At 68.0% G+C, this 113,757-nt stretch carries 116 protein-coding genes and 1 pseudogene (1 of these 117 cut by a window edge); 74 read left to right on the top strand and 43 right to left on the bottom strand.

What is annotated here, in order from left to right; genetic code table 11:
* Both JK358_RS32810 and rsmD read left to right on the top strand, forming a co-directional pair.
* Window positions 1-633, top strand: a 633-nt coding sequence (locus JK358_RS32810) for a biotin/lipoyl-containing protein (protein ID WP_232852277.1), incomplete at its 5' end; no start/stop codon positions are given.
* 43 nt (window positions 634-676) lie between these two features.
* Window positions 677-1,237, top strand: coding sequence for a 16S rRNA (guanine(966)-N(2))-methyltransferase RsmD (gene rsmD, locus JK358_RS32805; RefSeq protein ID WP_201955054.1), 561 nt, complete (start codon window positions 677-679; stop codon window positions 1,235-1,237).
* Here the strand turns inward: rsmD and JK358_RS32800 are convergent, their stop codons facing one another.
* Window positions 1,238-1,621 carry a DUF6891 domain-containing protein gene (locus JK358_RS32800; RefSeq protein ID WP_201955053.1) on the bottom strand — a complete coding sequence of 128 codons (384 nt, stop codon included), beginning with the start codon at window positions 1,619-1,621 and terminating at the stop codon, window positions 1,238-1,240.
* A 165-nt stretch (window positions 1,622-1,786) separates the two neighbouring features.
* Here JK358_RS32800 and JK358_RS32795 point away from each other — a divergent pair, with 165 nt between their 5' ends.
* Both JK358_RS32795 and JK358_RS32790 read left to right on the top strand, forming a co-directional pair.
* Window positions 1,787-2,980, top strand: a complete 1,194-nt coding sequence (locus JK358_RS32795; protein WP_201955052.1) for a sensor histidine kinase — start codon at window positions 1,787-1,789, stop codon at window positions 2,978-2,980.
* Complete coding sequence (locus JK358_RS32790; protein WP_201955051.1) at window positions 2,977-3,642, top strand: response regulator; 666 nt, start codon at window positions 2,977-2,979, stop codon at window positions 3,640-3,642. Before JK358_RS32795 ends, JK358_RS32790 begins: the two co-directional genes overlap by 4 nt.
* A 68-nt stretch (window positions 3,643-3,710) precedes the next feature.
* Here the strand turns inward: JK358_RS32790 and JK358_RS32785 are convergent, their stop codons facing one another.
* Complete coding sequence (locus JK358_RS32785; protein WP_232852276.1) at window positions 3,711-5,255, bottom strand: alpha/beta hydrolase; 1,545 nt, start codon at window positions 5,253-5,255, stop codon at window positions 3,711-3,713.
* 259 nt (window positions 5,256-5,514) lie between these two features.
* On the opposite strand from JK358_RS32785, the gene coaD reads away from it, so the two are divergent.
* The gene (coaD, locus tag JK358_RS32780) at window positions 5,515-6,000 is read left to right on the top strand and encodes a pantetheine-phosphate adenylyltransferase (protein ID WP_201955050.1); all 486 of its coding nucleotides are present in this window, start codon (window positions 5,515-5,517) and stop codon (window positions 5,998-6,000) included.
* Between the two features lie 62 nt (window positions 6,001-6,062).
* On the opposite strand, the gene JK358_RS32775 is transcribed toward coaD, so the two are convergent.
* A complete protein-coding gene (locus tag JK358_RS32775; protein WP_201955049.1) occupies window positions 6,063-7,034 on the bottom strand; it encodes a putative endonuclease domain-containing protein in 972 nt (323 codons plus the stop codon).
* Window positions 7,035-7,300: 266 nt separating this feature from the next.
* Complete coding sequence (locus JK358_RS32770) at window positions 7,301-7,819, bottom strand: GtrA family protein (RefSeq protein ID WP_201955048.1); 519 nt, start codon at window positions 7,817-7,819, stop codon at window positions 7,301-7,303.
* A 297-nt stretch (window positions 7,820-8,116) separates the two neighbouring features.
* Between JK358_RS32770 and JK358_RS32765 the strand changes: the two genes are divergently transcribed.
* From JK358_RS32765 to mutM, 5 genes are all read left to right on the top strand, one after another.
* Window positions 8,117-8,863: a DivIVA domain-containing protein gene (locus JK358_RS32765; protein ID WP_201955080.1), complete on the top strand. Its 747-nt coding sequence runs from the start codon at window positions 8,117-8,119 to the stop codon at window positions 8,861-8,863.
* A 90-nt stretch (window positions 8,864-8,953) separates the two neighbouring features.
* Window positions 8,954-9,622, top strand: coding sequence for a YceD family protein (locus tag JK358_RS32760; protein WP_201955079.1), 669 nt, complete (start codon window positions 8,954-8,956; stop codon window positions 9,620-9,622).
* Between the two features lie 2 nt (window positions 9,623-9,624).
* Window positions 9,625-9,807, top strand: a complete 183-nt coding sequence (gene rpmF / locus JK358_RS32755) for a 50S ribosomal protein L32 (protein WP_201955047.1) — start codon at window positions 9,625-9,627, stop codon at window positions 9,805-9,807.
* A 16-nt stretch (window positions 9,808-9,823) separates the two neighbouring features.
* Window positions 9,824-10,582, top strand: a complete 759-nt coding sequence (gene rnc / locus JK358_RS32750; protein WP_372440769.1) for a ribonuclease III — start codon at window positions 9,824-9,826, stop codon at window positions 10,580-10,582.
* A 6-nt stretch (window positions 10,583-10,588) separates the two neighbouring features.
* Complete coding sequence (gene mutM / locus JK358_RS32745) at window positions 10,589-11,446, top strand: bifunctional DNA-formamidopyrimidine glycosylase/DNA-(apurinic or apyrimidinic site) lyase (RefSeq protein WP_201955046.1); 858 nt, start codon at window positions 10,589-10,591, stop codon at window positions 11,444-11,446.
* 39 nt (window positions 11,447-11,485) lie between these two features.
* On the opposite strand, the gene JK358_RS32740 is transcribed toward mutM, so the two are convergent.
* Entirely contained in the window at window positions 11,486-12,034 is a 549-nt protein-coding gene (locus tag JK358_RS32740; protein WP_232852275.1) for an LppU/SCO3897 family protein, read from the bottom strand.
* Window positions 12,035-12,060: 26 nt separating this feature from the next.
* Between JK358_RS32740 and JK358_RS32735 the strand changes: the two genes are divergently transcribed.
* Both JK358_RS32735 and JK358_RS32730 read left to right on the top strand, forming a co-directional pair.
* Entirely contained in the window at window positions 12,061-15,045 is a 2,985-nt protein-coding gene (locus JK358_RS32735) for a helix-turn-helix transcriptional regulator (RefSeq protein WP_201955045.1), read from the top strand.
* A 22-nt stretch (window positions 15,046-15,067) separates the two neighbouring features.
* Window positions 15,068-15,802 carry a GNAT family N-acetyltransferase gene (locus JK358_RS32730; RefSeq protein WP_201955044.1) on the top strand — a complete coding sequence of 245 codons (735 nt, stop codon included), beginning with the start codon at window positions 15,068-15,070 and terminating at the stop codon, window positions 15,800-15,802.
* On the opposite strand, the gene JK358_RS32725 is transcribed toward JK358_RS32730, so the two are convergent.
* From JK358_RS32725 to JK358_RS32715, 3 genes are all read right to left on the bottom strand, one after another.
* On the bottom strand, window positions 15,771-16,514 hold the full coding sequence (locus JK358_RS32725; protein ID WP_201955043.1) for a hypothetical protein: 744 nt from the start codon (window positions 16,512-16,514) through the stop codon (window positions 15,771-15,773). The two genes, JK358_RS32730 and JK358_RS32725, sit on opposite strands and share 32 nt — an antisense overlap.
* Window positions 16,492-16,764: a hypothetical protein gene (locus JK358_RS32720; protein ID WP_201955042.1), complete on the bottom strand. Its 273-nt coding sequence runs from the start codon at window positions 16,762-16,764 to the stop codon at window positions 16,492-16,494. The genes JK358_RS32725 and JK358_RS32720 overlap by 23 nt, the downstream gene beginning before the upstream one ends.
* A gap of 230 nt (window positions 16,765-16,994) precedes the next feature.
* Window positions 16,995-17,318: a hypothetical protein gene (locus JK358_RS32715; RefSeq protein WP_201955041.1), complete on the bottom strand. Its 324-nt coding sequence runs from the start codon at window positions 17,316-17,318 to the stop codon at window positions 16,995-16,997.
* A gap of 327 nt (window positions 17,319-17,645) precedes the next feature.
* Here JK358_RS32715 and JK358_RS32710 point away from each other — a divergent pair, with 327 nt between their 5' ends.
* The 13 genes from JK358_RS32710 (at window position 17,646) to JK358_RS32650 (ending at window position 32,873) form a co-directional block, all read left to right on the top strand.
* On the top strand, window positions 17,646-20,039 hold the full coding sequence (locus JK358_RS32710; RefSeq protein WP_201955040.1) for a hypothetical protein: 2,394 nt from the start codon (window positions 17,646-17,648) through the stop codon (window positions 20,037-20,039).
* Window positions 20,040-20,156: 117 nt separating this feature from the next.
* Window positions 20,157-21,026 (top strand): hypothetical protein, encoded by an 870-nt coding sequence (locus JK358_RS32705; protein ID WP_201955039.1) that lies wholly within the window; start codon window positions 20,157-20,159, stop codon window positions 21,024-21,026.
* Window positions 21,023-21,796, top strand: a complete 774-nt coding sequence (locus JK358_RS32700) for an ESX secretion-associated protein EspG (RefSeq protein WP_201955038.1) — start codon at window positions 21,023-21,025, stop codon at window positions 21,794-21,796. The genes JK358_RS32705 and JK358_RS32700 overlap by 4 nt, the downstream gene beginning before the upstream one ends.
* 136 nt (window positions 21,797-21,932) lie before the next feature.
* Window positions 21,933-22,571 carry a DUF4190 domain-containing protein gene (locus JK358_RS32695; protein WP_201955037.1) on the top strand — a complete coding sequence of 213 codons (639 nt, stop codon included), beginning with the start codon at window positions 21,933-21,935 and terminating at the stop codon, window positions 22,569-22,571.
* On the top strand, window positions 22,568-23,212 hold the full coding sequence (locus tag JK358_RS32690) for a Scr1 family TA system antitoxin-like transcriptional regulator (protein WP_201955036.1): 645 nt from the start codon (window positions 22,568-22,570) through the stop codon (window positions 23,210-23,212). Before JK358_RS32695 ends, JK358_RS32690 begins: the two co-directional genes overlap by 4 nt.
* Window positions 23,213-23,231: 19 nt before the next feature.
* Window positions 23,232-23,411 carry a DUF397 domain-containing protein gene (locus tag JK358_RS32685; RefSeq protein WP_232852274.1) on the top strand — a complete coding sequence of 60 codons (180 nt, stop codon included), beginning with the start codon at window positions 23,232-23,234 and terminating at the stop codon, window positions 23,409-23,411.
* 99 nt (window positions 23,412-23,510) lie between these two features.
* Entirely contained in the window at window positions 23,511-24,092 is a 582-nt protein-coding gene (locus JK358_RS32680) for a dihydrofolate reductase family protein (RefSeq protein WP_201955034.1), read from the top strand.
* 207 nt (window positions 24,093-24,299) lie between these two features.
* Window positions 24,300-24,872, top strand: a complete 573-nt coding sequence (locus tag JK358_RS32675; RefSeq protein ID WP_201955033.1) for an MspA family porin — start codon at window positions 24,300-24,302, stop codon at window positions 24,870-24,872.
* A gap of 326 nt (window positions 24,873-25,198) precedes the next feature.
* The gene (locus JK358_RS32670) at window positions 25,199-25,996 is read left to right on the top strand and encodes a hypothetical protein (RefSeq protein ID WP_201955032.1); all 798 of its coding nucleotides are present in this window, start codon (window positions 25,199-25,201) and stop codon (window positions 25,994-25,996) included.
* A 6-nt stretch (window positions 25,997-26,002) separates the two neighbouring features.
* Window positions 26,003-26,524, top strand: a complete 522-nt coding sequence (locus JK358_RS32665) for a hypothetical protein (RefSeq protein ID WP_201955031.1) — start codon at window positions 26,003-26,005, stop codon at window positions 26,522-26,524.
* Window positions 26,525-26,615: 91 nt separating this feature from the next.
* Window positions 26,616-28,361: a cation:proton antiporter gene (locus tag JK358_RS32660; protein WP_201955030.1), complete on the top strand. Its 1,746-nt coding sequence runs from the start codon at window positions 26,616-26,618 to the stop codon at window positions 28,359-28,361.
* A 175-nt stretch (window positions 28,362-28,536) separates the two neighbouring features.
* Window positions 28,537-31,119: an ABC transporter ATP-binding protein/permease gene (locus JK358_RS32655; RefSeq protein WP_269811955.1), complete on the top strand. Its 2,583-nt coding sequence runs from the start codon at window positions 28,537-28,539 to the stop codon at window positions 31,117-31,119.
* Window positions 31,116-32,873, top strand: coding sequence for an ABC transporter ATP-binding protein (locus tag JK358_RS32650; protein WP_201955028.1), 1,758 nt, complete (start codon window positions 31,116-31,118; stop codon window positions 32,871-32,873). The genes JK358_RS32655 and JK358_RS32650 overlap by 4 nt, the downstream gene beginning before the upstream one ends.
* A gap of 59 nt (window positions 32,874-32,932) precedes the next feature.
* Here JK358_RS32650 and JK358_RS32645 read toward each other — a convergent pair whose 3' ends face one another.
* The 6 genes from JK358_RS32645 to JK358_RS32620 form a co-directional block, all read right to left on the bottom strand.
* The gene (locus JK358_RS32645; RefSeq protein ID WP_201955027.1) at window positions 32,933-33,385 is read right to left on the bottom strand and encodes a DUF350 domain-containing protein; all 453 of its coding nucleotides are present in this window, start codon (window positions 33,383-33,385) and stop codon (window positions 32,933-32,935) included.
* 31 nt (window positions 33,386-33,416) lie between these two features.
* Window positions 33,417-34,583, bottom strand: coding sequence for a glutathionylspermidine synthase family protein (locus JK358_RS32640; RefSeq protein WP_201955026.1), 1,167 nt, complete (start codon window positions 34,581-34,583; stop codon window positions 33,417-33,419).
* Window positions 34,583-35,341 carry a hypothetical protein gene (locus JK358_RS32635; RefSeq protein WP_232852272.1) on the bottom strand — a complete coding sequence of 253 codons (759 nt, stop codon included), beginning with the start codon at window positions 35,339-35,341 and terminating at the stop codon, window positions 34,583-34,585. Before JK358_RS32635 ends, JK358_RS32640 begins: the two co-directional genes overlap by 1 nt.
* 27 nt (window positions 35,342-35,368) lie before the next feature.
* Window positions 35,369-35,647, bottom strand: a complete 279-nt coding sequence (locus JK358_RS32630; RefSeq protein ID WP_201955025.1) for an acylphosphatase — start codon at window positions 35,645-35,647, stop codon at window positions 35,369-35,371.
* A complete protein-coding gene (locus tag JK358_RS32625; protein ID WP_201955024.1) occupies window positions 35,647-36,111 on the bottom strand; it encodes an OsmC family protein in 465 nt (154 codons plus the stop codon). The genes JK358_RS32630 and JK358_RS32625 overlap by 1 nt, the downstream gene beginning before the upstream one ends.
* Window positions 36,112-36,196: 85 nt before the next feature.
* On the bottom strand, window positions 36,197-36,793 hold the full coding sequence (locus JK358_RS32620; RefSeq protein WP_201955023.1) for a TetR/AcrR family transcriptional regulator: 597 nt from the start codon (window positions 36,791-36,793) through the stop codon (window positions 36,197-36,199).
* Between the two features lie 121 nt (window positions 36,794-36,914).
* On the opposite strand from JK358_RS32620, the gene JK358_RS32615 reads away from it, so the two are divergent.
* The 4 genes from JK358_RS32615 to JK358_RS32600 are packed head-to-tail and all read left to right on the top strand — an operon-like array spanning window position 36,915 to window position 40,723.
* On the top strand, window positions 36,915-37,142 hold the full coding sequence (locus JK358_RS32615) for a hypothetical protein (RefSeq protein ID WP_201955022.1): 228 nt from the start codon (window positions 36,915-36,917) through the stop codon (window positions 37,140-37,142).
* A complete protein-coding gene (locus tag JK358_RS32610) occupies window positions 37,139-38,707 on the top strand; it encodes a carboxylesterase/lipase family protein (RefSeq protein WP_201955021.1) in 1,569 nt (522 codons plus the stop codon). The genes JK358_RS32615 and JK358_RS32610 overlap by 4 nt, the downstream gene beginning before the upstream one ends.
* Complete coding sequence (locus tag JK358_RS32605; protein ID WP_201955020.1) at window positions 38,698-39,336, top strand: ArsR/SmtB family transcription factor; 639 nt, start codon at window positions 38,698-38,700, stop codon at window positions 39,334-39,336. Before JK358_RS32610 ends, JK358_RS32605 begins: the two co-directional genes overlap by 10 nt.
* A gap of 4 nt (window positions 39,337-39,340) precedes the next feature.
* Window positions 39,341-40,723 (top strand): alpha/beta hydrolase family protein, encoded by a 1,383-nt coding sequence (locus JK358_RS32600; RefSeq protein WP_201955019.1) that lies wholly within the window; start codon window positions 39,341-39,343, stop codon window positions 40,721-40,723.
* A 62-nt stretch (window positions 40,724-40,785) separates the two neighbouring features.
* On the opposite strand, the gene JK358_RS32595 is transcribed toward JK358_RS32600, so the two are convergent.
* Window positions 40,786-41,448 (bottom strand): HAD family hydrolase, encoded by a 663-nt coding sequence (locus tag JK358_RS32595; RefSeq protein WP_201955018.1) that lies wholly within the window; start codon window positions 41,446-41,448, stop codon window positions 40,786-40,788.
* 285 nt (window positions 41,449-41,733) lie between these two features.
* The gene (locus JK358_RS39600) at window positions 41,734-41,898 is read right to left on the bottom strand and encodes a hypothetical protein (protein ID WP_232852271.1); all 165 of its coding nucleotides are present in this window, start codon (window positions 41,896-41,898) and stop codon (window positions 41,734-41,736) included.
* On the opposite strand from JK358_RS39600, the gene JK358_RS32590 reads away from it, so the two are divergent.
* On the top strand, window positions 41,839-42,240 hold the full coding sequence (locus tag JK358_RS32590) for a MarR family winged helix-turn-helix transcriptional regulator (RefSeq protein ID WP_372440772.1): 402 nt from the start codon (window positions 41,839-41,841) through the stop codon (window positions 42,238-42,240). The two genes, JK358_RS39600 and JK358_RS32590, sit on opposite strands and share 60 nt — an antisense overlap.
* Window positions 42,241-42,355: 115 nt before the next feature.
* Complete coding sequence (locus JK358_RS40505; RefSeq protein WP_201955017.1) at window positions 42,356-43,549, top strand: cytochrome P450; 1,194 nt, start codon at window positions 42,356-42,358, stop codon at window positions 43,547-43,549.
* Between the two features lie 5 nt (window positions 43,550-43,554).
* Here the strand turns inward: JK358_RS40505 and JK358_RS32580 are convergent, their stop codons facing one another.
* Genes JK358_RS32580 through JK358_RS32570 form a run of 3 tightly spaced genes read right to left on the bottom strand, consistent with a single transcriptional unit; the run spans window position 43,555 to window position 46,903 of the window.
* Entirely contained in the window at window positions 43,555-44,259 is a 705-nt protein-coding gene (locus tag JK358_RS32580; RefSeq protein WP_307817845.1) for a response regulator, read from the bottom strand.
* Window positions 44,256-46,757: a DUF4118 domain-containing protein gene (locus JK358_RS32575; protein WP_201955016.1), complete on the bottom strand. Its 2,502-nt coding sequence runs from the start codon at window positions 46,755-46,757 to the stop codon at window positions 44,256-44,258. Before JK358_RS32575 ends, JK358_RS32580 begins: the two co-directional genes overlap by 4 nt.
* Window positions 46,754-46,903, bottom strand: a complete 150-nt coding sequence (locus JK358_RS32570; RefSeq protein WP_201955015.1) for a hypothetical protein — start codon at window positions 46,901-46,903, stop codon at window positions 46,754-46,756. Before JK358_RS32570 ends, JK358_RS32575 begins: the two co-directional genes overlap by 4 nt.
* Before the next feature lie 280 nt (window positions 46,904-47,183).
* Between JK358_RS32570 and JK358_RS32565 the strand changes: the two genes are divergently transcribed.
* Entirely contained in the window at window positions 47,184-47,966 is a 783-nt protein-coding gene (locus JK358_RS32565) for an acyl-[acyl-carrier-protein] thioesterase (protein WP_307817844.1), read from the top strand.
* 1 nt (window position 47,967) lies between these two features.
* Here the strand turns inward: JK358_RS32565 and JK358_RS32560 are convergent, their stop codons facing one another.
* A complete protein-coding gene (locus tag JK358_RS32560; protein ID WP_201955013.1) occupies window positions 47,968-48,807 on the bottom strand; it encodes a helix-turn-helix transcriptional regulator in 840 nt (279 codons plus the stop codon).
* A gap of 101 nt (window positions 48,808-48,908) precedes the next feature.
* On the opposite strand from JK358_RS32560, the gene JK358_RS32555 reads away from it, so the two are divergent.
* Window positions 48,909-49,652: an SDR family oxidoreductase gene (locus tag JK358_RS32555; protein WP_201955012.1), complete on the top strand. Its 744-nt coding sequence runs from the start codon at window positions 48,909-48,911 to the stop codon at window positions 49,650-49,652.
* Window positions 49,653-49,670: 18 nt separating this feature from the next.
* On the opposite strand, the gene JK358_RS32550 is transcribed toward JK358_RS32555, so the two are convergent.
* From JK358_RS32550 to JK358_RS32540, 3 genes are all read right to left on the bottom strand, one after another.
* Complete coding sequence (locus JK358_RS32550; RefSeq protein ID WP_201955011.1) at window positions 49,671-50,228, bottom strand: ABC transporter permease; 558 nt, start codon at window positions 50,226-50,228, stop codon at window positions 49,671-49,673.
* A gap of 122 nt (window positions 50,229-50,350) precedes the next feature.
* A complete protein-coding gene (locus JK358_RS32545) occupies window positions 50,351-51,064 on the bottom strand; it encodes a hypothetical protein (RefSeq protein WP_201955010.1) in 714 nt (237 codons plus the stop codon).
* Between the two features lie 136 nt (window positions 51,065-51,200).
* On the bottom strand, window positions 51,201-52,022 hold the full coding sequence (locus JK358_RS32540) for an SDR family NAD(P)-dependent oxidoreductase (protein ID WP_201955009.1): 822 nt from the start codon (window positions 52,020-52,022) through the stop codon (window positions 51,201-51,203).
* A gap of 583 nt (window positions 52,023-52,605) precedes the next feature.
* Between JK358_RS32540 and JK358_RS32535 the strand changes: the two genes are divergently transcribed.
* Complete coding sequence (locus tag JK358_RS32535) at window positions 52,606-53,337, top strand: DUF8020 domain-containing protein (protein WP_232852269.1); 732 nt, start codon at window positions 52,606-52,608, stop codon at window positions 53,335-53,337.
* Here the strand turns inward: JK358_RS32535 and JK358_RS32530 are convergent, their stop codons facing one another.
* Genes JK358_RS32530 through JK358_RS32520 form a run of 3 tightly spaced genes read right to left on the bottom strand, consistent with a single transcriptional unit; the run spans window position 53,338 to window position 55,020 of the window.
* Window positions 53,338-54,186: a helix-turn-helix domain-containing protein gene (locus JK358_RS32530; protein WP_201955008.1), complete on the bottom strand. Its 849-nt coding sequence runs from the start codon at window positions 54,184-54,186 to the stop codon at window positions 53,338-53,340.
* The gene (locus JK358_RS32525) at window positions 54,183-54,710 is read right to left on the bottom strand and encodes a DUF6879 family protein (protein WP_201955007.1); all 528 of its coding nucleotides are present in this window, start codon (window positions 54,708-54,710) and stop codon (window positions 54,183-54,185) included. The genes JK358_RS32530 and JK358_RS32525 overlap by 4 nt, the downstream gene beginning before the upstream one ends.
* Complete coding sequence (locus JK358_RS32520; protein ID WP_232852268.1) at window positions 54,691-55,020, bottom strand: hypothetical protein; 330 nt, start codon at window positions 55,018-55,020, stop codon at window positions 54,691-54,693. The genes JK358_RS32525 and JK358_RS32520 overlap by 20 nt, the downstream gene beginning before the upstream one ends.
* 176 nt (window positions 55,021-55,196) lie before the next feature.
* Between JK358_RS32520 and JK358_RS32515 the strand changes: the two genes are divergently transcribed.
* Window positions 55,197-55,631 carry a hypothetical protein gene (locus JK358_RS32515; RefSeq protein ID WP_201955006.1) on the top strand — a complete coding sequence of 145 codons (435 nt, stop codon included), beginning with the start codon at window positions 55,197-55,199 and terminating at the stop codon, window positions 55,629-55,631.
* On the opposite strand, the gene JK358_RS32510 is transcribed toward JK358_RS32515, so the two are convergent.
* Window positions 55,609-56,142: a hypothetical protein gene (locus JK358_RS32510; RefSeq protein WP_307817843.1), complete on the bottom strand. Its 534-nt coding sequence runs from the start codon at window positions 56,140-56,142 to the stop codon at window positions 55,609-55,611. The genes JK358_RS32515 and JK358_RS32510 overlap by 23 nt on opposite strands.
* Window positions 56,143-56,297: 155 nt before the next feature.
* Between JK358_RS32510 and JK358_RS32505 the strand changes: the two genes are divergently transcribed.
* The gene (locus JK358_RS32505) at window positions 56,298-57,680 is read left to right on the top strand and encodes a S1 family peptidase (protein ID WP_201955005.1); all 1,383 of its coding nucleotides are present in this window, start codon (window positions 56,298-56,300) and stop codon (window positions 57,678-57,680) included.
* Between the two features lie 74 nt (window positions 57,681-57,754).
* On the opposite strand, the gene JK358_RS32500 is transcribed toward JK358_RS32505, so the two are convergent.
* Together JK358_RS32500 and JK358_RS32495 are read right to left on the bottom strand one after the other, a co-directional pair.
* Window positions 57,755-59,854 carry a HEAT repeat domain-containing protein gene (locus JK358_RS32500; protein ID WP_201955004.1) on the bottom strand — a complete coding sequence of 700 codons (2,100 nt, stop codon included), beginning with the start codon at window positions 59,852-59,854 and terminating at the stop codon, window positions 57,755-57,757.
* On the bottom strand, window positions 59,776-60,990 hold the full coding sequence (locus tag JK358_RS32495) for a hypothetical protein (protein WP_201955003.1): 1,215 nt from the start codon (window positions 60,988-60,990) through the stop codon (window positions 59,776-59,778). The genes JK358_RS32500 and JK358_RS32495 overlap by 79 nt, the downstream gene beginning before the upstream one ends.
* A gap of 247 nt (window positions 60,991-61,237) precedes the next feature.
* Here JK358_RS32495 and JK358_RS32490 point away from each other — a divergent pair, with 247 nt between their 5' ends.
* From JK358_RS32490 to JK358_RS32470, 5 genes are read left to right on the top strand one after another with little or no spacing between them, the layout of a single operon-like run.
* Entirely contained in the window at window positions 61,238-61,351 is a 114-nt protein-coding gene (locus tag JK358_RS32490) for a potassium-transporting ATPase (protein ID WP_232852267.1), read from the top strand.
* The gene (gene kdpF / locus JK358_RS32485; protein WP_201955069.1) at window positions 61,348-61,434 is read left to right on the top strand and encodes a K(+)-transporting ATPase subunit F; all 87 of its coding nucleotides are present in this window, start codon (window positions 61,348-61,350) and stop codon (window positions 61,432-61,434) included. Before JK358_RS32490 ends, kdpF begins: the two co-directional genes overlap by 4 nt.
* Complete coding sequence (kdpA, locus tag JK358_RS32480) at window positions 61,435-63,105, top strand: potassium-transporting ATPase subunit KdpA (protein WP_201955002.1); 1,671 nt, start codon at window positions 61,435-61,437, stop codon at window positions 63,103-63,105.
* Window position 63,106: 1 nt separating this feature from the next.
* The gene (gene kdpB / locus JK358_RS32475) at window positions 63,107-65,254 is read left to right on the top strand and encodes a potassium-transporting ATPase subunit KdpB (RefSeq protein WP_201955001.1); all 2,148 of its coding nucleotides are present in this window, start codon (window positions 63,107-63,109) and stop codon (window positions 65,252-65,254) included.
* A gap of 1 nt (window position 65,255) precedes the next feature.
* Entirely contained in the window at window positions 65,256-66,134 is an 879-nt protein-coding gene (locus JK358_RS32470) for a potassium-transporting ATPase subunit C (protein ID WP_201955000.1), read from the top strand.
* A gap of 84 nt (window positions 66,135-66,218) precedes the next feature.
* Here the strand turns inward: JK358_RS32470 and JK358_RS39590 are convergent, their stop codons facing one another.
* The 5 genes from JK358_RS39590 to JK358_RS32450 form a co-directional block, all read right to left on the bottom strand.
* A complete protein-coding gene (locus JK358_RS39590; protein ID WP_307817842.1) occupies window positions 66,219-66,914 on the bottom strand; it encodes a substrate-binding domain-containing protein in 696 nt (231 codons plus the stop codon).
* The gene (locus JK358_RS39585) at window positions 66,911-67,744 is read right to left on the bottom strand and encodes a hypothetical protein (protein ID WP_232852266.1); all 834 of its coding nucleotides are present in this window, start codon (window positions 67,742-67,744) and stop codon (window positions 66,911-66,913) included. The genes JK358_RS39590 and JK358_RS39585 overlap by 4 nt, the downstream gene beginning before the upstream one ends.
* A 120-nt stretch (window positions 67,745-67,864) precedes the next feature.
* Window positions 67,865-69,958, bottom strand: a complete 2,094-nt coding sequence (locus JK358_RS32460; protein WP_232852313.1) for an acyltransferase family protein — start codon at window positions 69,956-69,958, stop codon at window positions 67,865-67,867.
* 225 nt (window positions 69,959-70,183) lie between these two features.
* Complete coding sequence (locus tag JK358_RS32455; protein WP_201954998.1) at window positions 70,184-71,476, bottom strand: ArsB/NhaD family transporter; 1,293 nt, start codon at window positions 71,474-71,476, stop codon at window positions 70,184-70,186.
* Between the two features lie 19 nt (window positions 71,477-71,495).
* A complete protein-coding gene (locus JK358_RS32450; RefSeq protein ID WP_201954997.1) occupies window positions 71,496-71,939 on the bottom strand; it encodes a CBS domain-containing protein in 444 nt (147 codons plus the stop codon).
* Window positions 71,940-72,201: 262 nt separating this feature from the next.
* Here JK358_RS32450 and JK358_RS32445 point away from each other — a divergent pair, with 262 nt between their 5' ends.
* Entirely contained in the window at window positions 72,202-72,717 is a 516-nt protein-coding gene (locus JK358_RS32445; RefSeq protein WP_201954996.1) for a hypothetical protein, read from the top strand.
* Between the two features lie 19 nt (window positions 72,718-72,736).
* Here the strand turns inward: JK358_RS32445 and JK358_RS32440 are convergent, their stop codons facing one another.
* The gene (locus JK358_RS32440; protein WP_232852265.1) at window positions 72,737-73,180 is read right to left on the bottom strand and encodes a carboxymuconolactone decarboxylase family protein; all 444 of its coding nucleotides are present in this window, start codon (window positions 73,178-73,180) and stop codon (window positions 72,737-72,739) included.
* A 157-nt stretch (window positions 73,181-73,337) separates the two neighbouring features.
* On the opposite strand from JK358_RS32440, the gene JK358_RS32435 reads away from it, so the two are divergent.
* Window positions 73,338-73,523, top strand: a complete 186-nt coding sequence (locus tag JK358_RS32435; protein WP_201954995.1) for a hypothetical protein — start codon at window positions 73,338-73,340, stop codon at window positions 73,521-73,523.
* 100 nt (window positions 73,524-73,623) lie between these two features.
* On the opposite strand, the gene JK358_RS32430 is transcribed toward JK358_RS32435, so the two are convergent.
* Window positions 73,624-74,748 (bottom strand): acyl-CoA dehydrogenase family protein, encoded by a 1,125-nt coding sequence (locus JK358_RS32430; protein WP_201954994.1) that lies wholly within the window; start codon window positions 74,746-74,748, stop codon window positions 73,624-73,626.
* A 2-nt stretch (window positions 74,749-74,750) separates the two neighbouring features.
* The gene (locus JK358_RS32425) at window positions 74,751-75,983 is read right to left on the bottom strand and encodes an acyl-CoA dehydrogenase family protein (RefSeq protein ID WP_201954993.1); all 1,233 of its coding nucleotides are present in this window, start codon (window positions 75,981-75,983) and stop codon (window positions 74,751-74,753) included.
* 165 nt (window positions 75,984-76,148) lie between these two features.
* On the opposite strand from JK358_RS32425, the gene JK358_RS32420 reads away from it, so the two are divergent.
* The 7 genes from JK358_RS32420 (at window position 76,149) to JK358_RS32390 (ending at window position 84,509) form a co-directional block, all read left to right on the top strand.
* Window positions 76,149-76,577, top strand: coding sequence for a DUF1707 SHOCT-like domain-containing protein (locus JK358_RS32420; RefSeq protein ID WP_201954992.1), 429 nt, complete (start codon window positions 76,149-76,151; stop codon window positions 76,575-76,577).
* 36 nt (window positions 76,578-76,613) lie between these two features.
* Window positions 76,614-77,084, top strand: coding sequence for a hypothetical protein (locus tag JK358_RS32415; protein ID WP_201954991.1), 471 nt, complete (start codon window positions 76,614-76,616; stop codon window positions 77,082-77,084).
* A gap of 56 nt (window positions 77,085-77,140) precedes the next feature.
* The gene (locus JK358_RS32410) at window positions 77,141-78,187 is read left to right on the top strand and encodes a glycoside hydrolase family 43 protein (protein ID WP_201954990.1); all 1,047 of its coding nucleotides are present in this window, start codon (window positions 77,141-77,143) and stop codon (window positions 78,185-78,187) included.
* Window positions 78,188-78,267: 80 nt separating this feature from the next.
* On the top strand, window positions 78,268-79,419 hold the full coding sequence (locus tag JK358_RS32405) for an aromatic ring-hydroxylating oxygenase subunit alpha (RefSeq protein ID WP_201954989.1): 1,152 nt from the start codon (window positions 78,268-78,270) through the stop codon (window positions 79,417-79,419).
* 9 nt (window positions 79,420-79,428) lie between these two features.
* Window positions 79,429-80,052 carry a TetR/AcrR family transcriptional regulator gene (locus JK358_RS32400; RefSeq protein ID WP_201954988.1) on the top strand — a complete coding sequence of 208 codons (624 nt, stop codon included), beginning with the start codon at window positions 79,429-79,431 and terminating at the stop codon, window positions 80,050-80,052.
* A 73-nt stretch (window positions 80,053-80,125) separates the two neighbouring features.
* Window positions 80,126-83,734 carry a chromosome segregation protein SMC gene (smc, locus tag JK358_RS32395; RefSeq protein ID WP_201954987.1) on the top strand — a complete coding sequence of 1,203 codons (3,609 nt, stop codon included), beginning with the start codon at window positions 80,126-80,128 and terminating at the stop codon, window positions 83,732-83,734.
* A gap of 115 nt (window positions 83,735-83,849) precedes the next feature.
* Window positions 83,850-84,509, top strand: coding sequence for an HAD family acid phosphatase (locus JK358_RS32390; protein WP_232852263.1), 660 nt, complete (start codon window positions 83,850-83,852; stop codon window positions 84,507-84,509).
* Window positions 84,510-84,610: 101 nt separating this feature from the next.
* On the opposite strand, the gene JK358_RS32385 is transcribed toward JK358_RS32390, so the two are convergent.
* The gene (locus JK358_RS32385) at window positions 84,611-85,513 is read right to left on the bottom strand and encodes an NmrA/HSCARG family protein (protein WP_201954986.1); all 903 of its coding nucleotides are present in this window, start codon (window positions 85,511-85,513) and stop codon (window positions 84,611-84,613) included.
* A gap of 109 nt (window positions 85,514-85,622) precedes the next feature.
* Here JK358_RS32385 and JK358_RS32380 point away from each other — a divergent pair, with 109 nt between their 5' ends.
* Window positions 85,623-86,513 carry a TetR/AcrR family transcriptional regulator gene (locus JK358_RS32380; protein ID WP_201954985.1) on the top strand — a complete coding sequence of 297 codons (891 nt, stop codon included), beginning with the start codon at window positions 85,623-85,625 and terminating at the stop codon, window positions 86,511-86,513.
* A 16-nt stretch (window positions 86,514-86,529) separates the two neighbouring features.
* Here JK358_RS32380 and JK358_RS32375 read toward each other — a convergent pair whose 3' ends face one another.
* On the bottom strand, window positions 86,530-87,000 hold the full coding sequence (locus JK358_RS32375; protein ID WP_232852262.1) for a helix-turn-helix domain-containing protein: 471 nt from the start codon (window positions 86,998-87,000) through the stop codon (window positions 86,530-86,532).
* On the opposite strand from JK358_RS32375, the gene JK358_RS32370 reads away from it, so the two are divergent.
* From JK358_RS32370 to JK358_RS32360, 3 genes are all read left to right on the top strand, one after another.
* Window positions 86,990-88,012 carry a Rossmann-fold NAD(P)-binding domain-containing protein gene (locus JK358_RS32370; protein WP_201955082.1) on the top strand — a complete coding sequence of 341 codons (1,023 nt, stop codon included), beginning with the start codon at window positions 86,990-86,992 and terminating at the stop codon, window positions 88,010-88,012. The two genes, JK358_RS32375 and JK358_RS32370, sit on opposite strands and share 11 nt — an antisense overlap.
* A 73-nt stretch (window positions 88,013-88,085) precedes the next feature.
* Entirely contained in the window at window positions 88,086-89,414 is a 1,329-nt protein-coding gene (locus JK358_RS32365) for a hypothetical protein (protein ID WP_307817841.1), read from the top strand.
* Between the two features lie 124 nt (window positions 89,415-89,538).
* Entirely contained in the window at window positions 89,539-89,955 is a 417-nt protein-coding gene (locus tag JK358_RS32360) for a hypothetical protein (protein ID WP_201954982.1), read from the top strand.
* Window positions 89,956-90,071: 116 nt separating this feature from the next.
* Here the strand turns inward: JK358_RS32360 and JK358_RS32355 are convergent, their stop codons facing one another.
* Window positions 90,072-90,461: a DUF2237 family protein gene (locus JK358_RS32355; RefSeq protein WP_181581079.1), complete on the bottom strand. Its 390-nt coding sequence runs from the start codon at window positions 90,459-90,461 to the stop codon at window positions 90,072-90,074.
* Between the two features lie 226 nt (window positions 90,462-90,687).
* On the opposite strand from JK358_RS32355, the gene ftsY reads away from it, so the two are divergent.
* The 7 genes from ftsY to JK358_RS32320 all read left to right on the top strand — a co-directional run bounded on the left by ftsY (window position 90,688) and on the right by JK358_RS32320 (window position 100,239).
* The gene (gene ftsY / locus JK358_RS32350; protein WP_201954981.1) at window positions 90,688-92,211 is read left to right on the top strand and encodes a signal recognition particle-docking protein FtsY; all 1,524 of its coding nucleotides are present in this window, start codon (window positions 90,688-90,690) and stop codon (window positions 92,209-92,211) included.
* A 215-nt stretch (window positions 92,212-92,426) separates the two neighbouring features.
* On the top strand, window positions 92,427-93,785 hold the full coding sequence (locus JK358_RS32345) for an ammonium transporter (RefSeq protein WP_201954980.1): 1,359 nt from the start codon (window positions 92,427-92,429) through the stop codon (window positions 93,783-93,785).
* A gap of 3 nt (window positions 93,786-93,788) precedes the next feature.
* Window positions 93,789-94,127 (top strand): P-II family nitrogen regulator, encoded by a 339-nt coding sequence (locus JK358_RS32340; RefSeq protein ID WP_067711303.1) that lies wholly within the window; start codon window positions 93,789-93,791, stop codon window positions 94,125-94,127.
* Window positions 94,128-94,299: 172 nt separating this feature from the next.
* The gene (locus JK358_RS32335) at window positions 94,300-96,771 is read left to right on the top strand and encodes a [protein-PII] uridylyltransferase (RefSeq protein WP_201954979.1); all 2,472 of its coding nucleotides are present in this window, start codon (window positions 94,300-94,302) and stop codon (window positions 96,769-96,771) included.
* Between the two features lie 156 nt (window positions 96,772-96,927).
* Entirely contained in the window at window positions 96,928-97,233 is a 306-nt protein-coding gene (locus tag JK358_RS32330; protein WP_307817840.1) for a hypothetical protein, read from the top strand.
* 83 nt (window positions 97,234-97,316) lie between these two features.
* On the top strand, window positions 97,317-98,888 hold the full coding sequence (gene ffh / locus JK358_RS32325) for a signal recognition particle protein (protein ID WP_201954978.1): 1,572 nt from the start codon (window positions 97,317-97,319) through the stop codon (window positions 98,886-98,888).
* Between the two features lie 388 nt (window positions 98,889-99,276).
* Window positions 99,277-100,239, top strand: coding sequence for a LysR family transcriptional regulator (locus JK358_RS32320; protein ID WP_201954977.1), 963 nt, complete (start codon window positions 99,277-99,279; stop codon window positions 100,237-100,239).
* Here the strand turns inward: JK358_RS32320 and JK358_RS39580 are convergent.
* Window positions 100,227-100,361: pseudogene (locus JK358_RS39580) on the bottom strand (cyanase); the annotation flags it as partial. The gene JK358_RS32320 and the pseudogene JK358_RS39580 overlap by 13 nt on opposite strands.
* The gene (locus JK358_RS32315) at window positions 100,328-101,065 is read right to left on the bottom strand and encodes a GntR family transcriptional regulator (protein ID WP_201954976.1); all 738 of its coding nucleotides are present in this window, start codon (window positions 101,063-101,065) and stop codon (window positions 100,328-100,330) included. The pseudogene JK358_RS39580 and the gene JK358_RS32315, both read right to left, overlap by 34 nt.
* Window positions 101,066-101,232: 167 nt before the next feature.
* Here JK358_RS32315 and JK358_RS32310 point away from each other — a divergent pair, with 167 nt between their 5' ends.
* Together JK358_RS32310 and JK358_RS32305 are read left to right on the top strand one after the other, a co-directional pair.
* The gene (locus JK358_RS32310; RefSeq protein ID WP_201954975.1) at window positions 101,233-102,333 is read left to right on the top strand and encodes an amidohydrolase family protein; all 1,101 of its coding nucleotides are present in this window, start codon (window positions 101,233-101,235) and stop codon (window positions 102,331-102,333) included.
* Between the two features lie 104 nt (window positions 102,334-102,437).
* Window positions 102,438-103,679, top strand: coding sequence for an LppU/SCO3897 family protein (locus tag JK358_RS32305; protein WP_201954974.1), 1,242 nt, complete (start codon window positions 102,438-102,440; stop codon window positions 103,677-103,679).
* A 235-nt stretch (window positions 103,680-103,914) separates the two neighbouring features.
* Here the strand turns inward: JK358_RS32305 and JK358_RS32300 are convergent, their stop codons facing one another.
* Window positions 103,915-104,082 (bottom strand): hypothetical protein, encoded by a 168-nt coding sequence (locus JK358_RS32300; protein WP_201954973.1) that lies wholly within the window; start codon window positions 104,080-104,082, stop codon window positions 103,915-103,917.
* A 224-nt stretch (window positions 104,083-104,306) separates the two neighbouring features.
* Here JK358_RS32300 and rpsP point away from each other — a divergent pair, with 224 nt between their 5' ends.
* From rpsP to JK358_RS32245, 11 genes are all read left to right on the top strand, one after another.
* Window positions 104,307-104,753: a 30S ribosomal protein S16 gene (gene rpsP, locus JK358_RS32295; RefSeq protein WP_201954972.1), complete on the top strand. Its 447-nt coding sequence runs from the start codon at window positions 104,307-104,309 to the stop codon at window positions 104,751-104,753.
* A 3-nt stretch (window positions 104,754-104,756) separates the two neighbouring features.
* Window positions 104,757-104,999, top strand: a complete 243-nt coding sequence (locus tag JK358_RS32290; RefSeq protein WP_181581067.1) for an RNA-binding protein — start codon at window positions 104,757-104,759, stop codon at window positions 104,997-104,999.
* On the top strand, window positions 105,000-105,536 hold the full coding sequence (rimM, locus tag JK358_RS32285; RefSeq protein ID WP_201954971.1) for a ribosome maturation factor RimM: 537 nt from the start codon (window positions 105,000-105,002) through the stop codon (window positions 105,534-105,536).
* A 5-nt stretch (window positions 105,537-105,541) separates the two neighbouring features.
* The gene (trmD, locus tag JK358_RS32280; RefSeq protein WP_201954970.1) at window positions 105,542-106,231 is read left to right on the top strand and encodes a tRNA (guanosine(37)-N1)-methyltransferase TrmD; all 690 of its coding nucleotides are present in this window, start codon (window positions 105,542-105,544) and stop codon (window positions 106,229-106,231) included.
* A gap of 118 nt (window positions 106,232-106,349) precedes the next feature.
* Entirely contained in the window at window positions 106,350-106,670 is a 321-nt protein-coding gene (locus tag JK358_RS32275) for a DUF732 domain-containing protein (protein ID WP_201954969.1), read from the top strand.
* 142 nt (window positions 106,671-106,812) lie between these two features.
* Complete coding sequence (locus JK358_RS32270; RefSeq protein ID WP_201954968.1) at window positions 106,813-109,251, top strand: Tex family protein; 2,439 nt, start codon at window positions 106,813-106,815, stop codon at window positions 109,249-109,251.
* A gap of 217 nt (window positions 109,252-109,468) precedes the next feature.
* Window positions 109,469-110,347 carry a hypothetical protein gene (locus JK358_RS32265; RefSeq protein WP_201954967.1) on the top strand — a complete coding sequence of 293 codons (879 nt, stop codon included), beginning with the start codon at window positions 109,469-109,471 and terminating at the stop codon, window positions 110,345-110,347.
* A gap of 23 nt (window positions 110,348-110,370) precedes the next feature.
* Window positions 110,371-112,038 carry an alpha-keto acid decarboxylase family protein gene (locus JK358_RS32260; protein WP_201954966.1) on the top strand — a complete coding sequence of 556 codons (1,668 nt, stop codon included), beginning with the start codon at window positions 110,371-110,373 and terminating at the stop codon, window positions 112,036-112,038.
* 176 nt (window positions 112,039-112,214) lie between these two features.
* Window positions 112,215-112,556, top strand: a complete 342-nt coding sequence (gene rplS, locus JK358_RS32255) for a 50S ribosomal protein L19 (RefSeq protein WP_181581058.1) — start codon at window positions 112,215-112,217, stop codon at window positions 112,554-112,556.
* A 74-nt stretch (window positions 112,557-112,630) separates the two neighbouring features.
* Entirely contained in the window at window positions 112,631-113,428 is a 798-nt protein-coding gene (gene lepB, locus JK358_RS32250; protein WP_372440768.1) for a signal peptidase I, read from the top strand.
* A gap of 138 nt (window positions 113,429-113,566) precedes the next feature.
* Window positions 113,567-113,757 carry the 5' end (the start) of a ribonuclease HII gene (locus JK358_RS32245; protein WP_307817847.1) on the top strand. It continues 484 nt past the right edge of the window, so the window shows 191 of its 675 coding nt (coding positions 1-191); the start codon lies at window positions 113,567-113,569; its stop codon lies beyond the right edge, outside the window.

Below are 113,757 nucleotides of genomic sequence, written 5' to 3'. Positions count from 1 at the left end.
CGTGCCCTCGAGGGTCGCGGCCCCGCCAAGCCCGAAACCCAGCTCACCGCAGAGGATGAGAAGGGCCTCGGCGGCACCTCGGACGAGCGCCGCGCCACTCTCAACCGCCTGCTGTTCCCCGGCCCCACCGCCGAATTCCTCTCCCACCGTGAGAAATTCGGCGACACCACGGGCCTGTCGGCGAACCAGTTCTTCTACGGCCTGCGCCACGACGAGGAACACCGCGTCCAGTTGGAGAAGGGTGTCACCCTGCTCATCGGCCTGGAAGCCATCTCCGAACCCGACGAGCGCGGTATGCGCACCGTGATGTGCATCCTCAACGGCCAGTTGCGCCCCATCACGGTCCGCGACCGCTCCATCGCCAGCGAGATCCCCACCGCCGAGAAGGCCGACAAGACCAACCCCGGCCACATCGCCGCCCCCTTCGCCGGCGTGGTGACCCTCGCAGTCTCCGAAGGCGACGCGGTGGCGGCGGGTGACACCATCGGCACCATCGAGGCCATGAAGATGGAAGCCGCCATCACCGCCCCGCGCTCCGGCAACGTCCGCCGCGTAGCCATCGGCAAGGTCCAGCAGGTCGAAGGCGGCGACCTCCTCGTCGAGGTCAGCCTGACGGAGGCCGCCGCAGAATGAGCGGTGGCGCAAGCACCCACCCCGCGGGACCGAAGGTGCCCGCGTGACGCGCATCGTCGCGGGCACCGCGGGCGGACGCCGACTCCGCGTCCCGCCCGCGGGCACCCGCCCCACCTCCGACCGCGTCCGCGAGGCCCTGTTCAGCGTCCTGCACGCCCGGATGGATTTCGACGGCGCGCGCGTCCTCGACATCTACGCGGGCTCGGGCGCGCTCGGCCTGGAAGCGCTGTCGCGCGGGGCGTCGCACGCCCTGCTCGTCGAATCCGACCGCAAGGCGGCCACGGTGATCCGCAACAACATCGGCGACCTCGGTCTGCCGGGTGCCGAACTGCGGCAGGGCACGGTGGCGAGCGTGCTCGCGGGCGCACCGGCGGGCGGCCCCTACGATCTGGTGTTCTCCGATCCGCCCTACGCCCTGGAGGTCGCGGACGTGGTGGCCGATCTGACGGCACTGTCGGAAAACGGCTGGCTGCACGAGGATTCGCTGATCGTGGTGGAGCGTTCCACCCGATCACCCGAATTGCCCTGGCCGCCCGGCTATCTCCCGCTGAAGTCGCGCACCTACGGCGAAACCCGCATCGATCTGGCGGAATTCGAGAAGTAGCTAGCGGGCGTGCCAGTCGAAGGATTCGATGAGGATGCGCTGGTCGAAGGTGCCGTCCCAGGTGGGGGTGAGGCCGGTGCGGGTGAGTTCTTCGACGATCATGTGGCCGATGGCGGGGCCTTCGGATTCCTCGAGATCGGGGTCTCGGGGGCCGAAGGCGAGGTAGAGGCCCTCGCCCGCCATGGCGCGTTCGACGTCCTGGCCGTGGTAGAAGCAGTAGCCGATGTACGCGGGGGATTCGCCGAGGACCTGATCGACGTCTTCGAGGCCCTGGGCCATGGTGTCTCCGGCGCTGTGCATTGCCGCCACGTCTCTCAGGCGTAATGCGGCGAAAGCGCGGACCAACCGGTCGCAGTCGGTGTCGGTAGTGCGTGTGTCCAGCACGAATCCCATCATGCAGCCGAGGCGGGCAGCGACTTCGCAGCAACACGCCGCAGGGAGACTGCGAGGCACAGCCGGGGACGGGTATTCCGTAAGGAGGATGCGGCGGGCACGGATGTCGATCTGTGGGGTGACGTGCCGGTATGCCATGAGAACTAGGGTGGGCGAATGGTCGGCGAACAGGTCGTGGTCTGGATGCGTCAGCGGACATTCCAGACGGATGTGGCGGTGGCCTCGGCGCTGATCGTGGTGTGCGGGCTGGTCGGCGTGCTGGTGCACGCCGGGGCCGACTACTTCGTGTTCTCGGCGGCCCTGCTCGCCCCGCTGGCCTTCCGCCGGCGGTCGCCGGAATGGTCGGCCGTGGCGGTGGGTGTGGTCGCACTCGCGCAGTGGCTGACGATCCGGAATACGACGGGCGCGCTGCTCGCCGATATCGCGGTCCCCCTCGCGGTCTACACCCTCGCCGCCCACGGCGATACCCGAGCGAGCCGCATCGGGCTGGCGGCCGGACTGTGTGGCGCGGTCCTCGGCGGCTGGAGCTGGCCGCAACTGCCGCTCCCGACGCTGGCGCATGTGCTCGTCGGCGGCTTCCTGGCCGGAACCGTCGCCGCCGCCTGGCTCGGCGGGGCCTGGCAGCGGGCGCGCCGCAGTGAACTTACCGCCCTCTCCGAGCGAGCCGAGCTGGCGGAGCGCGATCTCGAGCATCGAACCCGGCTGGCCGTACTGTCCGAACGCACCAGGATCGCCCGCGACATCCACGACATCCTGGCGCACTCCCTGGCCGTGATCATCGCTCAATCGGACGGTGGCCGCTACGCGGCTCGAGCCGAACCGCGGCGTGCGGTCGACGCGCTCACCGCCATCGGAGAGCAGGGCAGAGCCGCCCTCGCCGAGACCCGGCGTGCCCTCGGCGTACTCCGTGACGACGCCACCGACCACGCGAATCCCACACCCGCGCCGGGCCTTTCGGATCTGCCACGGCTGGTGGACGAAGTGCGCGGCACCGGCCTGCCGGTGACCCTCACGGTCGACCTGCACGGCGCGGACCTCGACGCGGGCATCGGCCTGGTCGCCTACCGCGTCGTCCAGGAGGGCCTCACCAATATCGTCAAACACGCGGGATACACCGCACCGGCGGAGGTCTCGGTCCAGGTCGAAGCAGACCTGCTCCGCATCAGTGTCACCGACAACGGGCGCCCCGAAACAGTCACCGCCGCAACCGGACTCGGTGGCAGTGGTTACGGTCTGGTGGGTATGCGCGAACGGGTCGGGGCCTACGGTGGCGACATCGCACTGCGACAGCGCCCCGGGGGATACGGACACGTGCTCGATGTGCGAATCCCATTGGAGCGCAGCCGATGAGCCCGGAGATCACGGTCCTGCTGGTCGAGGACCAGGCGCTGGTCCGCGCCGGATTCCGCATGGTGCTGGACTCCCAGCCCGACCTGCGGGTGGTCGGCGAGGCCGCCGACGGCCTGTCCGCGCTCGCCGAAGCCGCCCGCGTCACCCCGGATGTGGTCGTCATGGATGTCCGCATGCCTCACCTCGACGGCATCGAGGCCACCCGCCGCCTGCTCGCCGCCCCGCATCCGCCCCGCGTCCTGATGCTCACCACCTACGACCTGGACGACTACGCCGTCGCCGCGATCCGCGCGGGCGCGAGCGGATTTCTCCTGAAAGACGCTCCCGCGGAACAGTTCCTGTCCGCGGTGCGCAGCGTCCACGCCGGTGACGCGGTCCTCGCCGCCTCCACCACCCGCCGCCTGCTGGACCGCCTCGCGCCCCCGGCAGATCCCGCCGCGGCGCGGCTCGTCGCCACCCTCACCGACCGCGAGACCGAAGTCCTGCGCGTCATGGCCCGCGGCCACTCCAACGCCGAGATCGCCGCCGCCCTCGCGGTCGGTGCGGGCACCGTGAAAACCCATGTGCGCCATATCCTCACCAAACTCGCGGTCCGGGATCGCGTACAGGCCGTCATCCTCGCCCACGAGGCCGGGCTCACCCGCCCGGGTCGGCTGCCTTAGCCGCCCACCCGGGCACGCTGCTGGATCCGTACCGGTCTCGAAGTTCGCTGCCCCGAGGCGGCGTTCTGTCAGTCGGATTCGCGTTCGCACTGCGCGTCCGTCGCGGGAAGTTCGCCCTCCAGCAGATACCGCTCCACGGCGGCGTCGATGCACGGTGCGCGATCCATGAGGTAAACCCCGTGGCGGAAGGCATCTTTCAGGGTGAGCGAGCGCGCCTGGGGGAGAGCCTGCCGCAACGCCAGTTGCCCGGCGAGGGGTGCGACCGGGTCGCCGTCCGCACCGATCAGCAAGGCGGGATGGTTGGAGCTGATCGTTGTCGCGGGTTCGGCCGGCCGGGTGGGCCATACCGCGCACGGCGTGAGGTGCCGCGCCAGCGCGCCGAAGATCGGTTCGGTGCCGAGGTGTGCGGTGATGTCGGTGAAGTAGTCGTCGACGTCACGCGCGGCGCGATCGGCGCACTGGTTGGCTACCGTTGCGCTGAAACCCAATTCGCCGAGAACGCTCGGGTCGGAGTACAGGGCGAGCTTGGCCGCCAGGCTCGGCGGCGGTTCGATCGTGGCGCCCAGCGCGGCATCGGTCAGACCGCGCACCTGCCGCGCGAAATCCGCATAGGACTCGTCGGAGTCGTCGACCGTGAGCAGCAGCCCGGGCACCATGTCGGCGGTGACGGTGACCCCGGCGATCAGCAGGGGACGAGCGGCGATCCGCGCGATGGTGTCCTCGACGCCGCGCAGGACGGCGTCCTGGCTTGCGCCCACACCGAATTCGTCGTCACGCGCGGCCACCCAGCGTGCCCAGTCCGCCAGCGCCGCCGCCGTGGCCCCCGCTGTCTCCCTGGTCAGATCGGCCCCGGGCGCGCGCGGATCCAGGGCGCTGTCGAGCACTATCCGGTCGACCCGGTCACCGAACATCCGCAGGTAGACCGCACCCAGGTAGGTGCCCCACGACCATCCGAGATACGACAGTTCGCTCTCGCCCAGCAGGGTGCGCAGCAGATCCAGATCCCGGGCCACCGCCCGGGTCGACGCGTGCGGCAACAACTCTCGCTGCGGTTCGCATCGCTGTGCCAGGGCCCGCGCCGTCGTGACCGTCCGCTCGAAGCCCGCCCGATCCACCGGCGCGGCCTGCGCGATTCCGAGGTATTCGCCTGTCGGCCAGCCGCATTCGAGCGGTGTACTGGCCCCGAAGAATCGGGGATCCATTCCGACGAGGTCGTAGCGCTCCGCGATCGCCGTCGCCGGGTGACCGCCCTGCGGGCCGTCGACCAGCAGCGCGACCCCCTCGCGCGACGGCCCCGGCCCACCCGTCTCCGCCACCAGCGTGCCCAGCCGCCGAGCGCTGTCCGGCACGGCCCGCCGCGCCACGGCGATCGTGATCGTGCGCCCGCCCGGATTCGCGTAGTCGAGGGGAGCCTGGAACTCCCCGCACAGTGCTCCCGCCGCGGCCAACTGTTCGCCGACCGTATCCTCCGGGCCGCCGCGACAGTCGTGCCACGCGATCGATTGGCTCCGCACCCGCTCGGGCAGTCCTGCCGCCGTCGGTGTCTGCTGCTCGGCCGGACCGCATCCGGTCGCCGTCAGCAGCGCAGCAGTCGTCGACGCGGCCAACAGCATTGCCGCCCTTGTACTTCCATAACCGGTGGACATCACGGAATCGACGCTACGAACCCGCCCCCGCCGCCCGCGTCTACCGCACGGGCGATCTTCGCCCCCATCAGATCAGCCGTGGGGAACAGCCGTATCCGGAAGATCGAGTAGCCCGGCATTCGTGCCCGGCCGACCCCGCCACCCCGAAACCGATCCAGCCTGATTCCTTCCCCGGCAACTCACCGGCCGCGCTCGGCTGGACCCGGCCGTGCGGTAGCGTGCGGCCATGGCAAAGGCAGTGTGCCCGGGCTCGTACGACCCGGTGACCCTCGGACATGTCGATGTGATCGGGCGGACGGCGCAGCAGTTCGACGAAGTGGTCGTGCTGGTGTCGGTCAACCCCAAGAAGCAGGGGATGTTCAGTATCGAGGAGCGCCTCGACATGCTGCGCGAGGTGACCGCGGACCTGCCCAATGTGCGGGTGGACTCCTGGCAGGGGCTGCTGGTGGATTACGCCAAGCAGCACGGGATCACGGCCATCGTGAAGGGTCTGCGTGATGCCACCGACTTCGGATACGAACTGCAGATGGCGCAGATGAACCGGAAGCTCACCGGCATCGAAACCCTGTTCATCTCCACGAATCCGCGCTACAGCTTCGTCTCCAGCTCGCTGGTGAAGGAGGTCGCCTCCTACGGGGGTGACATCGCCGATCTGCTGTCGCCCGGCGTGCACAAGCGGCTGCTCGAGCGCATCGCCGAACGTCGCGGCTGAGCCCGGGAGTCGGTGGAGGACAATCCGATCCGATCGTCCTCCACCGCGGTGGGTCCGCCGCGTCAGAGCGCCCGCGTGCGGATGCGACGGGGTTCCGCCGCGGGAGCGGGCTCGATCCGGCCGTCCGCCCGGCTGCGCCGTCCGCGCGCCAGCGCCGCGCACAGCCGATGCCCGATCTCGTTCCCGATGAGGTCCTCCCACGTCCACCGGACCACCTGAAATCCCAAGGCGCGCAGATAGTTTTCCCGAGTCTGCTCGCGGGCGACGGCGTCGGCGGCACTCTCCCCGGCCCGCAGCACCCGCCCATAGCGGGTGTGCCCGTCGAATTCACACAGCACACCGGCGTTTTCGTAGTAGAGGTCCACCAGTCCCACGAACCGCCCATCCGGGGTGAGCACATTGCCCTGCGAGCGCGGCACCGGCAGCCCCAGTCGCCGGATCAGCACCCGGCTCAGCGATTCCCCCGCCGACTGACTGCGCCCATCGAGAAACGCGACAACCCTTTTCGCCTGCGAGATCCCGTGCCGCCGCCGGGCCGCCTCGAGCTCCCGCGCCAACTCCTCCCGCGTCAGCCCGAACGCCCCCACGAGTGCGTCGCCCGCCACCACCGCCGCATCGAAGGGCAGCGTCAGCGCCAGATCCACCACCGTCCGCGCCGGCGTGGTGACCAGCAGCCCGTCCATCTCCACCACCGAATCCACCGGCGACCCATGCACTTTCGACTGCGGCCGGATTCTTCCGCCCCCGTGCCGGTCCCGGGTCACGCACACCCGCTCCAGCGGCGCGCGCCACAGTGTGGTGCCGTAGACGACCGCCGCGGACTGATGACTCACCACGGCCTTTCCGGCCGCCATCTCCGGGAGAATCCCGTCGATCAGCAGCCGATGCCGCTCGATCGGATTGTCGTACCCCGCATGCTCCGGCCGCACCCGGTGGGAGGCGCCGCCCCGATAGCGGGCTGCGGACCCGCACCGCCGCGCCACGGGTGCGACGCTGCCCGGTATTCCGTTGTCGCGCACCATGAGTGCTGTCATGCGCCCTCCCGTCGCGTGCGCTGCCGCGGGGACCGCGCGCATCCGGTGCAGGCGCGGGTCGCCGGTCGCACGGTTCTGGTTTCGCGCGTGGCCTGCCGTCCGCCGAAGCATCCGCGTCCTCGCCTCATCTCCGAACCCCTCTCAGATCGGTGTGATGCTCGGTTGGACGCGGTCGCTCGCGTGCCGGTTCCGTCTTTCCCGGAAAAGGCCGAAACCTCGCACTATGTGCGAGGTTTCGGAGTTTTACGAGGTTCGGTAGGGAAGTCTCAGAACACCCAGAGCCGCAGGGTCAGGAACCGCAGGGTGCCGACCGCCGCGGTGATCGCCAGCACCGCGAGCGCCTGCGCCACATCGGTCAGGCCGGGCGCGACGTGTCCGAGCACGGCCAGCGACGCCGAGGTGATGGCCAAGCCCGCCAGCGCCAGCCCGCCGCCTTCGATCTGCGCGGTGAACCAGCGCACCCGGCCGGCCGCGTGGAAGGTGAGCCGCCGGTGCAGTTCGTTGGCCAGCGCCGTGCTCACCACCGATCCGGCGAGGTTCGCCATCTGCACGCCGCCCCCGTAGAGCGCCATGAACAGCAGCAGGTAGCCGATATTGCTGAGACCGCCGACGAGGGCGAAGCGGATGAGCTGGGCGAGGGCGTGTTCGCTGCGCAGCCAGGCGCCGAGGGCGCCGCCGTGGCGGGTCCATCCGGTGCGCAGGGCCTCGAAGCCGTAGGCGTAGGTGTGAGCCAGCGTCGGCACCGGCAGCATCGCGTCCCGCTGCGGGATATCCAGGACAGCCATCGTCTCTTCCCATCGAACACGTCGGGCGCGTGCCCGGCGGAGTGCTCATCTCGTACTGCGTGTTCAGTATCGACTGAACAAACAGAACTTGTCAACACTTCCGGGCTTCGTCGCCCGCACACTCTTGTCGTTCGAATGTAACACCAAATGGAGGCGTTTCCTCCACTTGTTTTTGTGGTGTGTGAAACAGACATGCGACACGCCGGGAACGAACGGGCTTGACAGCGCCCTTCGGGGCAGACTGGCCAACAAGCGGAGAGCGGCTCGCCGCGAGCCTGGCAGGAAGTGGGGTCACAGATGTACCGGGTATTCGAAGCGCTCGACGAACTCGTCGCCATCATCGAAGAAGCGCGGGGCATCCCGCCGACTCGCAACTGCATCGTGCCGCGCGGCGAGGTCCTCGAACTCCTCGACGACGTGCGGGAAGCCCTGCCCGGCGAACTCGACGACGCCCAGGACGTGCTCGATCACCGCGACAAGATCGTCACCGACGCCCGCACCGCCGCCGACACCACCGTCTCCTCCGCCAACGAACAGGCCCACCACACCGTCACATCCGCGCGCGACGAGGCCGACCGCATCCTCGCCGACGCCAAGGCGCACGCCGATCGCATGGTCGCCGAGGCCCGCGCCCACGCCGAACACCTGGTGAGCACCGCCGAGGCCGACGCCGAACGCACCGTCGCCGACGGCCGGAAAGAATACGAGGCGCTCACCGGCCGCGCCCACGCCGAAGCCGAGCGTGCGGTCGCCGCGGGTCAGGCCGCCTACGACCGCTCGGTCGCCGACGGCAAGGCCGAGCAGGAACGCCTGGTCTCGGCCACCGAGGTGGTCCGCGCCGCGCACACCGAATCCGCCCGCCTCATCGACTCCGCCACCGCCGAATCCGATCGCCTGCGCGAGGAATGCGACCAGTACGTCGACGGCAAACTCGCCGACTTCGAAGACTCCCTGCACGCCGCCCTGCGCGTGGTCGGCCGTGGCCGCTCCCAATTGCGCACCGGCGCGGGCGTTCCCGACTACGCCGCGGAGTTCCGCCGCTGACGGTTCCAGACCTGGTTTGGGCCGTAAGCATGCGTTCACGTATCGTTGAGTGGTTGCCCATTCCACACCACGCGTGAATGTGAGTTCGTGATGCCCGCCGATTCCGGTTCCGGTTCGCGTCGTCGTCGTACCCCGACGGACGCGGGCTTCGTGCTGGACACGCGCAGTCTCGGACGCGCCCCCGGAACGATGCGCGAGTTGCATCGCATCGTCACCACCGAAGGGAAGCTCGGCCTGGAAATGGTCGGAATTCCCGCCGGTGCGCAGGTCGAGTTGGATCTCGTGCTGCAGTCGGTCTCCGAGGGCGTGCTCGTCACAGGCACGGTGTCCGCGCCGATCGACGGCGAATGCTCGCGCTGCCTGGAACAGTTCTCCGACGAGATCGAGTTGCAGATCACCGAGCTGTTCGCCTACCCGGACAGCGCGACCGAGCAGACCACCGAGGAAGACGAGATCCATCGTCTCGTCGACGACATGATCGACCTCGAGCCGGTCGTGATCGACGCCGTCGGCCTGGAACTGCCGTTGCAGCCGCTGTGCGAAGAGGATTGCGCGGGATTGTGCCCGGAATGTGGCGTACGCATGGCGATTGCTGGTTCCGACCACAACCATGAGATACTTGACCCCCGCTGGGCCAAGCTCGCGGTTTTTGCCGTGCAAAACGGTGAAAGCGCCGTGCAAAACGGTGATGACAGCGCCGTGCCCAACGGTGCCTCGCGCACCGACCAGTCAGCCGATTCAGATTCAGAGGAGAAGTAGTCGTGGCCGTTCCGAAGCGCCGGATGTCTCGTGCCAACACCCACGCACGGCGTAGCCAGTGGAAGGCCACCGCGCCGACCCTGATCACCTGCCCGAACCGCGCCTGCGGCCAGAAGACGCTGCCGCACATCGCGTGCCCGTCCTGCGGCACCTACAAGGGCCGCCAGGTCACCGCTGCGGTCTGATCCGCATTCTGCGACCGTGACCGCCAGCAAGGATGCGGCGGACATTCCCGCCGTGGGTGACGCAGCCGACCACACGCCGCTGCTCGAAGCGCTCGGTGTCGACGTACGACCGGATTTGTTGCGCCTGGCGCTGACACACCGGTCGTACGCCTACGAGAACGGTGGGCTGCCGACCAATGAGCGTCTGGAATTCCTGGGCGACTCCGTCCTCGGCCTGAGCATCACCGAACGCCTGTACCTGGAACACCCGGACAAGTCCGAGGGTGAACTGGCGAAACTCCGTGCGAGCGTTGTGAATATGCACGCTCTCGCGGAGGTGGCGCGGGTGCTCGGCGAGGGCGGTCTCGGCCGTCATCTGCTGCTCGGCAAGGGTGAGGAACTCACCGGAGGCCGCGACAAGCCGAGCATTCTCGCCGACGGCATGGAGTCGCTGCTGGGTGCCGTGCATCTGCAGCACGGCATCGATGTGGCGCGCAGTGTCGTGCTGCGCCTGTTCGCCGATCTGCTCGAGCGCGGCCCCCGCATGGGCGCCGGACTCGACTGGAAGACCAGCCTGCAGGAGCTGACCGCCGAGCGCGGTATCGGCGTGCCCAGTTACGAGATCACCTCCACCGGACCCGACCACGACAAGGAGTTCACCGCCACCGCGGTGATCGGTGGGAAGGGTTACGGCCAGGGGGTCGGTCGTTCCAAGAAAGAAGCGGAGCAGAAGGCCGCCGGCGCCGCCTATCAGGCGCTGATCGCCGAGACGCCCGCGGCGGACTCGGCCGGATAGCGGCCGATGCCCGAACTGCCCGAGGTCGAGGTCGTACGACGTGGACTCACCGAACATGTGGTGGGCCGTGTCGTCGAATCCGTGACCGTCAAGCATCCGAGGTCGGTGCGGCGGCATCTGCTGGGAGCGGATGATCTCGCCGGCCGGCTCTCCGGACTGCGGGTCGATGCCGCGCAACGGCGCGGAAAATTCTTGTGGCTCACCTTCGATGAGCCCGATACGTCACTCGTCGTGCATCTCGGGATGAGCGGGCAGATGCTGGTGCAGCCTGCCGCCGCGCCCCTGGAGAAGCACGCGCACATCATCGCCACCCTGGATTCCGGGGCCGAACTGCGGTTCGTGGATCAGCGCACGTTCGGTGGCTGGCAGGTGTCGGATCTGCTCGAGGTGGACGGCACCCTGGTGCCCGAGCCCGTCGCGCATATCGCGCGCGATCCGCTGGATCCGCTGGCCGACGACGATCGCTATGTGGCTGCGATCCGGGCCAAGAATTCCGAGATCAAACGCGTACTGCTGGATCAGACCGTCATCTCCGGCGTCGGCAACATCTATGCCGACGAAGCCCTGTGGCGGGCCGGGATTCACGGTGAACGCGTGGCCGCCAAACTCACCCGGCCGGTGCTGCGCGGCCTGATCGGTGAGGTCCGCGCGGTCATGAACGAGGCGCTGCTGGCCGGTGGCACATCCTTCGACGCGCTCTATGTGAACGTCAACGGCCAGTCCGGCTACTTCGAGCGCTTGCTCAATGCCTATGGGCGCGAACATGAACCGTGCCGTCGCTGCGGTGCGCCGATGGTGCGCGAGAAGTTCATGAACCGCTCGTCGTTCTCCTGCCCGCGCTGCCAGCCGCGCCCGCGCCGATAGTCGTACTCGGGCGAACGCGGCTGGAAGCCTCGGCCGGGATCAGCTCTTCGGGCTGCCCGTGCAGAACGTCGTGGGCGGCTTGGTCAGCGTGAAGTACTGGTTCGCGTCCGCACTGCAGAGTTCGCCGTCGGCCTGCCCGTCGATGCGCTGCAGCACCTTGAAGCTGGCCTCACTGGCGGCGCAGTCCACGTACTTGTAGCCGGTCAGCATGCTGTCGGAGTAGCAGAGGCCCTCTTTGAAATTGGGGGCCAGGCACATGTAGGCCAGCGTGCCGCTGCCCAGGGTCTCCTCGTAGGAGGTGTAGTCCGCGCTGCACTCGACCTTGCTGTCGTGCACCTCGGCCACCTGGTAGACCGCCCGATTATCGGTACAGGCGACCGGTTCGGTCTCCGAGTCGATGGTCGACGCCTTGATGACGTTGATGCAGTCGCCCACCTTCGCGCGGGCGGTATCCGACTTCGGGGCGTCCTCGATGGCCTGCACTCCCTTCTCGACCGCCGAGCAACCCGCCAGCGCCAGCATCGCCGCCGCGATCACCGCGAACGTGACTCCCATGCGCCGCCGCACACCCGTCGAGCCAGACCTCATCGAATTCACCTTTGTCCTCACCTTGAATGGTCGATTGCCCAGATCACCTAAGCTCAGGGCGGGGCCGGGAGCATCCGGGAAACCACGGGATCTACCGCGTCCCGTGCCCGTGCGTCACAGAAGGGAGTACCGCCATCGAGCGAACATTCGTCGGCCGCGCCCCCGAACTGGCCACCCTGGAGACAACCTTCGATCCCGGCGGACCGTGGCTCCTGCTCGTCGACGGTCCGGCCGGCATCGGCAAAACCCGGCTGATCACCGAATTCCGCCAGACGGTCACCGCGCTCGGCATTCGCCTGCTGGCCGTGCCTGCCACCGAATTCGAACAGTCGACACCCCTCCACGTCGCCGCCGAAATCATCGATCAGCTGCCCGCCGCCGCCGCTGCGCCGGCGTCCGACACCGCGGCGGAAGTGGTGGACGAGTCCGCGTGCGTATCCGGGACTGTGGCGGATGTGCTGGCCGAGGGGGATACGCGGGAGCTGGTGCGGCGGTTGCGGTCCGGGCTGGCGAGCGAGCCGACGTTGCTGATCGTGGACGACGCGCAGTGGGTGGATGACGCGTCGCTGCGAGTGCTCGCCGCGCTGTTGCGTACGCGCCCAACGGGATTTCGCGTGCTGTTCGCCTACCGGGAGGGCCAGTTTCCCGCCGCGCTCGCCGCCGGTGTTCGGGCGCTCGGCCCGGCGGGCCGCCACGTGCGGGTGCCCGCGCTCACCCTCGATGAGACGGCCGCGCTGCTGCCGGAGTACGCCCCGCGCCTACGGCGACGACTGCTCACCACCTCCCACGGCAATCCGCTGTACCTGCTGCTGCTCGCTGAAATGCCGGAAAGCGATTGGGATACAGTCGATTACACGGTCGGTGACCATGCCTCGCTGGACAGGACGCTGCGCGCCGAACTGGAACAGCTGCCGGAGCTCGAACGCGTGACGGCGCAGGCCCTCGCGGTCTGCGGGCCGACCGGCGACCTCGAACTCCTGGCTGCCACGGCGCGACTTACTCGCGCCGAATCCGCCACCGGCGTGGACGAATTGGCGCGGCGCGGCTGGGTGATCTCCGAGAACGGCCGGCTGGATCTCCGCCATCCGCTCGTCCGCGCCGCGGCCTACCGGATGAGCGGTCCCGCCTGGCGTGCCGAGGCGCATACGAGAGCCGCTGTGGCGCTGCGCATCCGGGGCGTGCCGCCGCTGGCCCGCGCCCGCCACCTCGAACACGCGGTCCGGGACCGCGACGCACAAGCGGTCGCCGACCTCCTGCGCGCCGCCGAAGACGCGCTCCCCACCGCCCCCGCCGACAGCGCCCGCTGGCTGGCCGCCGCCTTGGATGCCCTGCCCGCGAGCGCCGCCGACGACCACATCCGCGCCACCCTCCTGCTCGGCCGATCGCTGCTGCTCTCCGGCGCACCCGAACAAGCGGTGACAGCCCTCGAACCGCTCATCCGCCGCCCGGGCCCCCAGCAAGCCGAAGCCCTCCTGCTCTACGCCCGCTGCGAACGAATGCTGGGCAGGGTCGACTCCGCCCGCACCCTCCTGACCACTGCCACCCACCTACCCGGCACCACCCCCTGCGGTGCAGCGCAATTGGAGCTCGCCATCCTGGAACTCCAGGACAATCGGGCCGGTGACAGTGCGGCCCGCCTGGCCGCCCTCTGCGGCACGTCGGCCGCATGCCCGAGCGGAGACCGGATTTCGGATCTCGCCGCCGGACCTGCGTACGGCACCGCCGGTGTGGTCATCGACCTCGCCGGGGGAGGGGACGTGGGGTCCGGGGTGGGCGTCGAAAGCGTTGCGGGAGTGGATCCGGCGGTGCATGCGGCCGCGCTGGCACACCGGGCGCTGGGGTGGATCAACGAATTGCGTATCGATCTGGCTGTTGCCGATTACCGGGCTGCGGTGGCGGAGTTCGACGCGTTGACCGACGGTCAGGTGCGGGAGGTGGCACACGCGGTCGCGGCCTTGAGCTGGGCCGCATTCTTCCTCGATGCGCAGGCCGTGGGAATCGAATACGCGGACAGGGTGATTCGGCTCAGCCGACGTTCGGGGCGCAGCTTCGCGCTACCCGAGCTGTTCACGGTGCGCGCCTACTCGCTGCTCAAACTGGGGCGGCTGGACGAGGCGCTGGCGGCGGCCGAGGACGCGGCCGAGGCTGCCCGGCTGTTCCGGTATCCCGATATCGCCGCCATGGCCATGGTGGTGGAACTGAGGGTGCGCCAACTGATCTCGCCTCGCGAAGAGGTCCTGGCCCGCTGGCACACCCTCGACGCCATGCCCCGCCCCGTGATGCTGTGGTGGCGCGGAGTGGTGGAGGCCGCCCTGCGGGAGGTCGGCGCCCGGCTGGGTATGCCCGCCGCCGCGAAACCTGAATCAGCGCAGGTCGATCGCCCGCACCCGATGCGCGCCACCGAACTGTCCCTGGCAGCCCACGCGGCCCTGGCAGCCGGGCGTATCGATGCCGCCTGCGACAAGGTATCGGCCGCGGCGGCGGCAGCGGCCCGGGTCGGCCTCGACAGCCAAACGGCCGCAGCGTTGTTCGCGCGTGCCGCCTACCGCGCCGCCACCGATGATCTCACCGGCGCGGAGATCGACATCCGCGCTGCCCTGGCCGCCTTCGATCGCGCGGATATGCCCCTGCACAGCGCCCGAGCCCTCCTGCTGGCCGCCGAGATCGCGGGCCGCCGAGGAGATTTCACCGCCGCGACCACCCAGATAGCCGCCGCGCGTACCGAATTCGCCACCGTAGGGGCGCACGAGCTCGTCGCCGAGGCGCGTTCCGCGCAACGCCGTCTCGCGGGCATGCGCTCGAAGGCCGGAGCGGTAGCGCTCACGGCCCGTGAACGGGAGATCGCCGAGCTGGCCGCCCAGGGCCACTCCAACCGCGATATCGCCACCCAGCTCTACCTGAGCCCCCGCACCGTCGAAGACCACCTCGGCCGCATCCTGCGCAAACTCGGCCTCACCGGCCGAGCCGGTATCGCCCGCCGCCTGCACGACTTCGACCCACCGCAGCCCTGACACCCATTGATCAGGAGGAACGATGACCGACCCGGACGAGCGGCGACGCTGCGCTGACGCGGTAACCACCTACATCGCCACACATGTGGTGCGAGCGCGCGAATCCAGCAGCGACGAGGCAGCCGCCTGGTTCCGCACCGCCGCGCCCAGCGACGAACTGAACGCAGTGCTGAGACTGGGCGGTGAGCTTCCTCTCGAGTTCGAGCGGCTGCGGACCCTGTTCGACGGTGTCCCCGCGTCCTGGCATTGCTGGCGCGAACTCGATCCTCCGGAAGTTCGTGACCTGTTCGCGCGAAATGGTCTCAGCCTCTTCGAAACCGAGCCGCTCATGGTCTTCGTCGGCCCCGGCGAGACAGCATCCACACCCGAACCTCGGATCGAGGAGGTCACCGACGACACCGGGCTCGCGCAGTGGGCGGCCCTCTGGTCGGGTGCCGCGACCACGGATGCGCTGGTACCCGCTCTGCGCCAGGGCATGGAACTAGGCTCGACGTGCTACCTGCTGTGGCGTGAGCAGGGTGAAGTGCTCGCCTGTGCCGCCGTCGTCACCAGCGATGCGGGCGCATCGCTCGAGCACATCGTCACCCGGGCCGATCACCGAGGCCGGGGCATCGGCACCGTGCTCACTCGGCGAGCCCTCGAACTGGCCCTCGATTTCGGCTCCGATCGCGTGGTGCTGACCGCCTCCCCCGACGGCGAACACATCTATCGACGGCTCGGATTCGTCACCGTCGGTCACGTCGACCGGTACGCGTGACGCTGTACGCGGCGCCGCGCGGCCAGCGGCGGCGCACGAGCGAAACTACGTTGGTGCTGAAGGCGTCTCGGACCGGGCGGAAGGCCAGTCGGCTGGAACGCGGGTTAGAACGAGTCCGGCGGTGACGAGGGCCGGACTGGACATGAACGCCACCCCGAAGAGGAAGTTGAGCACCGAACTGGGGGATCGTGCTATAGGTGCTTCTAGCAGCCCACTGCATCACCTCAGTGATCAGCGCGCCGATGAGCGCGAGCGATGCGCCAGAGACGATCATGACCCGGCCGGCGCGGTGGCGCAGATACAACCCGATCACCCTGGCGATGAGCAGAATCACCTGCGCTGCCCACAGCGCTTGCCTTACCAGATCAGTGGCATCGAAAGCGCCGGCGTTGTTGAAGTGATCGGCGGCGAGGATCACGGCCAGAACTACGCCGAGCGCCGCCGCCACACCGGAAAAGACCACGGCCACAAGCGGATCCCGCGGTGCAGGCGGATTGTGACCTTGTGGGAGAAAGCCCTGATCGCCGTGCTGGTGCGGACCCGGAAGCGCGAACCAGCCGCGCAGTACCGGCAGCATCACCAGCAGTACGGTGACTGTGGGGAATGCACAGCCCACTGCGAGACCGATGAGAGCGTTGGATTTGGATGAGGAAATCGACGAACTCCAGTGCAGCGAGTCGAAGACTGTCTCAGCACAGGCGTTCAGAAACATGGCCACAACATCCGATGACGACCAGCGCCCGGGCAACGACCTTGCGCCGGGACAACAGCCACGCACCGGCGCATAGCAGGATGAACTGGACGCCCGACAGCGGCAGATCGACCAGGGCTCCGATCGAGCGCCAGTCGACGTCCTTCGTCGAACGGAGGTGGTCGGTACCGAGTACGTTGTAGGCGTTGACTGCCGAAACGAGCCCGGCCAGTCCGCCCGCCACCACGAATATGCCGACCAGAACGGCCACGGGTTTCAGATCCGGTTGCTGCGGTGGCGGGAACGGTCGATAGGCGTGCTGAGGCAGCCGATGGTTCACGATCCCCCTCGGGTGAAGCCACGTGTGCGAGAACTGAGTTCACAGTGAACTCAACAGTGATTAAGCGAACCGACCGATACTATCGGCGGCTCGTGGCAATCCTCCGGCCGACGAGATCCGCGAGATGGCTTGTGTGCGTGGTGCCTTCGTCCGACCTTGCGCTACGGAGTCGGTACCGTGGTTGCCTGCGGCACGTACACCGAATCCGCGACCGTCTTCTCGGCGGCGTCGGGCTGGCCGCAGTTCTTCTTGGCCATGGTTGTGGCCGCCCGCAACGCCATCGAGGGGTCGTCTCCGTTCGCCGGCTTGAGTTCCCAACCGGGTTTACCCTCGACTGCCCGCTCGACCGCATCGAACTGGTCCGACGCACTCATCCGCATGAACTCCGCGCAGGTCGTCTGCGACGCCTGCTTCGGGGTTGCGGTGCTCGGTTCGCCGGAACCGCAACCAGTCAGCGAACCGAGGACGAGCGTGCCACCGATCACGATGCGAACGGTGTGCGACTGGGGTCGGTAAGGCATGCTCGCACCCTAAACAAAGCGTGCCCGAACTGTGTTGGGCGGGTGGCGTTTTGCATTCCCACTTCCTGTGTACGCGGCTCAACGGAGGCCGCCGACAGCGCCAGCGAGTTCGTTCAATACTGAATGTCGGGTTTGCGTCGATCGTGGATCTACGGCATGGTGTCGGGAAGGTATGCCGGGAAGTCTGGTCGGCAAGGTCGGGGCAATGGGCCGCGGGCTTCAGTTCGGGTTGAAGGGTGGATTTCGAATGCCGACGCGCGATGCGCGCCTGCACCGGATCTGGGGTACACGGTGACCGGGGGGCAAACAAACAGCACGTACACGTCCTGGGACGATTGGCGGCCGGACGCGCGCGGTGGCGGATTCAATTCCGCGACCATCGCATTCGATCCGGCTGTTGCCACCACGTTGGCCTCCGAAGCAGCGACGATGGCGAGAGCTGTGGGTAACGCGAAGACCGAGGTGGCATCGGCGGCCGATCTGAAAGCCTTGAACCTGAAGGGTTCCGGTGCGGATCTGGCAGGCATGATCAATAGGACCGCCACGATCATGGCCGACGGCACCCTGGCACGGCATGTCGACATCCTCACCGATATTGGCGAAACCTTCCTCGCCGCCACGGGGCTGTACCAGCAGGGCGAGGAGGAATCACGGGCCGCGTTCGCCCGCCTCAGCAGCGGTGCCACCCCGGTTGCCTTCGAAGCGAGCGCCGCGACGGCACCGTCCTGGGGGCCATCGTCCGGGCACGGAAGCCAAAAGTACTCGGATTCACCGCAGCGGGACTACGGCAATCTCCTGACCGATACCAGCGAAGCGCAATCGCTGTGGGAGCGCGGCAAGCGCGAAGGCGACGGCATCTCGATGCAGCAATCGCTGGTCGATCCCGAAGCGGGCGAAATGTATACGTGGCCCGAGTTCGTCGCCCAGTACAACCACGTCGCCGGTAACCAGATCATCGACCAGCTACAGCGGCTCGCCGACTCGTGGAAGAAGGCCGCCGATGGGCTCAAAGCGCAAGCGTCCGCCTTCCGCGCCGCGTACCAGGAAACCTTGAAGGCCGGTGTGAGCGAGGCGAACTCGTCGGGTGTCTGGGCTTCTCCGGCCGCAGGGAAAGCGCGCTCCGCGTTGGACAGCTACCTGACCGGTGTCGACACGCTGGCCGAGAACATGGCGTTCATGAGCGACACCCTCGCCTTCACCAAGAGCTGGATGGGCAAACTGCAATCCCTGCTGCCGCAGCAGAACCTCGTCACCGCCAACGATCCGAGCGGCTCGGCCTATGAGGCAGAGCTCAAACAGATGCAAACAACCTGGGACAACTGGTACGGGGTAGGCGCGAAGATCTCCAGCAACTGCATTCCGCAACCACCCGCCGCGGCGACCCCCATCACCGCGCTCGCCACCCCCGGCAACCCGCTCTACGACCAGCTCACCGGTGCGCCGGGAGCCTCGACCACCAACCCCGCGGATATACCGTTCACCATGAACGGGGCCCTGGCAGAGGGCGTTCCGGTGTCGTATCAGGTCTCCGGCGACACTCGCATCACCGCCATTCCCAACCCCGACGGCACCCTGACCACGGCCAAAACGACCGTTGCCCCCGATGGCACCATCACTGTCGTGTCGAGCACCGACGGTGGAGCCGACACCGTATCGGTGGCCACGCCACGCAACGACGGCAGCGGCATCATCGACACTGTCACCACCCTGCCCGACGGCACCCGGCAACGAACCGTCACCACCCCCAAGGACGACGGCAGTCTCGGCGCCCAGACGGTCGGTCAGAATGGCGCTCTCGGCGTGGAGGCGGTCACCACCCGTCTGGACGACGGCACGATCCGCACCGAGATCCCCGACCCCGCCAGCGGGACCACCACCAGGATGTTCACCGCGCCGGACGGTTCCACCCATACGTATGTGAACGGCGTGGCCGCCGACGGTTCCCGGACACTGCTGGCCAGCATGGACTCCGACGGCACCCGCTCGGTGGCCGACAACAACGGCCGGGTGTTCACGACCTTCGCCAACGGCGACACCGCCGTCACCACCCCGTTGAGCAACGGCACCACCGTCACCGAGTTCCTGGACGGATCCATCCTGCCGAGCAACCCCGCACAATCCACCGATCCGTGGAGCGTCACCGCCTTCCTCGAAGCGGCTCACCAGTCCATTACCACGGACCCCATGGTCGCTGCCGGCACGGCCGCTACCTTCGGGGAGAACTTCGGTGGCGTGGCTGGTAGTAATATGGCCGTACGCGCGGCGGTAGCGGCGGCTGAGGCCAATATCCTCCACATGAATGGAACCTCCTACGTCGATGGACCCAACCCTAAACTCCTAGGATTCGCGGTGGACGCCGCCGACGACGCGGCCGCCAAATACGGGCTGTCCAAAGCGGTCGGGGCGAGCGCCAAAATGCTTGGCTGGCCAGCACTGATCGGAACCAACGCATACAGCAACTGGACCGCCTGGGAGAACGGCGGCAAATCTGGACCAGCGGCAATTGCTAGCACGGTTGGTGGAGTCGGTGGCGGATATGCGGGCGCAGCAGCGTTCGCATCTTTAGCGGCGTTGCCAATATTCTGCGGCCCCGGCGCGCCTGTGTGTATCGGTGTCAGTGCGGCAATCGGCGGTCTCATTTTCGGACTGGGTGGATCATACGCCGCAGAACAACCTTTCAAATAGTGGACGGAGGGAAGGATTCAAGTGTCGCGGTCGGACAACCATAAACAGCTGGAATGGCCACGAGAATGGGGTCCGGCCAGGTTACCGTACAAAATAGTCCTCGCGATGGTTGCATGCGTGGTCGTTGGCATCATCCTAGTAGGTCCGTTCGCCAGCGATTACTTTTGGCGTGGTGAACAGTTGACGGGGGTGTTCGGATTGGTTGGTGGGTTGGCTGCACTGACCATGGCTGCACCTCTCTTGCTTGCCAGCCGCGTTAGGCAAGACAAGTTGCCGCGTCGCATATGCGTGAGTTCTGTCGGCAATCACAGACGAGGCCTCAGAATTGATGTCCGGGCTTCATGGAAGCCATTGATAATTGTCTGGCTTCTCCTGGGTGCTGGATTTATCGCGCTACGTGGAGCTATTTCTCTCCGCAACTATTCCACCACGGAAGATCCTATTTTTATGGGCTTGAATGCTGGCGGTATAGTTATGGTCACAATCCTCTTGGTGGCCATCTTTAGCGTTTTGTCAACCATGGTATTCGGCCGTCACAAACACTTCCTCGCAGTCACGGAGGAGGGTGTGATCAAAGCGGCTGGAAAATCAAAATCGACCATCGCGTGGGACGATATCGACCGTATTATGCCCGTCCTGTATAGCAATATGCACGCTGTGCAGATTTCTCCACGTCCATGGATGAAAGTGCAGGTGGAGGGCGGGGGTTTCGGCCGTCACGAGCTGGAGTTATCGATGGTGATCCACGCTTGGAATCTGAAGATCGACCCTCCTCTCCTCTTATGTCTGCTCCGGTTCTATTGGCGGTATCCGGAATTGCGGACCGAGCTCACCTCTGACGCGGTGATCGACCGGATGCGTCGTACGAATTTCCGCAGACCGAAGACACTGCGTCAGGATGACTCCAAAAGCGAGTCCTCGGATCGGTCCGCTATCCGATTCCGCAGCGCGCGCGGTCTGGACTCCTCCCCGTCGGCGGACTCGTGACACGGACCTGGCGGTTCAGTGAGGCCGGGTTCTCGGTGCTGTGGAAGGACCGGACCGGTGATCAGCTTCCGGATCCGTTCCTATACACCTCCACTGCGGCGAGCCAGCAGGAATACCGCGAAGAACAGCAGCAGGCGCGAGACCGCGTGCGTGCCAGTGCCGATCACGAGGTGAACGAGATCGTGGACGTGGTGTCCGCGCCGGATCTGTATCTGACGGTGCGCGGCGGCAGTTCGTCCGATCCGGCATCGCTGATCCGTATGCGGGCGTCGCGCAAGGGCGGTCGCGGGTATCTCATAACTCAGTTGCCGGGTGAGTCGATCTACCACCGTGGCGGCTACACGGTGACCGAGTGCGACCCGGTTCGGCTCGCGGACGCGATTGTTGCCGCGTTGCCTGCTGCCGAGGCAGGCGCGGGCGGCGACATCGTGCTCACCTCGGCCGGCGACGGGTACGAATACGCGGAATCCCGGAGTTCCGTTGTGGTTGCCGACGATTCGATGGATGGCAGAGCGGCTCGGTTCTCGCGGGCACCGTTGGCGGCGTCCGGCCAGATCCAGATCGTGCAGGGCAGTTCGGTTTTCGGGCCCCGTGGCATCCGGCGATTCGCGGTTGGCTGGCGGGATCTCGAAGGTGATGGCCGCTATGTCCTCACCGACCGCCCCGCCACCGCCATGGCTTCCGATGGCAGCCGGTTCGTCTCGGTGCTGAATTCACAGATCGCCCAAGTTATCCGGGCGATCAAGGAAGAACGCGAGCAAGTTGGTTGACGCTGAATTCGACCGCATTTCGACATGCGTGGTTCCGGTGTCGCAAGGGTGAGGGCAAAGGGAGACGATAGTGCAGCGTGATCATGAATCAGAGTCCGCCGATTACGGGTGGGAACCGACGTTGACCCCCGAGGCCATGACCACCGCCGATGACCCGGAGCCGCCCTCGGAGCAGCCGGAAACCAATCGCCTCGCGGTCGGGTCGTTGATCCTCGGCCTGCTCGGAATGTGTTTCTTGGCAATGCCGCTGGGGATGATCGCCTTGGCCCAGATCCGTAGGCGCGGACAGCGCGGCGGGGTTCTTGCGCGGGCAGGAATGGCGGCGTCCGGGTGTTACGTGCTCGTCGCTGTGGTTGCGCTGGTGTTCTTCGCGCCCGAAGGATCCAGCGAGAAAGAGGCGGCGGAACCGGCCACATTCACGAAGAATTTGTCGGTCGGTGACTGCGTCGAAAGCGTGCGGGAGTCCAACACCATCATGTCGATGCCGGTCGTTCCGTGTGATCAGCCGCATGCGGCGGAGGTGATCACGCAGTTTTCGGTGACGGGCCCGTGGCCTGGTCGCGACGAATCGGTGCGCCGGGCCGATGCCCGTTGCAGCGAGGATCTGACACCGGAATTGATCGACAGCCCGATGCTGACCGAACTACGCAGCTTCATCTACTTTCCGGCGAATGAGATGCAGTGGCGAAACTTCCCGACGGTCAGCTGCTTGGTCATGCGCGTGGACGGCAAAGATCTCACCCAGAAGATCCCCCGTTGCGGATTTCGCGGATGAGGTCGGGCCGGTCGACCCGGAATCCGGGCGAGCGGCCGAAGAAGAAGGTGGTCTGGGCTTGGACGATGCTGCTGCTCATGGTGAGTCTGATGGTGCCGACGAAGTACGACGCCGTGAAGACGCGGCTCACCGGCGAACGCGTTACCGCCTACGTCGACCGCTGCTGGTACCAGGACGCCGGACGGGGTTCGGGCTGGCGATGCACCGGGGACTGGACGTTGCGTGATGGCAGCACCGCGTGGGGGAAGCTGTGGGGACTCGAGGACCGCACACCCAGCGTGGTGCGGACGGTGGTCGGGGACAATACGACCATGGCCGCGCAATGTCGGCACCTTGCCGATATGTCCACCCGGGACAACGTAGAGGTCCGGGTGCTGCCCTTCCGTGCGGGACTTCCGCTCGGGGCAGCGGTGCCGCCGTGCACCATCATGGATTTCGGTAGCGGTACACGCGGCAGGCAGGCGCCGGAACCGGCCCAGGTCTACTGCGAGGGCTTTTCGGGTAGTGCGTACTTCGAGGCCGAAGCTGATGTGCTGGCCTTTCGGCAGGCATTCGAGACGCTCACGCAGGCCAGCTTGGGCGCGCGTGCCAGCCGGGACCTGGTGCGTGAGTTAGCTAAGGGGTACGAGAGTGAACGGTGATCCGGCTGAGGCTCGGTGGTTGAGGTCCAGCTATAGCCAGGGTGGGGCGGATTGCGTCGAGGTCGCGTTCCTCCGCAGCGGTCGCGTCGGTGTGCGGGACTCCAAGGATCCCGCCGGGCCGGTATTGATCTTCAATCCCGGTGAGTGGGATGCGTTCGTGGCCGGGGTGGATGGCGTCGAGGTCAATCCGCTCAACTGATTTCGCTTGTGGGGCGGGGTGCACGCACCCTCCCTACGGGTGGCTTCGACGCGCTACCTTTTGTGCAGTGGCATGCGTGGTGCCGCCTGGAGGAAACTGATGCGCAAACTGACCTATTACGTCGCGGCGACCATCGATGGGTTCATTGCCACCGAGGACGGTTCGGTGGATTTCTTTCCTGTCGGGGGCGATCACGGGCCTGCGATCACCGCGCAGTATCCGGAGACGCTGCCGACGAAGGTGCGGGAGGCGCTCGGGGTGGACAAGCCCGCGCACACTTTCGATACCGTCGTAATGGGCCGCAAGACACATGATTTCGGCGTGCGGACGGGGACGTCCAGTCCCTACGCTCATCTGCGCCAGTTCGTGGTCTCGACCACGCTTCCCGACCGTCCCGCGCCGGATGTGCAACTGATTGCCGATGATCCGCTGGCGCGGGTGCGAGAACTCAAGCGGGAGAAGGGTCTTGGGATCTGGCTGTGCGGCGGCGGGGATCTGGCGCAGACGCTGCTGCCGGAGATCGATCAGGTGTTCCTGAAGCTGTATCCGATCGTGCTGGGCAAGGGCCGGTCGCTGTTCGGTGAGTGCGGTCGACTGCCGGACGCGGCGCGGTTCCGGGTGCTCACCAGCCGGGTCTTCGAGGACGGCGTGGCGTTCATCAAGTACAGCCGGGTGCGCTGAGATCCGAAGCGTTGGTGCGCTACAGCGGTAGGTGATCCACCCCACAAAGTTAGCTAGATATTTGCGGACATCTGTTACTCATGATTCGCTCTAGAGGTCAAAAGCGTTACGCGGATTGATAACTCCGGGGTGGAAGTGGTAGTGAAGATGAGGGTTCTCGCTGTCTCGACCGGTTTGCTGAGTGTTTGTTCGATTGGTGCGGGAAGTGTGTCGGCGGACTTGGTCCGCAGTTCCGACCACACCGTCACCAAAGCCACGGTGGACGGCTGGGTCGCCGAGGCATCGCTGGTGAACGTGCTGGTGAACACGGTCCCGAATCTGGCGCAGTCGCCGTGGTCGCGTGAGGCGTTCATCGACGCCACCGCTGTCGGCAACATCTCTGGCTCCGGCAGCACCGGCGTGAAGTCCGGAGTGCTGCGCACCGGGCTGCAATTGGGTTGCAACACCGACGTTTCCAGCGGCCTGCAGACCGGGTCATCGGGCTCGATCGGCCCGAACGCGTCGGTGACCGTCTCGGCCCAGCCCGGTGTCACCCTCGGTGGCAACGCCTCGATCTCCCCGCAGATCCAGACCACGATCAAACCCGGTGCGATCACCACGATCCCGCTGGGGGAGCGTGTTCTCGAGGGGGCGGTCGGCGCATCGGACCTGACCGGGATCCAGGTGAATGTCGACTCCTGCCTCGGACCGGTCAGCGTCCGCGTCTACACCCAGTTCTCCATCTCCAGTCATGTCGCCGACACCACGGTGACCGTCTACTCCGACCCCACCACCATCTGATGAAAACGGCATGGGCACTCCACAACCCGGCCCCTGCTGCCCCGGGGCGGCGGCCCGCACCCTCGCGGGTAGTGGTTCTCTCCACGGTGGTCGTGGTCCTGATCGCCGTCGTTGTCCTGGTGACAGGGCAGGCCGGTGCGGAAACGCCCGCCGAGCGGTGCGCGCGTGAGACCGCCGCGTACAACGCCGCGTGGGAATCGAGTTGGCGCGCAACCAATCCCGGCAATCCCGGACCACCCCCACCGCCGCCGATGCCATACGTGTGCGTAGATCCGGGTGCGCCGCCATCGACCACGACGACCACCCCGCCACCGACCGCACCCGGGTTGCTGCCCACCCAGGCGCCCGGCGGCGGCGCGCAAGGCAAAGCGGGCAACGCACCGGGACGCCTGCCCGAGGGCGACGGCACCGACATCGTCCCCGGACCCACCCTGGAACCTGCTCCGCGGCCCTCGACTTCGGCCCATCCGCAGCCGTCCGTGCCGGTGGCCACGCAACCTGTTCGCGCTCCCTCCGACGTGTCCGACACCGGTGCATGCGGCAACGGGTGGAATGGACCACCGTGCGCTGCGGTGCAGGAGTGCCCGCCGGGCTACTCCGTACAGGGAAACCTGTGCTTCGGGGTCCGAAGTATCACCCCGGGCACAGTACCCGAAGGGTCGCAACCCAAGACGCGGCAGCGAAACTGCACATCGAGTCCCGCCGAGTGGACCAAGAACGAAACCTGGACGAGCTCGACGACGATCACCAATACCAACAGCAAGATGGAATCGACACAGAACACCGTCGGCGGCAGTGTGAAGGTCGAAGGTGAGGGCGGCATTCCGATCGTCGGCAGTATCAAGGCCACCGTAGAGGGCAACTACCAGAATCAACAGAAGACCGATACGACCTGGATCGATACCAACACCCGGCAGCAATCGCTGACCGACTCGAGCCAGCGGAGATTCACTGTCGCACCGGGCACGGAGCTGACTGTCTACACCCAGTACACCGACGTCTCATGGGAGATCGTCCGAAAGTACTCTCACGAGAAAGTCACCGACGGCCACACCTATATCAGCGAACCAGACAGTTACGGCGCGTTCGAACGCCCCGTCGACTGCACGAACCCAGGTAGGTGAAACGCCTTGTCATTCCCGCACCGGATCCGCTCCCAAACGATCGAGCTCTGCGCCGTTCTCGCGTTGACGGCATTGGCAGTGACATCCTGCGACTCGACCGGTGAGCCGACGTCGCCGAGCCTGACACCGACCAGCACAACAGCGGTACAGACCACGGTCTCGTGGTCGCCACCGATCTACCGGTCGACGCCCGCGGCACCCGGCGATGCCGTCGTTACGCGCGAGGAGTTGATCGGGATGAACGTGGCCGATGCCCGGATGCTGCTCGCTTCGGGTACCTGGCAACCGCAGATCCTGGAAACCACCTACACCAGCACCGGCCCCGGCCAGCAACCGCCCGAGAAGTCGAACACCGACACCTGGCGCATTGTCGGCGCCTGCTTCACACCCGACTACAAGGTCTGGATAACCGCCAAAGCATCAAACCAATTCAATGACAGCGAACTTCCCCGCATGCGCGAGGGACGATACGACTCCACCGAATGCCAAAACGGGTGGAACGCTCTCAACCTCTCCGTGAAGCCGTAGCCCAACCACGGCACGCCACAGCGGGTCTCGCGCCGGAGGGGATCGGCAACCGGCAGTTAGACTTCGCTGACGAGTCGGAGGAGCGCCAGCCGTGACGGTTCTGCTGATCGTGTTCGTGAGCGCGTTCGTGGTGATCGCCGCCGCGACGGTCGCCGGTCCGCGCCTGGGCGTCGCCTCACCGCTGCTGCTCGTCGTGATGGGCGTGGCGGCAAGCTATCTGCCGGTGTTCGAGTCGCTGTCCATCGAGCCGGAGTTGATCCTCGAGGGCGTGCTGCCGCCGCTGCTGTACGCGTCGGCCGTTTCGATGCCCGCGATGAACTTCCGCCGCGAGTTCGGCGCTATCAGCGGGTTGTCGGTGCTGCTGGTGGTGGGTAGTGCGCTGGCGCTCGGGCTGTTCTTCATGGTGGCGATACCGGATCTGGGGTTCGCCTGGGGTGTGGCGCTGGGCGCGATCGTGAGCCCGACCGATGCCGTGGCTACCTCGATCATCAAACAGACCTCGGTATCCAAACGTGTGGTGGCGATTCTGGACGGTGAGAGCCTGCTCAACGACGCGACCGCGCTGGTGCTGCTGCGCACGGCGATTGTGGCGACGGCGGCGGCGTTCTCGTTCTGGGGTGCGGTGGGCACCTTCGTGTACTCGGTGGTTGTCGCCGTGGTCGTCGGCTGGGCTGTGGGCCGGTTGAATTTGATGATCCGCAAGCGGGTCACCGATTCGACCGTCAATACGGTCATCTCGTTCACGGTGCCGTTCTTCGCCTCGATTCCGGCCGAACTGCTCGGCGCTTCCGGTCTGGTGGCGGCGGTGGTGGCCGGTCTGATCACCGGAATCCGTGCGCCGCGCGATCTCTCACCGCTGAACCGGCTGTCGGATTCACAGAATTGGCGCACGGTCTCGCTGGTGCTCGAGGGCGCGGTGTTCTTGATCATGGGGTTGCAGATCAAGTCCATCGTGACCAATGTCGAGAACGATCATGCCGGGGTGGGCGCGGCCGTACTGGTCGCGGCGGGGGCGCTGGCGCTGACCATCGTGGTGCGCGCGGCCTATGTCGCCCCGCTGCTCGGGATTCTCGAGCGGCGGGCGCGGCGCGGCGAGCGCCTGCAACCCCGGTTGCAGGGCATGCAGGAGCGCATGAGCACACCGGAGGGCAAGCAGCAAACCGTCGAGGAGTTCAACGCGCGCGGTCGCCGCACCCTGTCCGAGCACGATCTGGAACGGTTCGACCGCCGCATCACCCGGGGCCTGGCGAATATCGAATACTTCCTGCGGGAGCCGCTCGGTTGGCGCGAGGGCATCGCGGTGGTGTGGGCGGGTATGCGCGGCGCGGTGACGGTGGCCGCCGCCCAGACCCTGCCCGAGGACGCCCCGCAGCGGTCGGTGCTGGTGCTCATCGCCTTCGCGGTCGCCATGATGTCGCTGCTGCTGCAGGGCGGCACCATCGGCCCGCTGCTGCATCGGCTGGCTCCCGATGACGAACCGGCCGCCGAGTCCGACGGCCAGTGGGCCCGGCTCATGGAATTGCTGCGGACGAGCGCCGAATCCGTCCCGCAGACCCCGCGTCCCGAGGGCGCTCCCACCACGCAGGACTATGTGACGGCGAAGAAGGAGCGCCTGGCCGTCATCGCCGCCCAGCGGGCGGCCCTGCTCGACGCGCGCGCCGACGGCACCTTCGACGCCGACATCCTGGAGAACGCGCTGCAGAATCTCGACGCCTGGGAGATCTCCCTGGAATTGCGCGGCAGGCTCGTCAGCCCCGAATCAACGCCGGCCGGTGGCGAATTGGAGGACGAGCCCGCCGACGGCCAGGACCGCGCTCGGAATCCCGCCGAACAGTAGGAGCGTGATCTCCCGCCGCCGAGCGAGTATGTGTAGGCTAACCAAAGTTGGGGGCGGGAACACTCTGGTTCGGTGGCGTGCGCAGTAGCCGCGCGAGCGAACGGGGCGCCATCGCCGCGGACCGTAACCGGAGGATTTGCGACCTATGGCGCGCAGAGGATTTCAGGGGGCGGTGATGAACGCCATCGGCGTTCGCTATCACACGGCCACCGTACTTGCTACCGAGCAGACCACACCGCGACTGCTGCGGGTGTGGCTCAGCTCGGACACCCTCTTCGACGAGATCACCCTCGAGCCGACCGCGTGGCTGCGGTTCTGGTTCCCGGACCCGGATGGGTCCGAGACCGAATTCCAGCGCGGCTACACCATCGCCGAGGCCGATCATGTGACCGGCCGATTCGCCGTCGACTTCGTGCTGCACGAACCGGCCGGACCGGCCTCGGCCTGGGCGAGCACGGCGAGCGCGGGCGCGACGATCGAAGTGGCATCGCTCGGGTCCAGGGGCTTCCCGATCCCGGAGGATCTGCCCGCGGGCTATCTCCTGATCGGCGATTCGGCGTCGATCCCGGCGATCAACACCGTGCTCGCCGCCGTACCGTCGCATGTGCCGATCGAGGTGTACCTCGAACAGCACGATGCCGAGGACCTGCTCATCCCGCTGACCGAGCATCCGCTGGCCCGCGTGCACTGGGTGCGGCGCGATTCCGAGGAGTCCGTCGCCGCCGCGCTCGAAGCCCGCGACTGGTCGAACTGGTATGGCTGGGCGGGCATGGAATCGAAGTCGCTCAAGCACATTCGCGCCCGGCTCAAGGAGGAATTCGGATTCCCCAAGTCGGAGTTCTATTCTCAGGCGTACTGGATGCACGGCCGTGCCATGGGCAAGGCTCGCAGCAGCGCGGCCGAAACTTCCGCGGCTACTGTCGAAACCCCGATCGATTCCGAAAAGACCGGCCCCGCAACGGTTCCGGCTGCCGCCGCGGCGTCGGCCGCACCGGCCCCCGTGACTCCCGCGCCGCGCGGCAACTGGCGTTCGCAGGCGGGCAGTCGGCTGTTCGCCGACGTGCGCGCCAAGCTGTGGGCGGCGGGCCTGCTGCAGTTGCTCATCACCCTGGTGCAGCTCGCGCCGTTCGTACTGCTGGTGGAATTGGCGCGGGAACTGCTGGGTGCCCGCGACGAGTCCACGCTGTGGTCGCTCGGCCTGTGGGCGCTGTTCCTGCTCGGGCTGGGCACAGTGCTCGAGGCGGCGCTGCAGCTGTGGCTGCACGGTGTCGACGCCCGCTTCAGCCGTGATCTGCGGTCGCGACTGCTGAGCAAGCTGGCGCGCCTGCCGCTGGGCTGGTTCACCGCCCGCGGCTCCGGCAAGATCAACAAGCTGATCACCGGGGACACCCTGTCACTGCACTACCTGGTCACCCACGCGGTCACCGACGCCGTGGCCGCGGTCATCGCCCCGCTGGTCGTCCTCGGCTATCTGTTCTGGGTCGATTGGCGATTGGCGCTGGTCCTGCTGATCCCGGTGCTGGGCTACGTGATCACCATGGCGACGATGATGGCGCAGTCCGGCCCCAAGATCATGCAGTCGCAGCGGTGGGCTGAGCGCATGAACGGCGAGGCCACCTCGTATCTCGACGGCCAGCCGGTGATCCGCGTCTTCGGCGGTGCGGCCGCTTCGCCGTTCCGGCGCAGTCTCGACGAGTACATCGGCTTCCTCGAAGGCTGGCAGCGGCCGTTCGTGGGCAAGAAATCCATGATGGATCTGATCACCCGCCCGGTCACTTTCCTGTGGCTGATCCTCACCGTCGGAACCGCGCTCATCGTGACCGACCGGCTGCAACCGGTGGATCTGCTGCCGTTCCTGTTCCTGGGCACCACCTTCGGATCCCGGCTGCTCGGCATCGGATACGGGCTGGCCGGGCTGCGCGAAGGCCGTGTGGCCGCGCGCAATATCCAGGTGGCCCTGGACGAACCGGAACTCGACGTGCGCGCCGGCGAGCCCGCGGCGGGTGAGCCCGGCCATGTCGTCTTCGACGACGTCACCTTCGGCTACCGGCCGGGTGTGCCGGTCGTCGAGAACGTTTCGCTCACACTGGAACCCGGCACGGTCACCGCGCTGGTCGGTCCCTCCGGAGCGGGCAAGTCGACGCTGGCCGCGCTGCTTGCCCGGTTCCACGATCTCGATCGCGGATCGATCCGGGTCGGCGGGCGCGACATCACCGAATTCACGCCGGACGAGCTCTACACCCGGATCGGATTCGTCTTCCAGGACACCCAGCTGATCCACGGCACGGTGCGCGAGAACATCGCGCTGGCCGTACCCGACGCCGCCGACGCCGCGGTCGAACAGGCCGCACGCGACGCCCAGATCCATGAGCGGATCATGCGCCTGCCGCAGGGCTACGAGACCGTCCTCGGCACCGGCGTCACCCTGTCCGGAGGCGAGAAGCAGCGGCTCACCATCGCGCGCGCACTGCTCGCCGACACCCCGGTGCTGATCCTGGACGAGGCCACCGCCTTCGCCGATCCGGAATCGGAATACCTTGTGCAGCAGGCGATCGACCGGCTCACCGTGGGGCGCACCGTCCTGGTGATCGCGCACCGTCTGCGCACCGTCACCGACGCCGATCGGATCGTGGTGGTCGAGCACGGCCGCATCACCCAGTCGGGCACGCACGACGAACTGCTCGCCGCCGACGGGCGCTACCGGCAGCTGTGGCAGGCCGGAAGCGCATCCGCCGACCTGAAGGAGGCCGTGCGATGACCCGCACGATTCTGCAACTGCTGCCGCCCGAACAGCGTGCCCGGGTGACCGGCTACCTGGGCCTGATCGTCACCTCGACCATCCTGCGCGCCGTCGCGGTGGTGCTGGTGGTGCCGCTGGTGACCGCGCTGTTCGGCGACGACCCCGCCGAGGCCTGGCGCTGGGTGGCCGCGCTGACCGTGGCCGTCGTCGCGGGCTGGGTGGTGGATTCCATCGCCTCGCGGGTCGGCTTCGAACTGGGCTTCGCGATCCTGGATCACGCCCAGCGTGATGTGTCCGCGCAGGTGGCGCGAATTCCGTTGCGCTGGTTCAGCGAGGACAACTCGGCGACCACGCGCCGGGCCATCGCCACCACCGGACCGGATCTGGTCGGCCTGGTCGGCTATCTGGTCACGCCGGTGATCCAGGCGATCCTGCTGCCGGTGGCGATCGGCCTGGCGCTGCTCCCGATCGCCTGGCAGCTCGCGGTGGTGGCGCTGCTGTCGGTGCCGCTGCTGCTGGGCGCGCTGTGGGCCTCGGGCCGGATCACCCGGCACGCCGATCAGGTGGCGGCCGACGCGAACAGCGCGCTCACCGAGCGCATCCTCGAATTCGCCCGCACCCAGGCGGCGCTGCGGGCCGCGCGGCGCGTGGAGCCCGCGCGCAGCCGAACCGGTGCGGCGCTGACCGCGCAGCACGGTGCGACCGTCCGGTTGCTGCTGCTGAACATTCCCGGTCAGGTGCTGTTCAGTCTGGCCAGTCAGATCGCGCTGGTGCTGCTGGCGGGGACCACGGCCTGGCTGGCGGTCCGAGGCACTGTGGGCGCGGCCGAGGCCATCGCGCTCATCGTGGTGGCCGTTCGATTCCTGGAACCCTTTGCCGCACTGGGAGATCTGGCCCCGGCGATCGAAACCAGCCGCAATACGCTGCGCGATATCCGGGCCGTGGTGGACGCTCCCGGGCCGGTCGCGGCGGCATCGGCCACCGAGCAGCCGCTCGGCGAGGTCGCTGCGGTCACGCTGCGGGACGTGCGATTCACCTACGGGGACAACGGTTCCGGGCCGGTGGTTCTGGACGGCCTCGATATCGAATTCCGGTCCGGGGAGATCACAGCCATCGTGGGGCCCTCCGGTTCGGGCAAGAGCACGCTGCTGAGCCTGGTGGCCGGTCTGGAGACGACCACCTCCGGTGCCGTGCGCGTCGGCGAGACAGACCTGGGCACACTCGATGTGGCGCACCGTCCGGCCGGGGCGACCATGGTGTTCCAGCAGCCGTACCTGTTCGCCGGGACGATTCGCGACAATGTGCTGGCGGGCAATCCCGCTGCCACCGCCGAGGAACTCGCCACCGCATTGCGGCTGGCTCGGGTGGACGAGTTCGTGAACCGCCTGCCCGACCGTCTGGACACGCTCGTCGGCGATGCCGGCACGGCGCTGTCCGGCGGTGAGCGCCAGCGGGTTTCGATCGCGCGGGCGCTCATCAAACCCTCCGCGGTGCTGCTCGTGGACGAGGGCACCAGCGCGCTGGACGCCGAAAACGAGGCCGCCGTGGTCACGGCGATCAGCGGTGACCCGCGTGGGCGCACCCGCATCATCGTGACCCACCGCCTGTCCACCATCGCGGGTGCGGACCGGGTGCTGTTCCTGGAAGAGGGCCGCATCGTCGAGGACGGCGGCGTCGCGGAACTCAGGGCTGCCGGTGGGCGGTTCGCCGAATTCTGGGCGCATCAGCAGGACGCGGCCGGGTGGCGGCTGGCCACGGCCGAAAGGAACTGAGCACGACGAGCATTCGGGTTCCGGTACTCGGCGGTTGACCGAGTGCTGGAATCCGGCGCTCAGAGGATCGCGACCGCCACGACCAGACCCAGGGCGAAGTGGGCGGCCGCGACAACCAGTGCCTCGGTGGTGAATTCGGGGTTCTTGAGCACCGCGCCGATATTGATGCCGAAGGCCAGCTCCAGCACGCGCACCGAAATCACCTGAGCCACAATGCCGACCAGGCCGTAGACGCCGGCGGCGATCAACCCCTCGGAGAGCTTGCCCGCCGAGGAGTAGATGGCCAGCACCACGATGAACGCCATGCTGAGCATGCCCGCCGCGCTCACGATGACGGCGTTGGGGAGGCCGCGCGCGACCATGCCGCGCAGGCTGCCGGGGGTGGTCAGGTCGACGGCGTAGAAGCCGATGAGCATGAGCACCAGGCCGACCAGGCAGTACAGGAGGATGGCGCCGACGCCACGGCCGAGCGAGCTCCAGTACCCGGCTTCGAGGGCGAGGGTGGTGGTCATCGAGTTGTCCTCCGGGGTGGGTGTCAGGGGATCAGGGCTGGGGGATGCGGTGCGGGACGAAGGCGGCGCCGTCGTCGGTGATCAGGCCCGCGGTTTCGCGGATACCGAGTCCGGCGGAGGTGTCGCCGACGATCCAGGCGCCCAGCACCGGGCGCATCCCGTCGAATTCCGGTAGCGGGTCCAGCAGTTGGTATACGAAGCCTTCCGCGCCGTAGACGCCGCCGGTGGCGGTTTCCAGGCCCGCGCCGACGATGCTCATATTCGCGCCCTCGCGGCCGAGCTTCGGTTTGCGGATGTATTCGGTGAGCTCGTGCGGATCGTCCAGGTAGGCGGGCAGCAGGTTCGGATGCCCGGGGTACATCTCCCACAGGACGGCCAGGATGGCCTTGTTGGACAGCAGGGTCTTCCAGAGCGGTTCCAGCCACATGGTCTGCGGCAGGGACTGGACGACGCGCTTGCCGAAGTCGTCGTCGAGCACCCACTCCCACGGGTACAGCTTGAAGATCGACTCGATGGGCGCTTCCTCGAGATCGACGAAACGTTCCAGCTCCGTGTCGAATCCGACCTCTTCGATGGGCAGCGCGACGGTGTCGAATCCGGCTTCGGCGGCGGTCTCCTGCAGGTACGCGGTGGTGACATTGTCCTCACCGGTGGCATCCGATCCCGACCAGGTGAAGTGCAGTTCGGTCTTGGGCAGGGTGTCGCGCAGTTCGGTCCAGCGTTCGACGAGCTTCTCGTGCAACGAATTCCACTGATCGTCGTCCGGGTGCGTGTCGGTGAGCCAGTGCCACTGCACGATTGCCGCCTCCAGCAGGGAGGTGGGCGTATCGGCGTTGTACTCCAGCAGTTTCGCCGGGCCGCGACCGTCGTAGCGCAGGTCGAAGCGGCCGTAGACGTGCGGGTCCGAGCGTCGCCAGGAATTGGCGATGTGCTCCCAACTCCATTGCGGCAGACCGAAATCGGCGAAGCGTTCGGTGGTGATCACCTGTTCGACGGCGTGCAGGCACATGGTGTGCAGGACTTCGACCTGGGCTTCGAGCGACAGGATCTCGTCCATGTCGAACTCGTAGTGCACGGACTCGTCCCAGTACGGGCGCGGCTGGCCGCTGGCGTCGCGGCCGGGCTTGCCGTACACCAGCCCCTGGTTCTCGACGGTCTGCTGCCAGCCGGGGCGCGGCGTACCGCGCTTGCGCCGCATTACGAGCCACCGCCGGATTTGGAGCCGAGGCCGCCGCGCTGGATCACGGTGCCGCTGGTGGTTTTGATGTTCGCGCCCTTGGGTTTCACCGTCGTGCCGCCCTTGGGGGCGGAGCCGACGGTGTTGCCGCTGCCGCCGTAGTAGTAGCGGTACTGACTGCCGCTGTAGATGAAGATGCCGCCGTGCCCGCCGGAACCGCTCGAGGCGCCGGCCTTCTGGCAGTAGTCGTCGTCGACGATGATTTCCTGGTCGTCCCGGGTGGCGGTGACGGTTTTACCCGGCGCGACCGTGACGACCTGACCCGTGTCGGCGATGATCGTGCAGTAGGCGGTCACATCGGGTGCGCGCAGCGCCTTGTACGCCAGGTAGCCGCCGCCGACCAGACCGGCCACGCCCACGATGGCGACGCCGCCGATGAGCAGCTTCTTCCGCTTCTTCTTCTGCGCCGCTTCGGCATCGGCTTCGGCGCGGGCCTGTTCCTCGGCGCGCTTGCGGGCCTTGTCGCGGGCGCGGGCCTCGGCGACCGTGGGCGGACGCGGGGTGGTGACGCCGGGTTCCTGCTGGCGCATCGAACCGCGCTGCGGTTGCTGCGGGTCGACGGGCGCGGGTAGCGGCGGCGTGCCGGGCTGCACCGGGGGCGCGGGGAAGCCGGGCACGGGCTCGGTGGGCCCGGAAGGCATTGCCGTCAACCGGGATTCGTCTTCTTCCGGACGGCGGTTCGGGTCGTCGGACGGGCCGCCGGGTCGTTCATCGGTCAACGCGCGACTCCTCGAACTCTCCGCCCACTAACGCTCCTCGAATCCTGTCATGCCGCCCTGCGCGGCGCCCCAGTCTTCCACAACAAGGTCCACGCGCCCAGGAGTATCACCCGAACGCAGCAGCGTGAGCAAGGTTTCGCATTTTTCGCGCGCCCCCTCGGCCACCACGTGCACCCGTCCGTCGCGATGATTGCGGGCATATCCGGTGAGTCCGAGTTCCAGTGCGCGTGACCGCGTCCACCAGCGGAATCCGACCCCCTGCACCTGCCCGTGCACCCACGCGCCGAGCCGGATCGGCGCGCTCATCACTCGTCGATCTTGAAGGTCAAATTCACCTTCGTGCCCGCCTTGAGCGTCCGCCCCACGGTGCACACCCGGTCGATGGACCGCTGCGCCGCCACCAGCACCCGCTCCCGGGTCTCCGCGTCCAGCTCGCTCAAATCGAGCTCGAACGACTCGGTCAGCTCCGGATAGATCTCGTTCTCCCGATCGGCATCCCCCGACACCCGCACCGTGGCATCGAAGTTCTCCCCGAGCTTGCGCGACAACGTGAAATCCGCACTGAGCCCCGTGCACCCGGCCAGCGCGATCTTCAACAACTCGCCCGGCGTGAACGCCCCCGGCACCCCCGCCGACGCGATGAACACCTCACCACCCCGGTTGTTACGCCCGGTATAAGCCCGGTTCCCGGTACGTTCGGCCCACAGTTCCACCGGTTCAGCGGCGGCGGCGGGAGCGGAGTTCTGCGGTGCGGCGGTCTGTTCGGACATGACCAAGATCCTGCCATTTCGTCTCGGGCGGCCCCGCGTAGGTGCCGGTCTGCATGAGCTGGGATAAGAACCCCGCTGCCCGCCCTCACATTCCCGTCAGCTCGCGCACCGCCGCGTCGACCTCGGCGTGCGCCGCCGCGGCGGTGGTGTGCCCGAGTACGACATGCTGGGTGAGGCCGTCGACCAGCAGTTGGAGGCGTCGAGCGGTGGGCGCTATGACGACGTCGTCGCGGATCTCGCCGGTGCTTCGCCCGAACTCGAGCAGCCAGACGATCAGATCCAGGGTGTCGGCCAATGCGGTCCGGATGACCTCGGCGAATTCGGCGCGGGTGGCGGCGTGGGAGACGAAGGCGAGCCACACCCGGGCGGCGACCCGCTGATCCGGATCGGCGAAGACCAGTTCCTGCAGCGTCACCGTCAGCAGCGTCCGCGCCGATTTCGGTTCGGGGGAGGTTTCGATCCGCGCGGTCGCCCGCTGCTTGATCTGTGCGGAGAGGTGATCGAGCGCGCACCGCAGCATCCCGTCCTTGGAGAAGGCGCGCTGCACCGCCCCCATGGAAACCCCTGCGCGGTCGGCGGTTTCGCGCAGGGTGGCGGCTTCGATGCCGCGTTCGGCGATCAGCTCGCAGACCGCCCGGGCGATCTCGGAGCGGCGGGCGTCGTGGTCCACCTGTCGGGGCATGCGGGCTCATCCTCGTTGCCGATGGGAGATCATCCTCGGTACCGATGCATCTGCATCGGAACAAAGAATAGTCTCCTTTCGAACCGATGCAGATGCATCGGAACCGCGAGAGGGGATGGGTATGGCTTCCACACGCACCGAATCGGCGCACAACACCTGGTGGATTGTGGCCGTGATTCTGCTGGTGCAGGGCTTCGGCTCGGCTGTCACCGAACTGGTCCGGCATTCCTCGTTCGGCGTGTCCGGCATCCTGGTCGGCCTCGGCGCACCGACCTGGGTGTCCTGGCCGATCGGAGTCGCGGGCCTCGGACTCGCGGTCTGGCTCATCGCCGGCTGGAGCAAGAAATGACCCTGCGCCGACTGGCGACGGCCGGCTGCGCGCTGCTGCTGATCACCGCTTGTGCAGCCGAAAGCTCCACGGCCACTGAGGAACCGGTGGTCGCAACCGCCGCAGGTGACTTGCGCGGCCGTCTGAACGCCGAGGGGCACCGGCAGTTCACCGCGGTGCCCTACGCGCAACCACCGGTAGGTGCGCTGCGCTGGCAACCACCCCGACCGGCACTGCCCTGGAACGGAATTCGCGACGCCACCCGGCCCACCCCGGGCTGCCTCCAGCCACCCGGGGAGACTTCGGCGACGGACCTGGGGGAGGACTGCCTCTACCTGAACGTCACCGCACCCGCCCGAGTGGATTCGGACCACCCCGCACCGGTTCTGGTGTGGATCCACGGCGGGGGCGGCTACTCCGGTGCCGGCGCGGATTACACACCCCGCCAATTCGTTTCGCGTGGCGTCGTGGTCGTCACGATCAATTACCGCCTCGGCGCCTTCGGATTCTTCGCCCATCCCGCCTTCGCCGACAGCGGCGGCAACCTCGGCCTCCAGGATCAAGCCCTGGCCCTGCGCTGGGTGCGCGACAACATTGCCGACTTCGGCGGCGACGCGGCCAATGTGACCGTCGCGGGCGAGTCCTACGGCGGATTCAGCGTCTGCGCACACCTGACCATGCCCGCCTCACGGGATCTGTTCGACCGCGCGATCATCCAGAGCGGCTCCTGCGCCACCCGCTGGCCCGCGGGCTCGCTGTTCGCGAGCTCGCCACCGTTCGCCCCGTATCGTTCTCGCACCGCCAACGAGCCCGTAGCCGTCCAGGCGGCCATCGACCTCGGCTGTCCCGATCCGGCGACGGCGGCCGAATGCCTGCGGGCGGTCCCGGCCGGGCAGGTGCGGCAACTGTGGCCGAACTTCACCACCATCACCTACGAAACCCCCACGGTCCCAACGAATCCGATCGATGCGCTACAAGCAGGCGCATTCACCCACGTGCCCGTCCTGATCGGTGAGGTGGCCAATGGTCATTCCCGCTGGATCGCCGCGATGGAAACCGAGGGACCTCCCATCACCGCCGCGTCCTACCGTGCGGCCCTGGAAACAGCATTCGGCGACAACGCCACCACCGTCGCATCCTCCTACCCCCTCGACGCCTACCAGGCGCCCGCCGCAGCCTTGTCGGCCGTGTTCTCCGACCACAGCTGGACCTGCGCGACCCACACCGCCGCGGCCGCACCGTCCACTCGAATCCCCGTCTACACCTACGAATTCGACGACCCGACCACCCCCGCCCCAATCCCGTATCCCGCAACGCTACCCACCGGCTCAGCCCACGGTGCCGAACTCACCTACCTGTTCGACATCAGCCCCGCACCCGGCCCGGTCGCCCCCGCCTCCACCCCCTTGGCCTCCGCCATGGCCGACTACTGGACTCGCTTCCTGCGCACCGGCGATCCCAACGACCCCGCCCTGCCCGCATGGCCCCGCACCACCCCCGACCATCCGCAGACCCTGCGACTCGCCCCTGCGGCGATCACGACGATCGACCTCGCAGCCACCCGCCACTGCGACCTGTGGCGCTGATCGATCCGGGTTGCAGAGAAGTCTTTGCAAAGGATTTTCTGCAACTCATGGTTGATGAGGTGACGCCCAGGCGGATTACTGATCCCGCCGCGCTTCGTGCGCTGGCGCATCCGCTGCGGCAGCGGATTCTGCGTGCGCTCGCGGAGAATGGGCCGGCGACATCTACGGCGCTCGGGGCTGTGCTGGGGGAGAACACCGGGGCAACGAGTTATCACCTGCGGCAGTTGGCTGAGCACGGGTTCATCGAGGAGGCGCCGGAGCTGGCCAAGGGGAAGGAGCGGTGGTGGCGGTCGCCGCCGAATGATCTGCGCTTCCGGATGGATCGGGAAACCTCGCCGGAGGTGCGGGAATTGATGGAGGGGCTGTTCGCGCAGCATATTGCCGAGGATGTCGAGATGTTCCGGCGGTTCGAGGCCGAGCGTGGTGAGCTCGGTGAGTGGGCGGATGTGATGCCGTTCTCGCGGGGGGCGGTGTATGCGACGCCTGCGGAGTTGGAGGAGTTCTTCGAAGACTATTTGAAGCTGCTCAAGGGTTTTCAGGCCAAGCATGGCCGGGCTCGTCCGGGGACCCGTCGGGTGCTGACCCGTTTTCTGGCCTTCCCGGCGCCCACCGCCACGTCGGCCGAGTAGGACCATGATGCTTTCGATCCTTCGACGTCTCGCGGTGTTCGCCATCATGCTCGCCGCTCTCTGCTGTGCGATGCCGACGGCCTACGCGCAGGCGGGTGTCACCACTGTGGATATCACTGTCACCCGTGGTGACGGCAGCACGACGAACGGCACGGTGCACGCGCCGGTGGGCGCCACCGGACGCGCCGGTGTCGTGCTCGTGCACGGGTCGGGCGATGGCCGGAGTGCACAGTATGCGCAGGTCGCCGACGCCTTCGCGCGCGCGGGCATCGTCGCGCTGCGCTATGACAAGCGCACCGAGGGATATACGCCGGCGCACCGCGACTACTCGCTGCTGGCCGATGACGCGCTGGCAGGTGTTGCCGCACTGCGGAATCGACCGGAAGCCGACCCCGCGCGAGTCGGTCTGTGGGGGTTGTCCGAGGGCGGATGGGTTGCGCCGCTGGCGGCTTCGCGGTCGGCCGACGCCGCGTTCCTGATCACCGTCGGTGCGAACTCGGGTCCTCCGGCGGCGCAGCAGATGTGGGCCGACGAGACCAGGTTCGCCGAGGCGGGCGTGCGCGGATCGATGATCGATGTGCTGGCGCGCAACGGGATTCGCCAGCTGGTCGGGGCGGGGCAGTTCGCGCAGGCCGACTATGACCCGATTCCGGTGCTGGAGCGGATCGCGCAGCCGGTGCTGGCCATCTGGGGTGATCTGGATCGGCTGACCCCGCCGGGGGACAGTCTGCGGGGCTTTCAGGCCGCCTTCGACCGGATGGGGAAGACGAACTACGCGCTGGTCACCCTGTCGGGCGCCGAGCATGCCGCGCACCAGACCACCGACGGCTTCGACAGATTGCCCGAACTGGCACCGGGATACGCCGAGCTCATGGGTGACTGGGTGAACGCGCTCCCCGGTTCGGCTACTCCGGCGCGGGCGGATCAACCTGCGGCACAAGGGCATTCAGTGAGTATCCTGAAGCCTCTGAGCCGGTGGGAGTCGCCCGCGGTGAACCTGGCGCTGCTGGGCGGGATCGTGCTCGCCTGCACAGGCTATGCCCTGGCCGGCTTCGTGCGGACCTGGCGTTTGCCGAATCCGCGTCCCGCGCAAGTACTTCTGGCTGCGGCGATGATCGGAATCATCGGCGCCGTCGTCCAGCTCGGCTACATCCTCATGACCCGCGCCACATCGTTCGGCCCCCTGCTGTTCGGCCGCACCCTGCCGTGGCTCGCCCTGCAATCGGTCGCGGTCTGCGCGGTCATAGCGCTGGGCTTTGTCCTCGCGCGCAGCCGCCGCACACTGACCGGAGCAACCACGGGCGCGCGGATCCGATGGGCGCTATTGGTCTGCGGTGGAACCGGATTCGCACTCTGGGCGATCTATTGGGGCCTGCTGCTCCCGTGAACGTCAGTGCGATTCCGGTCCACCTGCCCGGCACGGACTACGACATCGCAGTCACCCTGGGCTCAACGCACGACGGCGGCGATTGCTCTCGGGGTGAGTTCGGCGAGGGTGGGGGAGACCAGGGTGGCCAGGGCGAGGGCGTCGGGAGCCGGTGGGTAGCGGGGGTGGGGGACGGCGATGACGGTCATGCCGGCTGCGGCGGCGGAGCGGAGGCCGTTGCTGGAATCCTCGATGGCGGCGCAGTTTTCCGGGGTGATGCCGAGGAGGGCGGCTACGGCGAGGTAGCCGTCGGGGGCTGGTTTGCCTCGGTCCACCTCTTCGGTGGAGACCGTGGAGTGGAAGAGGGCGGTGACGCCCATGTGGTCGAGGACCACGTCGATGAGGCGGCGGGGGGAGGAGCTGGCGAGGCCGAGGGGGTATTCCTTGGCGCAGGTGTGGACCGTTTCCACGGCGTCGGGCATGAGGGGGAGGTGGTCGGCGTAGCGGGCGCTCATGCGGTCGATGACGTCGGTGGCCACTTCCTCGGGGGTGCGCCGGCCGTCTAATAGGTCTTTGCTGAGGTAGGCGGCCCATTCGCCGGTGCTCATGCCCATCAGGCGGTCCTGGGTGTCGGGGAGCCAGCGTCCGCCGAGATCGTCGATGTAGCCGCGGCGGACCTCCTCCCAGACGGGTTCGGTGTCGATCAGTACGCCATCCATGTCGAACACGATCGCCTCGAGTGCCATAGGTCCATGGTGATCGATGAGTGGGCGGGAGTGCAGCAGGGGGTGGGGTGACGTGTCAGTGCGGATGGTCGGCGGAAGGGGCGGGGGCGCTCAGGCGGGCGGTGAGGAGGTCGACGCCGGGGCCGGTGAGGTGGGCGAAACCGGCTGGGCGGCCGGTGATTACGAGTAGCAGTGCGAGGATGGGGCCGCGGATTTCGGAGCCCGCGCCGTACTGCCAGGGGACGTCGGTGGCGATCAGGTGCAGGCCGTCGAGGCTGTGGCGGTTCCAGACTGGCCAGCCGACTTCTACGGCGCGGTCCGCACCCGCCGCCGCGGCCTCGGGGTCACGGAGATGGTGCGGCCCAAGGGAATTGCCATGTCCTGGGCGTGCACCATGGTGTCGAAGAGGATATTGCGGTAGTTGGTGAGCGCGGGAAGCGTGCGCGAGGAGGCGTTGCCGAGAGCGGACATGCCGAGATCACGCCCGCGCAGGGCCGATTGGCGGGGCAGATCGGCCCGGAGGGCACCCGCCTCACCGAACTGGCCGACCGCGCGCAGATCACCAAACAGACGGCCAGTTTCCTGATCGACCAGCTGGAACGGGCCGGGGCCGTCGAACGCGTGCCGGATCCCAGCGACGGCCGCGCCCGGCTCATCCGGCTGTCGGCGCGCGGGCAGGAGATGGCCGACTACGCGAATAAGATCGCCGCGCAGGTCGAACAGGAGTGGGCCGAACACCTGGGCGCCCGCCGCATGGGCCACCTGCGGGAGGCGCTGAACCGGCTGCGGGAGATCACCGACCCCTATGCCTGACTGACGCGATGTCCATTCACTGAGACATTGTCGGTGAACCGCGGTCCACACGGCGTGCGATGGCTACCGTCCGAAGCGGAAGCCGAACACCCGCAAGTGAATACCGAGGTGGGCCGTGAGCGCGGTCATGGATATCTACGATCCGGAACTCTACGTGGACGGTCCGATCCACGAGATCTTCGCCGACCTGCGCCGGACCCAGCCGGTGTACTGGCAGGACATGCCCGGTGAACCCGGCTACTGGGCGATCCTCACGCATGCCGATGTGGCGCACGTCGCGCGCAATCCGCTGCTGTTCTCGGCCGAGACCGGGGGCGTGGTGCTGGAGAACCAGTCGCCCGAACGCCTGGAGATGCAGCGGAACATGCTGCTCATGATGGATCCGCCCCGGCACACCGAATACCGGAAACCCTTGGCGGAGCACTTCAAAGCGCGCGTCATGGGCGAACTCGAAGACCGGGTGCGGGAACTGACCGCCCTGCTGCTGGACGGCGTGGACGGTGAGGTCGAATTCGTGCACGATGTGGCCGGGGTGCTGCCCAGCCAGGTGGTGGGCGGGCTGTTCGGCATCCCCGCGCAGGACTGGCCGAATATCCGGCAGTGGGCCGAACAGACCACCAGCCAGCAGGATCCGGATCTGGTCGGCGATTTCGACGCCACCGCCGAGATCACCAAGATGGCGATCTACGCCATCCAGTTCGCCATGCGGCGCCGCACCGAGGAACCGCGGGCCGATCTCACCTCGTTGATCCTGGCCGGCGAGTTCGGTGGAAAAGCCATGTCCGACATCGAGTTCGGGAGCTTCTTCACCCAGCTGGTCACGGCGGGCAACGACACCACCAAAACCATGCTGTCGTCGGGACTGCACCTGCTGCTGGATCACCCGGAGCAGCTGCGGGCGCTGCGGTCGGACCCCGCCCTGATTCCCGGTGCGGTGGAGGAGATCCTGCGTTTCGCCAATCCGCTGCACTACTTCCGCCGCACCGCCACCGCCGACACCGAGATCCGGGGCGTCCCGATCAAGGCCGGGGACAAGGTGGCCATGTGGTACACCTCGGCCAATCGCGACGAGGCCGTGTTCACCGAGCCGCAGCGTTTCGATATCCGCCGAAACCCCAACCCGCACCTGTCCTTCGGCCTCGCCCAGCACTACTGCCTGGGCGTGCACCTGGCGCGGCTGGAGGGCCGCGTCTTCTTCGAGGAACTACTGCGCCGGTTCCCGCGCATCGAGCAGATCGGCGAGGCTCGCCGCATCCGGTCCAATCTCAACAACGGACTGAAATCCCTGCCGATCCTGCTGTCGCGCTGAGGTTTTCAGACCTGGAACCGGTATCCCATCCCTGCCTCGGTCAGCAGATGCTTCGGCTGTGACGGGTCGTCCTCGAGTTTGCGCCGCAACTGCGCGAGATACACACGCAGGTAATGGGTTTCGGTGGCGTAGGACGGCCCCCACACCTCGCGCAGGATCTCGCGCCGCCCCACCAGCTTGCCGCGATTGCGCACCAGCATCTCCAGCATGCCCCACTCGGTCGGGGTGAGGTGCACGTCCCGGCCGTGTTTGGTGACCTTCTTGGCGGCGAGATCGACTGTGAAGGAATCGGTTTCGATCACCGGTTCGGCGGAGGTGTCCGCGTTGGCGGCGGCCCGCCGCACGGCCGCGCGCAGCCGGGCCAGCAGTTCGTCCATGCCGAAGGGTTTGGTCACATAGTCGTCCGCGCCCGCGTCCAGCGCTTCGACCTTGTCCGAGGAGTCGGTGCGCGCCGAGAGCACGATCACCGGCGCCGTCGACCAACCGCGCAGTCCGGCAAGCACTTCGATGCCGTCCATATCGGGCAGGCCGAGGTCCAGCACGACCACGTCGGGGTGTTTCTCCGCCGCCGCGCGCAATGCCGCCGCCCCATTGGCGGCGGTCGTCACCTCGTATCCGCGCACCGACAGATTGATGCGCAGGGCACGCAGAATCTGTGGTTCGTCGTCGACCACGAGCACTTTGGTCGGCGCCGGGGCCGCGTCGCTCACCCGATCTCCTGTTCCTCTTCGGTGTCGGCCGGTAGGTCGATCACCATTGTCAACCCTCCGCCCGGGGTCGGCTCCGCGTGCACGGTGCCGCCCATTGCTTCCACGAACCCCTTCACCACCGACAGCCCCAGGCCCACGCCGGTCGAGTTGTCCCGATCGCCGAGACGCTGGAACGGTTCGAACAGCTGGTCCTCCATACCGGAAGGTACGCCACGGCCGGTGTCCATGACCGTGACCGACACCCGATTGCCGGTGCGTTCGGCGGCCACCCGGATCGGTTCGTCGCCGGGGGAGTACCGCACCGCATTATCGATCAGATTGGCCAGCACCCGCTCCAGCAGGCCCGGATCGGCGCGCACCGAGATGGCGTCGACCTCCACCTTGACCCGGTTGCGGGCGGTGCGCCGCAGCCCGCGGGTGCCCATGCTCATCAGCGCGTGATGGACCACCTCGTCGAGGTAGACCCGCCGCACCTGCGGCTGGATCACGCCCACCATGAGCCGCGACGAGTCGAGCAGATTGCCGACCAGCGCTGTGAGCTGATCCACCGACTCCTCGATGGTCTCCAGCAGTTCGGCGGTGTCCTCGGGCGAGAACTCCACATCGTCGCTGCGCAGACTCGAGACCGCCGCCTTGGCGCCGGCCAATGGCGTGCGCAGATCGTGGCTGACCGCCGACAACAGGGCGCGCCGCAGTTTGTCGGCTTCCAGGAGCGCCTGGGCCGCACTGGCTTCGGCCTGCAATTGCTTCTGCCGCACCAGGCCCGCGGCCTGATTGGCGACCGCGCCGAGTACGACCCGGTCGGCCGGGGAGAGCTGCCGGCCGCTGAGCAGCAGCCAGTGCATATCGTCCCCGGCCTCCAGAGCGGTTTCGGCGTCGGACACTTTCAGCGGTGGTTTCGCACCCACCGACGCGATCACCTCGTCCTCGGTGACCAGGCTGACCGCGTCCTGACCGTAGGTCTCGCGCGCCCGCTCCAGCAGGTCCGGCAGATCCGCGCCGTGCAGCACCGAGCCCGCGAACAGGGTCAGCAGTTCGGCCTGGCGGGAAGCCTTGCGCGCCTCGCGAGTTCGCTTGGCCGCCACATCCACCAGCGCCGCCACGGCGACCGCCACCAGCAGCAGCACCACGATGGTCAGGAAGTTGTCGAGCTGGTCGATGGTGAGGCTGTAGCGCGGTTCGGTGAAGAACCAGTTGAGCAGGATGCCGGACAGCAGCGCCGCCATCGCGGCCGGGGCGACACCGCCGAGCAGTGACACCGCGATCACGCCGATGAAGAACAGCGCGCTCTCGCCGCCGAGATCCAGCCAGCGGTCCAGCCAGAGGTTGGCCAGGCAGATGATCGTCGGCACGAGCAGCGCCGCGGACCACGACCAGGTCATGCGTTCCCGCCGGGCCAGCGCGGACCAGCGGAAGCTCTGTACGGACTCCTCATGGGTGACCATGTGCACGTCGATCTTCCCCGACTTCTGCACCACGGTCGCGCCGATGCCCTCGTCGAGCATGCGGGCCCAGCGTGACCGGCGCGATGTGCCCAGCACCAGCTGGGTCGCGTTCACCTGCCGTGCGAAATCCAGTAGCGCGGTGGGCACATCGTCACCGGTGACGTTGTGCAGGCTGGCGTCGAGACCGGTCGCCAGATCGCGCAGGCGGGTCAGCCGCTGCGCGGACACTCCGGCCAGGCCGTCGCCGCGCACCACATGCACCACGATCAGTTCGGCACTGGATTTGGCGGCGATCCGGCTGGCGCGCCGCACGATGGTTTCCGATTCGGGACCGCCGGTGACGGCCACCACGACTCGTTCGCGGGCCTCCCAGGTGGCGGTGATCTTGTGATCCTCGCGGTATTTGGCCAGTGCGGCGTCGACCTGGTCGGCCAGCCACAGCAGCGCGAGTTCCCGCAGCGCCGTGAGGTTTCCGGGCCGGAAGTAGTTGCGCAGCGCCGCGTCGACCTTGTCGGCGGCGTACACGTTGCCGTGGGAGAGCCTGCGCCGCAGCGCTTCCGGCGTGATGTCGACCAGTTCCACCTGGGACGCGCCGCGCACCACCCAGTCCGGGACGGTCTCGCGCTGCACCACGCCGGTGATCTGCTCGACCACGTCGTTGAGGCTTTCCAGATGCTGCACATTGACCGTCGACACCACGTCGATGCCGGCGTCCAGCAGCTCCAGGACGTCCTGCCAGCGCTTCTCGTTCTTGCTGCCCGGCACGTTGGTGTGCGCGAGTTCGTCCACCAGCACCACGGCCGGGGCGCGCCGCAGCACCGCGTCGACATCGAGTTCGCTCATGGTGGTGCCGCGGTATTCGATCAGCTTCGGCGGAATCCGTTCGATTCCGGCGAGCAGCTGCGCGGTCTTGGACCGTCCGTGCGTCTCCACCACCGCGGCCACCACGTCACGACCTCGTTCGATGCGCCGCTGTGCTTCCGACAGCATCGAATAGGTCTTCCCCACGCCGGGGGCCGCTCCCAAGTAGATCCGTAGCTGACCGCGTTTCACTCGCTCATCATCGCGCGCTGGGCGTCGAACCCGGCACGGGCCGCGCGGGTGGTCTGGCGGTCCTCGGCCGCGGCGAGCGCGCGCAGGCAGAGGGCGAGAGTCAGAAAACCGACGATCACCATCAGGGTGACGACGATATCCGGCACGGTGTCTCCTAGGTCGTTCGAGCGAGGTGAGCCCGGCCGAGCTTTCCTGCGGGGGGATCGGCCGGGCTTGCTCCTGTCTACCGCCGCCACCAGCGCGGTTCTCGATACTTACGGTTTCTTTACGGCACGGCGTCGATGCTTTGACGACATTCGAGCACGCGCTGCGGAGATGGGCCGTGGGGCGCGCCGAGGCGCCTGCGGCCGCCTGGCCGTCGCATGGGCAACGATTGCCGGGTTCGGCAGTCGCCCATGGGGTCGTGAGCAAGAGGAAGGGGATCGCGTGTCGGTCGCTGGTCGCGAGGTCGGAGAACTGGAGCGGATCGCCAACCCGCTCCCGCCCTGCCCCGAGAGTCCGGAGCCGTTCCAGGCGAGCCGGACGGTGCGGTTGGGCGACACCGATATCGAGGAGAACCTGCGGCTCGACGCCATCGCGCGCTACGCCATGGATCTGGGCTACGACAATCTCGGCGCGGTGCCCGAAGGGGACCTGCATCCGGCGTGGATCGTGCGGCGCACCGTGATCGACGTGCGGCAGCCGATCCGGTTCAGCGAGCGGGTGCACATGCGCCGCTGGCCGTCGGGGCTGTCCAACCGGTGGTGCAATATCCGCTGCGAATTCCGCAGCGACTCCGGCGGTTTGATCGAGACCGAGCAATTCCTGATCAATATCGATCTGGAGGCCGGTCGCATGGCCCGGATGAGCGAGCCGTTCATGGATTCCATGCGCCCCTTCACCACCGAGCACCGCCTGCGCTGGCGGGCCGCGCTGCGCGAGATCATGGAGCCCACCGCCGAACGCACGCCCTACCCCCTGCGCATCACCGATATCGACCGCCACGGCCACGTCAACAATGCCGTGCACTGGGCCGCCGTCGCGGAAGGTATGGCCCTGCACCAGAATTCGAGCACCGCGCCCTATCGCGTCATCCTCGAGCACGCCGGTCCGATCATGTCCGGCGACAAGGTCACCCTGCGCAGCTGGACCGGAGATTCCGGCCTGCACGTGCAACTCGAGGTGGACGGCACGGCCCGCACCCTCGCCCTGATCGAACCGCTGCGCTGACTCACTGCCCGGTCGGGGCGGGGCTCTCGATCAAACTGCCGAGCAGGGCGAGCGAACGCTGATGCGGTGAGCCGGGTTCGGCGTGGTAGGCGATGAGCAGTTGGCCCGGCGCGCCGTTGACGGTGAAGGTCTCGTAGGACAGCGTCAGATCACCGACCAGCGGGTTGCGGAAATGCTTGACGCCCGCGGTCTTGACCCGGACATCGTGGCGCGCCCACAGCTTGCGGAATTCCTCGCTCTTGAGCGACAGTTCGCCGATGAGCTCGATGAAGCGCGGATCGTCCATATCGGCGCTCGCGGTGGCGCGCAGGCTCGCGACCGTATCGGCGGCGATGGTCGGCCAATCCGCGTAGCAGTCCCGGGCTTTGGGGTCGAGGAAAATCATGCGGACCTGGTTGATGCCCGGCTCCATGCCCGAATAGACCGCCGCGGCAAGGGGATTGGCGGCCAGCACATCGAGGTACCGGCCCAGCACCACGGCGGGAGTGTGCGGCCAGGCGTCCAGCAGGCGCAGCAGTCCCGGGGCGACGCGTTCGGTCCGGCGCGGCGGGCTCGCCCGTCGCGCGGGCGGACGGGCCAGATCCCGCAGATGATCGGTGGCCTCCTGATCGAGCGCGAACACCCGCGCCAGCGAATCGATGACCTGCTCGGAGGGATGCCGTTCCCGCCCCTGCTCCAACCGCACGTAGTAGTCGGCGCTCATCCCCGCGAGCAGTGCGACCTCCTCCCGGCGCAGCCCGGCCACCCGGCGCTGCCCGCCGGCGGGCATCCCGAATTCCTCCGGCCGCGTCAATTCCCGGCGCGCCCGCAGGAACATGCCGAGTCGGTTGTCGGAATCCATGTTTCGACGGTACGACACTCACGGCCCGGTTGGGTGGGTGTGGCACTCCCAGGAAGTCCGCGACCTGGTAGAACGTTCCGCGGGATCGGATTGTGGGAGCCATGACAAACGAACTCACCGGCCGCGTGGCCGTCATCACCGGAGCTTCCAGCGGGATCGGCGCGGCCACCGCGCGCACGCTCGCTCGGGAAGGCGCGCGGGTCGCGCTGCTGGGCCGCCGTAAGGACCGCCTCGAGGAACTGGCCGCCGAGATCGGCGCGAACGCCCTCGCGGTCACCGTTGATGTCGCCGATCAGCAGTCGCTGCGCGATGCCGCCGCCACCGTCCATGCCGCGTTCGGCACCGTGGACCTGGTGGTGGCCAATGCGGGCGTCATGCTCGCGGGCCCCTTCGAATCCGCGCTCACTGATGAGTGGGATCAGATGGTGAACACCAACATCACCGGATTGCTCTACACCGCACGGGTTTTCGTGGACGATCTGCTCGCCTCGGCGGACGGCCGGGCGGATCTGGTGCTGGTCGGGTCGGTCGGCGGTCACCTGATCTTCCACAACTACTCGGTCTACACCGCCTCCAAGGCCGCGGTGGCTCACCTCACCCGCAACCTGCGCGCCGAGTTCGGCCCCCGCGGCATCCGCGTCAAGAACATCGAACCGGGTTTCGTGAACACCGAACTCGGCGGGGGCATGCGGGACGACGCCCGTCGCGCGGAACTGGAGGAGTGGCGCACCGGGTTCACCATCCTGCGCCCGGACGATATCGCCGATGCCATCGCCTACGCGGTCGGCGCACCCCGCCACGTCAATGTCGCCGAACTGATCGTCGTCCCCACCGCGCAGGGCTGAGTCGTCAGGCCGGGGCCGTCACCGTCGGACCGCAGCGGCGAAGTAGCCGCCGCCTCCGATGACGGCCAGCGCCCAGTATAGGTTCGCTCCGTCGAAAAAGAGTGCGGCCGAGGACATTACGGCCAGCCACGCGCCGAGCGTGTACTGCGTGACATCACGGTGGGCGGCCCCGCTCGCGAGGTGGATCATGCCGACGACGAGGCCGGATGCGGTGGGCCACAACAGGGTTTGCACCAGGGGCTCGTTCAGGGCGGAGCTCAGCGCGGTGATGAGCAGGGACAGCGCGCCGAAGCCGACGAGCCACGCGGCGGCGAGCATGACGCCCGCGGTCCCCGCACGATCGCGTGCGCCGCGCTGTGCCCGCAGGGCGGTGACGCCGGTGATGATCAGTGCGATCAGCAGTCCGCCGAACAGGAGAACTCCCGCCACGGGGATCGGCAGGCGGGGATCCTCGCCGTGGCTGAGCGCGAAAGCGCCGTATCCGAGCAACCAGGCGAGCCCGAAACTCAGATACGACGCGCGATTGTCCGGGACGGCGTTCGGGGCGGGCGAGGTGAGTGGGGTGGACTGGGTCATGGTGGGTCCTCCTGTGCGATAGGAAAAGTAGAACCCGGGCCCACCATGACATGCCATGAGCGAGCGTCTCGCACTCATAAGCCAGTGTCTCGGCACGCCGCTCGAACGCAGCGGTTGCCCGCTCAGCAGGCCGTGAAGTACTTCTTCAGGGTGTCCGGGGCTCCATCGGATTTCGCCGTGGACCAGCACACGTCGTGCGGGAAGCGAACGTAGTCCCGCCACGGGCCCACGATCGTGCGGGCGACGACGCGCTGGCTGTCACCGGGCACATCCCAGGAGACCACCGCCCACAGTTCCTCGCACACACTGACCTGTGTGGTCGCGGACCGCAGCTCCTGACCGACGTTCAGATCGTGAACGAAAGTCTGTGCCGCACAGGTCGGTACGGGCGCCGGATCCTGGAACCGCAACTGCCCGTTCACCGTCTGCCCCGCCGACTCCACGAACAGGGTGTGCATACCCTCCGGCACCGGGTTGGTCCCGCTCGGCGCCACCATCCCGAACCGGTAGCACCCCACCGGCATATCTGTGAACACCGCCTGCCCGGCCAAATCGGTGACCCCGTCCCAGCTCCCCACCTCGGACGCACCCTCGGACAGATTCCGCGTGCCTGGGTCACACGGCTCATAGCGCCGAATACTCACCGGCACATAGGGAATCGCCGTCCCCCGGGGCGTCGCCGTCTGCAACGCCACGGTCCCGGTCTTCGTCGTGACGGGCTGCGCCCGCGGCGTGGTCTCCACCTTCGGCGCACCCGCAACCGGTGAATCCACCTGCGTCCCAGCCTGATCCGGCGAACACCCCGCGATGGCCACCACCATCCCGATCGTCAGCACTGCCTGAACGATTCCAACCCTGCGGATTCTCATACTCATGACATCGCGACGCCTCGATCTTGATTACCCCGGCCCATGCCCCAAAAACCGGGGGCGCCACACCTCGGACAGCGTCGCGACAATTCCACGAATCGGTTCAGGCGGCGGTGTGGGTGAGCTGGTTGCTCCACACCGCCAGCCGGGTGCGGGCCCGCGAACTGCCCACCAGCGCTGCGGCTTTCGCGGGTTCGCTGCCCTCGTAATAGCCGCCGTTCCGGACCGGTGTGCCGGGCGCGGACAGATCGACCAGCAGGTCGGCGGCATGGTCGAGGGGTGCGGCGCGGTGGCTGCGCAGCTGTGGCAGGTCGATTTCGAAGTCGGCGGGGTGCACGCTGACCGAGGTCAGTTCGCCGGGACCGGATTCGGCCAGGGAACGGCTGAACATGGTCAGCGCCAGCTTGGACTGGGCGTAGATCGCGAACGGGGTGTAGATGCCCCGGTTGCGATCCAGATCGGAGTAGTCGATGTTCCCGGCGGCGTGCAGTTTCGAGGTGACGGTGACGACCCGGCCGTGGGCCGCGGCGAGCGCGGGAATCAGCGCCATGGTCAGCCGCTGCGGGGCGAGATAGTTGACCTGGAAGGTCAATTCGTGCCCGTCCTCGGTGTGGGTGCGCGCGTGCGGGGCCGCGATCGACGCGATATTGATCAGCGCGTCCAGGCGGGTGAGGTCCGCGGCCAGAGTCCGGCCGAGTTCGTCGACCTCGGCCAACCGCGTGAAATCGGCCTGCACCAGGCGAACCCGGCCGGGTTCGGCGGTAGCCCGCAGGCGCTCGGCGGTCTCGTCGGCAGCGTTCTTGTCCAGGATGTGTGCGATGACGGTGTCGCCATCGGCGATCACCCGCTGCGCCGTCGCGAAGCCGAGCCGGGTGTCGGCTCCGGTCACGAGGACGGTACGGGTGCTGGACTGGGTTGCGGACATAGCTCTCCGATCAAGGGAGGAGTGGCCCCGTGCGCGAGCACGAGAACACAGGTGAAATATGCGATATCAATCGCGGGAGGGTGGAACGCCGCTCGACAGGCGGCACCGCACACGCAGAACCGTTGCGCGGCAGGGGATATGACCGATCGGTTCTACGCCCGACTCGGCGGCTCGTCCTCGCTCTGGAAGCCGAAGAGCTCCAGTGTGGACGGCATCTGCTCGAATCGGAACCGGGCAACGTCGGCAGCGACGCGCAGGGCGCGGCGAGGGCAGACGGTTGCGGTCACACTGTGATCCGACCCCACCCCGCACCCCGGGGCAAGATTCCTGACGATAAATTAACGGTCCGTCGCATCGGCCTTTACGGCACAACAACTTTCGTGGTGATTCGCCGATTGCGGCCCGCGTCGCTATTCGCGAACGCAGATTGACATTGCCGGAATCCGGGCTCCATTATTGGCGGCGGCAAACATCCCGCAGTGTGCGGGGTCCACTCGTCTCGCACGAAATGTTGTGCGCAAAAGCCGGATTCGATCCGCGCTGCGATGCGCACGATTCTGCAGCCCTTGAAGAAAGAACCCTGATGAAGTTCCGTTCCATTGTCGCGACCGCTGTCATTTCCGCCGCCGCGCTGTCGTTCACCTGTGTCTCGGCGAATGTGGCCGGTGCGCAGCCCGACGTCTCGGGCAATAGCTCGGTTACCGCCCCCGTCTCGTCCGGTGTCGATTACCGGGCGAGCCTGGTGGACCATTCCGTCGTCCTGTCCACCACCGCGGGATCGCTTGCGGCCAAGGATGATCGGTTCCAGATCATCGACGCCGCCGGCAACACCGTCGCCTCGCTGCCGCTGAGCTACCAGCGCGACGGCCTGGTCTTCTCGATCGCCGCCGAGATCCACGGCAACACCGCCACCCTGACCCCGGGCACCGACCCGGCCGTCGCCACCCCCGTCCCCGCGGGCACCCCGGTCCTGAAGGACATCGACGCCACCGCCAACCCCAACTTCAACCAGGCCCTGAGCAACCTCACCAACGAGGTCTCGGTCGGCGTCGCCGTCGGCAGCCTGATCGGCACCGCCATCGGCGCCGGAATCGGTTGCATCGCAGGCGGTGTCGTCGCCGGCGCCGCAGGCGCCGCCATCACCATCGGCACCCTGGCCGTCCCCGCCGCCCTCGGCGGCTGCCTGGTCACCGGCGCCGCCCTCGGCGCGATCGGCGCGGTAGCGGGCACGATCCTCGTCGGCGGCCCGGTCGCGACCATCGCCCTGTTCCAATTCGCCACCGAACTGGCCACCCCGCCGGCCCCCGCCAACTGATCAACCGGCGCTCTCGCGCCGACGACGCTCGAGAGCGGCCCGGATCAGCGTCCGGGCCGCTTCTCCCGTTACGGACTGAGCGGCAAGCACCTCGAATGCGCGGGTGTAGACAGCTATTTCCCTCGGCTGGGTAATGGTCAGAGCTGCCGAAATCCCCTCCACCATCACCACTCGACTGTCGTATATGACGAAGTTCGTTGCGGAGACCCGGTAGTGGGACATCACGGGGATGATTCCCAGCAGGACCCGCGGCAGGGATAGGGCGGTCATCAATCGGTCGAGCTGGCCGAACATGACATTGTCGTCGCCTGCCGTTGTATACAGGGCGGGTTCGCCGATGAGGTAGTGGACACGACGGTCGCCGCGATACAGATATTGCTGCTGCCGGTTCATCCGTGCGGCTACCGCGTCGTCGATATCGCGGGGAGCCCGGTTGAATTCGGCCACCTGCTGGAAGATCGCCGCAGCGTATTCGGGTGTATGCAGCAGCCCGGGAATCAGCGTGGGATCGTAGCCCCGGATGAGTTTCGTCTCGGCTTCGATCGTCTGGATCTTCTGCTGTTCCCGCCGAATTCCCGCCTGCAGAGTCCGGCGCCAGTCCAGGTACGCCGCATCGACATTCCGCAGCGCGGCGACGAGATCCGAGACGCGATCGAGCGCGCCGGTGCGGTCACACCAGATTCTGACATCGTCCTCGGACGGCGTCTGTCTGCCGTACTCGATCTTCGAAACCTTCGAGGGATGCCAGCCCGCGCTCTCGGCGAGCCGGCGTCCGCTCAGGCCCGCGTCGCGGCGAAGGTCCCTGAGCTGCTGCCCGAGCGCCTGGCGCGCCTTGTGGACCGTGGTCACGTCGCGACGGTAGCCCGGATGTACTCGGAATGCGGAACAGCGCTGCCCCACAGTGCTTCTCGTACCGAGGTGGCACGGCGAACGAGCGCCGGATCAGTCGTCACAGCCGCGCCGGCGGCTCGGCCGTTCGAGTCGAAAAGCGTGAAGGCAACCGTGCTTTCATCGAACAACCAGTAGTCGTCGCGCGGGACATCCTGTGCCGCACTCGCGCGTGGCAGATATCGGATATCCTCGCCCGCTTCGATATTCGACGGCGCCACCGCCAGCCCCCACCGGGTGTAATCGGCATGCGGCACGGCCACGACTCGCAGCCGAGTGAAGGCCACGCCGCGCTTGGTCTGGGCCCGCACGATGTCCAACCATTCGCGGAGCCAGCCGTAATCGTCCGGCTGACCGGTGAGGAACCGGTGGAACGGTTCCGACTCCTCCGGAGTGCTGTAGCTGTCCTGGACCTCGATATGGAAAGCGCTGCGCTGACAGGTGCGGAACAAATCGGTGAAATCCCTACCGGACAGGTGGAGCATCGCGGCGCACCTCCCGGCCCCGGGCGACCTCGACGCAGGTCTCGTGATCGGGTAAGTCCATCTGCCGCAAGGCTTCCGGGTCAGTGACCGGGCTCCCCGCGAGTGTGAAGGTGCCGACCCCGGTGTCGTGCAGGAGTGCTCCCAAGCAGCTTCCGGGCTCCAGATAACCGAGCAGTGGATGCGGAATCTCGATGAGTTCGGGATGCTCGGGGATTCGCCAGCCCTGAACGACGTAGGTGTTGCGGTCGGTTGCGTACAGGGTCGGGGAATGGGCTCCCTGAGTGTTCTTTCCGAGGAATCGCAAGCGCATGGCCCTGCCTCCGGTGAGAGTGTCCGAACATCCAGTATGGCGAGAAATATCGCGCACGAGGGCTGGATTTTCGAGCAATCTGAAGCAACTTCATCGCGTCGGATCGGGGTCGATTCGTAGCGTCGAGTTCAGGCGTTCGGGCTGCCGACGCGGTCGGCCAAGGACTAGGGGCTGAGATGAACTGGCGCAAAAGGATTTACAGCTTTCCCGGCGGCATTCTGGAGACCAACTCGGACGACGGCGACAGCGGTGGGGTGTATCTGGAGTCGTTTCGGTCGGCGGATCCCGCTGTCGATGGATCGCGGCTGGGGGTGATTCGCTGGAGGCCAACGTGTTTGGGGTATCTGCGGACCGATGTGTCGAGGTCGGCGATGCGGTGGGATCAGAGTGAGGTGCGTAGGGTTGCCGAGCAGTTGGGGTATGACTTCGCCGACTTCGTCATCTATGACCCGAAGTTCGGGCGGCCGCCGCTGGCGCGGCTGAAGGCGCAGGCCACGCGGCTGGAGGCCGAGGCTGTCATTGTTCCCAGTGCTCTGCACTTCGACGGTGGGCGGATTCCGATGGTCCTGGCCGCCCGGATCGATGTGATCACGGTGAATTCTGAGCTCTGAGGTACTCCTCGTACTCCTTCTCCCATTTCGCCGCTGCCGCAGCGGTTTCCGGGTCGGGGTGGTATTCGGCGGCGCGGAGGACCCATTCCAGGCGGAGTTCGGGGATGGTTACCTGGAGTTCGTCGTATTTCCAGACGCGGCGGCCGGACCAGTCCATGGTGGAGGGCTCGTCGGCGGAGCCCATGGTGTAGGCGAGGTAGTCGTTCCAGACCGCGTAGGAGGTGGGGAGGGTGAGGGCGTCGGGGACGTCGAGGGTGAGCAGCCAGCGGCCGTGGATCCAGTCGGGGTAGCCGAGCAGGGAGGTGGCCGTCTGGTTGAAGGGGCTGTAGACGGTCCAGCACCAGACCGGGGGTGCGTCGTGGCAGGCGATGCCGCGGCGTTCCATTTCGGCGACCATGTCCGCGAAGGCGGGTTTCCAGTTGACGATGACCAGGGACCAGTCGGCGCGGTAGACGCCTGTGGCGCGGAGGGTTCGTACCACCTCGGGGGCTTGCAGGGTCCATAGTCGCACCGGTGCATGATCTTTCGGATGGGCGGCCACAGGCAACGGGTTTTCGGCGACACGCCTGAAATGCGCAGGTCAGAGGTGTTGAGTCCGGGTGCGCATAGAGTCGATTCGCCACATACCTATCGGTCATGAGGGGCAGGCGGATGCGGATCTCGGCGATGGTCAGGTTGGGGATCGGGGCTTCGGTGGTGCTGTCGGCGGCCGGTGCCCCGACGGCGGCGGCCGCGCCCGGCGAGATCGCGCTGCCGGATCTGCTCGTCGAGGCGGTGGCCCGGGACCTGGAACTGGATGCGGGCGGATACCTGGCACGCGCCGATCTGGCGCAGCGGCTGGCCGACTTCGAGACGACGGCCCGGTTGACCTATCCCGATGTCTTCGCCGGCGTCCGGATGGACGGCGGGCAAGCCATCGTGGCGCTGGCCGCCGGGATGAACCGGGATCATGCGCGAAAAGCGGTGGGGGAGCAGGGATTCACCGTCGAAGAGGTCACCTGGAGCGCGGCGGCGCTGCTCGACCGGCGGCGCGCGGTCGCACAGTGGATCACCGCGCAGCCCGCACAGGTCACCGCGCACGTCGTCGGAGACAGCATCGACATCGCGGGCAATACCGTCGTGCTGCGCACCACCGGTGAGGTGCGGCTACCGGCCGAACTCGGCCCGGTACGGGTGGAGACCGCGCCCGCGCCCCGAGGTGAGCTCGGCGTGGGAACCCCCGCACAGCAACCGATTTCGGCCCAGGTGGCCGGTGCGGAGCTGACCGGCGGCAGCCCCATCTCCATCCCCTACGACCAGCACCTGGAGGCCCGCTGCTCGCTGGCTTTCCACGGCTCCGACGGCGCGGGCAACACCGTCACCCTGACCGCCGGTCATTGCGCCCCGGACTCCTTCGATCCGGCCACCGTCGACGCCAACCCCGTGCGCGTCCATGAACTGACCGCCACCGGTGCGGGCGCGGCCGTCGGCCGATTCACCGTGGTGAACAACGACCTGCGCGATTTCGCGATCATCCGCATCGACGACGCGCACGCCGCACGTTTCCAGAACAACCGCGTCTCCACGGCGCAGACCCCGGATTCGCCCGCGCCCGGCACCCCCGCCGAATCGGGTCCGCTGCCCACCGGCAGCCAGGACGGCACCGAGCGCGTCTCCGACAATGCCCAAGCACAGCCGATCCGGCCCGCCGCCGCATCCGACCCCGTCCTCATCGACGGCGTGGCCGCCCCGGTGGTCGGTGCGCCCGTCTGCAAATCGGGCGCCATCACCGGCTTCACCTGCGGCACCATCACCGAGGTCGACCAGACCTACTACTCCCGCAAGAGCGACAACCCCGGCGACCTGAAACGCCTGGAAGGCTTCTTCGGCTTCGACACCTGCGGTATCCACGGCGACAGCGGCGGTTCCGTCATCACGGGCACCAAGGCGCTGGGCATCGTCAGCGGCAGCGGCAATGCCGACCGCTGCGAGCCCCGGGCCGGATTGACCGCCCAGCCGATCGACACCGTGATCGCCGAGAACCCCGGCCTGCAGCTCCGCACGAGTTAGCGCCCACCCGCCGACGAGCAAGCCGGGCTGTTCCGTCGTTGGCGACTCCCGCGCCGGGCGTCTGCCGCCACCCCCTATTCGGCCACGGTGAAAACGGTGTGTGCTGCTCGGCGGACGTCGATTTCGGGATGGCCGCGCAGGACGCCCAGCATGTCGGCCCAGGGCTCGGTCCAGCCGAATTTCCTGCCGGACAGGTTGATCACGGTCAATGCGGCCAGTGCGGTGGATATGTCCGCGCTCGTGTAGAGCCTGCTGGCGATGTGCGTCCACGCCTGTGCCGGGTGCTTGCCGATATCGGACATGATCCGGGCACCGATGCGCGCGGAGGGAGTGCCGATGAGCCCGCAGGATGCGTACGGGGCGAGGGATTCGATTGCCGCGACCGTGGTTTCGGGCTCGGTCCAGCGCAGCCCGGCCACCGTGAGTTCGATGACCTGCTTGTGCCACAGCGGATCATCGGCGAGCAGCGCGATGATCGGCGCGGCGACCGGCCGGGCGCTGTCCCGGTCGCGCAGGATCGGCCCAAGATCCGCCAGCAGGGTGGAAAGCCGTTGCTGCGCAGGCAGATCCCGGTCGGGAATGGTATCGCCGGCCCGGAGCAGCCGGGTGACGGCGATGGTCAGCGGGGCGGCATCGCCGGTCGCGGCCACCGTATCGAGCAGGGTGCGGGCGGCGGACCGCCACAGGCCGACGTCGGTGAGGTCGGTCAGCCGGTCCACCAGCGCGTCGACCGTCTCCGGCGGAGCCCAGCGCCGCCAGCGGGGCAGGGCGTTCAGGGCCTGGTTCGCCAGCCGATGGTCGGATCCGGCGGCAAGATCCCGGAGAAACGACGCGAAGCGACGGCGCTGCGGGGCGGGCAGCAGCCACGGCTGGATATCGAGGATGGCTCCGGCGACATCCGGATCGGCCGCCGCGTCGGCGAGCAGCTCCCAGGCCTCCTCGTGGTCGAGCAGGAATCGGGTCGAGAAGACGGCCGCGCGGCGGATATCGCGATGCAGGTCCGGACGACTCCACAGGGCGCGGATGATCGGGATGGCGTCGGGCGCGTGCAGCGCCGCCAGCAGCCGTACCCCCTCCTTCGCGGAGGTGATCTTGGGGGAGTTCAGCAGGGGCGCAAGGGCTTCGCTGAGCCTCGCCGGAGGGATCGACCGGGCGCAGGAGGCCATACCGCTCACCGCCACCCGGGCGCTGTCGGCGGCGACGTACTCGGACAGCACGGCCATCGCCCGCGCCGGCTCGTCGCTGCCGCCCAGGGCGGTGAGCGCGGCTTCGGCCACCGTGAGGTCCGCGGACCGCAGATAGGGCAGCAACTGGTCGAAACTGCCCGGGAGTGAACCCAATTGGCGAACCGCACCGGCACGCTCGCCGACCGAGGCCCGAGCGGACCCCGCGTACGTGCCGAGCAGCCGGGTGTAATGCCCGAGGTGCTGCGGCGTCCACCGCGAGTATCCGGTGTGGAACATCGGAACGAAGCGGATCTTCTTGGACAGGAACCGGCCCGAGGTCGATGCACTCCACAGCAGGTCGAGCAGGTCGGTGCGCCGCCGGGCGATGATCGCCTGTACTTCGGGCAGCGCCACCAGGGAACGGTCGTGCCGCAGGAGCTGGTCGAGATGCGCGTCGCGGCTGACCGGGTTCGCCAGCGCGAGCCGCACCGCGCGCCGGACCGTCGAATCGCTGTGCGCGGCGCAGGCCCGCACCAGCAGCCGCTGCAGCTCGGGGATGTCGTAGGCGCGCCGATCCAATCCGTGGGCGAGTTCGAGCGCCAGATCCCACTCGTCCCGGGCGGCATCGGCATCCAGACGCGGACGCAGCGCGGTGAACAACCGCTGTTCGGCGCCGCGCGGCAGATTGTGGTGCAGTCCGGAGAGATTCAGCGTCCGCTTGTGCTCGGCCAGCCGCGCGGTGAGACGCAAGGCCGTCTCGGGAAACGCCGTCTCACCGAGCTGTGCGCCTCGGATGAACAGCAGGCGGGTGAGATCACCGACGGTGGCCGAGGTCTGATACGAGCAGTCCCGGGCCTGCAGCGCGTCCATCGCGAGCGTTTCGAGGGCGGGCAGATGGGATACGACCAGCAGCGACACCGGAATCCGTGTCACCGCATGTAAAGCGGTGCGGCGCACGGGATCCTGCTCATTACGCAGTCTGCGCAGCAGTTCCAGCAGCTCGCCCACCACCTCGGGCGAGCGGTCGGACGCCGGATCGCTTCGGCGAGAACCGGTTTCGCCTCGTCCCAGGGCAGCCGCGCGGTGAGTCGCTCGGCCTTCTCGGGCACCTCCGCGCCACCCGGCCGGGTCAGGAGTTCCCGTGCGATGGCGGCTCTGTCATGTCGGGGCAGCCGGTCGAGCGAGTACACGTCGACCTCGCCCGGAGCGATTCCGGGCCGGGTCAGCGCCGGTCCCGCGATGGCCGTGCGCCGGTGCGGCGGAATCACGCGCAGGAACCGGTACTGCTGGTGAGCGGGGTACGCGGTGTAGAACTCCCGCAGCTGATCGTCGGGCAGCGTGAGCATGGACTTCCACAGCCCCGTGCCGGCGAGGCCGCGGCCGTTGCCACTCGGATGCCGGATCAGCGTGTACACGGCCCCGGCATCGTGCCGGGCCAGCATGCCCGCCACGCGGTTCAGCGAGTCGATCCGCTGATACTCGACTGCGCGGGCGGCTGCCGCCAACAGGCGTGCGGGCGAATACTCCGCTGCCGCAGTCACATTCGAGGTAAGCCACCACCACAGTTCGTTCCAGTCGTCCCGGCCCGCGGTCTCCGCGCGCCGCTCGACGAGGTCGAACAGCACACCGATGTGCCGGCGGCCCATCGTCACCCAGTTCGGCACCGCGTAGGCGAGCCCGGGCAGTTGTTCGGCCACTACGGCGCTGGAGCAGAACGGCAGGACATGCGCGGCCGCGTCGTTCCCGAAGGCGGCCCGCATCGGCTCCAGCATCGCATCGGCCAGCCGCTCCGGGTTGCCGGCGCTCAGCGCCCGGAACACCCGTTTGCGCGAGCGGTCCGGCAGTCCGGGCACCCGCGGCACGATCACCTCGGGCTCGACGCCCATCCGGATCAGCGCGGTCAGCGACCGCCCGGCACACTCGACATCCATCGAATCCAGGTGCGCCACAAGATGAGCCCGCGCTCCCGCGACAGCGGCCATGTGCACCGCGGTCATCCGCTCGTACCGCCCACCGGCGAACAACTCGTCCAGCAGCGCGTCCAGCTCGGTGGTCCCCGCCAGCCGCCGCGCCTCGCGCGCGATCCGCCCGAGCCGCTCCGGCACCGGCAGATCCGCGACTTCCGACAGCAGCCTGCTCCCCATTCCAGTCACCTCGGCCACGCTAGCGGGCCGATCACGACGCGGCACCCGTATATCCACCGGTCCCGATTTTCTCGAGTGCGTTTGCGGATCATTAACGCCCCACACCCGGTTCCTGACGGTTTCACCGATACGCCGGGCGTTTGCTGTAAGTGCTCCGTCAAGGCAAGGGGCTGGGACGCTAAGAAGGCGTAAAGGACCTCGCTTCAGGGCAGATCGGGCGTTTGACTCACTCCGGCGCGTCCCCGGGATGCGCCTTGTAGAGAGAGGTAACCAACTCATGTCCGTCGTGGTGTTCACGGTGCTGACGGTGGCGCTCTTCGCCCTGCTCGGCCTGATCCAACGCGGGGTTGAACGGCTGTGATTCAAAACGTCATCGGTTTGGTTCTGGCCGTCGGCATCGCCGTCTATCTGATCGCGGCGCTGCTGTTTCCGGAGAGGTTCTAGGTGGACACGACTACCGCGGGGATCGTTTTCGTCGTATCCCTGATCGTCGCGCTTGCCCTTGTTCATGTGCCGCTGGGCGACTACATGTACCGGGTTTACAGCAGCGACAAGCATTCCCGAGCGGAAAAGCTCATCTATCGGCTCATCGGCGTGAAGCCGGGTGTGGAGCACACCTGGCCGGTGTACGCCCGCAGCGTGCTCGCCTTCTCGGCTGTCAGCATTCTGTTCCTGTTCTTCTTTCAGCTACTGCAGGGCAAGCTGCCGCTGCATCTGAACGACCCGGCGACAGAGCTCACGCCGGCGCTGGCCTGGAACACCGCCGTCAGCTTCGTCACGAATACCAACTGGCAGAACTACTCCGGTGAATCCACCCTGGGACACCTGGTGCAGATGGCCGGTCTGGCGGTGCAGAACTTCGTGTCGGCGGCGGTCGGCATGGCCGTGGCGGTCGCGCTGGTGCGCGGTTTCGCCCGCAGGCACACGAACGAACTCGGCAACTTCTGGGTGGATCTGGTGAGGGGAACCATCCGCATCCTGCTGCCGGTCGCGTTCGTCTTCGCCATCGTGCTCGTCGCGGGCGGCGTGATCCAGAACTTCCAGCTGCACGACCAGGTGGCGCAGACCATTGCCGGTGGCTCACAGACCATCACCGGTGGTCCGATCGCCAGCCAGGAGGTCATCAAGGAGCTCGGCACCAACGGCGGCGGCTTCTACAACGCCAACTCGGCGCATCCGTTCGAGAACGCCACCACGTGGACGAACTGGATCGAGATCTTCCTGATCCTGGTCATCTCCTTTTCGCTGCCGCGCACCTTCGGGCGCATGGTCGGCAGCAAGAAGCAGGGCGTCGCCATCGTCTCGGTGATGGGCCTGATCGCCCTGGGCAGCGTCTTCCTGACGAACCTCTTCCAGCTGCAGCACCACGGCACCGTCCCGACCGCGCTCGGCGCGTCCCTGGAGGGCGTGGAAACCCGTTTCGGCGTGTCGAATTCGGCGACCTTCGCCGCCTCGACCACGCTCACCTCGACCGGTGCGGTGGACTCGTTCCACGACTCGTACACCAGCCTCGGCGGGCTCATGACCATGTTCAACATGCAGCTCGGTGAGGTCGCGCCCGGCGGTGTCGGCTCCGGTCTCTACGGCATGCTGATCCTCGCGGTCATCACGGTGTTCGTCGCGGGCCTCATGGTCGGGCGCACCCCGGAATACCTGGGCAAGAAGATCACGCCCAGGGAGATCAAGCTGGCCGCGGCCTACTTCCTGGTCAGCCCGATGCTGGTGCTCATCGGCACCGCCATCGCCATGGCCATGCCGGGGCAGCGCGCGAGCATGCTGAACTCGGGGCCGCACGGTCTGTCGGAAGTGCTGTACGCCTTCACCTCCGCGTCCAACAACAACGGTTCGGCCTTCGCCGGGCTCACCGGCAATACCGAGTGGTACAACACCGCGCTCGGCCTGGCCATGCTGTTCGGTCGCTTCCTGCCCATCATCTTCGTTCTCGCACTGGCCGGTTCGCTGGCACAGCAGGGCACGACCCCCGAATCCATCGGCACGCTGCCGACCCATCGCCCGCAGTTCGTCGGCATGGTGGTCGGCGTGACGGTGATCCTGGTCGCCCTGACCTTCCTGCCCGCGCTGGCGCTCGGGCCGCTCGCCGAAGGAATCCACTGACATGTCTGCACCCACCATCGAACCCGCGGCGCAGCAGGAGAAGCCGTCGCCCAAGGGTCGGGTCTCCAGCGGACTGTTCGACCCGACAATGCTCGTGAAGTCGTTGCCGGACGCCTTCGCCAAGCTCGACCCGCGCACACTGTGGCGCAACCCCGTCATGCTGATCGTGGAGATCGGCGCGCTGTGGGCGACCGTCCTCGCGGTGGCCGACCCCAGCTTCTTCGGCTGGGCGATCGTCGTATGGCTGTGGGCCACCGTACTTTTCGCCAACCTGGCCGAGGCGGTCGCCGAGGGCCGCGGCAAGGCGCAGGCCGATACGCTGCGGAAGGCCAAGACCGACACCATCGCTCGCCGGCTGGCCGACTGGTCGCCCGGTGCGCGGGTGGTCGAGGAGCGCGTCGCCGCTCCCGAACTCCAGCGCGGCGACTTCGTCGTGGTCGAGGCCGGACAGGTCATCCCGGGTGACGGCGATGTCGTGGAAGGCATTGCCTCCGTGGACGAATCGGCCATCACCGGTGAATCCGCGCCGGTGATCCGGGAATCCGGCGGCGACCGTTCCGCGGTCACCGGCGGCACCACGGTGCTGTCCGACCGCATCGTCGTCAAGATCACGCAGGAGCCGGGCGGCTCGTTCATCGACAAGATGATCGCGCTCGTCGAGGGCGCGTCGCGGCAGAAGACGCCGAACGAGATCGCGCTGAACATCCTGCTGGCCTCGCTCACCATCATCTTCGTGGGCGCGGTGACCACGCTGCAGCCGCTGGCCATCTTCTCCAAGGCCAACAATCCCGGTGTGCCGGACAGCCTTTCGCTCACCGGTGACGGCATCAGCGGCATCGTGCTGGTCTCGCTGCTGGTCTGCCTCATCCCGACCACCATCGGCGCACTGCTCTCGGCCATCGGCATCGCGGGCATGGACCGGCTGGTGCAGCGCAATGTGCTGGCCATGTCCGGGCGCGCCGTGGAGGCCGCGGGCGATGTGAACACGCTGCTGCTGGACAAGACCGGCACCATCACCCTGGGCAACCGCCAGGCCGCGGACTTCGTACCGATGCCGGGCATCACCTCCGACGAGATCGCCGACGCCGCACAGCTTTCCAGCCTCGCGGACGAGACACCCGAGGGCCGCTCCATCGTGGTGTACGCCAAGACCGCGTACAACAAGCGCGAGCGCGTCCCCGGTGAGCTGGTCGGCGCGACCTGGGTGGAATTCACCGCCCAGACCCGCATGTCGGGCGTGGACCTGGTCGACGGGCATCAACTGCGCAAGGGTGCGGCCAGCGCCGTCACCGAATGGGTGCGCGCGCAGGGCGGTGAGATCCCGGCCGAGGTCGGCGACGCCGTCGACGGCATCTCGGCCTCCGGCGGCACGCCGCTGGTGGTCGCGGAGGTCAAGAAGGGCCAAGCCCGCCTGCTCGGCGTCATCCACCTCAAGGACGTCGTGAAGGAGGGCATGCGGGAGCGTTTCGACGAGATGCGCCGCATGGGCATCCGCACCGTCATGATCACCGGCGACAATCCGTTGACCGCCAAGGCGATCGCCGATGAGGCGGGCGTCGACGACTTCCTCGCGGAGGCCACTCCGGAGGACAAGCTGGCGCTCATCAAGAAGGAGCAGGACGGTGGCCGCCTGGTCGCCATGACCGGTGACGGCACCAACGACGCGCCCGCGCTCGCGCAGGCCGACGTCGGCGTGGCCATGAACACCGGCACGTCGGCCGCGAAAGAGGCCGGCAATATGGTCGACCTCGACTCCGATCCGACCAAGCTCATCGAGATCGTCGAGATCGGCAAGCAGCTGCTCATCACGCGCGGTTCGCTGACCACGTTCTCCATCGCCAACGACATCGCCAAGTACTTCGCGATCATTCCCGCGCTGTTCGTGGCCCTGTTCCCGGCGATGGACAAGCTCAACATCATGCGCCTGGCCAGCCCGCAATCCGCGATCCTGTCCGCGGTGATCTTCAACGCGCTCGTCATCGTGGCGCTGATCCCGCTGGCGCTGCGCGGTGTGCGCTACACCCCGGCCGCGGCCTCGAAACTGTTGTCGCGCAACCTCGCCCTTTACGGCGTGGGCGGCATCATCGCCCCGTTCATCGGCATCAAGCTGATCGACCTCGTCGTCCAATTCCTCCCTGGGATGTCCTGATATGCGCATGTCAACCTGGATTCGGCAACATGTGGCCGCCCTGCGCGCGCTCCTGGTGCTCACGGTCATCACCGGAATCATCTATCCCCTGGCGGTTTTCGTCGTCGCCCAGCTGCCCGGGCTGAAGGACAACGCCGACGGGTCGCTCATCGAGCGCGATGGAAAGGTGGTGGGCTCGAGCCTGCTCGGGCAGGCGTTCACCGACGCCGACGGGAACGCGCTGGCGCAGTACTTCCAGTCCCGCCCGTCCGCGGCCGGTGACGGCTACGACCCGCTGTCCAGCGGTGCGAGCAACCGCGGCCCGGAGGACATCGTGGACACCGATCCCGAGAACCCGAGCCTGCTCACCACCATCTGCACCCGCAGTAAAGAGATCGGCGAGCGTGAGGGCGTGGACGGCAGCCGGCCGTTCTGCACCCCCGGCGGCGTCGGCGCGGTCCTCTCCGTCATCGGCACGCGCGGCGTGGACGGCGAGATCGACGCGCCCGTCAAGGTGCTCAGCGTGAACGAGCCCTGCTCGGTCACCAGCACGCCGTTCCTGGCCGAGTACAAGGGCGTGAAGGTGCAATGCCTCGCCGACGGTGAGGATTTCAGCACCGGTCGCATCATTCCGATCCGCGGCGACGCGCCGGAGCAGCCCGCTGTGCCCGCGAACGCCGTCACCGCCAGCGGTTCCGGCCTGGACCCGCACATCTCCCCGGAGTACGCGACGCTCCAAATCGCGCGAGTCGCCAAGGCTCGCAACATCTCCGAGGAGCAGGTGCGCGCCCTGGTGGACGAGCACACCGACGGCCGCACCCTCGGCTTCCTCGGTGAGCCCCGGGTCAATGTGCTGGAGCTGAACCTCGATCTGGACGGGAAGTACCCCTTCCCGGGCTGAGACCGGATATCGAAGCGCCGCAGTCGTTCTCGCTTTCGAGAACGGCTGCGGCCTTTGTCTGTTCTGGAATCGCGCGCGCCGGCTCTAACCGGTCGGCGCGCACGAATTCGAGGTACGGATCTCCGCGCACGGGATGGCGCTGTATTCCCGCAGGATGTCCGAACCCCGGCCGCCGGTGAGGAAGCGCAGGAACGAGGCGGCCAGGCCGTCGTCGGCGGGAGTGCCGTAGCTGTAGGCGTATTCGACGCTCCACAGGGGATAGATCCCGGACTTGACCTGGTCGGGGTCGGGTCGATGCCGGTCGACGCCGACGAGCCGCACGCCGGACGCCTTCGTGGCGTCGTAGTAGACGCTGTAACCGATGGCGCCCGGTGTGTTCGCGACCGTGTCCAGCATGTCCCTGGTGGAATCGGCCTCGCAGAACGCGGGGCCCGGGGTGGCCGGGGTGACGGCGTAGCAGACCGTCGGCCGCGGGGCCTGCTGCGGGCCGTCGCCCAGCAGTCGCTGATGCAGCATCTCCCGGGTGCCGGAGTTGGTCGGACGATGCACCACGCGTACCGGCAGATCGGGGCCGCCGAGCTCGCTCCAGTTGGCCACCGCGCCCTGATAGAGGCGACGGATATCGGCGGCGGTGAGATCCTCCAGGCGCACCCCCGGATGCGTGATCATGGTGTACGGCGACAGCGCCAGCGTGCGGGGGACCAGTTCGGGCAGACCGCCGATCACCGGGCCGTCGGTAATGGCCAGCAGGCTCGGATTGTCCTTGCCCTCCCGGTTCACCGGACCACGCCGGACTGACTCTTCTCGAACTCCAGACTGATTTTCGCAGCGGGACAGAGCTTTTCGTAGGCGACCTGGGCATCGCCGATCACCTGCGCGAAGGCGGTGGAGCCGACCAGCGTGAGCGTGCCGCCGCCGCAGTCGGCGTACTTCGGCTCCTCGGTGCGCAGCGCCACCACCACCTGCACCGCGATCACCAGCACCAGAAAAGCGATGAGCCCCAGCAGTTTCGGCGAGACCCCGGTGCGGCTGCTGGTCTCGGTGACCCGCCCGCCCTTGATCTTGGCCTGCACGGTCGGATCCACCGTGGCCCCCGTGCCGGTGCGCTGCAGAATCGCCAGGATCTTGTAGTGATCCCGGCGATTCAACGGCACCCGGGGCAGGTCGATGACACCCATCCGATGCGCGGTATCGTCGCGAGCGCCGATCCCCGTACCCGGCCGCAGCGAATCGATCAGCCCCGAATCGCTGAGCTCGGTGACCGCCATCCCGATGATCCGGCGTCCCGGGAAATTGATGTGCACACCCACCCGATCCGCCTCGGGCCCACCGTAATCCGAGCTGTCGATATCGGTCCACCCGGAGTTCTCGATGCGCACCAGCACAATCGACAGATCCTGCAACTGCGGCGCCGCACTCCCGTCACTGGGTCGCAGTTGGGGCAGTACCCCCTGATACACCGACTCGACCTCACCGGTCACCGGCGTGTCCATCTGCACCCGATATCCGAGCCGCTTCCGCCCCACCAGCACGAATTCCCAGACGAACGCCAGCATCGACACCGCGAGCGCGATCACCGCCAGCACGATGTCGAGGGGAAAGTCATCCATCCGAACCCCCGAATCCCCTTGGTCTGCTTGCCATGTAGCGCAGCACCGTACTGCCCGAAGGTGACGGGCGGGTGACCGGGTCAGGTGGCCACGTTCACGTTCCCGCGCACGGCATTCCGATCACCACCAGCCCAGCAGCGGCTGGAGCTGACGGTCGAGTTCGGGGGCCAGGGAGCGGGCGTAACTCGCGGTGAGGTGGTGTTCGTCGTGGTAGACGAGGATGTTGCCCTCCACCACGGCGCACACGTCCGGGCGGCAGATCGCGTCGTTGAGATCGATGGTGTGCACCTGGGAGAACGCCGCGGCGGGCGCTTGCGCGGGGTTGCTCGCCGACAGCGCGTCGGGGCGCTTCATGCCGCAGCTGATCCGGTCGCCGCCGGAGGCCAGGCAGTCGATGGCGCGGTAGCGGATTCCATTGCGGCGCAACCACGGAGTGTCGCGGATGGCCACCACGTGCAGGCCGTTGCGCGACAGCTCCGACCAGACGTCGAGGTAGTCCTGCGGGGTCTCGTCGCCGCCGTTGTCGGCGGGACGGGTGCCGGTGGTGAACACCCAGTCCGGCTTCTCCTCGGCCAGCCGGTCGATGACCTCGCGCGACCAGTCGCGGCAATCGGGATTGCGCTGGCCCTTGTACATGGGCTCTTCGGCGACGGTGAGCGGGCAGCCCATCTTCAGGTAGACGACGATCTTGAACCGGTGCTGCTCGGCCAGGATCTGCAGGGCCGGAAGCCAGTGCTCCGCATGGGAATTGCCCACCACCGCCAGGGTGCGCTGGGCGTGTTCGACACCGTAGGCGCAGGTGACCACCGCCCGCGTGTCGAAGTCGGAGATGCAGCTGTCGCGGGTGGGGTAGGGGACGTCGGCGGGCGCTTCGTCGATGGTGGGCCGCATGACCGCGCGCGGCACCAGCGCGCCATGGGTGAGCGCTTCCGCGCCAGGGTATTTCGCCGGATCCAACTGCCCGACCGCGTGCGCCTTCGCACTGTTGGACCACTGCCAGGCAAGCGTGGAACCGACCAGCAGCAGGCCCACGGTGGCCACCGCGACGCCGGTGAGCCGGCGCGCCCGTGAGCCGGGCGTGGCGGCGGAGACCGGCGCGGTGGCCGATTGGGCGGCAGCGGCAGCGGTGGCTCCCGGGGCGGCCGGGGTGCCCGCGGTGGCGGGCTGGGAGCGCAGGCGCAGCGGCTCTTCCACGAACCGGTTGGTCGCGTAGGCCAGCCCCAGGGAGGCGAGCACGATGAGAGCCCCGGCGATCGGCCCCGCATTGCGCTCATGCCGTTCGCCCAGGTAGAAGATGAGAATCGGCCAGTGCCACAGGTACAGCGCATACGCGTAGGACCCCAGTCGCACCATCGGCCCGGTGGCCAGCAGGCGGTTCAGCCGCGGCTGTCGATCGGTGGTCAGCCCGGCGCCCGACAGGATCAGCGCCACCGTCGCCAGCACGGGCAGCAGCGCCGCCGGCCCCGGGAACACCGCGGACCCGTTCACCAGCCACCCGCACGCCACGATCGCGGCGATACCGGCCCAGGCGCACACCTCGCGAATCAGCCGGGGCAGCTTCACCAGTGGCGCGGCTATCGCCAGCAGCGCACCCGTCAGCGGCTCCCACGCGCGCGCGAAGGTGTCGTAGTAGTTCCACCCCTGCTGCGTCGAAACCCCGTGCGCCGCATACCAGAACGAGGCCACCACGGCGACGGCGAACACTCCCGCGACCATGAGCCGCATCCGCTGCCCGCGCCCGAACAACCGGCACAGCCACGCCACCAGCGCGATGCTCAGCAGCAGCGTCAGATACAACTGCCCCTGCACCGACATGGACCACAGATGCTGCAGCGGGCTCACCGAGGGGTCCGCCGCCAGATAATCCGACCAGGACAGCGCCAGATACCAGTTCTGGTAGTAGAACAGCGAGGCCAGCGTCTGCCCGGCCAGATCGGACCAGCGCGTATGCGGCAGCAGCGCGACCGTCGCCACGACCACCGCCGCCAGCACCACCACCATGGCGGGCAGCAGTCGCCGCAACGTCCGCCGCACGGTGTGCACGATGCCGACCGTGCCCCGGTCGCCACGCCGCAGCAACATTCCGGTGAAGAAGAATCCGGACAGCACGAGGAAGACGTCCACACCGCCGGAGACCCGGCCCATCCAGATGTGGAAGATCACCACCAGGGCGATGGCGATACCGCGCAGCCCGTCCAGATCATGGCGATACATCCCGGCCTTGGCGGCCGTCGTGGCCTGCGCGGACGCTGCCCCCGCCGACGGGACCGCCGCCGATCCGCCGCCGGAGTTGTGATCCGGCGTCGCGGGGGAGGGTTGGTCGGTGCTGGATTTCGCCATGGCGGCGACCATTCTGGTATCCGTCCGGCAAATATCCCAATCGCCACCCGGATCTTGACCTGAATGTGGCATTTCTCGCGACGTGGCTCGAATCGTGTCTCACCCGGCCAGCACGAAGTAGCGCAGCCACAGATACGGCGCGGCCACCGCGATGGTGATCGCCGTGACCACCATGCCCTTGCGGGTGAATTCCCAGAACGAGATCGGATGATCCGAACGCCGCGCGATCCCCAGCATCACCACATTCGCACTCGCACCCACCGCGGTCAGATTGCCGCCGAAATCCGCGCCGATGGCCAGCGCCCACCACAGCGCCCCGGCCTGCGCCTGATTCTCGATACCGCTCGCCAGATCCGCCACCAGCGGACTCATGGACGCGACGTACGGGACATTGTCGATGACACCCGACAGCACGGCCGACACCACCAGGATCAGCATGGTCGCCACCAGTGCGTCCCCGCCGGTGATATCGGTCGCGAAGGACGCGAGCCGCCCGATCACGCCGGTCTCCACCAGCGCGCCGACCATCACGAACAGCCCGGCGAAGAACAGCAGCGTCTCCCACTCCACCGAACCCAGGTAATCCTCCTGGGGCAGACCGGAAATCAGCACCAGCACACCCGCGCCGAGCAGCGCCACCACCGAGGGCTCCAGGTGGAAGATCGAGTGGCCGAGGAATCCGGCGAACACCCCCGCCAGGACGACACCGCATTTGATCAGCAGCGCCGGATCGCGGATGGCCTCGCGCTCCTCGAGCTGCATGACGTCGGCGGCCCGCGCCGGATCCACCTCGAAGGAGCCGCGGAACAGCCGCGGCAGGATGAGCGTGAACACCGCCAGCTCGATGAGCACGATCGGGGTCATGTTCACCAGGAAGGTATTGAACGACAGATCCGCCCGGCTGGCGATGATGATGTTGGGCGGGTCGCCGACCAGGGTCGCCGCACCGCCGATATTCGAGGCCAGCACCTCGGCGATCAGGAACGGTGCGGCGGGCACGTCCAGGCGCTCGCACACCAGCATGGTCACCGGGGCGATGAGCAGCACGGTGGTCACGTTGTCGAGGAAGCCCGACGCCGCCGCGGTGATCAGCGTCAGCAGGATCATCACCCGCAGTGCGGAACCCTTGGCGCGCTTGGCCGCCCACACCGCCGCGTATTCGAACACACCGGTGTGCCGCAGCACACCGACGATGATCATCATGCCGAACAGCAGGAAGATGACATCCCAGTCGATGCCGGTGTCGTGCGAGTAGAACGCGGCATCGGCGTCGCTGATGCCCAGCGCCAGAATGATCGCCGCCCCGCCGAGGGCGGCCATGGTCTTGTTGATCCGCTCGGTGGCGATGAGCGCGTAGGACACCGCGAACACGGCCACCGCGACGGCGGTCACGTGGACCGCCCCGGCGGGCTCAGTTGTTCAGCGCCACTTCCAGCAGCCGCGACGCGGTGATGACGCCGAGCAGCCGGGTGCCGTCCTGCACCGCCACCAGCGGCGTCTGATGTTTGGCCATGAGCGCGGCCACCTCGATGATGTTGTCGTCGGCCTGCGCGGCCGGGATCCGGCTCAGCCGCTCCGGAATCACATCGCGGACCTTCTTGCCCCGCAAGCGATTCGACACCTGCTTGCACATGGTCTCGTTGAGCACGCCCGCCAGCGACGGATCGTCCTGCACGTACTTGGGCACGATGAACAGCACCACCGTGGAGGCCGGCAGCACCGCTCGCGGCGCACCCTCGCCGTCGGTGACCAGAATCCCGGGCAGCCGATGCTCGGCCAGCAGTCTGGCCGCATCCATCGCATCGGAATCCAGGTCGATCACCGGATATTCCTCGGCCATCTGGGCGGCATGCATATCTGCAGGATACGACGGCGCGCCGGGCGTTCACGCGAAGAGAATACGTCAAGATCGAATACTGGTGCGGCACTGAAACTCCCAGGTAGGAGGGTTTGCGGACCATATTCGGCCCGTGCCGACCAGCCTTCCCGGCGCGCCGCGATCAAAATCCCGTCAAGGATATCGCGAACCGCTCCGGCAGAGCGGGCGTGTCGTTCTACGGCGTGCTGCGCGGCTGATCCACCTCGCGAAACGCCCGCGCACCACCCATAATTCGGACATGTCTGTGCTGTTGCTGCTGGTCGCCGCCGGGTGCCTGATCGGCGTACCGATGCTGATTCTGTTGATCGTGCTCTTGGTGACGAAACAGGGGAACAGCACGCGGCCGCCCCGCTACGGGGGACCGATCCCACCGGTCGGTCCCTTCCGTGGCGGGCCGCACCGGGGATACCCCGGAAACGACTGGCAGCAGGACTTCTTCACGCCCGCGCCGCCCGGTTACCCCGGCGGCCCCGCCGGTCACCCGCACGGCCACCACGACTACCCGGGCGGCGACTACCCCGGCGGCGGTCAGGACTTCGGCAACCACCCGGGCGGCTACGGCGGCTGGAACCACCACGGCGAAAGCCACGGCCCCGGCTACGGCAGCCCCAGCAGCTCCTATGACAGTGGCTGGAGCTCCGGCCACAGCTCTCACGACAGCGGCAGCGGCCACAGCAGCTCCAGCGACAGCGGTTCCAGCAGTAGCTCCAGCTCGAGCGACAGCGGTTCCAGCAGCTCGAGCAGTTCCGACTGAACCGCGACGAACGCGCGGATCAGTGCGGGAGCGGTTCCAGGCGGAGCGGGACGCCCAGGCGGTTCCAGAGGTTGATCTGGGCGGTGATGGCCACCAGGCCCGCGCGTTCGCCCTCGTCGGGGAAGTGCTTTTCCACCGCTGACCAGATCTCGTCGCCGACGCCGTGCGGGCCGAGTTCGGTTGCGGCCTCGGCGTATTCGAGGGCCGCCTTCTCCTGGTCGGTGAACAGGGTGGATTCGCGCCAGGCGCTGAGGTGGTAGATGCGCTGTTCGGTCTCGCCCTCCTTGCGGGCCTCGGTGGTGTGCATGTCGATGCAGAACAGGCAGCCGTTGACCTGCGAGACGCGGATCTTCACCAGCTCGCGCACGACACCGGAGAGCGGGCCGCGGCGGATGTGCATATCGGCTGTCGCCCAGGCCTTGTAGACCTCGGGGGCGAGTTCCGGCATGTTCAGGCGTGACATGGTGTGTCCTTTCGTGAAGTGCCGATCCGTTCGGTACATCCCTTGGACGAGACGGGGGCCGAGCGCGTGACGGGCGCCGGGTGTGCGGCTCGTCACAGCCATTCCGCAGGGTTGCCGTAATTGTGCGAAAGACGCCACAGCAGACCATAATCCGGTCGTGGGAACTGTCGTTCTGGTGGCGTTCGGGGTGTTGTGCTTTGTCACGGGACCCGCATTGGCCCTGGTGATCGTACTCGGCGTGCGTAAGTCGGCGCGGGAGGCCGCAGCGGCGCGAGGGCCCGTGCGCCGGAATGCCGAACGGATACCGGTCGGTGTGGGCGGGCGGCATCGGCGGTACCAGTGACGCGTCCCGGTAGCGAAAACAGGCCGGGCTCCGGCGAACTCGTGGTTCGCCGGAGCCCGGCCGAGCACCGGTTCACCCCTGATCCGGTGGGTCCGAGGCGCTACCCGCGGGTGAGCGCCGCGTAGCGGGCCACATGCTGATCGGTGGTGCCGAATTCGTACTGCACCGCCGTGAGGCGCTTGAAGAAGTGGCCGATGGCCAGCTCCTCGGTCATGCCCATCGCGCCGTGCAACTGCACGCCCTCCTGACCGATGCGCCGCGCCGCGCGCCCGATGGTGGCCTTGGCGGCGGAGGCGGCCTTGGCACGCTCGGTCGCCGGGGCGTCCAGTTTGAGCGTCACCAGATAGGTGGCGGCGACGGCCTGTTCGAGTTCCAGCAGCATGTCCACCATGCGGTGCTGCAGCGCCTGGAAGCTGGCGATGGGCACGCCGAACTGCTGCCGCTGCTTGGCGTACTCGACGGTGTCGGCGACCACCTTGCGCATGGCTCCCACGGCCTCGGCGCAGACGGCGGCCACGGCCTCGTCGAGGGTCGCGGCGACGGCCTCGGCGGCGCGTTCGAGCAGCAGCGCGTCGGCGGGCAGGCGCACGCCCTCGAAGGTGAGGTCGGCGGCCTGACGCTCGTCGATGGTGCGGTAGCCGCGCACGGTGAGTCCGGCCGGCGGGTTCGCGGCCTCGAAATCGACTGCGAACAGCGCGGTTTCGCCGTCCAGCTGGGCGGTGACCAGCAGCTGGGTGGCCAGCGGCGCGGAGGTCACCACGGTTTTCACGCCATCGAGGACGAACTCCTCGCCGTCGCGGCGGGCGGTCGCGGCGACCTTCGTGTAGTCGTAGCCGGAGTGCGGTTCCAGCGCGGCGAATCCGATGATCACCTCACCGGCGGCGATACCGGCCAGCAGATCCTCGGCGCGCTTGCCGCCGGCCCGGCGCAGCAGGCCGCCGCCCACCACCACGGTGTCCACATACGGTTCCACCACGAGCGCGCCGCCCAGCGCCTCGGCGATGATCATGGTCTCGACCGCGCCGCCGCCGATGCCGCCGACGGATTCGGGCAGGCTCGCGCCGAGAATGCCGACCTCCTCGGCCAGCGCGCGCCACACCTGCGGCTGCCAGCCCGCGCCCGTGCGCACCGCGGCGCGCGAGGCCTCGAGGTCGTAGCGGGCCGCGAGGAACTCGGTCACGGTGTCGCGGAGAAGGGCCTGTTCGGCGGTGAATTCGAAGTCCATGACTACAACCCCAGGGTGGCTTTGGCGATGATGTTGCGCTGAATCTCGTTGCTGCCCGCGTAGATCGAGCCCGCGCGGTCGTTGAAGTACCGCAGGGCGGACACGGCCTGCCACTCCGCGCCGGAGACGAAACCGTCTGCGGGAGCGGTGAAGTCGACGACCGGGCCGCCCGGCATGGTGGCATGCGGCTGGTAGGCGCGACCGCGCGGACCCGCGGCCTCGAGCGCGAGTTCGGTGAGCACCTGGCTCAATTCGGTGCCGAGGATCTTGATGGTGGAGGCGGCCGGGCCGGGATCCTTCCCGCTGGAGACCAGCGACAGCGTGCGGTACTCCAGGATCTCGAGCACATCGGCGCGAATGCGGGCATCGGCCAGTTTGGCGGCGAAGGCCGGATCATCGATGAGCGCACCGCCGTTCGGGGCGACGGCGGTCTTCGCGGCCTCGGCGAGCTCCTCGGCCATGACCTGCAGCGCGGGTGCGGCCGCGCCGCCGCCGCGCTCGAAGTTGAGCAGGTACTTGGCCACGGTCCAGCCGTCGTCGATCCGGCCGAGCACGTTCGTCTTGGGCACCCGCACCTGATCGAAGAAGACCTGGTTCTGCACCTGTTCGCCGGAAGTCATGACCAGCGGCCGGATCTCGATGCCCGGGGTGCGCATGTCGATGAGCGCGAAGGTGATTCCCTGCTGCTTCTTGGCCTGCTTGGAGGTGCGCACCAGGGCGAAGATCCAATTCGCCTCGGTGGCATGGGTTGTCCAGATCTTGGAGCCGGTGACCACGAGGTCGTCGCCGTCGTCGACGGCGGCCATGTTCAGCGAGGCGAGGTCCGAACCCGCCTCCGGCTCCGAATAGCCCTGGCAGAAGAAGACTTCGCCGGTGAGGATGCGCGGCAGGAAGAAGTCCTTCTGCTCGGCGGTGCCGAAGGCCATGATGGCGTGCGAGACCATCCGGATGCCCATGGGGGAGAGGTTGGGCGCACCGGCCAGGGTGCATTCGCGGCCGAAGATGTAGTGCTGGGTGAGGCTCCACCGGCAGCCGCCGTATTTCACCGGCCAGGCGGGCGCGGCCCAGCCCTTCTCGTGCAGGATGTGCTGCCACTCCATGCTGGCTTCGTGATCCGGGTAGACGCTGGTGGCCAGCCGCCCGGCGCGCCGCAATTCGGGGGTCAGTTTCTCGTCGAGGAAGTGGCGCACTTCATCGCGAAACGCCAGATCATCGGGCAACCAGTCGAGATCCACGAAAACTCCTTGGAGAAGAACCGGCCTTAACATTCTCACCTTCGCACACCTGGAGGCAAATGTGCAGGCACCTGCCCTCACTTTAGGTTCTTGACATTCCACAGTGGAGGAATAATCATGGTTATTACACGTTCCACTGTGGAAGGAATCCTGAGAGGAACCGACATGGACATCACCACCGGCACCCGCGCCTCCGACGCCGAACGCGCCCGCATCGCCGACCTGCTCGGCCGCCACCTCACCGACGGCCGGCTCGACCCCGTCGAATACAACGACCGCGTCGCCCAGGTCTACGCCACCGCCACCCGCGAGGACCTGCAGCTGGTGCTGAAGGATCTACCCGAGCTCTCCGACGCCGCGGTGACCGTGGAAAAGCCGGTCAACCGACTGCCCATCTGGCAGCGCATCGAAGGCAGCGCCTGGCTCGGGGTGAGCGTGCTCGTACTCGTCATCTGGGCCGCGATCTCGGTCGCCGCAGGCGAATTCACCTACCCGTGGCCGATCTGGGTGATCGGTCCGTGGGGCGCGGTCCTGGTCTTCCGTGCCGTCATGGGCTGGGAGGCCAGGGCCTACCGCCGCTGCGGAGCCCGATAACCCACCGCCGCAACAACTCTCACGAGGTGAGTAACCATGACCGGTTACACCGTCCTCCTCACCCTCCACATCGTCGTGGGCGCCGCCGGGCTGGCTCTCGGCCCGGCGGTCGCCTGGGCCGACGCCCGGAAACCGCGGCCCGATCTCTGGACGGCGTACCTCGGAACCGTTGCCGCGGTGTGTATCTCCGCCGTCGGACTGGTGGTCTGGCGGCGCACCGATCTGTGGTGGCTCGTGCCTGTTTCGGCGCTCACCGTGGCCCTGGCGATGCTCGGGTGGCGGGCCGCGGGACGTCCGGGCGACTGGACTCACGCCTATGTGCACGGCCTCGGCGGTTCCTATATCGCGCTCGTCACCGCCACCGTCGTGGTCAGCTTCGCCGTCGACGGGCCGCTGCACGGCCCCGCGCAGCTGATCGCCTGGCTCGGCCCCACCGTCCTCGGCACCCCACTGCTCGAGCTGTGGCGACGTGGGCTCGTCACGAAACGCCGGGTTTTCAGTGGGTGAGCGATCCGGTCGCTGACCTGGCGCACACTGGTCTCTCGACGTTTGCTGGAGGGGCTATGGCGGGTTGGCGAGTACTGCTCGGGGCGCTGGGCGCTGCCGTTCTCCTCCTGGCCGCATCGCCGTCGGCTGCCGCCTACGAGGCGCACGCCGAAGAGTTCGCCAATCCGGTGCTGGGCGCCGGGGCGGATCCCAGTATCGCCTACTACCAGGGGCGGTTCCATCTGGTGCAGGGCGATTTCTACAACGACGACAACATCGTCATCCGGAGTTCGGAGACCCTGGGCGGGTTGGCCGCCGCCGAACCCGCGGTGGTGTGGCGGCATCCGGACTGTCCCGCGCAGGCCTGCACCAAGATCTGGGCTCCCGAACTGCAGCACATCGACGGCCGCTGGTGGATCTACTTCGCGGGCCAGGAGAACGACAGCCACGAGACGCACCGCATGTACGCGCTGCGGTCCACCGGTGACGATCCCACCGGGCCCTACGAATTCCTCGGTCAGCTGGCCCTGCCGGGCGGGCTGGCCATCGATGGCGTCTATCTGCCGTATCAGGGCAAGGGCTACTACCTCTGGTCCTGTCTGAACCCCGAAGACGCTCTGGTGCAAGAGATCTGCGCGGTTCGGATGACCGACCCGATGACACCCGTGGGTGAGCGGGTCACCATCGCCACGCCCACCGCCCCGTGGGAAACCGTCCCCAACGACGTGGGTCTGCTGATCAACGAGGCCCCGCAGCCGCTGTTCTCGCCGGACGGCCGCCTCTATGTCACCTTCTCCGCCAATGCCAGCTTCGACGACACCTACCGCCTGGGCCTGCTGCAGCTGCCGCGCAACGGCGACCCGATGGATCCGACGGCCTGGACCAAGTCCGGGGGCCCCGTTCTGCCCGGCGCTCCCGGTGCGATTGCCCCGGGCCACAACGGATTCCTCACCGTCGACGGCCGGCCCTGGATCACCTACCACGCGCGCCTGGAGCCCGGCACCGGCTGGGCGGGCCGCAGCATCCGCGTCCAGCCGATGGCCTTCACCGCCGACGGCCGCCCGCAATTCGGCATGGCTCTCGGGCCCGACGCCCCGATCATGGTCGGCGTCGAGCCGAGGTGAACACCCTTGACGTCAGGTTATCGAGTGATAACCTGACAGTGATGGTTATCGATCGATAACCGGAGTCAAGGGAGTCAGCCATGCTCACCACCTCGCAGACCGACATCGACCGCATTCTCACGGCCCTCGACGCGTATCGAGGCACGCATCCGCCCGCGCTGAGCCTGCCGCCCGAGTCCTACCGCAGCCCCGAACTGTGGGAATTGGAGCGGCAGAAGATCTTTCACCGATCCTGGTGGTTGGTCGCGCATGCGGACCAGCTCGCGGAAACCGGGGACTACGTCGCCGTTTCCATTGCCGGAGAACAGATCGTGGTGACACGGGCGGCGGACGGGGAACTGTACGCGCTCTCGCCCATCTGCCGGCACCGGCTCATGCCCCTGGTGAAAGACGGTGCGGGACACACGGATTCGTTCACCTGTCAGTACCACCTGTGGAAGTACGGGCTCGACGGCAGGCTGAAAGGCGCGCCCTACATGGGCGGCAACAAGGAGTTCGAGGCCGAGCAGTGCCGGCTGCCGGGATTCGCCGTCGCCGACTGGAACGGATTCGTCTGGGTGAACCTCGACGCGAACGCCGCACCCATCGGCGACCATCTCGACTTGGCCGCACCGCAATTCGACAACTACCGGCTCGGCGAGATGGTGCAGGTCGACTCCTGGTCCATGCCGTGGCAGGTGAACTGGAAGCTCGTCATGGAGAACGGGCACGAGAACTACCACGTGATCGGACTGCACCGCGAAACCCTCGAACCGTTCATGCCCGGCGGCGGCGATCTGCACGTCGAAACCTACTCGCCCTGGGTGCTGCACGCCCGCATCCCCTTCACCCTGCCGCTGCCCTCGGACACCCTGGCGCTCAGCGATATTCAGCAACGCCACGGCATGCTCCTGATGACCTTCCCGACCGGAGCATTCATCGCGCTGTCCGATCGCGTGGTCTGGCTGAGCATCCTGCCGCAGACCGTGGACCGCGTGCAGGTGGTCGGCGGCGTGCTCACCACCCCCGAACTGGCCCGCGACAGTGCGGAAGTCGAGCTCACCCAGCAGGCCGTCACCGCCATGATCAATGACGAGGACCGTGTCGGACTCGAGGCCGTCCAGCGCGGCGTCACCTCCCGCTACGCCCAGCGCGGCCACCTCAGCCCCAAGGAATCGCCCGGCATCCTCGCCTTCTACCGCAATCTCGCCACCGCCCTGCTCGACGACAATCCCTGGCCCGGCAGCCGATAACCTGGCCCCATGCCCGCGGACCCCACCACCCTGAGCCCCGCCGCCGAGCGCATCCTGCGCACGGCGGCCGAACTCATCGCCGTCCGCGGCTACGCCGCCACCTCCACCCGCGATATCGCCACCGCCGTCGGTGTCAGCCAGCCCGCCCTCTACAAACACTTCGCCGCCAAAACCGATATCCTCGCCGCCCTGGTCCGGCTCGGTCTCGAACAACCGCTGGCCACCGCCGATCAGCTCGCGGCCCTCGACGCCCCCGCCGTGGTGAAACTGCATCGCTGGCTATCGGATTCGCTGAACCACTTCCGCGACTCGCGCTATGTGCTGATGTCCATCCTCACCACCCCCGATCTCCAGGACGACCGCTTCGCCACCGAGCTCGCACTGCTCGACCGCTTCGACCGCGTGGTCATCGACCTGGTGACCGCGGGCAAGCGGGAAGGCGATGTCCGCGACCTCGACCCGGTCTCCGGCGCTCGCATGGTCCAAGCCCTCTTCGACGCCCTGGCCCTCCCCGCCATCGCCGTCGAACCCGCCGAAATCACCGAATTCGCCCTTACCGGGCTGCTTCGCGACTCGACGCGGCTCCCGGGCATCCGGACGGCCGCCGCCGCACTCGACCTGCCGGAGGCGTGAAACCGGGCGCGGGCCTCGACGCGATCCCCGGCATACTCGGGGCAATCCGAGGGGAACGGGTAGCCTTGCGCGCGTGCACCTCAAGAGTCTGACGCTGAAGGGGTTCAAGTCCTTCGCGTCCGCGACGACATTGCGGTTCGAGCCGGGGATCACCTGCGTGGTGGGGCCCAATGGATCGGGGAAGTCGAATGTCGTCGACGCGCTCACCTGGGTGATGGGTGAGCAGGGCGCGAAAGCACTGCGTGGCGGGAAGATGCAGGACGTCATCTTCGCCGGGACCGCGGGCCGCGCCCCGCTCGGTCGTGCCGAAGTCACGCTGACCATCGACAATTCGGATGGCGTGCTGCCCATCGAATACGCCGAGGTGTCGATCACGCGGCGGATGTTCCGCGACGGGGCGGGCGAGTACGAGATCAACGGCAACTCCTGCCGGTTGATGGATGTGCAGGAACTGCTGAGCGACTCCGGTATCGGGCGCGAGATGCACGTCATCGTGGGGCAGGGGCAGCTCTCGGCCATCCTGGAGTCGCGGCCGGAGGATCGGCGAGCCTTCATCGAGGAGGCCGCGGGTGTGCTGAAACATCGGCGGCGCAAAGAGAAGGCCGTGCGCAAGCTGGATGCCATGCAGGCCAATCTGGCCCGGCTCACCGACCTCACCACGGAATTGCGCAGGCAGCTCAAGCCATTGGGACGCCAGGCCGAGGTGGCGCGGCGTGCGGCCACCGTGCAGTCCGAACTGCGCGACGCGCGCCTGCGGCTGGCGGCCGACGATCTGGTGTCGCGGCGCGGTGACCTGGAGAGCCAGCAGAGCAAAGAGGCGTACGCGCGCGAACAGCAGGTCACCATGCAGGCTGAGCTGGATGCGGCCAATGCGGCGCTGGCACAGCAGGAATTCGAGCTCTCGCGGTTGACGCCGAGCGCGGAGGCCGCCGCCCAGACGTGGTTCCAATTGTCGGCTTTGACCGAACGCGTCAATGCCACTATTCGGATCGCCCGCGATCGTGCGCGCAACCTCACCATCGAGCAGCCGACCGGCGCGGGACGCGATCCCGAACAGCTCGAGCGCGAAGCCGAACGGGTGGAGGCCGAGGAGGCCGAACTCATCGCGGCGGTCGAGATGGCCGCCGAAACCCTCGAAGCCGCACGCGACGCCCTGCACGAACGCGAAGCCGCCGCCAAAGCCGCCGAACAGGCGCATCTGGCCGCCGTGCGCGCCATCGCCGACCGCCGCGAAGGGCTGGCGCGGCTCGCCGGACAGGTCGACACCCTGCGCACGCGGGCACAGTCCGTGGACGGCGAGATCGCGCGGCTGTCCACCTCGCTGAGCGAGGCCCGGCGTCGCGGCGAGGACGCCGACGCCGAATTCGAGTCCGTCCAAGGCGAATTGGGGGAACTCGACGCGGGGGAGGAGGGGCTCGACGCACAGTACGAACACGCCGCGCAGGCCCTCGAACTCGCCGACCAGCGCGTCACCGAACTGCGCGAGAAGGACCGCGAGGCCGGCAAGCGCGTCGCCTCGCTCACCGCGCGCATCGAAGCGCTCACCATGGGCCTGGCGCGCAAGGACGGCGCGGCCTGGCTGCTCGAACACCGCACCGACGGACTCCTCGGACCGCTGTCCGGGCTGATCCGCGTCCAGGGCGGATACGAGGCCGCGGTCGCCGCTGCGCTCGGCCCGCTCGCCGACGCCGTCGCCGCCGACACCGGACCCTGCGCGCACGCCGCCGTGCGGGCGCTCAAGGAAGCCGACGGCGGGCGCGCCGCACTCGTGTACGGCCATGCCGCCCAGGCGAATTCGCGGCCCACCGGCGAGCTACCCGGCGGCGCGCGCTGGCTCGCCGATATCGTCGACTGCCCCGACCACCTGCGCGGGGCCATCACCGCGCTGACCGCGGGCATCGCCGTCGCCGCCGATCTCGGCACCGCCGCACAGGTCATCGCCGCCCGCCCCGAACTGCGCGTCGTCACCCGCGACGGCGATCTCGCCGGCAGCGGCTGGCTGCTCGGCGGCTCCGACCGCGCACCCAGCCAGCTCGAGGTGCAGGCCGATATCGATTCCGCCAAGACCGAACTCGTGTCCTGGCAGCGGCAGGCCGAAGAACTCGAGGCCGCTCTCGCCGGTGCGCTCGCCGAGCAGACCGACCGCAAGGAAGCCGTCGACCACGCGCTGCTCGCCCTGCACGAATCCGATCAGTCGCTGGTCGCCATCTACGACCGGCTCGGCCGCCTCGGGCAGACCGCGCGGCGCGCCCAGCAGGAATGCGAACGCATCCTCGCCCAGCGCGCCGACACCGAGACCGGGCGCGAGGAAACCCTCGCCGAACTCGCCGAACTCGAGGACCGGCTGCGGCACGCCGAACTCGAACAGTCCGAAATGGGTTCGGACGCAGCGGGAACCGAGACTGCGGGCTACGCCCGCGAAGAGGCCGCCGCCGCACTCGCCGAGGCGCGCTCGATGGAGGTCGAAGCCCGCCTCGCCGTCCGCACCGCCGAGGAACGCGCGGAATCCGTACGCGGCAAAGCGGATTCACTGCGCCGCGCGGCCCGCGCCGAACGCGAGAACCGCGCCCGCGCCGAACGCGCCCAGGCCGCCCGCCGGCAAGCCGCCGCCGTGGCCGCGGTGGTCGCCGAATCCGCCGAACGCGTTGCGGTACAACTGGAAACGGTCGTCGCCGAGGCGTCCGCCCGCCGTGACGACCTGGTGCGCCGCCGCTCCGAGGTGGCCGCCCAGGTGGATCAGACCAAGGAGCGTTCGCGCGCCCTCACCACCCAGCTCAGCCAGATCGTCGACGCCGTGCACCGCGACGAGGTCGCCCGTGCGCAGGCGGCCCTGCGCATCGAACAGCTGGAAACCACCATCTCCGAAACCTTCGGCATCGCACTGGAAGACCTCATCGCCGAATACGGTCCCGACACGCCCATGCCGCCGACCGCGCTCGAGATGATCGAGTACGAGCAGGCCAGGGAACGCGGCGAGGATGTCAGCGAACCGCAGCCCATGCCCTACGACCGCGCCACCCAGGAGCGCCGCGCCAAACGCGCCGAGAAGGACCTCACCACCCTCGGCAAGGTGAATCCCCTTGCGCTGGAAGAGTTCGCGGCCCTCGAGGAGCGCTACAACTTCCTGGCCACCCAGCTCGAGGACGTCAAGAAGGCCCGTCAGGACCTGCTCGACGTGGTCGCCGAGGTGGACGCCCGCATCCTGCAGGTCTTCACCGAGGCCTACGACGACGTGGAACGCGAATTCACGCACGTCTTCAGCAAACTGTTCCCCGGCGGCGAGGGCCGTATCCTGCTCACCGACCCGAGTGACATGCTCGCCACCGGCGTCGAGGTCGAGGCCCGCCCGCCGGGCAAGAAGGTCAAGCGCCTGTCGCTGCTCTCCGGTGGTGAGAAGTCCCTGGCCGCAGTGGCATTCCTGGTGGCCATCTTCCGCGCGCGCCCCTCGCCCTTCTATGTGATGGACGAGGTCGAGGCCGCGCTGGACGACACCAACCTGCGCCGCCTCATCGGCCTGTTCGAACAGCTGCGGGAGAAGTCGCAGCTGATCGTCATCACCCACCAGAAGCCCACCATGGAGATCGCCGACGCGCTCTACGGCGTCAGCATGCGCGGTGACGGCATCACCCAGGTCATCTCGCAGCGACTGCGCGGGGAGAACCTGGTCGGCTCGTCGGCCTGACCCGCCCGAGCTATCGTCCCGCTCACCGCGGTGCTTCCCGGTGAGTGGGACTGCGCGAGCGCAAATTTGAAACATGATCACGTCGGACCGTGCGGGCGGATAGCGTCCGGGAGTCATGAGACGTTCTATCGCAGGTATTGCCCTCGGTGCCGCTGTCGCCCTTGCCATTCCGATGCCCGCCGCCCTCGCCGACACCGGATCCTCGTCGCTCTCGGGGGGAACCGGGTCGTCGTCACTGTCCGGCGGCGGGTCGTCCTCGCTGTCGGGCGGGAGCGGGAACCTGCCGCCCTACGCGCAGTGGATCGCCGACGTCACCGCCGTGACCACCGAGGCGCAGACCTACCTGAGCACGCGACTGCCCGGCACCGGCAAGCCGGCCATCGTGCTCGACATCGACAACACCTCGCTGGAGACCACCTACAACGCCAGCCCGATCGTGCCCGCCATCGCACCCGTGCTGCAGTTGACGCAGTGGGCCAAATCCAAGGGCGCCGCAATCATTTTCGTGACCGGACGACCCTCCGTGATGGGGATCTACACCAACCTCAACCTCACCTCGGTCGGATACTCGGTGGACGGGCTGTACGGGTGCGGGCTCACCACCGGATCCTCCGGATCGGCCGCGCTGGAGGCCTGCAAGATCGGGTCGCGCACCGATATCGAGAGCAAGGGGTACACGATCGTCGCCAATATCGGCAACAGCGCCTCCGATCTGTCGGGCGGACATGCCGAGAAGACCTTCAAGCTGCCGGATTACGACGGTGCGCTGAACTGAGCGCGATCAGGCCGTGACTGTCGGGCCCGCACCGGTGAAGGGTGCGGGCCCGATGTGCGCCGGGAAACCCGCGAGCGAGATCCGCTGCTTCCCTGGAGCTCCTACCCCGCGAGCATTGACTTCAGCCGCGCCGCACCCGATTCCGCGAGCCAGTCGTCCAAAGTGCGCAAACCCGGATGGATTTCGCGGACCGCGGCGATATCGGCGTTCCAGCCGCGCCCTACCCGCGACTGCCGCCACACATTGCCGATCTCGGGACCGAGCGCATCGGCGTCGGCTTCGCTGACCGGCTCGTACCGCACGGGGAGGCCGATGGCCGCCGAGATCGCCTCGGCCGCCGCCGGGAAGGTGCGCGCGTCACCCGCCAAATCCAGTGTCAGGCCATGGAATCGGTCCGGATCCGCGAAGGCCAGCACCGCGATATCGGCGATATCGGCCACCGCGATCACCTGAATCGGGCGATCCGCCGGGAAGGCGTGCACATGCAGGCCACCCGGGCGGATACCGTCCAGCGCCGCACCGCGCACCAGGTAGTTCTCCATGAACCGCACCGGACGCAGCACCGTCCACCGCATGCCGCTCGCGGTCACCGCCGCCTCGATGCGCTGCTTACCGTTGAAACCCGTGAACCGCGACTGATCCTCGAATTGTGCGACACCGGTGAAGACGAAGTGATCGACACCGGCCTTCTCCGCCGCGGAGACCAGGTTCTCGCCGCGCGTGGCCTCCAGCTCGATATCCCAGCCCGCCGGACTGTACGTCGCCGGTGGCACCGCGAAAACGCCGCGCACCCCCGCGACCGCCGCATCGATACTGGCGCCGTCGTCGAAGTCACCCACCACGAGTTCGGCTCCGGCCCCGGCCAATTCGCGCGCCCCCGCCGACTCGGGATCGCGCACCAGCGCCCGCACCGACCGCCCCGCCGCCAGCAGCGCCCGCGCCGTCGCACCGCCCTGCTGGCCGGTAGCGCCGGTGACCAGAATGGTTTCGTTCCGAGAGGACATGCTCACCCTGTCTGTTCGATAGCATGAATCCGGGTCGATCAACCCGCATTCCGGACGCTACGGGCGGCCCGGCCCGATTCGCCAGGCACGGAAGGACGCGCGTAACGAAATGAATGCCCGCACACCCCAACCGGATTCGGTGCCGAGCCGCGCGCCTCGGGCTGCCCGCCCGACCGCCGCGGCGGGAGTCGCCGCCGGGAACCGGCCACCGGCCGATCAGTTCGCCGACCCGGCCGCCCGCGCCGACGCCCGGCGTAATCGCGTCCTCGTTCTCGCCGCCGCGCAGCGCGCGTTCGCCGAGCGCGGCACAGCCGTCTCCCTGGCGGAGATCGCCCGGCGTGCCGGTGTCGGCGCGGGCACGGTGCACCGGCATTTCCCCACCAAGAACGACCTCCTGCAGGCGGTCCTGCAACAGCGCGTCGACCGGCTCACCGAGTTGGCCCTGCACTGCCGGGAATCCGGCGACCCGGAAGCCGGGTTCTTCGACTTCTGCGCCGAGGTGGTCACCTCCACCCCCGCCAACAAGGCCCTGTGCGACGTCTTCGAATCCGATGACGGCTGGCCGCGTTCGGCCATGCACGGATCCGGCGCGCGCTTCCATCACGCGGTGGCGGACCTGCTCGCCACGGCACAACGGCAGGGCGCGGTCCGGCCGGACCTCACCCTGGCCGACGTGCTCGACATCTTCACCGGATGCGTTGCCATGCAGCGGAGTTCGCGCGGCCGCAAGGCCATGTCCCGCCCGGTCACCCTCCTGCTCGACGCCATGCGCGCCGAGGGCGCGAAAGCCGCCGTAACGAAACTCGGGTCCGGTCCGCTCCGGCATAACGAAACACCGCGGCGTAACGAAACCATCGCTACACGATGCCCCGTCTGCGCCGCGCCCGTACCGCAGACCGGCAACGGCAGACCCGCCCGCTACTGCTCGGCGGCATGTCGGCAGAAGGCGCATCGGCAGCGCAATACGACTGTGGCCGGAGCGGTCTCGACCGGCCGCTGAGCATCTCGATCCGTCGTCAGGTGGTCGTGCGGTCGGTGGGTGTGGCGAGGTGGCGGTAGAGGGTCGCGCGGGAGACGCCGTAGGCGGCGGCGATGGCGTCGATCGACCGGGTGCCGGAATCTCGCATGCGGCGGGCGGATTCGATCATGTCGGGGGTCATGGCGGTGGGGCGGCCCCGGCCGGTGGTCGGTGCCGGGGAGCGCGGAGCGGCGTGTGGGCGTGGGGTTCGCGGGGGGCGGGGTGGTTGCCGGGCGGTGCTTTCCAGGGGATTCGGGGGGCGAGGAGGCGGCGGGCTCCGGCCAGGTCCGCTTCGCGGAGTTCGGTTCGCGGGGTGGTCGGCGAAGATGATGATCGGGTCGCTGAGGGCCGCGTAGACCTGGGCGGCGTGGATGCGGGCCGTGAGGTCGGGGGCAGGGCCTGCGATGAGGGCTTGGGCGGACAGGGCCAGGTCGCGCAGGCGGGTGAAGGTGCAAGATGTGCGGCGCATCAAGAACGACCAGCACAGCGCGGGGGTAGAGATCATGCGCGGCGACCTCGTCGCCCTGCTGCGCGAACTCGTCGGCGACGCAGCCGAATACCGCTTCGCGGACAGCATCACCGCCCTGGACCAGGATCACACCGGCGTCACCGTCACCTTCGAGCACGCGCCCGCACAACGCTTCGACCTGGTGATCGGCGCGGACGGGGCTGCACTCCGGCGTCCGGCGCTCGTCTTCGGCGAATCACGGGAATTCGTCCGGCATCTCGGCCACTACTTCGCCTTCGCCGCCGCCGATCCGGCGCTCGGCGCGGACAGCAGCATGACCATGTTCAACACGCCCGGTCGTATGGCGGGCGTCTACCGCTCACAGCACCATGCGGAAGCCAAGGCGTACTCCATGTTCCGCGGCCAGGAACTCGAATTCGACCATCGTGAACCCGAATTCGCGCACCAACTGCTGCGGCGGGAGTTCGGCCGGGAAACCTCGTGGCGCGTACCGGAACTACTCGCCGGAGCCCTGGCCGATCCCGACCTCTACGTCGACGCGCTCGCCCAGGTGCACCTGACCTCGTGGGCGCGCGGCCGGGTGTGGCCCTCGTCGGCGACGCGGGCTACTGCGGCTCCCCGGTATCCGGTGCCGGAGCCGAACTGTCACTCGTCGGCGCGTACCTGCTCGCGGCCGAACTGGCCGCGGCGCACGGCGACCATCGGCGCGCCTTCGCCGAATACGACCGGGCACTACGGCCACTGGTCGACCACAAACAGCGGGTGGGACCGAACCTGCGCCTGCTGGTGCCCAGAACGCGCCTCGGCCTCGCCGCCCGCAACACCATCACGCGCCTGCCCCTGCTCGAATCCCTGGCCGGGCTGGAACGAATCATGGCCCCCACGAAGACCATCACCCTGCCCGCACCGCCGGCACCCGCCGCGACAGGGCCCTCCGCACCGCCCGGCGAGGCTAACGCCCGACGGTGAGCGATGCGGAATCGGCACGGTCGGCAGGAGGTGTCCCGGGTAGCGGCCGCTGCCAACGGTTTTCGGTACGGCGGCACCGGACGACGCGCGCGAAGTAGGCTCACAGCGTGTTGTGGGTGTCTGCGATCGCTTTCGGGGTGGCGTGGTGGCTGGGGTTGTATCTGCTCGCACGGGATTCGCGAAAGCCCGTGCTGTTCCGGGCCGGAACCGGACTGCTGGCGTATGCGGTGGCGGTGGTCGGCGATGCGCTGGCCGTGGACGCGCACTGGTTCGACGGGGTGCGGATCGTGCTGGTGTGCCTGCCCGCCATCGCCTGGACCGGGGTGTTCGTGCGACTGCTGCCGGAACGGTTCATCGAACGCGGTGACCGGGTGTGGCGACTCGGACTGGTACCGGTGTGCGCGGTCCTGGCCATGCCCGCCGCGGCCGGACTGTTGCCCGCCGGATACCTGCTCGGGGCGCTCGCGGTGACCGCCCTGCTGGTGACCATGCTGGCGGTGATGCTGCGCTACGACTTCGCGGTCGGCGTGCACCGCTCCGCGGTCGGGCTGCTCACGGTCGGCGCGCTCATGTTCGGGCTGAGCGCCTCGCTGATCCTGGTCGGGTTCAACGCGCTGCCACGCACCAGCATGCTGTCGGCCGTCGCGGTCGACCTGGTGCTGCTCGGCATCGGCATCGCGGTGCTCGACGCCTTCGAGGAGGGCGAGGCGCTGCGCGCGGATATGGTGCGCTCCCTACTGGTTTCGGCCGTCACCGGCGTGGTGTTCGGCGGGCAGGCGGCGGTGGCCATCGTGCTCGCGGGGGAGCGGACCGCACTCGTCGCCCTGCTGTTCGGCTCCGTCGCGGCGGCCATCGCCATGCAGGTGCTCAACGCGCCGCTCCAGGCGAGCGTGGACCGGCTGGCCTTCGCCTCCCCGCAGCTGCGGCAGGAGCGCAGCGAACTGCGCGCCGCGGCCGAGGCCCTGCCGCGCAAGGACACCGACACCGGGCTGGCCGCCCTCGGCGAGGACGAATTCGCGCGCCTCACCCGGCGCGCGCTCAGCCACTACGCGGATCTGGGCAAGCTGGTCTCCAGTCCGCTCATCGATCTGCCCGATATCGACATCCGGCTCGCCGGCCGCGACACCACCGGCCCGCTCGATCGCGCCACCGAGCTCAAGGCGCTGCTGAGCGAGAACATCAATCAGCTCAAGCCGCGCACCGGAGAGGATTTCGGCACCAGCGAGGAGTGGCGGCACTACAACTCGGTGTACTTCTACTACGTCGTCGGCATCCGGCCCTACAGCGTGCGCACCAAACGCACCGACCTCGACCCGGTCTCGCGGCGCGCGCTGGCCTGGTTCGTCGATCAGGTGCCCGAGCGAACCCTGCACAACTGGCAGAACGCGGCAGCGCGCATCATCGCCGCCCAGCTGCGATCCGGCATCGATTCACTGCCGTCCTGATGCGATGAAACGGCGCTGACCTGCGGCTGGCAGTAAACGGCAGCTCTTGGGATGGTTCCGGCAGTGCGGTGGCGGCCACTGTCGAAGCAGCACCACCGAACCTGATCGGAAGGACCCGATTCCCATGACCGCCACGGCCACCACCCCCGCCTCCCGCCGCATCCTCGGCATGACCCCGCTGCGCTTCGTCTACGAGGCCGACGCCATCCTCACCTTCACCAGCGGCCTGCTCATCACCGTCCTGGCCGGGGTGCTGGACGGCCCCCTCGGTCTGGACACCTGGGTGCTGCTCGCCACCGGAATCTTCTTCATGGTCTACGCGGTCGGCGTCTTCGTGGTCGCCACCCGGCCCGAATTCCCGCGCCGCCCGGCGGCCGTCATCGCCGGTCTCAATGCCTTCTGGACGGTCGACAGCCTGATCACCCTGGCCGCGGGCTGGCTCGAACCCACCACCCTCGGTGCGGCGGGCATCATCTTCATCGCCGCCTTCACCGCGACCGTCTCGGCCCTGCAGTTCTACCTGCTGCGCACCGAACGCTGAAGCACCACAGCACGATGCCGCCCGGAGGTCTCCGGGCGGCATCGAAGTCGTTGGGGGACAGGGCGGTCGGCCGACCGCCCCGGGAATGCGAACGAATGCCGCTCGGACGGCGCGGATTACAGCAGGTCGCTCACGTCGTCGGGGACGTCGACGGCGTATTTGCGCAACGTGTCCATCGGGACCACCTCGAGGGCGTTCTCATGGGTGGCGGCCAGCACGACGGGCGCCGCGACGCCGTCCTCATGGGCGTGCAGCCAGCGCACGGCCACCACACACCAGCGGTCGCCGGGTTGCAGGCCGGGGAAGTTGTTCTCGGGACGCGGGGTGATGAGGTCGTTGCCGATCGACTTCTGATGCTCCAGGAACTCCGCGGTCACGACAGTGCACACCGTGTGGCTGCCCAGATCTTCGGGCCCGGTGCTACAGCAGCCGTCCCGGTAGAAGCCGGTGAGAGGATCGGTGCCACACTCCTCCAGCGGTCCCCCAAGCACATTTCGATCGGTCACGTCGCCGATCCTATTGTCTCGGTGTCGCATTCGCCGCTCCTTCCGCACTGTGGTGCGTTGTCGAGCAGACCGGTCGGTCCTCACCCGGTTCCGGCCATGATTCGGGGGACACGGATCGGCGTGTCCATAGCCGCTATACACCGGATTGTGGTAAGTGACACTCCTCCGCAACCCGTCGGTAGGTGCGTGAATCAGGCAACTGCGCACTCTCTGACAGGATGAGCGTGTGAATGGACAAGCTTGGATCCTCATTGCCGCGATCGCAGCGGTGCTGCTGGTGGCGTTCGTTTCCGGATTCGTCCTCTACAAGCGCCGCCGCATCTCACTGACTCCGCCGCCGGAGAGCAAGGAGCTCACCGAGCAGAAGGACCGGTCGGGCGGCTATACCGCATCCAGCGGATTCAGCTTCAGCGAAGGCAGCGGCACCGCCACCCTGCCCAAACCCAAACCCGAACCGGCGCCCGCGCCGAAGCCGGAACCGGTGCTCGAGCGCACCGACGACGAGGGCCAGCCGCACGTCGGCGACGACGCCGCCATCCCGCGCGATGCGGGCAAGCGCACCATCACCGACGTCAAACTGCCCGAACCTGTCCAGGGCCCTGAGCCCGCGCCCGCCGCCGAGGCTCCCGAAGCCGAGGCCGCCGAGGCCGAGACTCCGGCCGCCGAGACCGTGGCGTCCGAGACGGTCGTCGTCGAGCCGGAGCCCGTGGTCGCCGAGCCCGAGCCCGTGGCCGTCGAGCCGGAACCCGTGGTCGCCGAGCCCGTGGCGGTCGCGCCCGAGCCCGTGGTCGCCGAGCCCGAACCCGCTACTCCGGTCGTCCCGGACATCGAGCCCACCGCCGGTCGCCTGACCAAGCTCCGCGGCCGGCTGTCCCGCTCGCAGAACGCCGTCGGCAAATCGCTGCTCGGCCTGCTCGGCGGTGGCGACCTCGACGAGGACTCCTGGGAGGAGATCGAGGACACCCTCGTGATGGCCGACCTCGGCACCGCGAGCACCGCGGCCGTGGTCGAGCGCCTGCGCGAGGAGATGGCCTCGCGCAGTGTCCGCACCGCCGAGGACGCCCGGAATGTGCTGCGCGACGTGTTGATCGAGGCGCTGCGCCCGGAACTCGATCGTTCCATCCGCGCGCTGCCGCACGCCGGACATCCGGCCGTGCTGCTCGTCGTCGGCGTGAACGGCACCGGAAAGACCACCACCACCGGCAAACTCGCGCGCGTGCTGGTCGCCGACGGCCGTCGCGTGCTGCTCGGCGCGGCCGACACCTTCCGCGCCGCCGCGGCCGATCAGCTGCAGACCTGGGGTGAGCGGGTCGGCGCGGAAACCGTGCGCGGCAAGGAAGCCGCTGATCCGGCGGCTGTCGCCTTCGACGCGGTGAGCGCGGGCATCGATCGGGGCGTGGATGTGGTCCTCGTGGACACCGCGGGCCGCCTGCACACCAAGACCGGTCTCATGGACGAGCTGGGCAAGGTGAAGCGCGTCGTGGAGAAGAAGGCCGAAGTCGACGAGGTGCTGCTGGTACTCGACGCCACCGTCGGACAGAACGGTCTGATGCAGGCCCGAGTTTTCGCCGAAGTCGTCGATATCACCGGAGTTGCTCTGACAAAGCTGGACGGAACTGCCAAGGGCGGCATTGTTTTCCAGGTGCAGCATGAACTAGGCGTTCCGGTGAAACTGGTTGGTTTGGGAGAAGGTGCGGATGATCTAGCGCCATTCGAGCCCGGAGCCTTTGTCGACGCACTCCTCGGATAACCACCTCTCACCTGCGCCGATTGCGGAAAACAACATCATCCTCACAATGTTCTCGTAACAGAAGTGCGGTTTCGGAAACGCACCCGAAACAGTGCAAACTCATCCGTTCACCTGAGTGAAACGCCGCAGGCTCACGGATGAAACACCAACTGAGGAACCTCATTGCAGGCTCGTTCGCCGGTAGCGGCAGGGCTCGAGATGAGGAGGAAATTGCGGTGGATTTTCCCGTAATCGGCGCACCTGACGCCGGCGACACCGCATGGATGCTGACCAGTTCAGCACTCGTGCTTTTGATGACACCCGGTCTGGCGTTCTTCTACGGCGGCATGGTCCGCTCCAAGAATGTGCTGAACATGATCATGATGAGCATCAGCGCGATGGGCGTGGTCGGCGTCCTCTGGGCGCTGTACGGCTTCTCGATCGCGTTCGGTGACGACAAGGGCAACCTGTTCGGAGACCCTGCCCAGTACTTCGGCCTGAAGGGCATCTTCGGTGGTGCCTACACGGCGACCACCGACGATGCCGGTGTCGTGACACCGGCGAGCATCCCAGTGGCCGGTGGTATCCCGCTGACGGTGTTCGTGGCCTTCCAGGCCATGTTCGCGATCATCACGGTCGCCCTCATCTCGGGTGCGGTCGCCGACCGCCTGAAGTTCGGTTCCTGGCTGCTGTTCGCTGGCGTCTGGGCGACCGTCGTCTACTTCCCTGTCGCGCACTGGGTCTTCGCCTTCGACGGCATCACCGGCGAGACCGGCGGCTGGATCGCCAACAAGCTCAAGGCCATCGACTTCGCAGGCGGCACGGCCGTGCACATCAACGCCGGTATCGCGGCGCTGGTCCTGGTACTCGTGCTCGGCAAGCGCAAGGGCTGGCCGCAGACTCCCATGCGCCCGCACAACCTGCCGTTCGTCATGCTCGGCGCGGGCCTGCTGTGGTTCGGCTGGTTCGGCTTCAACGCCGGTTCCGCGGTCGGCTCCAACGGCATCGCCGGCGCCACCTTCCTCACCACGGTCATCGCCACCGCCGCCGCCATGCTGGCCTGGCTCTTCGTGGAGAAGATCCGCGACGGCCACGCCACCTCCCTCGGCGCGGCCTCGGGCATCGTGGCCGGTCTGGTCGCCATCACCCCGGCCTGTAACTCGGTGAACGTGGTCGGTTCGCTGGCCATCGGCGTTGTCGCGGGTGCGCTGTGCGCCCTGGCGGTCGGCCTGAAGTTCAAGTTCGGTTTCGACGACTCGCTCGACGTGGTCGGCGTCCACCTGGTCGGCGGTATCGTCGGCACCCTGATGGTCGGCCTGGTCGCCGCGCCCGAGGCTCCGGCCGCCGTGAAGGGTCTGTTCTACGGTGGCGGCGCGGATCAGCTGATCAAGCAGGCGGCGGGAGCCGGTGCGGTACTTGCCTTCTCGGGTATCGCGACCCTCATCATCGCCCTCGCCATCAAGTACACCATCGGCCTCCGGGCGGACGAAGAAGCCGAGTTCGTGGGCTTGGACGAGTCCGAGCACGCGGAAACGGCATACGATTTCGCTGCTGTGGGTGGATCGGCACGGACCGCCCTCGTCAAGGAGGCATGACGCATGAAATTGGTTACCGCAATCGTCAAACCGTTCACGCTCGAGGACGTCAAGTCCGGGCTGGAGCAGGCGGGCGTGCTCGGCATGACCGTCAGCGAGGTCCAGGGCTACGGACGCCAGAAGGGCCACACCGAGGTGTACCGAGGTGCGGAGTACTCCGTGGACTTCGTCCCGAAGGTCCGGGTCGAGGTGGTCGTGGACGACGCCTCCGTCGAGAAGGTCGTCGAGGTGATCGTGGAGGCCGCCCGCACCGGCAAGATCGGTGACGGCAAGGTCTGGGTCACCCCGGTCGAGGCCGTCATCCGGGTTCGCACCGGCGAGCGCGGATCGGACGCCCTGTAAAGGGCTACTGACACGCGGCGGCCCCGCACCCACCGGACCAGGACCGGCGGGGACGGGGCCGCCCCCGTGTTCGCGACACGCTCGGAAAGTCCAGGCGCCGGATCGGATTCGGCGCCGCCAGGTTCCCGCCGCAGCCGGAACCGAACGAATTGAATGAGATTGGTGGTGGGTTGTGGGATTCCAGCAACGCGACGAGAAGATCTCCAACGGCGAGAAGGTCTCCAATGGTGCATCGGATCTGGTCCGGGCCCGCAACCAGCTGATAGCCGAGCACAACGCCAACGGACGGGCCTCACGGCTCGAATCCGAGGCGCTGCGCCAGGCGCTCGTGGACCTCTACGAGCTGTGGCTGACCACCAAGGGCCACGAGGTCGGCATCACCGCCGACTCCGGGCTCGCCATCGTCGCCGTGGGCGGGCTGGGCCGCCGCGAGATGCTGCCCTACTCCGATCTGGATCTGGTGCTGCTCTACGACGACGTCGACCCGCAGCAGGTGGCCGAGGTCGCCGACCAGCTCTGGTATCCGCTGTGGGACGCCCACATCAAACTCGATCACAGCGTGCGCACGGTGCCCCAGGCGCTGCGCGTCGCCTCCGACGATCTCACCGCCGCCCTCGGCATGCTGGAGGCCCGCCACATCGTCGGCGACGAAGGGCTCAGCAACCTGCTCATCAGCGGTGTGCGCCGGGACTGGCGAGCCGGAATCCGTTCCCGCTTCGACGAACTCATCGCCCAGGCCGAAACCCGATGGCGGCGCAACGGCGAGATCGCGCACCGCGCCGAACCCGATCTGAAGGCCGGACGCGGCGGCCTGCGCGATATCCAGCTGCTCGACGCCCTCGCCATCGCACAGCTGACCGACGCCATGCCGGGGCTCGGTCCGGACGTGCCCGGCGGCGGGCTGAAGCAGGCGCATCGCCGGCTGCTGGACGTGCGCACCGAACTGCATCGCGTGGCCGGACGCGCACGGGATCAGCTGCGCGCCCAGGACGCCGACGAGATCGGGGCGGCGCTGCGCATCGGCGACCGCTTCGATCTGGCCCGCACGCTGAGCGACGCCGCGCGCACGGTCAGCTATTCGGTGGACGTCGGGCTGCGGACCGCCGCCAACGCGCTGCCGCGGCGCGGGCTCGCGCGACTGCGCCGCGTCCCGGTGCGCCGACCACTCGATGAGGGGGTGGTCGAGCATTCCGGTGAGGTGGTGCTGGCTCGTGACGCCCGCCCGCAGCGCGATCCCGGCCTGATCCTGCGGGTGGCCGCGGCCTCGGCGCAGACCGGATTGCCCATGTCCGCGACGACCTTGAACCGGCTCTCGGAGGACGCGCCCGAACTGCGCGAGCCGTGGCCCAAGGAGGCGCTCAACGATCTGCTGGTGCTGCTGGGCGCGGGCCGCGGCACCATCGACGCCATCGAGGCGCTGGATCGAACCGGCCTGTGGGGCAGGCTGTTCCCGGAATGGGGCGTGGTGCGCGATCTGCCGCCGCGCGACGCCATGCACACCTGGACCGTGGACCGCCATCTCATGGAGGCGGTGGCGCAGTCCAGTGCGCTGTCCACCCGGGTCGCCCGCCCGGACCTGCTGCTCATCGGCGCGCTGCTGCACGATATCGGCAAGGGGCGCACGGAGGATCACAGTGTGGTCGGTGCGGAGCTGGCCACCTCGATCGGGCGGCGGCTGGGGCTGTGGCCCTCGGATGTGAAGACGCTGTCGGCCATGGTGCGCCACCATCTGCTGCTGCCGGATACCGCGACGCGCCGCGACCTCGCCGATCCGGACACGGTGAAGGCGGTGATCGACGCCCTCGACGGTGACCCGCAGCTGCTGGAACTGCTGCACGCGCTGGCCGAAGCCGATTCCCTCGCAACGGGTCCCGGCGTCTGGAACGACTGGAAGGCCTCGCTCATCGGAGATCTGGTGCGCCGCTGCCGGATCGCCATGGCCGGTGACGAACTGCCCGAGCCCGAACCGATTCCGGACGAACTGCGGGCGCGCGCCGAGGCCGGGGGCGTGCATGTGGAGCTGCGGCACGGCGAGGGCCGCTACACCCATATCGTCACCGTGGTCGCTCCCGACACCCCGGGCCTGCTCTCCGAGGCGGCGGGGGTGCTGGCCCTGCATTCGCTGCGGGTGCTGTCCGCGGATCTGGTGAGCGTCGGGAAATCCGCCATCGACACCTTCACCGTGGTGCCGCGTTTCGGAAATCCGCCGGATCCGGGTCTGCTGCGGCAGGAATTGATCCGCGCCATCAACGGCGATCTGAATCTGACCTCGGTGCTGGCCAAGAAGGAACGCGAGGCGGGCGGCACGCAGCCGAGTCCATTCGCGCAGTCGCAGCCGCGGGTGATCTGGTACGAAACGGCCGAGCCGGGCCGGGTGCTGCTGGAATTGCGGGCCGAGGATCGGCTCGGATTGCTCAGCCGGTTGGCGAAAGCGCTGTCCGATTCCGGGGTGAATGTCTCCTGGGCGAAAGTCATGACCATGGGCGCTGCGGTCATCGACGCCTTCTCGCTGGATCTGGGCGCTTCCGACACACCGCAGCGACGCGCCGAAATCGAAGCGGCGCTGCTCGCGGTGGTTCCGCCGCAACAACCGAAGAAAACTCCTGAATCGGACACGGAAAACGGATCAACCAGGGTTTTCTGACCGATCGCCAGGAACTCGGATTAACTGGCAAACCACACGTTTGCCAGTTAATCCAAATGTTGCAGGCAATTTGCTGAAATACTCATCGGGTCACCGTTACCGCACTCTACGATTCGCTTCAGCCCATGCTGTCGCACGCCCGAGGGGAGTGGTTCGGTGGCAATTGAAGTGAGCTCCGCGTCAATGATGACGAGCGATCTGACCCAGCACATCGCCCGCTGCGTCGGCGGCGACCGCTGGGTCGTCTCCTGGCTACCCGGCCGCACCCTCTCCGGACAGCAGGCCGTCACCGCCATGACGATCGCCTCGACCGTGGCCGACCGCACCCCCTCCGACTCGGAATGGGCCGTATTGGACGGTCTCGCACTCGGATTGGGCCTCACCGCCCGCGAAGCCGTGCACATGGTCCGCACCGAGAAACACGATCTGCGCCGCCCCCGCCCCCGGCCCGGATTGGATTAGCGCGGACGCTGTGTCTCACCACTTCGCGCCGACCACTACCCTGGTATATCGAGTGACGTCCCTCGAGATCAGGAGCGCGATCGGTGTTCGAATCCCTTTCCGACCGGTTGACCGGTGCCCTCAAGGATCTGCGCGGCAAGGGGCGCCTGTCACCGGCCGATATCGACGCGACCGCGCGCGAGATCCGGTTGGCGCTGCTCGAGGCCGACGTGGCGCTGCCGGTGGTGCGCAGCTTCATCGCCAAGATCAAGGAGCGCGCCAAGGGCGCTGAGGTCTCCGCGGCGCTGAACCCGGCCCAGCAGGTCGTGAAGATCGTCAACGAGGAGCTCATCGGCATCCTCGGTGGCGAGACCCGGCGACTGCAGTACGCCAAGAACCCGCCGACCGTCATCATGCTGGCCGGTCTGCAGGGCGCCGGTAAGACCACCCTCGCGGGCAAGCTCGCCAAATGGCTGAAGGGACAGGGGCATCAGCCGCTGCTGGTCGCCTGCGACCTCCAGCGTCCAGGCGCGGTCACCCAGCTGCAGGTGGTCGGCGAGCGCGCCGGGGTGCCGGTGTTCGCACCGCATCCGGGCACCTCCATCGGCGGCGGCGACAACCCGCTCGGCATCTCCGCGGCCGATCCGGTGAATGTCGCGCGGGCCGGTATCGCCGAGGCCGAGCAGAAGCAGTACGACGTGGTCATCGTCGACACCGCCGGCCGCCTCGGCATCGACGCCGAACTCATGTCGCAGGCCGCGGGCATCCGCGACGCCGTGAACCCGGACGAGATCCTGTTCGTCCTCGACGCCATGATCGGTCAGGACGCGGTCGCCACCGCCGAGGCCTTCCGCGACGGCGTCGGCTTCACCGGCGTCGTGCTCACCAAGCTCGACGGCGACGCTCGCGGTGGCGCGGCGCTCTCGGTGCGTGAAATCACCGGCCAGCCCATCCTTTTCGCCTCCACCGGCGAGAAGCTGGAAGACTTCGACGTCTTCCACCCCGACCGCATGGCCAGCCGCATCCTCGGCATGGGCGACCTGCTCTCGCTCATCGAGCAGGCCGAACAGGTCTACGACGCGCAGCAGGCCGAGGAGGCCGCGCGCAAGATCGGCTCCGGCGAACTCACCCTCGAGGACTTCCTCGAGCAGATGCTCGCCATCCGCAAGATGGGCCCCATCGGCAACCTGCTCGGCATGCTGCCGGGCGCGGGCCAGATGAAAGACGTGCTCGCCCAGGTCGACGACAAGCAGCTCGACCGCGTGCAGGCCATCATCCGCGGTATGACCCCCGCCGAGCGCGCCAACCCGAAGATCATCAACGCGTCGCGCCGCCTGCGCATCGCCAACGGCTCCGGCGTCACCGTCACCGACGTGAACCAGCTCGTCGACCGCTTCTTCGAAGCCAAGAAGATGATGGGCGCCATGAGCCGCCAGTTCGGCCTGCCCGGCGCGCGCGGCAACAGCAAGGGCAAGGGCAAAGGCAAGAAGGGCAAGAAGGGCGGGCGCGGCCCCACCCCGCCGAAGGTGCGCGGCGGCTTCCCGGGCATGCCCGGCCTTCCGGGCGGTATGCCCGGCGGCATGCCCGATCTGTCCAATATGCCCGCCGGTCTCAACGAACTCCCGCCCGGTCTCGAAGGTTTCGACCTGTCGAAGCTGAAGTTCCCGAAGAATTAGAGCCCCGAGGGGTACGGAAGCGGCCCCGTCGCACTCGCGACGGGGCCGATCTCTGGTCGGCAGGGATTCGCCCCGGCGCGAAGTATGCGGCGCGGGGCCGGGATTCGGACCGCTCCGCGCTCGCGCCGCCCGAGGTCAGGGTCGGCCGATCGGGCGGCTGATGCCGAATCCGCTGGGCGCCAGCATCACTCGCATCGTCCCGCAGGCGCAGCGGGTGTAGCTCACCAGCCCCTCCGAGGTTCGATGCCGGGAGATGGTCTGGAAGGGCCGATCCGTCGGCCACCCACAGAATTCGCACTGTCCGTCCGCTGCCATGGTCTCAGTGTCAGCAGCGGCATTAGTCTGGGTCCATCGAATATTTCCGCAGTTGATCGTTCGGAAACGCCACATGATCGACCCACGCTTGCAGACCCTGCGCATACTGCGCGAACAGGGCACCGTCACCAGGACGGCGGCCGTGCTGCACCTCACGCCGTCCACCGTCTCGCAGCAATTGCGCGGCCTGGCACAGGAACTCGATGTCGAGCTGCTGGAGCAGGTGGGCCGCCGCGTCAAACTGACCGAGGCGGCGCACGCGCTGCTGCGGCACGCCGACCTCCTGTTCGCCCAAGCCGAGAGAGCGCGCGCCGAACTGGCGGAGCACCGCGCGGGAATCGCTGGGGTGCTGCGCATCTGCTCCATGCCGACGGCGCTGGCGGCCCTGGTCGCGCCCGCGGCGGCGCGGCTGCGTGCTGCCCACCCGGGGTTGACGGTCGAACTCATCGAGGACGAGTCGGGGCACTGTTTCGAGCTGCTGGCGGCGGGGGACAGCGATATCGCCGTGGTGCTGCCGTCACCCGGGAGTCCCGCGCCCGGCGATGCGCGATTCGAACAGCTTCCGCTGCTGGACGAGCCCATGGACCTGCTGGTACCGGTCGGACACTGGCTCGCGGACCGCGACGACGTGGCCCTGGCGGATGCCGCACACGAGCCGTGGATCACCGGACGCGAGCGCATCACCCATCGGCTGGTGGTGTCGGCCGCGTGCGCCACGGCCGGTTTCACGCCCCGGATCGCCGGGCAGGCGGTCGATTTCACCGGGGTGGCCGCCATGGTCGCGCACGGCTTCGGCGTCAGCCTGATCGGGCGGCTGAGCCTGATTCCGCCCGAATTCGCGGTGGTTCGGGTGCCGCTGCACGGGGACAGCGTGCCGATCCGGCGGCATCTCACCGTGGTGCGCCGGGGCGGCGGCGGGCATCCCGTGGTCGCCGAGGGGCTGCGGATGATTCGCGCGGTGTCCGCGCAGCGCCCCGGCATCACCCTGCTCGCGGACCGGAATCCGATCGGGGAGAGGCGTATTCACCAGCGGTAGTCGAAGATCTTCCCGTCGCAGGTCACCACGACCCGGCCACCGTCCGGGTGTGGGCGGCGCTGGATGTCCACCCGGAGGTTGATGGCGCTCATGACGCCGTCGCCGAACTCCTCGTGGACGAGTCGGGTGCCTGACGGCGACGCCGGCGGCCTTTCGCGACGAGTTCGGGGTCGAAGTCCGGGGTGGACCAGGTTTCGGCCAGGGCGACGCTGGGGGCGCGGCCCGCGGCCACGTGGGCGAAGGCGCAGGCGGCGGCTTCTTCGCCGCGGCCGGAGGCGATCAGGGTGTAGAGGGCCTCGTGTTCGGAGCACTGCTCGGCGGCGTCGCGGGAGGCGGTGAGGCGGAACAGCCATTCGGTGCGGGCGGCCAGGGGGCGCATCTGGATGCTCAGCAGCGGGTTGCCCGCGAGCTCGATGATGTCGGCGTGGAAGGCGGCGTTGGCGGCGGCAATGCGGGGCAGGTCGCCGGACTTCGTGGCCGAACGGGCTTCGGCCAGTGTGGTTTTCAATGGGGTGACGGTGTCCGGGGTGGCGCGGGCGGCGGCGAGGCGGGCGGCCAGCGACTCCAGGGCCTCGCGGACGTCGAAGAGGTGGTTCACGTCGTCGGGGGTGAAGGGCGCGACCAGCGCGCCCTTGCCGGGCACCAGCAGCACCAGGCCCTCGGCGGCCAGCATGCGCAGCGCCTCGCGCAGCGGGATACGGGAAACCTCCAGTTCGGCGGCCAGATCACGTTCCACCAGACGCTGGCCGGGCCGCCATTCGACGCCCACGATGCGGTCTCTGATCGAGTCGTAGGCGCGGTGGCGCAGGGAACCGGGTGCCGTCACGACATTCCACACTATCGGCCCGCGACCCGGCCTTTTCGGATCGGAACAGTCCCGGGGACCGTGGCGCCGGTGGCGCGGTGAACGGCAAGTAGCCGACCGTCCGGCGCGGGCGCAGTAGGTTGTCGGGGACAGGGTTTCGTGTCCGAGCACGGTGCGAGGAGGCCGGTATGCGTCTGCATTTCCGCGGAGTGGTGCTCCCCGGGGACGAGGTGCTCGATCTGTGGGTGCACGACGGGCTGATCTCCTTCGAGCCGATCGCCGGCGCGGACACCGTGCACGCCTCGGGATGGATCGTGCCGGGGCTGGTGGACGCGCACTGCCATGTCGGCATCAAATACGGTGGCGGAGACGAGGATCCGGAGGGCGCGGTCGCGCAGGCCGAGGTGGAGCGGGACGCCGGGGCGCTGCTGCTGCGGGATGCGGGCTCGCCCATCGACACCCGGTTCATCGACGAGCGGGAGGATCTGCCGAAGATCATCCGCGCGGGGCGGCACATCGCGCGGCCGCGCCGCTACATTCGCGAGCTGGGGATCGAACTCGACGATGAGCGCGATCTCCCGGAAATCGTTGCGGAGCAGGCGCGCCGGGGCGACGGCTGGGTGAAGATCGTCGGCGACTGGATCGACCGCTCGGTGGGCGATCTGCGGCCGCTGTGGAGCGACGGCATCCTGAAGGAGGCCATCGACGCCGCGCACCGCGAGGGCGCGCGGGTCACCGCGCACGTATTCGGCGAGGACGCCCTCTACGGTCTGCTCGGCGCGGGCATCGACTGCATCGAGCACGGCACCGGCCTCACCGACGACACCATCGAGATGATGGTCGCGCACGGCACCGCGCTGGTGCCCACCCTCGTCAATATCGACACCTTCCCCGAAATCGCCGACAGCGCGGGCAAATTCCCGATCTACGCCGCCCACATGCGTGATCTGCACCGGCGTTCCCGGGAGACGGTCGCCAAGGCGCGCGACGCGGGCGTGCCCGTCTACACCGGCACCGACGCGGGCGGCTCCATCAAGCACGGTCGCATCGCCGACGAGATCGCGGCGCTGCGCGGGGCGGGCTTCTCCGGCCATGACGCCCTGGGCGCGTCCTCCTGGAATGCCCGTGCCTGGCTGCGCCGCCCCGGCATCGAACCGGGCGCGCCCGCGGACTTCGTTGTCTACCAGAACGATCCACGCACGTCGGTGGAGGTTCTCGCGGCCCCGTCCTGGGTGGTGCTGCGCGGTCGCGTCTACGACCGCCGCGATCCGGTAACCGGTTACAGATAGGACGCTCTCACCTGTGCTGACGGTGTCGCCCGCGACATCTACGATCAAGATCTTCGCAGCAGCGGAGAGCTTGATCACAGTACGAGTAATGGTGGGGGACACCCTTGCACGACCAGTCGAAAGACCATGCCGACCAGCCCGTCGGCCCGCCCTCCGATCCGCAGTGGGAGCCGGGCATGCCCGCGGCTCCGCAGCACGGGCAGTGGGTGCAGGGCGCGCCGGGTCTGCCACACGAGGGGCTTTTCGCGCCGGTGAGCTATCCGCCGCCGGGGCAGGACAACGGTTTTCCGCCGCTGCCGGTGAATCCTGTTGTCCCGCAACGGTCCCGGCTGCGCCGGGGCTGGGTGTGGGCGTCGCTGGCCGCCGTGATCGCGCTCGCGGTGGCGGCCGTGATCGGGGTGCGGGTGCTCACCCGCGAGGAAGCGGTGGCGTTCCCGGTGGGCAACTGTGTCGCGATGGATGCCGCGACGCCGGTCGAATACGGCTGTCAGGACAGCAAATCGCTGTATCGCATCGTCGGGCGCGAGGACATCGTGTACCCGCCGGAGTCGGCGTGCCTGAAGTACTCCGACGCCACCCGGGCGGTCACCGCGCCGGTCGCGCAGGGTGCGAAGGCCGACACCGTGCTGTGCCTGGCGCCGACCCGATTCCACAAGACCGATCCGGGCGCGCTGCAGGCCGGCGACTGCATCGACGTCAAGGAGTCCGGCGGTTCCATGACGGTCGTGCCCTGCGATTCGAAGTCGTTGCCCGCCAAGGTGCTCGCCACCGAACTGCATCCCAAGATCCCGGTGATCACCCGGGCCTGCGAGAACACCCCCGAGGCGCGCATGGCGTTCGGGCAGGCGTCGCTCGGCGGCCGCGCCATCGTGGTGTGCGCGGTACCCACCGACCCGAAGGATATGGACAACGCGAAGGTCGGCGATTGCGCCGCATACGAATCCATGTCGCTGGTGGCCTGCACCGATCCGAGCGCGACGCAGCGGGTGCTGTCGGTGAAGACGGTCTTCCAGAAGCCCGCCAAGCCCGAATGCGCGGGTCTGCACGGCGCGAACTCCTCGTTCACGACCGCCAACGAGAAGACCGATCTGGTGATGCTGGTGTGCATGGGTCCGGCCGATCAGAAGGATTCGCTGTACTCGGTGGTCGGCGAGTGCATCGGCAGCGGCGGCGGTAACAGTCGCTCGGCGAGTTCGACCTTCCGGGTCGAGTGCTCCGATCCGAGCGCGAAGTATGTGGTGTCCGAGCGCATCGATTCGGAGAACGCCGAGTGTGAGACTCCTGCGAAGCTCACGTACTCCCCGGGGGTGACGCTGGGGCTCACCATCTGTCTGGCGCGGCGTTGAAACGTGTTTCCGATTTCGGTCACGCGACAGGAGTGAATCGGTCATGCTTCACATGTTTGTTCTGCACGACCTGATGAGGTGAATGACATGGGTTCCGTCGAGGGCCTGCTGACCGGCATTCTGGCCGGTCTCATCGTGAAGCTGCTCACAGCCGGAAGCTCCGGCGGGAGCTCGCACCACTGATACCCGCACGACCGCAGCCCATCGGAGACGATTCCGGTGGGCTGTCGTCGTGTCAGAACAGGTCGCCGAGGGCCCGCAGGCCGCCGCCGAGCATGCGGATCACCGCGGGAATCCCCGTCACGACATCGGCCGCGAGGACCCCGGTGTCGACGGTGTCGATCACCTTGTCGGTGCGCGACCGGCGTCGCGGGGGTTGCTGCGGATCGGGTGTCTCTGCCATAACTGGTTATCTCCGCGCGGGGCCCCGGCGTTCTCACTGGACGAGGGCCGATTTCATCGCCCGCGCCCGCTCTGGCAGAATGAACGATCGTCCTCGTCCGAGGGCAGTGTCAGCCCGTCCCCGGTTACGTACCGCGCGGCGGTCACAACACTCAACGCAAAACCGGGCCCGCCTCGCGCGGGCTGCTGAATTGCGGCCGTGACCAAGAATGAAAGGCACAGCACATGGCTGTTCGCATCAAGCTGACCCGCATGGGCAAGATCCGCAACCCGCAGTACCGCGTCGTCATCGCCGACGCCCGTACGCGTCGTGACGGCCGGGCCATCGAGTCCATCGGCAAGTACCACCCGAAGGAAGAGCCCTCCCTGATCGAGATCGACTCGGAGCGCGCTCAGTACTGGCTGGGTGTCGGCGCGCAGCCGACCGAGCCGGTGAAGCGTCTGCTGGAGATCACCGGCGACTGGCAGAAGTTCAAGGGCCTGCCGGGCGCCGAGGGCACCCTGAAGACCAAGGCCGCCAAGCCGTCCAAGCTGGACCTGTTCAACGCCGCGCTCGCCGCCGCGCAGAACGAGCCGGTCACCGAGGCCGTCACCCCGAAGAAGAAGGCCGCCAAGAAGGACGAGGCCGCCGAGGCCGACGCCGCCGAGGCCACCACCGAAGCTGCCGAGTAAATCATGAGCGCCGTAGTCGCCGATGCCGTCGAACACCTGGTTCGCGGCATCGTCGCCAATCCGGAGGACGTCCACGTCGAGCTGATCACCAGCCGTCGTGGCCGGACCGTCGAGGTGCACGTGCACCCCGATGATCTCGGCAAGGTGATCGGTCGCGGTGGTCGCACCGCGACCGCGCTGCGCACCCTCGTCGCCGGTATCGGCGGCAAGGGTATTCGCGTCGACGTGGTCGACACGGACCAGTAGATGGAACTGGTCGTCGGTCGGGTCGCCAAATCGCACGGTGTGCGTGGCGAACTCGTCGTAGAAGTCCGCACCGACGAGCCGGAACTGCGGTTCGCGCCCGGCAACACCCTGAAGGGGAAGTTGCCGCGCGCCACGCAGACGCAGGAATTCGACGTGGAGTCGGCCCGGGAACACTCGGGCCGGCTTCTCGTGCGTCTGGACGGCGTGAACGACCGCACGGCCGCGGATGCGTTGCGGGGCATGCTCTTCGTCGTCGACACTGCGGATCTGCCGCCGTCGGAGGATCCGGACGAGTACTACGACCACGAGCTCGAAGGGCTGCGCGTCGAACTCGGTGACGGAACCCTGGTCGGCACCGTCCGCGAGGTACTGCATTCGGCTGCGGGAGAACTGCTTTCGATCAAGGCGTCCGAGGCGTACCCGCCCGCGGGCCGGGAGATCCTGGTGCCCTTCGTGAATGCGATGGTGCCCACGGTCTCGATCGCGGACGGCCTCATCGTCATCGATCCGCCCGAAGGTCTGCTGGACCCGGAGTGAGCGCGATGCGTATCGACGTCGTCACCATTTTCCCCGAATACCTCGAGCCGATGCGAACGGCCTTGCTGGGCAAGGCGATCGACAAGGGCATCCTCGAGGTCGGCGTGCACGATCTGCGTGACTGGACGCACGACGTGCACAAGGCCGTGGACGATTCGCCGTACGGCGGCGGTCCCGGCATGGTCATGAAACCCGTTGTCTGGGGCGATGCCCTGGACGACGTGTGCCCGGATGACGCGCTGCTGGTGGTACCGACCCCGGCGGGCGTGCCCTTCACCCAGCGCACCGCCGAACGCTGGTCCACCGAGAAGCACATCGTCTTCGCCTGCGGCCGTTACGAAGGCATCGATCAGCGCGTCTTCGACGACGCCGCCCGCCGGGTCCGCGTCGAAGAGGTCAGCATCGGCGACTACGTCCTCATCGGCGGCGAAGCGGCGGTGCTCGTCATGACCGAGGCGTTCGTCCGCCTGATCCCCGGGGTCCTCGGCAATCAGCAGTCCCACGAACAGGATTCGTTCTCCGACGGCCTCCTCGAAGGCCCGTCCTACACCCGCCCGGTCTCCTGGCGCGGCCTGGACGTCCCGGAAATCCTGCTCTCCGGCAATCACGCCAGGATCGACGCCTGGCGTCGCGAACAGTCCCTGGCACGCACCCGCGAACGCCGCCCCGACCTGCTTCCGGACGACCAGAACTAATCGGATATCCGGGACACTTTCGTCTTCGGGTCTCCCACTCTCGCCTTCCGCCCGGTAGATTCCGGACGCCCGGTTATAGCAATCGGGCATCAAACTCCGGAGGAAAGGCGGGTCAGAAGTGCTTCGTCAGGCCATCGCAGTCGGCATCGTCGCCACTGCCATGCTCGGTTTCGGCGGTGCGGTAGCCCACGCGTTCACCCCGCAGGACGAACTGCGTTTCCACCTCATGCAGGACCAACACCAATCCGACGCCTACAAGACCCGCTCGATCAGCCTCGGCCACAAGACCTGCGCCGAAATCGAACGCACCCCGAGCCGCAAAGCAGCCCTGATCGCCTTCGACCGCCAGCACCCCGCCACCAACGTCGGCATGAACGGCATGACCGCCACCGAGATCGACATCATGGCCTACTGCCCGGCCCACATGCTGCGCCCCTGAACGAATCCGGCTGAGACACCGCGCAATTCGGTCCAGGCCCCGGGGAGACGAGGCGAGCGCGCGGCCGTCCCGGCGAGCGTGATGGAGACATGGGCCGAGTCCGTCACCGTGTCGTCATCGCGCGCCGGTAGTGTCTGCGGGCGTGACGACAGCCTCCGAAACCGTCAACGCAGAGACCGCAGGTGCCGAGAGCACTGTCCGCCTGGCCAGCGTGAGTCGGCGCATCGCCGATGAGCTGAGCGTGGGGGAGGGACAGGTGCGCGCGGCCGTCGAGCTACTGGACGCCGGGTCGACCGTGCCGTTCATCGCCCGATACCGCAAGGAGGTCACCGGCGGGCTCGACGACGCCCAGCTACGCACGCTCGACGAACGCCTGCACTACCTGCGGGAAATGGACGATCGGCGCGGGTCGATCATCGAATCCATTCGCGGGCAGGGCAAGCTCACCGCCGAGCTGCACGCGTCGATCATGCTGGCGGACACCAAGGCTCGCCTCGAGGACATCTACCTGCCGTACAAGCCGAAGCGGCGCACCAAGGCGCAGATCGCGCGCGAAGCCGGGCACGAGCCCGTCGCCGACGCACTGCTGAACGACCCCACCACCGACCCCGCGCAGTACGACGCCGAACAGCTCGACGGTGCGCGCGCCATCCTCGTGGAACGCTTCGCCGAAGACGCCGACCTCGTCGGTGAACTGCGCGAACTCATGTGGGAGCGCGGACAGGTCACCTCCACCGTGCGCGCCGGCAAGGAAGAAGCGGGCGCGAAGTTCGCCGACTACTTCGACTTCAACGAACCGTTCAGCAAGCTGCCCTCACATCGCATCCTGGCGCTGCTGCGCGGTGAGAAGGAAGAGGTGCTCACCCTGCACCTCGAAGCCGACACCGAAGAGCCCGAGGACGGTGAGCGCACCATCTACGAGGGCCGCATCGCCTACAAGTTCGGCATCGCCGAACAGGGCCGCGCCGCCGACAAGTGGCTGCTCGACACCGTGCGCTGGGCCTGGCGCACCAAACTCCAGGTGAGCCTGGGCATCGACACCCGAATGCGGTTGCGGCAGAGCGCCGAACGCGACGCCGTCGACGTCTTCGCGGCCAACCTGCGCGACCTGCTGCTGGCCGCCCCCGCCGGCACCCGCACCACCATGGGCCTGGACCCGGGCTACCGCACCGGCGTGAAGGTCGCCGTGGTCGACTCCACCGGCAAGTGCGTCGCCACCGAGGTCATCTACCCGCACAAGCCGCAGGGGCAGACCGAGAAGTCCCTCGCCGTGCTGGGCGCGCTGGTCGCGCGCTTCAATGTGGAGCTGATCGCCATCGGCAACGGCACCGCCTCCCGCGAGACCGATGCCCTTGCCGCCGAACTCATCTCGCGCATTCCGGAGAACAAGCCCACCAAGATCGTGGTCTCCGAGGCGGGCGCGTCGGTGTACTCGGCCTCGGCCTACGCCTCGCAGGAACTGCCCGATATGGACGTGTCGCTGCGCGGCGCGGTGTCCATCGCGCGCCGGCTGCAGGATCCGCTGGCGGAACTGGTGAAGATCGATCCGAAGTCCATCGGCGTCGGCCAGTATCAGCACGACGTCTCCGAAACCCTGCTCGCGCGCTCGCTCGGGGCGGTCGTCGAAGACGCGGTGAACGCGGTCGGCGTGGACGTCAACACGGCGTCGGTGCCGCTGCTGTCGCGCGTCTCCGGCATCGCCACCTCGCTCGCGGAAAGCATTGTGGCGCACCGCGACGCCAACGGCCCGTTCCGTTCGCGCGCCGCGCTGAAGGACGTTCCGCGCCTGGGCCCCAAGGCTTTCGAACAGTGCGCGGGCTTCCTGCGCATCCGCGGCGGCGACGACCCGCTCGACACCTCCTCGGTGCACCCCGAGGCCTATCCGGTGGTGCGCCGCATTCTCGACGCCAGCGGCCGCGGTATGCAGGAGCTCATCGGCAACACCACGGTCCTGCGCGCGCTGCGGCCCGCCGAGTTCACCGATGAGAAGTTCGGCGTCCCGACCGTCACCGACATCATCAGCGAACTCGAGAAGCCCGGCCGCGACCCCCGCCCGGAATTCAAGACCGCCGAATTCGCCGCGGGCATCGAGAAGGTCGCCGACCTGAAGCCCGGCATGGTGCTCGAGGGTGTGGTCACCAACGTGGCCGCCTTCGGCGCCTTCGTCGACGTGGGCGTCCACCAGGACGGCCTGGTCCACGTCTCCGCCATGTCCCACACCTTCGTCAAGGATCCGCGCGAGGTCGTGAAATCCGGTGACGTGGTGAAGGTCAAGGTCCTCGAGGTGGACGTCCAGCGCCAGCGCATCGGCCTGTCCCTGCGCCTCGACGACGAGCCCGGCGCCGCCAAACCCGAACGCGGCGAAGGCCGTCCGCGCGGCGGCCAGAACCAGGGCGGCCGCGGCGACGGGCGGCCCCGCCAGGGCGGCCAGGGCGGCGGCGGCAATCGCCAAGGCGGGCAAGGCAATCGCCAGGGCGGTCAGGGTGGCCAGGGCGGGCGCGGCGGCAACGACCGCCGCACCCAATCCGCCCCCAGCGGCTCCATGGCAGACGCGCTGCGCCGCGCCGGTTTCGGCAAGTAACCACCTTCCCCGGTGCGGGGGCGGTGACGGCGAAAACCGGACATCCGGCAGCCGCCACCGCTCCCTTCCCGGGAAGCCGCACCCACACCGCGAGTCCTACCGGTAGGGGAGCTCCGGCGCCGCTGGGGCCGGACCGGGACGATCACGCCTACTCTGGGTAGCCAGAAGAGTGCGGCCCAGGCGCCGAACCAGGATCGACGGCGGAAACGGTAGGGGTATGTCGGGCTTTCGACGGTGGTTGGACGAGGACGTCATCGCCAATGGTCGTTTGCCGCTGGCCTGCCTGCTGATCGGGTTCATCGTCGGATTCCTGTTGATCCGGGTCAGCGTGCGGCTGATTCGCAAGCAGGTGCGGTGGTGGCCGGGGAATGTGCGGGCGGGCGACGTGCACATTCACCACATGGTGTTCGGGGTTGTCCTGGTGCTGTCGTCCGGGGTCGGGCTGGTCACCATGTACGAGAGCAGTCTCGGGGTGATCTGCGCGTTCGCGGCGGCGTTCGGGGTGGGGGCGGCGCTGGTGCTCGACGAGTTCGCGCTGATCTACTACCTGCGGGACGTGTACTGGGAGGAGCAGGGGCGCACCTCGGTGGACGCGGTGTTCGTCGCCATCGCGGTGACGGGGTTGCTGCTGCTGGGTTTTCATCCGCTGTGGCTGCTCGACATCAATGATTTCCGTAGCGAACCCAACAACACCGAGCGGTTCATCATCGCCGGGTTCACCATCGCCAATTTCGGGCTGGCGGCGATCGTCATCGCCAAGGGCAAGATTTGGACCGGTCTGTTCGGGATGTTCTTCCCGCCGCTGCTGGTGGTCGGGGCGCTGCGGCTGAGCCGGCCCGGAGCGCCGTGGGCGCGGTGGCGGTACGGCACGCGACGGGCGCTCATGCGCCGGGCCATGATCCGGGAGCGGCGATATCGGCTGCCGGTGATCCGGGCCAAGATCTTCGTGCAGGACATTCTCGCGGGCAAACCCGATGTGGTGCATGTGCGACAGGCGGTCATCCACGCCCAGCAGGCCGCGCAGGAAGAAGTGGCGCGGACCGTCATCCCGGCCCCGCCCTCACCGCGCGTCGGTAGCCGAAAGGTTGCTGACTGATTGGCGGCGTGCCAGGGTTGGGTATGGGCTACGTTGTCGGCGATTACCTGCTCGATCGGCTCCACGAACTCGGCGTCACCGAAATCTTCGGCGTCCCGGGCGATTTCAACCTCCAATTCCTCGACCACGTGGTCGCGCACCCGCGGATCCGCTGGGTCGGCAGCGCCAACGAGCTGAACGCCGGATACGCGGCGGACGGATACGCGCGGCTGCGCGGCATCGGCGCGGTGGTCACCACCTACGGGGTGGGGGAGTTGAGCGCGGTCAACGCCATCGCCGGAAGCTATGCCGAACATGTCCCGGTGGTGCACATCGTCGGCGTGCCTGCCAAGGATATTCAGGCGAACCACCGGGTCATCCACCACACGCTCGGCGACGGCGACTTCCACCACTTCCGGCGAATCGCGGCCGAAGTCACCTGCGCGCAAGCCGATCTCGGGGCCGCCGACGCCTGTCCGGAAATCGATCGGGTGCTCAACTCGGTGCGGGTGCACCGGCGACCCGGCTATCTGATGCTCGCCACCGACACCGCGCGCATGGAGGTCGACCGGCCCGCCGCCCCGCTGGCCCCGCCCGCGGATTTCAGCAGCGCCGGGGCGCGCGAAGCCTTCGAAGCGGCCGCCCGCGCCTTCCTGACGGGGCGTCGGGTCACGGTGCTGGCCGATGTGTTCGCCGATCGCGTCGGCGCGACGGACGAACTGCGCGAACTGCTGTCGACCCGGAAGCTGCCGCACGCCACCCTGGCCTGGGGCAAGACCCTGGTCGACGAATCCGAACCGAACTTCCTCGGCGTCTACACGGGTGCGGCCTCGCCGGAGGCCGTGCGCGCCGGGGTGGAAGATGCCGAGCGGCTCGTCATCGTGGGCGTACAGTACACCGACAGCACCACGGCCGGATTCAGTCACCGCATCGACGCGCGCCGCACCATCGATATCGGCCCCGAACGCACGGTCATCGGCGGGGTCGATACGTTCGCGCCGCTGTCACTGCCCGCCGCGCTGGCCATCCTCGCCCGGATCAGCGGTGAATTCGCCGCTCCGGCACCGACTCCGGCGATCGCGAAGGTCATGCCGACCGTCGAGGCGAAGGCCGACGCGCCGCTGACCCAGGCCACCCTGTGGCCGATCGTCGCCGAGGCGCTGGGCAACAGCAATATCGTGGTCGCCGATCAGGGCACGGCGTTCTTCGGCCTCGCGACCCTGCGCATGCCGACGGGCATCACCTTCCTGGGCCAGCCGCTGTGGGGTTCCATCGGCTACGCCCTGCCCGCCGCACTCGGGGCCGGACTGGCCTGCCCGGACCGCCGGGCCGTCCTGGTGATCGGCGACGGAGCCGCGCAGCTGTCGATCCAGGAACTCGGCACCTGGATTCGCGAGCGCGTGCACGGCGTCATCATCCTCGTGGACAACAGCGGGTACGCCATCGAACGCGCCATCCACGGCCCGGCCGCCGCCTACAACGACATCGCGCCCTGGCGCTGGGACGAACTGCCGCGCGCCTTCGGCGGGGACGACGATTCGGTGCTGACCCTGCGCGCCACCACCGTCGGCGAACTGCGCGACTGTGTGCGCGCGGCCACCGACGCGCAGGATCGGCTCGTATTCTTGCGGGTGGTCACCGGTGCGACGGACTATCCGCCGCTGGTGTCGGATATCGCCGCGGCGCTCACCCGGGCCAACACCGCGTCCTGACCGTGAGCAGGTCACCCCCGATTAACCGGGGGGCCGCGTCATCTGGCACAATGCTCAGGTTGCTTCGAGCGCCCCGCGCTCGGGTACCGCCCAATTATCCGGAGCACGAACCGGTCGAGCCCTTATGTGGTTGCCGCCAGGTTCCTCTGTTCTTGCGAACTCCAATAAGGACGGAAATGAACACCCTCGACTTCGTCGACGCATCGTCGCTGCGCAGCGACGTCCCGGACTTCCGCCCGGGTGACACGGTCAACGTGCACGTGAAGGTTATCGAAGGTAACAAGGAGCGTGTGCAGGTCTTCAAGGGCGTCGTGATCCGCCGTCAGAACGGTGGCATCCGCGAGACCTTCACCGTGCGCAAGGTGTCCTTCGGTGTCGGCGTGGAGCGCACCTTCCCGGTGCACAGCCCCAACCTCGACAAGATCGAGGTCGTCACCCGTGGTGACGTCCGCCGCGCCAAGCTGTACTACCTGCGCGATCTCCGTGGCAAGGCCGCGAAGATCAAGGAAAAGCGCTGAAGTAGCTTTTCACTTCGAACGCCGAGTAGCCCGGCACCGCATGCATGTTCGCGGTGCCGGGCTACTCTGTTCCGGTGGCAGACGAGAGCGAGTCGACAGCGGTGTCCGGAGCGGACGACGACGGCCGGGCCGAGAAGACGAAGGCGGACAAGCCGAAGAAGAAGCAGCGCCCGTTCTGGCAGGAACTGCCGATCCTGATCGGTATCGCCGCGGTCATCACCGCACTGGTCGTGAACTTCATCGGACGGCCGTACGTGATTCCCTCGCAGTCCATGGAACCCACGCTGCACGGCTGCGCCGGGTGCACGGGTGACCGGATCTACGTGGAGAAGCTGAGCTACTACTTCGGCGATCCGCAGCCGGGGGATGTGGTGGTGTTCGTGGGGCCGACCTCCTCGTGGAACGACACCTACCGGTCGACTCGCTCGACCAATACCGTGGTGCGCGGCATCCAGAACGGTCTCTCGTTCTTCGGGCTCGTGCCGCCGGATGAGAACGACCTCGTGAAGCGGGTCATCGCCATCGGCGGGCAGACCGTGCAGTGCTGTGACGCGGAAGGCCGGGTCATGGTCGACGGCAAACCGCTGGACGAGACGTATATCGAAGCGGGCCGCAATAATCCGTTCAATCCGGCCATGCCGAACATCCCGTTCAATCAGGGCGGGCGCGCGTTCGGTCCGGTGAAGGTGCCCGAGGGCAACCTCTGGGTGATGGGCGACAACCGCCGCGAATCGCGCGACTCGCGCTACCACCAGGAAGACGAGTTCGACGGCACCGTGCCGGTGTCCGATGTGCGAGGTAAGGCGGTGTTCAAGATCTGGCCGCCGAGCCGGATCGGACCCATTCGCTCCCAAGACCCGCAGACGAACTGAGCGCTGCGGGATAATCGACCGGTGGGGAAGACAGCGAACGGCGCGTCCCGGGATCTGCGCGCCACGAGTCGGGAGCCGCGGGGCGGCAAGAAGATTCAGCCGCGCGGCGGCAAGCGGGTCGAACAGCCCGTCGACCGGGTGGACTGGCCGCCGCGGGTGGTCATGCGCCGCTCGGGCGGGCTGCGCACCCTCGAATCGGCATTGATCCGCTCCGGGCTGGGTCCGGTGGCCGGGGTGGACGAGGCCGGGCGCGGGCCGTCGGCCGGGCCGCTGGTGGTCGCTGCGTGTGTGCTGCCGCCCAAACCGCTCCCCGCGCTGGCCGCGCTCGA

Source organism: Nocardia acididurans (genome assembly GCF_016741815.1).
Taxonomy (GTDB): Bacteria; Actinomycetota; Actinomycetes; order Mycobacteriales; family Mycobacteriaceae; genus Nocardia; species Nocardia acididurans.
This window is presented reverse-complemented; position numbering and strand designations above follow the sequence as displayed.

Coding starts and splice junctions, on each gene's coding strand:
- JK358_RS32795 (WP_201955052.1), top strand. CDS start 1,787: ATGGTCGGCGAACAGGTCGTGGTCTGGATGCGTCAGCGGACATTCCAG.
- JK358_RS32790 (WP_201955051.1), top strand. CDS start 2,977: ATGAGCCCGGAGATCACGGTCCTGCTGGTCGAGGACCAGGCGCTGGTC.
- JK358_RS32785 (WP_232852276.1), bottom strand. CDS start 5,255: ATGCTGTTGGCCGCGTCGACGACTGCTGCGCTGCTGACGGCGACCGGA.
- coaD (WP_201955050.1), top strand. CDS start 5,515: ATGGCAAAGGCAGTGTGCCCGGGCTCGTACGACCCGGTGACCCTCGGA.
- JK358_RS32775 (WP_201955049.1), bottom strand. CDS start 7,034: ATGACAGCACTCATGGTGCGCGACAACGGAATACCGGGCAGCGTCGCA.
- JK358_RS32770 (WP_201955048.1), bottom strand. CDS start 7,819: ATGGCTGTCCTGGATATCCCGCAGCGGGACGCGATGCTGCCGGTGCCG.
- JK358_RS32765 (WP_201955080.1), top strand. CDS start 8,117: ATGTACCGGGTATTCGAAGCGCTCGACGAACTCGTCGCCATCATCGAA.
- JK358_RS32760 (WP_201955079.1), top strand. CDS start 8,954: ATGCCCGCCGATTCCGGTTCCGGTTCGCGTCGTCGTCGTACCCCGACG.
- mutM (WP_201955046.1), top strand. CDS start 10,589: ATGCCCGAACTGCCCGAGGTCGAGGTCGTACGACGTGGACTCACCGAA.
- JK358_RS32740 (WP_232852275.1), bottom strand. CDS start 12,034: ATGAGGTCTGGCTCGACGGGTGTGCGGCGGCGCATGGGAGTCACGTTC.
- JK358_RS32735 (WP_201955045.1), top strand. CDS start 12,061: ATGGTCGATTGCCCAGATCACCTAAGCTCAGGGCGGGGCCGGGAGCAT.
- JK358_RS32730 (WP_201955044.1), top strand. CDS start 15,068: ATGACCGACCCGGACGAGCGGCGACGCTGCGCTGACGCGGTAACCACC.
- JK358_RS32725 (WP_201955043.1), bottom strand. CDS start 16,514: ATGTTTCTGAACGCCTGTGCTGAGACAGTCTTCGACTCGCTGCACTGG.
- JK358_RS32695 (WP_201955037.1), top strand. CDS start 21,933: ATGACCACCGCCGATGACCCGGAGCCGCCCTCGGAGCAGCCGGAAACC.
- JK358_RS32690 (WP_201955036.1), top strand. CDS start 22,568: ATGAGGTCGGGCCGGTCGACCCGGAATCCGGGCGAGCGGCCGAAGAAG.
- JK358_RS32680 (WP_201955034.1), top strand. CDS start 23,511: ATGCGCAAACTGACCTATTACGTCGCGGCGACCATCGATGGGTTCATT.
- JK358_RS32655 (WP_269811955.1), top strand. CDS start 28,537: ATGAACGCCATCGGCGTTCGCTATCACACGGCCACCGTACTTGCTACC.
- JK358_RS32650 (WP_201955028.1), top strand. CDS start 31,116: ATGACCCGCACGATTCTGCAACTGCTGCCGCCCGAACAGCGTGCCCGG.
- JK358_RS32645 (WP_201955027.1), bottom strand. CDS start 33,385: ATGACCACCACCCTCGCCCTCGAAGCCGGGTACTGGAGCTCGCTCGGC.
- JK358_RS32640 (WP_201955026.1), bottom strand. CDS start 34,583: ATGCGGCGCAAGCGCGGTACGCCGCGCCCCGGCTGGCAGCAGACCGTC.
- JK358_RS32630 (WP_201955025.1), bottom strand. CDS start 35,647: ATGAGCGCGCCGATCCGGCTCGGCGCGTGGGTGCACGGGCAGGTGCAG.
- JK358_RS32625 (WP_201955024.1), bottom strand. CDS start 36,111: ATGTCCGAACAGACCGCCGCACCGCAGAACTCCGCTCCCGCCGCCGCC.
- JK358_RS32620 (WP_201955023.1), bottom strand. CDS start 36,793: ATGCCCCGACAGGTGGACCACGACGCCCGCCGCTCCGAGATCGCCCGG.
- JK358_RS32615 (WP_201955022.1), top strand. CDS start 36,915: ATGGCTTCCACACGCACCGAATCGGCGCACAACACCTGGTGGATTGTG.
- JK358_RS32610 (WP_201955021.1), top strand. CDS start 37,139: ATGACCCTGCGCCGACTGGCGACGGCCGGCTGCGCGCTGCTGCTGATC.
- JK358_RS32600 (WP_201955019.1), top strand. CDS start 39,341: ATGATGCTTTCGATCCTTCGACGTCTCGCGGTGTTCGCCATCATGCTC.
- JK358_RS32595 (WP_201955018.1), bottom strand. CDS start 41,448: ATGGCACTCGAGGCGATCGTGTTCGACATGGATGGCGTACTGATCGAC.
- JK358_RS39600 (WP_232852271.1), bottom strand. CDS start 41,898: ATGTCCGCTCTCGGCAACGCCTCCTCGCGCACGCTTCCCGCGCTCACC.
- JK358_RS32560 (WP_201955013.1), bottom strand. CDS start 48,807: ATGGATTCCGACAACCGACTCGGCATGTTCCTGCGGGCGCGCCGGGAA.
- JK358_RS32555 (WP_201955012.1), top strand. CDS start 48,909: ATGACAAACGAACTCACCGGCCGCGTGGCCGTCATCACCGGAGCTTCC.
- JK358_RS32550 (WP_201955011.1), bottom strand. CDS start 50,228: ATGACCCAGTCCACCCCACTCACCTCGCCCGCCCCGAACGCCGTCCCG.
- JK358_RS32540 (WP_201955009.1), bottom strand. CDS start 52,022: ATGTCCGCAACCCAGTCCAGCACCCGTACCGTCCTCGTGACCGGAGCC.
- JK358_RS32535 (WP_232852269.1), top strand. CDS start 52,606: ATGAAGTTCCGTTCCATTGTCGCGACCGCTGTCATTTCCGCCGCCGCG.
- JK358_RS32525 (WP_201955007.1), bottom strand. CDS start 54,710: ATGCTCCACCTGTCCGGTAGGGATTTCACCGATTTGTTCCGCACCTGT.
- JK358_RS32520 (WP_232852268.1), bottom strand. CDS start 55,020: ATGCGCTTGCGATTCCTCGGAAAGAACACTCAGGGAGCCCATTCCCCG.
- JK358_RS32515 (WP_201955006.1), top strand. CDS start 55,197: ATGAACTGGCGCAAAAGGATTTACAGCTTTCCCGGCGGCATTCTGGAG.
- JK358_RS32505 (WP_201955005.1), top strand. CDS start 56,298: ATGGTCAGGTTGGGGATCGGGGCTTCGGTGGTGCTGTCGGCGGCCGGT.
- JK358_RS32495 (WP_201955003.1), bottom strand. CDS start 60,990: ATGGGGAGCAGGCTGCTGTCGGAAGTCGCGGATCTGCCGGTGCCGGAG.
- JK358_RS32490 (WP_232852267.1), top strand. CDS start 61,238: ATGCGCCTTGTAGAGAGAGGTAACCAACTCATGTCCGTCGTGGTGTTC.
- kdpB (WP_201955001.1), top strand. CDS start 63,107: ATGTCTGCACCCACCATCGAACCCGCGGCGCAGCAGGAGAAGCCGTCG.
- JK358_RS32470 (WP_201955000.1), top strand. CDS start 65,256: ATGCGCATGTCAACCTGGATTCGGCAACATGTGGCCGCCCTGCGCGCG.
- JK358_RS39585 (WP_232852266.1), bottom strand. CDS start 67,744: ATGGATGACTTTCCCCTCGACATCGTGCTGGCGGTGATCGCGCTCGCG.
- JK358_RS32460 (WP_232852313.1), bottom strand. CDS start 69,958: ATGTATCGCCATGATCTGGACGGGCTGCGCGGTATCGCCATCGCCCTG.
- JK358_RS32450 (WP_201954997.1), bottom strand. CDS start 71,939: ATGCATGCCGCCCAGATGGCCGAGGAATATCCGGTGATCGACCTGGAT.
- JK358_RS32445 (WP_201954996.1), top strand. CDS start 72,202: ATGTCTGTGCTGTTGCTGCTGGTCGCCGCCGGGTGCCTGATCGGCGTA.
- JK358_RS32440 (WP_232852265.1), bottom strand. CDS start 73,180: ATGTCACGCCTGAACATGCCGGAACTCGCCCCCGAGGTCTACAAGGCC.
- JK358_RS32430 (WP_201954994.1), bottom strand. CDS start 74,748: ATGGACTTCGAATTCACCGCCGAACAGGCCCTTCTCCGCGACACCGTG.
- JK358_RS32420 (WP_201954992.1), top strand. CDS start 76,149: ATGGACATCACCACCGGCACCCGCGCCTCCGACGCCGAACGCGCCCGC.
- JK358_RS32415 (WP_201954991.1), top strand. CDS start 76,614: ATGACCGGTTACACCGTCCTCCTCACCCTCCACATCGTCGTGGGCGCC.
- JK358_RS32410 (WP_201954990.1), top strand. CDS start 77,141: ATGGCGGGTTGGCGAGTACTGCTCGGGGCGCTGGGCGCTGCCGTTCTC.
- JK358_RS32405 (WP_201954989.1), top strand. CDS start 78,268: ATGCTCACCACCTCGCAGACCGACATCGACCGCATTCTCACGGCCCTC.
- JK358_RS32400 (WP_201954988.1), top strand. CDS start 79,429: ATGCCCGCGGACCCCACCACCCTGAGCCCCGCCGCCGAGCGCATCCTG.
- JK358_RS32390 (WP_232852263.1), top strand. CDS start 83,850: ATGAGACGTTCTATCGCAGGTATTGCCCTCGGTGCCGCTGTCGCCCTT.
- JK358_RS32385 (WP_201954986.1), bottom strand. CDS start 85,513: ATGTCCTCTCGGAACGAAACCATTCTGGTCACCGGCGCTACCGGCCAG.
- JK358_RS32380 (WP_201954985.1), top strand. CDS start 85,623: ATGAATGCCCGCACACCCCAACCGGATTCGGTGCCGAGCCGCGCGCCT.
- JK358_RS32375 (WP_232852262.1), bottom strand. CDS start 87,000: ATGCGCCGCACATCTTGCACCTTCACCCGCCTGCGCGACCTGGCCCTG.
- JK358_RS32360 (WP_201954982.1), top strand. CDS start 89,539: ATGACCGCCACGGCCACCACCCCCGCCTCCCGCCGCATCCTCGGCATG.
- JK358_RS32340 (WP_067711303.1), top strand. CDS start 93,789: ATGAAATTGGTTACCGCAATCGTCAAACCGTTCACGCTCGAGGACGTC.
- JK358_RS32320 (WP_201954977.1), top strand. CDS start 99,277: ATGATCGACCCACGCTTGCAGACCCTGCGCATACTGCGCGAACAGGGC.
- JK358_RS32310 (WP_201954975.1), top strand. CDS start 101,233: ATGCGTCTGCATTTCCGCGGAGTGGTGCTCCCCGGGGACGAGGTGCTC.
- JK358_RS32300 (WP_201954973.1), bottom strand. CDS start 104,082: ATGGCAGAGACACCCGATCCGCAGCAACCCCCGCGACGCCGGTCGCGC.
- rpsP (WP_201954972.1), top strand. CDS start 104,307: ATGGCTGTTCGCATCAAGCTGACCCGCATGGGCAAGATCCGCAACCCG.
- JK358_RS32290 (WP_181581067.1), top strand. CDS start 104,757: ATGAGCGCCGTAGTCGCCGATGCCGTCGAACACCTGGTTCGCGGCATC.
- rimM (WP_201954971.1), top strand. CDS start 105,000: ATGGAACTGGTCGTCGGTCGGGTCGCCAAATCGCACGGTGTGCGTGGC.
- trmD (WP_201954970.1), top strand. CDS start 105,542: ATGCGTATCGACGTCGTCACCATTTTCCCCGAATACCTCGAGCCGATG.
- JK358_RS32265 (WP_201954967.1), top strand. CDS start 109,469: ATGTCGGGCTTTCGACGGTGGTTGGACGAGGACGTCATCGCCAATGGT.
- JK358_RS32260 (WP_201954966.1), top strand. CDS start 110,371: ATGGGCTACGTTGTCGGCGATTACCTGCTCGATCGGCTCCACGAACTC.
- rplS (WP_181581058.1), top strand. CDS start 112,215: ATGAACACCCTCGACTTCGTCGACGCATCGTCGCTGCGCAGCGACGTC.